Raw genomic sequence first — 91,361 nt, 5'->3', positions numbered from 1 at the left:
GCCGGCCGAGCAGGACTACGGGGTTCGCGACTGCGCCGTCCGCGATCCCGCGGGCAACATGATCCGCATCCAGGAGCTGCGCTGAGCCGACCGGCGAATCGCGGCCATGACGTGCACAGGCGGCACTGTGAAGTAGCCCGCGCACGACGCCTGTGACGGTCGCCTGGCTGCCACCGTCACCGGCCCCGAGGCGACGTCCTCGGGTTGCTTCAGGACCGATGAGTGCCGGCTGCTCTCCCGTGCTCAGCGTGGTCGTGGCACCGAGCGTCCGCTCACCCACGGCAAAGAGGTCTGGGTGGTCAGCGCCTCGGCGGACGGTGCGCCGTACCTGGTGCCGCTGTCCTTCGGCTGGATGGCGAGGCGCTGCTGCCGTCGATCGCCACCACCGACGTATACAACCGGCTGAACGTCCTCACTCGGCAGGTCGCCGGGGGCCGGGTTACCCGCCTTCAAAGGAGGTCCCGATGAACGGGAACAAGTGGGTTCGGCAAATACACCGCTGGCTGTCCATTGCGTTCACGGTGACCGTCATCATCTGTGTCGTCGCCTTGTTGCAGGAAGAGCCCGCCGTCTGGGTGTTCTACTTGCCGCTGGCCCCGCTCGCTTTGCAGCTGGTCACCGGTCTGTACTTGTTCGTGCTGCCGTATGCCACCAAGCGGCGCAGCGGGCGACGCACCGCGTCCGGGAAATGACCCGGGTTGCTCGCCATGAGGGCCATTCTGCTCATGTCCGGATAATGTCCGGTCGCCGCCCTGGATTATGCCCGCTCGATGGCCGATCATTTCCCAACAAGAGAAGTGGGTCAACTATGGATGCGATTATCACGACCGCCGGGAAGTCGCAATGACCACCGGCAAAAGTCCGGGGAAGGCTGTGGCCGTGCCATCGCGTGATCTGAGGTTACGAGCCCGATGAGAACAACCCGAACAGACGCGTCGGGCCGCGGAGCAGGAGCCCGCCATGCGCATCGTCAACGGCCTGCTCGACGAACTGCACATCTGGCTGCACCCGCTGCCGGTCGGCAATAGACCGCCCGGCGACCTGATCAGTGCCGTGGGCACGCAAGCCAGATTCCGGCCCGCCGATGTGCGCGGCTACGATTCCGGCCTGGTCATTCTCTCCTACCGCAGCCCAGACAGCCCCGAGACGAGGGAGTCCTGAGCCGTTCAGGGTGGATCGGCACCCACCTCCACCACGTCCCGGGCCCCCGTCGCTCGTTGAGGAGCTGAGCTGACATGTCCGTTCGTCCGATCATCGCCGCGATCACGGCCCTCGCCGTGGTCGTGGCCCTGTCCACGCTTCCCGCGAGCGCCGCGCCCGCCTCCGCCGCGGCCCATGGCCAGGGAACCTGGCGAAGCGTCTGGGCCATGTCGATGCAGGAGCCGATCGAGGGCTTCATCCCCAACTGGGCCGCCGCCGGCTTCGACGACCATTCCGTGCGGCAGGTCGTCCGGGTGAGCGCCGGCGGCACGACGCTGCGGATCCGGCTGTCCAACCTGTACGGCGCCGCGCCGGTGCGGCTCACCGGCGCCACGGTCGCGCAGGCCGGTGCCGGCGCGGCCGTGTTGCCGCACACGATGCGGCCGCTGACGTTCCGGCACTCCCGGGGGGGCCGTGTCCCGGCCGGCGGCGAGCTCGTCAGCGACCCGGCGGTGTTCCCCACCAAGGCGCTCGACCGGCTCGCGGTCACGCTGTACTTCGCCGAGCCGACCGGGCCGGCGACGCAGCACCTCTTCGCGTTCCACACGACGTACCGCGCGACCGGCGACCATCTCCTCGACTCCACGCCGGCCGCCTTCACCGAGACCACCGAGTCGTACTACTTCCTCACCGGCGTCGAGACCGGCCCGCTGCGGCCGGTGCCGCGCACGCGCGGCACCGTGGTCGCGTTCGGCGACTCGATCACCGACGGCTCGTACTCCACCCTCGACGCCGACAACGGCTACGCCGACGAGCTCGCCGAGCGGCTCACAGCTGCGGGCCGCGACCTCGCGGTGGTCAACGCCGGCATCGGCGGCAACCGCGTGCTCCGCGACTCGCCGTGTTTCGGCGCGAGCGCGCAGAACAGGTTCCAACGTGACGTGCTCGACCGGCCGGGCGTCCGCACGGTGATCGTCTCCGAGGCGCTGAACGACATCTTCGACATCGCCGGCATCCCGTTCGGTGAGGGCTGCAACTCGCCCAACCCCACGCTCACCGCGGCGCAGCTGATCGAGGGCCACCGGGCGCTGATCCGGCGGGCCCACGCGCACGGCATTCGGATCATCGGTGGCACCGTGACACCGTTCAAGGGCAACCCGTTCGGCGTGTTCACCGCGCAGGGCGAGGCGGCGCGGGACGGGCTCAATCACTGGATCCTGACCAGCGGGGAGTACGACGCGGTCGTCGACTTCGCCGGCGTCGTAGCCGACCTCGCCGATCCGGACCGTCTCAACCCGAGCTACGACGGGAGCCCGGCGCTGCACGACGCGGTGCACCCCAATGACGCCGGCTTCCGCGCCATGGCCGCGGCGATCGACCTGTCCGACCTCTAGGGTGCCGGCCACGCGGCAACGTGCCCCGAATGATCTCGGCTTGCTGAGATCCTCCGCCGGTACCGTCTTCACCCGGCGACTTGTCCACTCGTCCCCCGGCTCCGAAGACCAATGACATGCCTGTGCGCGCTTGCTGGTGGCCTTCCCCGGCTCGGACCGGACAATACATGAGCATGTCAGAAATGCCTGCCACATAGGTCCGCGCGGCCGGCTCATGCTCCTGAAGGGGGCGATCCGGCCAAGGCGGTGTCGCAGCACCGGTGGTGGCGGGCTATTCCAGCCAGGACCGCGTGTCGGCAGGCGGCTCCGGGGCGTTGTCCCGGGGCAGGCGCACCTCCACGCGCGTCCCCGCGCCGGCCGTCACCGTGACGTGGCCGCCGTGGAGCACCGCCTGCTGGCGTACCAGGGTGAGGCCGAGCCCTGAGCCGGGGCTGCCCGCCCGGCGGTGGAAGCGGGAGAAGACCGCGTCCCGCTCGCCGAGCGGGATGCCCGGCCCGGCGTCCTCGACGGTGAGGACCGCGTCCGGCCCGTCGGCGGCAAGCGCCACGCTGACGCGGGCCTGGCCCTGGCCGTCCACGCCGTGGATGGCGGCGTTGTCGAGCAGGTTATCGACGATCATGCGGAGTCCTTCGTCCCAGCCACGCACTCGCACGTCCACCGCCAGCGATGCGGAGGCGGTGGCCCGCGGGTGGCGGCGGCGCGCCTGCTCGACCGCCTCGCCGACGATCTCGCTCAGGTCGGTCTCGCCGAAGGAGGCCGGGTCGAGCAGTTCTCCGCGGGAGAGCTGGCGGAGCAGGGTGATCAGCCGCTGGACGCGACCGTGCTCGGCGTCCAGGTCGGCGATGATCTCGGCCCGCTCCGCCGGGTCCAGGGCGGGGTGGCCCAGCAGACTGACGTTCGTGCCCATGCTGGTGAGCGGGGTCCGCAGCTCGTGCGCCGCGGTCGCCGCGAACGCGCGCGCGGTCTCCAGCGCCTCCCCGGTACGGGCCACGGCCGCGTCGCGCCGGTCGAGCAGGTCGTTCAGCAGCCGGGCCAGCTCGTCGATCTCGGTGACGCGGGAAGTGGTCTCCAGCCGTGCCGGGGTGGGGACCCGCGTGCCGATCGCCCGTGCCTGGCCGCCAAGCCTGGCCAGCGGCCGGACGGCGAACCGGCCGAGCAGCAGCCCCGACACCGCGCCCACCGCGGCGGCGGCCACCGTGACCTGGACCAGCCGCTCAGTGAGAATGCCGATCTGCAGGCTGAGCCGCTCCTCCGGATCGAACAGCCACAACCGGGCGCCGACGTCGCCACGCCGACCGAGGTGCGTGGTCACGTACCGCCACCGGCGGCCGCCCTCATCGAAGTCCGCCGGCCCGATCGTCCCGGTCCCGCCGGCGGCCGGGGGCCTGGCCGGCACGTCGCCGACGGCGAGCGGCTCGGCGCCGTCCACCTCGACGTACACGCCGCCCGGGCTGTTCGCACCGGCCGCCGCGTCGATCAGCCGCCCCTGCAGCCAGATCGCCGGGCGCTCCGGCAGGACGCGGGTCACCCACGCGTACGAGCTCGCCGCCGGCGTCAGCGCCCGCAACCGCGCGCTGAGCTGCCTGTCACGCTCGGCGCGCAGGTCGGCCGAGACCAGGCCCAGCACGAGCAGCCCCGCCACCGACACCAGCAGCGGCACGGACACGACCAGGCAGAGCGCGAACCGCGTCGACAGCCTCACCGCCGCGGCTCCCTCAGCACGTAACCGACGCCGCGCACGGTGTGCACCAGCCGCGGCTCGCCGCCCGCCTCCAGCTTGCGCCGCAGGTAGCCGACGAACGTGTCCACCGCGTTGCCGGTCACCTCGAAGTCGTAACCCCAGACTCGTTCCAGCAGCACCTCGCGGGACAACACGATGCCGGCGTTGCACGCCAGCACCTCCAGCAGGTCGAATTCCCGCCGCGTGACCTCGACCTCCCGGCCGTTCATGGTGACGCGGCGGGCGTCCGGTTCGACCATGAGCGGCCCCACCCGCACCAGCGCGCCGGGGACGCGCCCGGTCCTGCGCAGCAGCGCGCGCAGGCGCAGCACCAGCTCGTCCAGCGCGAACGGCTTCACCACATAGTCGTCGGCGCCCGCCGCCAGCCCCGCCACCCTGTCGGCCACCTCGTCCATGGCCGACAACATCAGCACCGGCACATCCACGCCGGATAAGCGCAGCCGGGAGCACACCTCGATCCCCGACAGCCCCGGCATCGAGACGTCGAGGACGACCGCGTCGGGCTCGTCCTCGCCGATCGCCTCCAGCGCCTGCCCGCCGGAGCCGGCGGTGTCCACGTCGAACCCCTCCAGCCGCAGGCCCCGCCGGAGCGAGCGCAGAATCGCCGGGTCGTCGTCCACGGCGAGGATCCGGTACGCGGTCATCAGGGCACCCTCCTGTGCGTTCGGGGACGGCCGGCACACCTCTGGTCGCCGGCCGTCCCGTCAATGGTCCTCGCCACGACGGCCGGAGCGGGGTAATCCGCGGCAATCCGTGCGCGGATGGTCAATGACGTGCGCGGATCGGACTGCGCGACGTCTTGAATACTCCTGGTTCCCTGAAGGAATCAGGCGACTCGGACGGGCGTATCCTGCTTCGGTCCGCTCCTGTGCCGGGGTTGTGGTGCGGGTGCCGGTGGCGCGGTGGGTGCGTGTGGCGTGCCGGCCGAGCAGGCCGCGTGCGAGACACGTCACCTTGGTCCGGACGGTTTCGAGTGGAGTCGTTCAGTTCTTCCTGTCGGGGGTGCGCTCAAAGGTTTGGTCGGGGGGAGTTCTACGTGAGGCGCTTGCGCATGAGCACGTGTATGCCATCGAGGATTCGCTCGAGACCGAAGGTGAACTCTGCGTCGGCGTCGTCCTGGTCGTCGTCGATGGCTCCGGCGGCAATGGCCGCGCTGACGGCTGGGAAGCGCTGCTCGTCGAGAAGTTTCGACAGCGTGCTGCCGTAGCGGAACGTCGCTCGTTGATCACCGGCTTGGGCGGTGCTCACGGTGAGGCTGGCCCAGTTGCGGACGAAGCCCGACAGCAGCATGATCACCGACAACTTCTCGCTCTCGGTCAGGCCGGTGTCCCGTAGGGCGGCCAAGCCGCGCTCCAGCCAGGCAATCTGGTTGGGTGTGATCGGCGGGCCCGTAATGGGAACTTGCAGGATCCATGACTGGCGGCGCAGGACGGTCAGATAGTCCCAGGCCCAGCGGGAGAGCCCCTGTCGCCATCCCGTGGGGTCGTCGCCCTGGCCGGTGGGCGGTAGACCGATGCCCGCGTCCACCATGAGATCGACCAGTTCGTCTTTGGCCGCGACGTACCGATACAGCGCCATGGTGGAGACGCCGAGTTCCTTGGCGATGCGCACCATGGACACCGCCGCCATGCCCTCAGCGGCGGCGAGCTGGACGGCTGTCTCGACGATCCGCTCCAGGGTGAGGCCTGGCTTGGGTCCCGGGCTGGTGCGGCTGCGCATTCCCCACGCCGCTTCGAGGCTCGCCGGCAGCCCGGTGCCGCTGTCGTCGCTCATTCGCCCTCCACGTGGGTGCCGCAGTCTCCATGATTGTGTATACCATAAGCAATCAGGTATAACTCTTACGCAGTTAAGCGTGACCCTTACGCGATCGGCTGCGGTAACTCGAGCTCCAGCAGGGAGAGTCACATGAAGAGCACCCGCATCCTCATCTCCGGCGCCAGCATCGCCGGTCCAGCGCTGGCCTGCTGGCTACGCCGATACGGATTCACTCCGACCGTGGTCGAGCGGGCGCCGGCACTGCGGCCTGGCGGTTACAAGGTCGACCTGCGCGGTGTGGCGGTTGAGGTGGCCGACCGCATGGGCATCGGCCCGCAGGTACGCCACCGCGCCACCGACATGCGCGGCGGCACCTGGTTGACCGGGGCAGGCAAGGCCGTGGCCACCCTCGGCGGCGACCTGATCGGGTTTCGTGACCCCGGCGACCTGGAGATTCTGCGCGGCGATCTGGCCGAGATCCTCCACGAGGCGACCAGCGGTGAGGTGGAATATCTTTTCGGCGACGCGATCACCGCGATCAGCGACGACGGACACGCCGTGCACGTCACCTTCGAAAAGGCGCGACCGCGTACCTTCGATCTGGTGGTGGGCGCCGATGGACTGCACTCCGGAGTGCGCGCGCTGGCCTTCGGTCCGCAAGCACAGTTCGCCGAGCAACTCGGGCTGAGCGTCGCGGTCTTCAGTGTCCCCAACCACCTCGGCCTGGACCGCTGGGAGATGGCCTGCACCACCGCCGGTCACATCGCCAACCTCTATGGTCTGAGGCCGGCCGCCGACGCCACGGTCCAGTTCTTCTTTCCCACTCCCGATCGCCGGCCCGAACGCCACGACAGGCACGCTCAGCATCAGGCCGTGGCCGAGGCCTTCGCCGATCACGGCTGGGAGGTACCCCGGCTGCTGGCAGCCATGCCGGCGGCCGGCGACTTCTACTTCGACTCTCTGGCCCAGACCCACATACCCAGCTGGTCGAACGGGCGGATCACGTTGCTGGGCGACGCCGCGTACTGCCCGTCTCCAGCCTCCGGGCAAGGCACCAGCCTTGCACTGGTGGGTGCCTACGTGCTGGCCGGCGAACTCGCCGCGGCCCACGGCGACCATCAGACCGCCTTCGGCCGCTATGAGCAGGAGCTGCGCCCATACGTGGAGCTGAATCAGCAGCTCGGGCGCGATGTGGTCAAGCAGCTTGTCCCCTCTACGCCCCTGCGGGCCTGGGCGCAGCTGACGATGATGCGCATGATGCCGTACATGCCGGGCAAAGCCAGGCTCATGGAGAAAATCATGAAGCCAGTCCGAGAGGCGGCCAACGCCATCGCTCTCAAGGACTATGCCCGAAGCACTGCGCAAAAGAAGGCTTTGTGAGCCACCCTTACGTTCGGTCCCGCAATGGCCGATGGTATCCGCATCCCATCGGTCTGCACCGAGTTCGGGTGCTCGCGGTCGATGCCGGAGCGGCGGCGACAGCCGCTGGACCATGTGAGCGGCGGCCACGCGGGTCCCGCAGCAGGCCGCCCGCACCCCACACCGATCAGCTGATCCCACCGCCACATCGGCTGCTCCCACACCCGGTCGGTCCAGGTGAACCGGCCCCCTTCGACCATGCGCTCATAGCCGGGCCAGGCGTTGTTCACCAGGACGTCGAGCCGCCCCTTCGCGGCGATCACCGCACGTAACACGCCCTCGGTCTCGGCGTCGTTCGCATGATCGACCCGGTGCTCGACCAACCGGCCGGTCCTGGCGCCGTCGGTGGCCGTGCGGCCGGTGATGTGCACGGTGGCGCCTGCTTCGATCAGCCCCAGTGTGATCCCCTTGCCGACATCGCGGGTCGCTGAATCGCAAGATCATGTCAGGCGAACCCTCATGATCGACGAGATTTCAAGATTCCCGGCAGAGTGCCTCAGTGAACCCACAGAGTTTTGCGGTGAGTGTTGTATCGGTAACGCTTAGTCGCGATGCTGATGGCATGGGCAGTGGAGGCCGGGGCCGCTGGGTGGTGTCGCCGGTCGCGCTCGCGGTGGTGCCGGTCGGGATCGGGCTGGTGGGGAATCTGGCGACCGGCACCGTTGAGGTGAAGGCTTGGTGGTGGACCCCGGCCACTTGGGTGTTGACCGGTGTGCTGGTCATGGTCGCCATCGCGTCGCAGATCATGCAGTCGCGCGCTGTGCCGCCGAGCCGGGAGGCGGCGATGCGTAGCGCCGCGGCGGGTTTGCGGCGGGAGGTGCGGAAGCAGTGGGAGCACGAGGCGGTGCTGCGGGGCGTTCGACAACCGGTGCCGTTGCGGGTGCGGTGGTCCTCGACCGGTCGGCCGGTCGCGGAGACGCGTCAGGTGGTGCTGGACGAATCGGAAACCACGTGGCAGGACATGCCGTTGGAAGGCGACGTCACGCAGATCGTTGAGAAGTTCTGCGGGCTGCCCTCTCGGCAGTTGGTGGTGCTCGGAGAGGCGGGCGCGGGCAAGAGCGTCTTGGCGATCCTGCTCACCCTTGGACTGATCGAGCGGTCAGTGGAGGATGACCCGGTGCCGGTGCTCCTGCCGGTCACTTCCTGGAACCCGCAGGTGGAGTCGGTACGCCGGTTCGCGGCTCGGCGGATGGCTGAGGATTATCCGATGCTGGCCGGTTTGCTGGAGGGCGGCTGCGTGGCGGACCTGCTGATGAGCGAGGGCCGGGTACTGCTGGTGCTGGACGGACTGGACGAACTCCCCGCCGAGTCGCAGGAGCGGGCGCTGCGGAAGCTGGATGAGTTCGCCGCGACGGGACGGCCGCTTGTGGTGACCTGCCGCGCCCGCGAATACCAGCGAGCCGTGGACGCCAGTCGTTGGATCATCTCCCGGGCCGCGGTCGTGGAGATCATGCCGGTCGACGTGGAACAGGCGATCGCGTTCCTGTCCCACCCCGAGCCGTTCCGGCATCACTGGGAACCGGTCTTCGCCCACCTCCGCCACGACAGCGAAGGTCCGCTGGCGCGGGTGTTGTCCACGCCGTTGATGGTGTCACTGGCCCGTACCGCCTACAGGTCCTCGACCATCGACCCCACCGCCCTGACCCGCCTCGACAGCCAGGACGCCATCACCACGATGCTCCTGGACACATTCGTGACCAGTGTCCATGACCCCGACCGGCCGATGCCGCCCGAAGGCCGGCCGGTGCGCCGCTATACTCCCGCCGCTGCCCAGCGCTGGCTCGGCTGCCTGGCCTTGCACCTGGATTTGGTGGGCAGGACGGAACTGGTGTGGTGGCAGTTGTCTCCCGACCTCTTCACCTTCAATGCGGACGTGATCAGGATCTGCACAGTGCCGGCCATCGCAGCCGGCGTGGGTGCCGGTGTCGGTGCCGTGGCCGGGCCAGTGCCGGGGATCGCAGCAGCGTTCACCGTGGCAGCCGCGGCCTTGGCCGCGGCTGCGGGCATGCTGCGGCCGCTATGGCCCCACGCCTACCCGCCGTACTCCCCCACCTCCTACTCGCCGGTTCGCAAGCGCCGTCGCCGGATGCTGGCGCTACGGGCCGGATTCGGCAGCGCGCCGGGGCTGCTGACCGGGGTCATTCTCGGCAATCCGCTGATCGGAGCGGCCGGTGCCCTGGTCACCGGGCTACTCACGCTGGTCCTGCCTACCCTGCCCTCTAGGACCCGGCCGCGGGGCACCACCCCACGCGCCACGCTGAACGCCAACCACCGCGCCACCGCCATCGCCGCCGCGCAGCACGGCATCACCGCCGCATTGGTGTTCACCGCCTCCACCGCAGTGCTCGCCCCTGCGGCAACCCTCTGGATCCCCGCTGTCACCGCGGCCGCCGTCTACGGGTGGGTCTCAGCCTGCGGTGCAGGCCTGTGGACCTGGATTGATTACAAAATCACCCATCTTCGTCTTGCTGCCAAGGGCCGGCTCCCTTGGAGACTGTGGACATTCCTCGAAGACCAGCACCAGCGCCAAACACTGCGCCAATCGGGAACTGCCTGGCAATTTCGCCACGCCCTGCTTCAACACCACCTCGCCGCCACCTCGTACACCGAGCACCTGTATGCCTGCGCCCGCCAAGGCGACGCAGGCGCTCTTGGACGCATCGCCGACCGGCTGGTCGAAGAAGACCGGATTGACGAGGCCGTCGCCATGCTCGGCGCCTGGGCCGACCACGACACCTCCGGCACCGCCGCGTCGGCCAGCCTGAAACTGGCCGGTTTGTTGGCCGAGCACGGCCGCGTCGAGGAACTGCGCGCCCGCGCCGACGCAGGCGACGGGCATGCCTTCGCGATACTTGCCCACCTGCTGGAACGACAGGGCCGGATCGAGGAGGCGATCACCGTACTCCGCCCCCACGCAGACCGAGGCGCCGCCCCGCAACTGGCTCGGCTCCTCGCCCGCCACGATGGTGCTCAGGAGGCCATCGACCTACTTCACGCGCACCCCGACCAGGACTACAACTGGACCAGCACGCTGGCCGAGCTACTGGCTCAGCAGGGCCGAACCGAAGAGCTGCGCGCCCGCGCCGATCAGGGCGACCGGGCCGCCGGCGACCGGCTGGCCCGGCTGCTCGCCGAACAGGGACACGTGGAAGAACTGCAAGCGCGCGCCACAGCAGGCGACCCCGACGCCACCTTCCGGCTCGCCCGGCAGAGCCGCGTGGAGGACGCCATCACCCTGCTGCGCCCCCACGCCGACCAGGGCGACTGGGTCGCCGGCGACCGGCTGGCCCGGCTGCTGGCCGAACAGGGACACGTGGAAGAACTGCAGGCCCGCGCCACAGCAGGCGACCCGCACGCAGCCCACCGCCTCGCCCGATTGCTTGCCCAACAGGGACGATTGGAGGACGCGGTCTCCCTGCTCCTGCCCCACGCTGTCCCAGCAGTTCAATCCGTCGAAGCGTACGCCGTCCTGCCATTGCTCAGCCGTCTCCTGACGATGCAAGGGCGGGAGGAGGAGGCCATCACCGTGCTCCGCGCCCACGCCCATTTGGGCAACACCGTCGCCGTCAGGCTGCTGGCCGACCGCGATCTCATGCCTGAGGAAGGTTAAGCGAAGGGTGTAGCTCCTGGCCATCGCCGGGTGTGCCCGCGAGTCTGCTTGGCTGGAGCAATTGTGAGGGCGCTATATAGCCGCCGGCGGGGAGCATGAAGGACTGGCCACTGACACCATGCGTCACCACAGACCGAACCATCGCTCCTCTGTGCCAATCTGGCCGGCATCGACCTGACGCAGCTGTACGGCGCACGGGAGCTGGCGTATACGCGTACGTGGTGCGATGCCAAGGTGCGCATCGGCAACCGCGGCTACGACCTCACCCTGGACGTCTCCAAGAGCGTGTGGTGCTGTACGGGCTGGCCGACGGGCAGTTCGCCGAACGGGCCGGCTCGACCGGATTAGTCGGGTGGGTGATGTGGCATCGCACCGCCCGCCCCGTCGGCAAGGCGGCACCCGACCCGCACCCGCATGCGCACGTGACGATCGCCAACATGGTGCGCGGCCGCGACGACCGCTGCCCGGGCCGTACGGCGGGAACAGGGCGAGATCACCGGCCCCGACCTGGTACATCGCATCGCCGGCGGCCGCAGCATCGCCCTGGCCGTCGGCGACCACGTACGAGTCCGGAGCAACGACTACCGCGCCCGCCGCGGCGAAGCCGACCTCGACGTGCTCAACGGCTACCGCGGCCGCGTGACAGCCATCGATGAACGCGGCCGCGGCCGGGTGGAATGACGCCACACCGGCCCCGACGGGCCCACCCTGACCAGTCAGTGGATCAGCCCCTTCTACATCGCCGACGGCGGCCTTTCCTACGGTCACCCGTCAGAGAGCATCTCCAACCCCATCGACCGAATTTGATCATCGGTGCGCGTCTCGGAAAGATCCTCCTTTGGTCACATGATCCGCGTTGGCCCTACCCAAAGACCCGGCGTGATCGCCAGAATATTGACGTGACCGATCAAACCCGGCGAATCGGCCCGTACACGATCGTGCGCAAGCTGGGCGAAGGGGGCATGGGCGTCGTCTATCTCGCCCAGGATCCCGAGTTCCGGCTGGTGGCCCTGAAGGTGCTCAAACCCGAGCTGGCGGGCCGGGACGATTTCCGGCGGCGCTTCACCCGGGAGGCTGAGGCGGCGCGGAAGGTGGCTCGGTTCTGCACCGCTCCGGTGCTGGACGCCGGGATCGAGGGCGAGACCGCCTACCTCGTCACCGAATACGTCCACGGCCCTGATCTGTCCTCCCTGATCGTTTCCCAGGGGCCGATGACAGGGGCGAATCTGGAGGCACTGGCGGTCGGTGTGGCCACGGCGCTGACCGCCATCCACGAGGCCGGGGTCGTGCACCATGACCTCAAGCCGTCCAACATCCTGCTCAGCGCGGTCGGGCCGCGGGTCATCGACTTCGGCATCGCCCGCATCGCCGACCCAGACGCCACCCAGTCCGCCGTCGTGGCCGGCACGCCCGCGTACATGGCGCCCGAGCAGGCCAACGGCGGGCCCATCACGGCGGCCAGCGACGTGTTCGCCTGGGGCGGCGTGGTGACCCATGCCGGGACCGGGCAGCCGCCGTTCGGCACCGGTCAAGTGCCCGAGGTCCTCTTCCGGGTCGCCCACCACGTGCCTCGGCTGGACGGCCTGGACGAGCGGCTGCGACCGCTGGTCGAGCAGGCCCTGCACAAGGACCCCGACCGACGGCCCACCGCGCAGGAGCTGTTGGACAGGATGCTGGGCCGCGAGCGGGCGACAGTGGTCGCGGCCACCCGCGCGGTGAGCGATGCCTGGACGCCGCTGCTACAGCCGCCCGAGCCACCGCCCCCGCCCCCGCCCGCCCAGCCGGCCCGCCGCTGGGTCGCGCCCGCCATCTCCGCCGCGCTCGCGGCCGCTCTGGCGGCGGGCGGCACGCTCGCGGTGTGGCGGCCGTGGGACTCCCGCGTCGCGACGGCCGCGCCCAAGGCGTCCACTGTCGTCACGACGAAGATGGAGACGAGCACCGTCACGGCGACCGTCACGCTCGCACCCGCCTCCACCGGCCCGGTGCCGACCAAGACCGTCGGGGCGGACACAGTGATCACCCCGGGTAAGCAGCAGGCAGGACTGAACTTTCGGTACAAGGACAACGTCCCCGCGTTCGTCCAGATCGACTCGCTCGTCTGGCAGGGCGATAACGTCAAGCTCCAATTCACGGTCAGGAATGACGCCGCCAGCGAAACCGTGGGCGTTCACTACCTCTTCGAGGACTATTCCATGCACATCGGCTCGATCGAGATGATCCTCCAGGGCGAGCCGAACCCCATCCGACCCATGTGGGAGAGCGACGCATGCGCCTGCACCACCTGGGGAAGCAGTGATGAGATCGAGGCGGGGCAGTCCAAGCGCTTCTACGCCGTCTTCCGCCGGGTTCCCAAGACCGCCACCACCGTTGACGTGGACCTCCTGAAGCTCGGGCTCTTCAAGAACGTGCTGATCGCGAAGAAATGAGCCCTGCCGCATCCGCTATCGTCCAGCGCGAGACGCGACTTAGGCCACTTCCCACACGAAGCCGTCCGGGTCGGTGAAGGACCCGGCATCGCCGCCGATCACGAGTCGGTGCGACCCGGTGCCGTCGGGAGCGACGCCGGCGACCTTGGCGAGGGCACGACGCTTGTAGAGCGACAGCTTGACGGGACTCGACGAAGTGGCGAACTCGACGTACCTGCGGCCATAGCTTTTGGTCGCGGTGAGGCCGCGGTCAACGTAAAACCGCTTGCTCGCGGCGACGTCCGCGACTCCCAGCTGGAGCACGATCTCGTCGATCTGCCGGGTGGCCGGGCCGGTGTCCTTCTTCGACGAGGACGCGACCGTCCAGATCGTCCCGTCCGGGGCTTGTACGACGCCGCCGTAGCCCCACAGCGACTTCGCGGCCGGCTTCAGCGGCGTGGCGCCGGCGCCGAGGGCGGCGCCGATGAGGCCGTTGACGGTGGCCGGCTGGGCCACGATGAGCGACATCGTGAACCCCCGGAAGCCGGTCGTCGGTGCCTCCGAGGCCCGCAGCCGCACCTGCGTGCCCAAATCGAAGGCGGCGGTGTAGAAGCGGTTGGCGGCCGCGAGGTCGGCCGCCTCAAGGGTGACACTCTCGATGGTAGCCATGGCGGTCACACTAGTAGCGGCTCGGAAGTCCGCGCTTCTCGATTCCTGATCGGTTGACCGCTCGTTTCGCCAGGCACGACGGTATCGTCGCCGTGTCGCTCGCGCGCTGTTCCGCGCCTTGTGTGCGTCCAACCCGTGTTCGTCCTCGTCCCGGGCCACGATCCGTAGATCCTTGGCCTTCAAGCGCAGCTGGGGTCGAGGCGCCAGTCCTGGGTCCACTGCTTGCTCGTGGCACGACGGGGCTGTCCGCATGGCGTTCGGTTGCGATGCGTGTCAGCGCCTCACGGTACGCGTCTCTGTGCAGTTCATGGCTGTGATCGCCGGACGGCTCAGCGGTGCCCTTGGATGCGGGCCAGGTTTCCGGCGGGATCACGGCAGGCGCAGTCGCGAACCCCGTACGACTGCTCGGTCAGGTCAGCGAATATACGGAACGGTCCACACCCTGGCGTGGGAGCGGTTGGCAGGCCGCCGTGCCAGGAATTTGCCAGACAAGTGCGTCACCATCCCTGCGCTGACCCGATCACAGTCACCAGGAGGAGACGTGCCCAGCACCCCCATCACCCCGCTCCGCCGGCGGACACTCGCCGTGGCCTTCGCGCTGACCGCCGCGGTGGCCGTGGCCGCGCCCCCCGCCTCCGCGAGCGCGGCGCCCACCCCCGACCTGATACGGCCGGCCGGCAACCCGGTCGAGCTACGCGCCGCACCCAGGAAGCTCACGGTGACCTACACCCACGACGGACAGGAACGCACCCTCGCCGACTTCCTGGGCCGCACCAAGACCAACGGCTTCGTCGTCCTGGACGGGCAGAAGATCGTGTACGAGCGCTACGCGGGGGCGAGCCGCGACACCCGCTTCCAGTCCTGGTCGATGGCCAAGTCCTTCGCCTCGGCCGCCGTCGGCATCGCGCTGAGCGAGGGCCGCATCCGCTCCGTCAGCGACCCGGTCACCAAGTACCTGCCCGAGCTGCGCGGCTCCGGCTACGACGGGGTGTCCATTCGCGACCTGCTCCGGATGTCGTCCGGCATCGACTGGAACGAACGTGAGGACGTGGCCCGCGTGCAGGTCGCCGCGAACAGGGGCTACCCGGTCAAGAAGCTGGCCGCGGCCCAGGAGCGCGGCTGGAAGCCCGGCAGCCGGTTCGAGTACACCAGCATGAACTCCTTCGTCCTGGCCCGGCTGGTGAGCAAGGCCACCGGCACGCCGTACCACCGCTACGTCGAGCGGAAGATCTGGCGGCCCGCCGGCATGGCCGATACGGCGGACATCGGCAACGACGGCAACGGCGACAACCTCGGCTACTGCTGCTTCTTCGCGACCGCCCGCGACTACGCCAGGTTCGGCCTGCTCTACCTGCGCGACGGCCGGGCGAAGAACCGGCAGGTGGTGCCGGCCGCCTGGGTCAAGCGGTCGACCGCACCCTCCGGCGTCAACCCCCGCTACGGCCTGCACTGGTGGCTCGGCGGCGACGGCGCCGGCGACTTCATGGCGGCCGGGTTCGGCGGCCAGTACATCTACGTCTCACCCGAGCACGGTGTCGTCATCGTCAGGTCGACCCACTCCACCTCCCCCAACGACCAGGAGGAGGAACTGACCGTGTTCCGCGCGGTCGCGGCTGAAGTCGCCCGCACCCGCTGACCCTCCCCGGGGAAGGCGCCTCGGCCGGCGCGGTCCGTCAAGATGCCGGTGCGGTCCGTCAAGAACCGCACGCGGACGATCAAGGACACCGCGGCGCCGCCGGCCGGAGTATGTGATCGCTCTGGGCGACCGGGCGCGTTCCCCGGGTGGCATCCACTGCTGCAGACCGCCGGCGTCAGACGCCGGGACGGCATTGCTGAGCGCAGCGACCGACAAGTCAGAAAAGAATCAATGCCATATCTCATGGATTTGGGGCACCGATCGCACCGGTTCACGATGGATGACACCAGAATCGAGGACATAGTTTCGCTGTTCCTGCGAACGTCTATTCCCTTGTCGCCGTCAGCGGTAGAACGCATCATCGAGGCCCGTGATGACATCGGGTCGCGGCTCGCGGACCTTTTGTACGAGTTGATCGACGATGACGGTACCGTGACCGCCGCGGACGCGATTTGGATCTCAACGATGTTGCTGGACGGAGTCACCGACCGCATGGTCTCCGAGCTGCGTCGTAATGGGGCGCTGGCCGATGAGGGACGGCTCGTTCTGTTGCTGCGTGTTCAACGGTTCATCGACCAGCGGCTGGGCGATCGGGACCTGACGCCCATGACGATCGCATCGGCCCATAACATTTCCCTGCGTTATCTGCAGAAGCTCTTTCAGCTGAATGGTCTCAGTGTCGCGGCATGGATACGGAATCGACGACTCGAGCGCTGCCGCCGCGACCTGACCGATCCGGCTCAGGTCAACGTACCTGTCCGCACCATCGGCACCCGCTGGGGCTTTCTCCATGACGCGCATTTCAATCGCGCGTTTCGTGCCGTCTACGGGATTCCCCCGGCCGCCTACCGGCAAAAATATGCGCGAATGGACTGAGACGCCGTTCGAGCCGGGTGAGCATTTCGGCTTGCCGGAAGGGCCCCGGCCCTCCGTCCCCTTCCCGCCGACCCTTCGGCGAGCTCTTTTCAGCAGGGTCCCGAAGGCCGGAGCACTACGGACGATTCCGGTAGCACTCACCGGTCCGCTTGCGGGTGAGATGGCGAGTCATCCCGTCACCCGCGCCCCTGTCTTCCTGAGCCCTGGTTGACTCTGAACCACGCGGTGGCGCTCTTGGTGTGGGTGAGGAATATGGCGACGCCCGCAACGGCGCCAACGACAAGTGGTGTGAGTTGTGTCGGCGAGAAGGTGATCCGCCGATTCACCAACAGGTTGATCAGTGCTATGAAGAACAGCCCGACTGTGAATCCTGCCGGAATTCTCATGCGGGCGGACGTCCCACGCCAGACTTCCATCGCGCCGGCCACAGAAATATAGGCGACAAGCAGGCAAACTGCCAGGATGGCAACGGCGAGAATCCAGTAGAAAAACATCCCGTCGCCCTCCATCCGAGAGGTGACGACCACCCATGCGATTCCAGCGACAAACCAGGTGACGCAGACCGGAATCATGAGGACTGCTGCCGCCACGATCGTCCCAGGCCGGCGACCGGCTTCTCCGTTACTCGTCACGGGCTTATCCTGTTCGGGTCCAGGCTCCATGGATGGCATGTGAGTCATCTCGCCTCCTTGCGGCGGATCGATAATCCAGGCTCTTCGGAGCCGAACTGCCGACACATGCGGTCCATGGACCGCGTGCCCGCCACGCCCCTCTATGCCACTCCATCTCAGAGAGCCTCGACGAGATTTCGCGTTGCGTCAACGTCTCTCCTGCCGAGAAAGCTCACAAGCAGCAACAGCCGTAGCACGCCGCATCATGGGCTTGAGTCCAGCTTCGCTGACGATCATCCATGATGACGACTGCGATGTCATTGATCGCATGCGTACGGTACTTGACGGATTGTGTTCCCTGTCGCCGCCGGGCATGGCCCGCTGAGCGGGGGCCCGCCCGAGATCTGGGCCGCCGAAGACCGCGAGCACGCCGAGGCAGCTGCTCGTGCCTTCGCCGCCGTCCGGCTCGGGATCCTCGAACGACCGGACGACACGTCACCACCTTGACCGGTGACGGATCCTGAGGCAAGATCGGTCACCTACTGAGCCGGTGACGCCGACGTGAACAGGAGAACGCATGGCCGAGATCTGCGACATCGAGGTCGTCGTCGTCGATGTCCTCGGAACTCTGGTCGACGAACGGAGCGGGCTTGGAGCGGCGATTCGCGACGCGGTGCCGGCGTCGGACGATGCGTCTGTCGACGAGCTGCTCACCGCGTGGCAGGACCATGTCGAACGCGAGCAACAACGCGTCGTGCAAGGGCACCGCCCGTACGTCAACACCGAGATCATCGACGGGGAGGCTGCTCAACGGGTGGCCGACCATGCTGGACTCGCCGATCCAGCCGTCATCGCACGGCTGGCCACCGCGGGTCAGCGCTTGCCGCCTTGGGGCGACTCCGTCGCCGGTCTGCAGCGGCTCGCGCAGCGGTTCCCCGTGCTTGGGCTCTCCAACGCCGGCCGCACCGCTCTGCTGCGACTCAACGCACACGCCGGGCTGCGCTGGCACCAAGTCTTGTCCACCGAAGCCGTCCAGTTCTACAAGCCGGCGCCGGAGGTCTACCAGCTCGCCATCGACACCGCCGGATGTCCACCAGAATGCGTGCTCATGGTGGCCGCCCACGCCTGGGACCTCCGCGGAGCTCAGGCGAGGGGCATGCGGACCGCCTACGTCCAGCGACCGGCCGGGGATCCGCCGGCGAGCTCCGACGTCTTCGACTGGCGGTTCGACGGACTGGACGACCTGGTCACCGCGTTGACGGCGAGGTAGTCAGGCCGATCCGCACTCCGCCACGCCTCCTCCCTTCCCCCAGGCGCCACCCATGCCGAGCCGTCGAGGTGATGGTGCCGCCCGTCAGGCTGGTGGCGCTGCCGTTACTTCTGCGGTAGCCGCGAGCCGGCTGCATCCCTGGGAGTGCGACTTCCGTGGTATACGGTCTCCACTCAGCGTTGAATGCGGGCGGGGACCGCCCCGCGTTAGCCTGGCGGATGCTCAACGGCGCGCCCCCGTCAATCCGGAGGCTGTCCAAGATCAACCCTGCGATCGCCGACATCGCACTGGCCCTGTTCCTGATCATCACGAGCTCGTTGTGGGCCCTGGCCGAGCCGGGCCAGGGACGCCATCCGGCCGACCTGCCATCGCTGGCCCTGACACTGCTGGTCAACGCCCCCCTCGCGGCCCGCCGCCGCGCGCCCTACACCGTGCTGGTGGTCAGCGTGTCCGGGGCCGTGATCTACCACCTGCTCGGCTACCACTACGGGCTCAACAACATGGGCCCCCTGCTGGCGCTCTACACCGTCGCCGCGCACCGGCCCCTGCGCGCCGCGTTCTTCTGGTCCGTGCCCGTCGTCGCGGAGTGGACGCACGCGTCCTGGCATGTGCCGGGAGTGGCCTTGTGGTCGGCGCTGGGGCAGGCTCTGGTGGTGTCCGGCTGCGTGGTGAGCATCGGCACGAGCGTGCGGTTGCTGGACTCGCGTACGAGGCAACTCGCGGAGCTGGCCGACCGGCTGCACCAGGAGCAGGAGGCCGCCGCGCAGCGGGCGGTCGCGCTGGAGCGCATGCAGATCGCCCGTGAGCTGCACGACGTGGTCGCCCACCACATGTCGGTGATCTCCGTGCAGGCCGGGCTCGGCCTCTATGTGGCGTCGTCCGAACCCGAGACGGCGCGGCAGACTCTGGAGGTCATCGCCCGCACCAGCAGCGAGGCCCTGGCCGAGATGCGGCGGCTGCTGTCGATCTTGCGCGTCGAGCCGGCCGACGCGGACGAGGAGCTCTACACCACCGCTCCCGGTCTCGAACGTCTGCCGCCGCTGATCGAGCGGATGCGGCTGGCGGGCCTGTCGATCGACATGACCGTCGAGGGAACGCCGCGGCCGCTGCCTCAGGGTTTGGACCTGTGCGCGTTCCGCATCGTTCAGGAGGCGCTGACCAACGTGCTCAAGCACGCCGGCGATGATGCCCGCGTGCGGATCGTGGTGACCTACGGCCCGGACGAGGTAGCCCTTCGCGTCACAGACGACGGGCGGGGCACGCGGGCTCCCATGACCGGAGGGCACGGCTTGCTGGGCATGACGGAACGTGTCAAGCTCTACCGTGGCGCGATCACCGCGGGCGCGCTCCCCGAAGGTGGCTACGAAGTAGCCGCGTCCTTCCCCGTGTCCCCGCCCCCATAGGGAGGATGGCTCTCAGACCCCGATGGTGATGCGAGTGGACGTGAGGGTAGCCGTGGTGGACGACCAGGTCCTGATCCGTGCGGGCCTGGCGGCCCTGCTGCGCGCCGCCCCCGGCATCGACGTGGTCGGCGAGGCGGGCTCGGGCGAGGAGGCGATACGGCTCGCCTCCGCCCAGCGCCCCGACGTCATCCTCATGGACATCCGCATGCCCGGCATGAGCGGCATCACCGCCACCGAGCGCATCCTGACGGGCGGCGAGGACGCGCCCAAGGTGATCATCCTGACCACGTTCGACCTCGACGAATACGTCTACAACGCCCTCCGCGTGGGCGCCAGCGGATTCCTGCTCAAGGACACCCCTCCAGAGCGCCTGATCGCCGCCGTCCACACGGTGGCATCCGGTGACATCCTGCTGGCCCCGGTCGCCATCAGGCGCCTCATCGAGGCGTTCAACACCCCCGTGGCCCAGACACCGCCGCCGAGCCTCGCCGGGCTGACCGCGCGGGAGACCGAGGTGGTCCAGCTCGTCGGCCGGGCGCTGTCCAACGCGCAGATCGCCGAGACTCTGCAGGTGAGCGAGGCCACGGTGAAGACCCACCTCAACCGTCTCATGGCCAAGCTGGGCGTGTGCAGCCGCGCCCAGGTCGTGGTCGTCGCCTATGAATGCGGCCTGGTCAAACCGGGCTTGCGCTGACAGCCGGGCACCCTGCCACGCGGTGAACAGGGTGTCGCGCGTACGGCGGGAGTCGCAGGACGCCTACCACCGAAGTTGACCCCCGAGCTGCAAACCCCGGTTTGCTTCCACGCCGCCCGCCGATCCGTACGTTGACAACATGTCTCGCGCGGGCCCTCGTCCGTCGAGTCCTCTTCGTCAACGACCCTGGCTGGGGTAGCACTATGTCCCGCGGTTTCAAGACCCTGTCCGCCCTCATGACGGCCGGTGCGATCATGACGCTGTCCCTGGCGAGTGCCCTGCCATGGCCGAGACGGCCTCCGCTTCCCCTGCCCGCGCCTGAAGGTCAGGAACGCGGACAGCGGCCACGGCGTGCTGCGGGTGACGGCCGGCCTCAAGGCGGGACCGAACAGGGGAGGCTTTCGCCGGACGGTGGGCAAGGCCCGCCGATCCACCGGCTCACCTGGCGCACGCGGGACGAGGCCGCCTCCGCCGGTTTCCTCCAGCACTACACACTCGAAGCCGAGGCCATGGTGATGGAGCAAGGCGCTACCCTGCCGTCACACGTTCCAGTCCTCATGTTTCGGCGTTCCGTACGGGTCGTGCGGCGTGTCGGCGTAGGCCCACTGGTGGTCGCGGGCGTGACGGCAGGCCATCTCGACGTCCCCGGCGCGCATGACGTCCAGTAGCTCGCGGTGCTCATCGGCGACCCGCTCGAGTTCCGGCTTGGTGACCATCAGGGCGATGGCCGTACGCGCCTCGATCTGCAGCGTCTCCCAGGCGCGGGTCAGCAGCCCGTTGCCGCCGGCCTGCACGACGTGCCGGTGAAACCGCGCGCTGGCCAGGCCGATGCCGTGCACGTCGTTGTCCCGGGCGCAGCGGTACATCTCCTCGACCGCATCCCCCAGCCGGTCGAAGGGGAGGGTTCCGGTCAGCATGGCGAGCCGCGTCGCGGTCTCCTCAAGTGCCGCCCGCACGATGTACGCCTCGCGGATCGTCTGCTCGGCGAAGGGAAGCACCCGGCTGCCGTGACGAGGCTGGCCCTCGATGAGGCCGAGGCCCTCGAGTTGCCGAAGCGCCTCCCGGACCGGGGCCTGGCTCGTTCCGAACTCGATGGCGATCTTCGTCTCGATCAGCCGGTCGCCCTCGCCGAGTTCGCCGGCGACGATCCGTTGCAGCAGACCGTCGCGGATCTGCTGGCTCAGCGTCGGCCGCCCGGAGCGCGGGACGGCGGACGAGTTCCCCGAGGGTTCCGACAACAAGCCTCCTGTGACGTTGAGAGCCCAAAGCACCCTTGACTCTTAGATCATGCCACGTACTGTGAATTATCGATATCGATAGTTGGAGTGCGCATGCTGACATCCGTTCAGACACCTGAGAGCGCTGAGGCGGCTCATGCGGCGCTTCAGGCCGGGGCCGTGCCCCTCGGCGGCGGCACCTATCTGATGGCCCGGCTGAACGATCAAGCCGGCGGCGACCTGCGGCTGGTCAGCCTGCGCAGGGCGGGATTGTCCGGCATCGACGTCGAAGGCGACACCGTGGCCCTGGGCGCGGCCACCACGCTCGCGGAGATCGAGGCCGACGCTCGGTTGAGGTACCTGTCCGGCTGTGTGCGCTCGATCGCCTCTCCCCCGGTCCGCAGCCTCGCCACCGTGGCCGGCAACCTTTTCGTGCCGCAGCCGTACGGCGACCTGGCGGTGGCTCTTCTGGCCCTGGACGCGGAGCTGGACGTACTCGGCGCCGACGGCGCGCGCCGCCAGCCGCTCGAGCGGGTCGTCACCGACGGCCTGCGGGCGGGCGAGTTGGTGACCCGCGTCCGCTTCACCGCTCCGGCCGAGGACGCGTTCCGGTTCCACAAGGCGAGCCGGCGGCGTCTCAACTCGGGATCCATCGTCACCGTGGCGGCCCGGATCACGATCGAGGACGGCCTGGTCGGCGACGTCCGTCTCGCACTCGGCGGCCTGGCACGCCGCGTGGTGCGTGCGGTCGGCGCCGAGCGCGTTCTGCTGGGCGCACCGCTGAACGCCGAGGTCGTCGCCCAGGCGGCCGAAGCGGACGTCATCGAGCCGTTCGACGACGCCTACGCCTCCGCGTGGTACCGCGCCCGGGTCTACCCCGTCCACCTGCGTCGCGCCCTGCTCGGGGCCTGAAAGGGGATCGTATGCCCTCGAGAATCGTCACGCTCAAGCTGAACGGCGCCGAGCGGGAGTTGATCGCCCGGCCGTCGACGACGTTACTGAGCGCCCTGCGCGAGACGTTCGGACTGATGGGGGCCAAGCGCGGCTGCGCGCAAGGGGGCTGCGGCAGCTGCACGGTGCTGCTGGACGGCCGGCCCGTGGTCTCGTGCCTGATCCCCGTCGTGACGGTCGACGGCTCTGCCGTGGAGACGATCGAAGGCTTGGCCGACGGCGACCGGCTCGGCGACGTGCAGCAGGCGTTCGTCGACCTCTTCGCGACGCAGTGCGGGTTCTGCACCCCCGGGATGATCATGTCCGCCACGGCGCTGCTCAACCGGAAGCCGGATCCGACCCGTGCGGATGTCACCGAGGCGATCTGCGGCAACGTCTGCCGCTGCACGGGATACGAGCCGATCATCGCCGCCGTCCTCGCCGCCGCGGAACACCGTGGCGGCGGCGCGCACGCGGAGGCGGAGGTCTGATGGCGCGCGTCACCCCGATCGACACCGCGTACTTCAAGGGCGAGCGTGCGGGCGACTTCGCCGTCATCGGCTCCGCGGTCCAGCGCTCGGACGCCCGCGGTCACGTCACCGGCCGCACGGTCTTCTTCGAGGACATGACGCTGCCGGAGATGACGCACGTCAAGATCCACCGGTCCACGCGGCACCACGCCCTCATCAACCGGGTCGACGTCTCCGGCGCCCTCGAGGTGCCGGGCGTGCTTCGTGTCATCACCCATGAGGACGTGCCGGGCAACTGGTACGTCGTGCTGCGCCTGATCGGCGTGGGGCCCGACGACGAGCCGGTGCTGGCTGAGGATCGGGTCCTCTACCGCGGCGAGCCGATCGTCGCCGTGGTCGCCGAGACCGAGGACGCCGCCCGTGAGGGCGCGGCCCGGGTGGTGGTCGACTACACCGACCTGCCCGCCGTTCTCGACGTCGAGGAGGCGCTGGCCGACGGCGCCCCGATCATCAAGCAGGCGGGCACCAACCACTTCGTGTACGAGGGACATCACTGCCGCCGGATCCGCTTCGGCGACGTCGAGCGGGGCTTCGCGGAGGCGGACCGCATCATCGAAGGCCGCTACAGCTCCTCGCCGATCGAGCACGCGCCGGTCGAGCCGACCGGCTGCATCGTCGTCCCCCAGGGCGACGGCCGGCTGCGGATCCACACCAACACCCAGGCCGCCTTCTTCACCCTCGACAACACCGCTCTCATCCTCGGCGCCCCGCCCACCAGTCTGCGCGTCGTCGGGGGCACCGTGGGGGGCGGCTTCGGCGGCAAGGTCGACGTCATCGTCGAGCCGCTCGCCTGCATCGCCGCCATGCTCACCGGCCGGCCCGCCAAGTACGTCTACAGCCGCGCCGAGGAGATGCAGGTGTCGTCCACGCGCGCGGCCGAGCGCATCTCCATCAAGGACGGCGTCATGGACGACGGCCGGATCGTCGCCCGCAAGATCACGCTCTACGTGGACGCGGGCGCGTACTCCCGGCACAGCCCGTACGGCACCACCAAGGCGGCGGCGCACATGCCCGGCCCGTACACGATCCCGAACGTCCACGTCGACGCCTACTGCGTCTACACGAACCGGACACCGTCCAGCGCCATGCGCGGGTTCGGCGTCACGATCGGCGACTTCGCCCTGGAGTCGCACATGGACCACGTCGCGCGAGAGCTGAACATGGACCCGCTGCGGCTGCGGCTCACGAACGCCTACCGGGACGGCGACATGAAAGCGCATCGCAAGATCGCGTCCGGCACGGCGCTGGTCGAGGTGATCCAGAGCGCCGCCGACCTGGTGGGGCACGACCTTCCGCCGGAGTATCGCGCGATGTCGTCGACCGAACGATCGGAGGGCTGAACGATGGCGTTACGGCACGGGCGCGGATACGCGGCGGTCAACTACCCGACCGGGATGAACCTCGGCGGCGACCCGTCGCAGGCACTCGTCCACGCCACCACGATGGGCGGATTCGTCGTCACGCTCTCCTCGGTGGATCTCGGCCAGGGGCTGCGGACGGTCGTCGCCCAATGCGCGGCCGAGACGCTCGGCATTCCGATCGAGAACATCATCGTCGACACCGCCGACACGGACACCGGCCCGCACTGCATGGGGACGTTCGCCAGCCGAGGCACCCACCGTGTCGGCAACGCCGTGATCATGGCGGCGCGCGAGGCCAGGGACGTCATGCTCCAGGTCGCCGCCGACGAGCTGGAGGTCGACGCGGAAGATCTGGAGACCGACGGCACGGGCTTCATCCGCCTCAAAGGATCGTCGGAAAAGAAGATCCACGTCAGCGAGGTCGCGCTGGCCGCGCATTTCCGGCAGGGACGGACCATCTCCGGCCGGGGCATCTTCCTCAAGGAGCCGAGCACCGTGGTGCCGGAGACCGGCGAGATGGACCCGGACTCCTGCCAGGCGCACGCGTGCACGGTGGCCGAGGTCGAGGTCGACGATGAGACCGGCGTGATCGAGGTGCTGCGGCTCTACAACACGTACGAGATCGGCCGGGCGCTCAACCCGGCCATGGCGACGCAGCAGGTCGAGGGCGGCGCCTGGATGGGCCTGTCGCACGCGCTGTTCGAGTCGACCGAGCCGTACTATCCGGGCTCGCGCGAGCACGGCCCCGTCGATTTCACCGAGTACCTGATGCCGGGGCCGGCCGACATCCCGGAGCAGACGAGCGTGTTCCTCGAACGGCCCGCCGGCAACGGGCCGTTCGGGGCCAAGGGAATCGGCGAGATGACGGCGAACGCGCCGATCCCCGCGATCGCCAACGCCGTGTACGACGCGGTCGGCGTACGGCTGACGAGCATGCCGTTCACCCCGGAGAAGGTGCTGCGCGGACTCGACGAGCTGCGGGCCGGCCGTGCTGGTTGATCAGGGCGCGCTGGATCGGCGGCTGAGCGCGGAGGGCTACCTTGCCGACGAGGGCTTGCTCACCGCCGTCCACCTGGCCGGCGTGCTCGGGCTTCCGCTGCTTCTGGAGGGCGAGCCGGGGGTCGGCAAGACGGAGGTCGCGAACGTCCTGGCCCGGGTCCTCGACCGCGAGCTGATCCGGCTGCAGTGTTACGAAGGCCTGGACGCGTCCCAGGCGCTGTACGAGTGGGACTACCCGAAACAGCTGCTGTCCCTGCGGGCCGCCGAGGTGGAGGGACGCGGCGTCGGCGACCTGTACCGCGAGGAGTTCCTGCTGGAGCGCCCGCTGCTGCGGTCGCTGCGGGCGGCATCCGGCGCGGTGCTGCTGATCGACGAGATCGATCGTGCGGACAGCGAGTTCGAGGCGTTTCTTCTGGAGTTCCTCGGTGACTTTCAGATCACCATCCCGGAGATCGGCACCATGAGGGCGGCGACCGTTCCGTTCGTCATCCTCACCTCCAACCGGACCCGCGAACTGCATGACGCGCTCAAGCGCCGATGCCTTTACCACTGGATCCCCTTCCCCGACGCCGAACGGGAGCGAGCGATCATCCGGGCGCAGGCGCCGGGTCTGGACGAGAGAAGCGCGGCTCGCCTCGTGGCCGCCGTGCATCGGATCCGCGGATTGGCTCTGCTGAAGCGCCCGGGCATCGCGGAGTCGGTCTCCTGGGCCCGCGGCGTGCAGGCGCTGGCCCGTGAGGGTTCGAGCTGGCTGGAGGCGATGCGCCGGTCCGCGGGGCTGCTCGTCAAGCACGAGGAGGACCTGGCGCTCGTCGGCCGCCACGCCGCGGAGGTGTTCCGTGACTGAGCGGTCCCTCGTGGCGCGCATCGGCGATCATGTGCGCGGGTTCCTGCGGGACCTGCACGATCAGGGCCTGCGCGTACCGGTGCCGAAACAGCGGGTCTTCCTTCAAGCGATCGAGGCCGTCGGGCCGCGCGACGCCACGCACCTCTACTGGATCGGGGCGGCCACGCTCACCACCTCCCACGAGGACCTGGAGGTGTACTCCCCCACGTTCGAGCGCTGGTTCGGGGAGGTCGCGGCGCGCCCCGTCCCCGATCATGAATTCCCCGACGACGAGGCCCCCGCGCCGCGCGGGGAGGGGGAAGAGGCTCCCCTCACGGCGACGTCCGGCGGGGAGGCGGGGCTGAAGGCCAGTTCCTCGGAGCGCGAGAGACGCCCGGTGTTCGGCCCGGCGAATGAGGACGACCGGACACTGCTCTCGCTGCTGCGGAGGGAACTGCCCGGCGCGGTGCCGACGGTACGGTCGCGCCGCCGGCGGCCCGGCCGGCGAGGTCCGTGGATCGACCTCGCCCGGATCTGCCGTGAGGCCCGGCGCACCCACGGCGAGATCGTGACGTTGCGGCGGCGGAACCGTCCGCGGCGGCGGCGCCGAGTGCTGCTGCTCATCGACGTGTCCGGCTCGATGAAGCAGCACAGCGCCGGCTACCTCCGCTTCGCCCACGCCGCGGTCGGCCGCCTCGACCGCGTCGAGGTGTTCACCTTCGGCACCCGGCTGACCCGCGTCACCGAGCCGCTGCGCGCACGGGACGTCGACGCGGCCGTCGGCTCGCTGAGCGACGTCGTCCTGGACGCCGAGGGCGGGACCCGGATCGGCGTCTCGCTCCAGGAGTTCCTCGGCAACGCCCGATATGCCACCGCGGCACGCGGCGCCCTGGTGATCGTGCTCTCGGACGGCCTGGAACGCGGCGACTGCGGGCCGATGCAGGCGGCCGTACGGCGGTTGTCGCTCCTGGGCCACCGGTTGTTGTGGTGGTCGCCGCTCGCCTGCGACCCGGCGTACCGGCCGGTCACCCGCGGCATGTCGGCAGTGCTCGGCAGTGTGGACACGCTCGCGGGCGTACGCGACCTGCGTACGGCCTACGAGCAGGTACAGACCCTGGTCAAGGAGTGATCGTCATGTCGGAGGCGGCACGCTACGCGGGCGACATCGTCGACTCGCACCACCACATCTGGCGGGCCGGGGACCTGCCGTGGTTGTCCGGGCCGATGGTGCCGCGGATCTTCGGCCCGTACGAGCCGATCAGGCGGGACTACCTGATCGGCGAGTACGTCGCCGAAGCCACGGCCTCGGGCATCGGCGAGTCGGTCTACGTGCAGACGAACTGGCCGCTCGACCGGGTCGTGGACGAGGTGCGATGGCTTCGCGAAGTCCATCAGGAGACGGGCTGGCCGATGGCCGTCATCGGAGCGGCCGACATGTTCGACGAGGACGCTCCGGACAGCATGCGACGGCAGGCCGCGCTCACGCCACTGATCCGGGGGATCCGGCAGCAGCTGCACTGGCACGAGCGCCCGGAGTTCCGGTTCGCCACCGCGCCCGACCGCATGAAGGATCCGGTCTTCAGGAAGAACATCGGCGCGCTCGCCGACCTCGGCTGGCTGTTCGAGCTGCAGGTCTTTCCCGAGCAGATGCCGGACGCGGTCGAGCTGGCGGCGGCCTTCCCCGACGTCACCTTCGTCCTCGTGCACGCGGGCATGCTCATCGGCCACGAGTGCCTCGAGCCGTGGCGGGCCGGGATGGCCGCGCTGGCCGAGCGGCCCAACATCGTCGTCAAGCTCACCGGGCAGGGCACCTTCGTCCACCGGGTGGATCCCGATCTCATCTCCTTGGTCGCCGACGAGGTGATCGGCTGGTTCGGCGCCGGCCGGGCCATGTTCGGCACCAACTTCCCGGTCGAGAAGATCTGGACCACCATGCCGCGGCTGGTCGGCACGTGGAAGGACGCGCTGGCCCACCTCCCGCCCGCCGACCAGCGCGCCATCTTCGCCGGCAACGCACGACGGGTGTACGGGCTCTCCGGCGACCCGATTCCACCGGCGACGTCAGACCGTCCCGGTCGTCCAAGGTAAAGGCAGAAAAGGAGTATCCCGGCATGGCACTGTTCGTCCTGACCTACGGCTACAACGACACCCCGCTGAGGGCGGAGCGCCGCGAGGAGCATCTCTCACACCTGAACAAGCTCCTGGAGCAGGGCAGCCTCGTCGCGGCCGGCCCTTTCACGGACCTGACGGCCGGCATGATCGTCCTGCAGGCGGAGGACGAGACCGCGGCGCAGGCGCTCGTCGACCAGGACCCCTACACACAGCTGCAGGTCACCAAGGATCGCGAGCTGCGCGAGTGGCGTGTGACGGTCGGCTCGCTCGGCTCCGGCTAGAGCCGCTCAGGGCGAAGCCGCCCGCGGCCACAGCCGTGTCGTCCGAGGAGCGCCCGGGTCACCCGTCGCCTGACCAAGGCGACGGGTGCGAATCCGCTTCCCTATTGGGCTCTTGGAGCCATGTTGATGGTCACCGGACTGGCCGGCGCAGCGGATCCTGCCCGGTCATCGGCTGCCCGCCGGCGTGCTCGCAGGTGGCCGGCTGGTCTGGCTGCCCGTGGCCGGACGCAGAGCCGGCAGGTTGTAAAGCTCCAGCTCATAGACGGCATACATGCTCCAGCGGGTGTAGTTCGCATCGTTGATCTTGAGGCGCAGCTTCCTGACGCCTTGCAGGTCGGGAAGATCGGCGACGGAATACTCCATGATTCCGTCGTCATCGTCGTGCGTCCACCGGAAGGCGACGCCCTGCGCGGCGGTCGTCCAGTCGGTGCCGTTGGCCGAGACCTCGACGTCGACGTCGGTCAGGCCCTGCGGAATGCCACCACGGGTCGCGACCACGAGCGTGTTGAACGCCTTCGGCTCCTTCCAGTCCAGCACGATCTCGTGCGGGAACGGGTTCGCGTCGGTGTAGCCCTGCTTGGCGGCGAACATGGTGCCGTATTCGCCGTCGACCATCTTCTGCGGGCCGTATTGCACGCCGCCATCGCCATCACGCGCGGCCGAAGCCGACACCGCCGAATGGCTGCGGGCGATGTTGGCGTCCGCCGTGTTGACCGCGCCCTTCACGAGCGTGAGCTCATAGGCCTTCGCGGTCCGGCCGTCGCTTGCCAGCGTACGGATCTCCACCTTGTTCTTGCCGTTCGCCACGTTGACGTCGACGGTCGCACCATTGGCGACGGCGCTGCCATCGACGGTGATCGTGCCGCCGGCGTCGGTCAGCGTCGGGGTCAGGCCGACGGTGCTCGCCCCCTGGTTGACGAGCAGCGCATAGTCACCGCGATGCCCCTCGAACGTGAATTCCGAGACGTTGGCGAGCTTCAGATCCTTCAACGTCGCGTCGAAGTGCTGCTGCCCAGGTGCGAGATGAACGCGGAATCCGTCGAACCGCACCTCTTTGTTCTCGAGGTTGGTGATCTCGATCCGGTGCTTGCCCGGTGTCAACCCGGTCTTTCGATATGCGGTGAAGCGGTCGTATTGGACCGCCTCGTAGAGATCGATCGCCGTCGCCGGCCCACCGTCGACCGACACGGACACCTTTCCGGTCGTCGTGTTCTTCTCGAAGAACGCGTCGATACCGGTGCCGTCGAACTCGTAGGTCGCCTTGTTGCCGGCGGTCTTGCTGAGGTGAACGCTGCCGAGGTAGGCGGACTGCCGCTGCCGCGGCGCCCAGCCGGCGGAGTAGCTGATGTTGTCATCGGTGCTGTCGAGCAGGAATGTACGAGGGACGACCTGCCCCTCATATGGGCTTGTCGGCTGCGGAATCGCGCCGACGGTCTCACCCGCGGCCGCCCGCACGATGTAGCGGTGCAGAGCGTCGAGATATGCCGGGTCGAGTGTGTAGCGCCGCGGGTCCTCCGGGCTGATCGCGCTGTCGACGATCTGCTCCGCCAAGGCCGGGTTGCGCTTCCTCAGGATGTTGAGGAGCTCGTAGTCCTCAAGACCATCGCGATGTGCCTCGAGACGCAGGCTGCTCTTCACCGTCAAGTTGGCCTTGTCGGGATAGACGATGTAGGAGTCGCCCTTCCAGGGACCCACGTACCACGCATTCCACGCCCAGTGCAGATGACCCTGCACGCCCTCGCGCTCGAGGTCCCAGAACAGCATGCGGCCGGCCATCGTCGGCTGCGTCCAGAACCGGTTGAGCCACGGGGGAGTGTTGACCTCGCACGTGTAGACCCACAGGTCCTGACCCGCGGCCTGCTGTGCCTTGTAGCCGGCCTTCTTGTGCTCGAACGCCGGCGTCAGCGGAACCCAGGTGTCGACATAGGGCTTGGTCCTGTCGTCGAGCAGGATGCCGTCGGGGTCGGCGTCCATGGTGCGGAAATCTGCGCCGATGCCGGCATTGATCTGCTGAATCTTGCGCGCGACATAGGTCCAGAGGTTGCGCTGATCGGCGGTGATGGGCTCGTCACGAATGTGCTGATACCACGTCAGGCCGTTCGTCCAGCCCTTGCTCTTCAGGTGCTCGTGCAGAGCGGTGAGATAGTTCGTCAGAAAGGCGTCGGTGACCGGAAGGCTGTCCGGCAGCTTGGTGTTCCAGCTCTCGTTGGGCTTTTCGTCGTCCGGCATCTTGTTCAGCGCGTGAACGAGATGCTGGTTGGCGAAGTTCGTGATCCCCTGCCGCTTGAACGCCTCGACATAGCGGTCGAAGTTCGTCCAGTCGATGTCGCTCGGAATCCCCTGAACGAATTCCGACAGCTCCGTGCCGGTGGACTGCAGGAACAGGTCGGTGCGGAGCCAGACCATGTTGGTGCGATATTCAGCCAGCTTGCGTGCGAACTCGTCCATGAGGTCGAACCATGCGTCGCCGTAGGTCTCGACGCCGTAGTAATGCTTGCCGACGTCGTAGGCCTGGCCGGCCTCACCGTTCCAGCTGAAGCCGTCCCAGGTGAAACCGTTCGTCATCGTCCAGTGGTAGTTGGTGAACGGTGACTTGTCGATCGTGGGGATCTCGACGTTGTGCACGGTCCACTGGATCGGGACCGCGTAGTCGCCACGAGTCGTCTCGACCGTCGCCGTGCCGCGATAGGTGCCGGGCGCCGTGCCGCGCGGCACGAAGCCGGTCACGAAGACGGGCTGGGTCTGGCCGGCCTCGACCCAGGTCGCCCGGTCGTTGGACAGCGGGTCCGGCATGGCCGACTCGGGATAGAGCAGGTTGCCCTCACGATCGGGGAAGAACGGGTTCGCCGCGACCTTGCTGTCGTCCTTGTAGGCAACGAAGTGGTAGTTCAGGTTGGCTCCCGCAATCGGCCGCCTGCCGTCTGCGGTCAGGTTGCCGAATCGGACACGCTCGATGCGCAGCCGTTCTTTCGCGCGCACGGCGATCTGCGCGCTCTCGTATTCACCGCGGGCGGCAGTGAGGTTGATGGAGGCGCTTGGTCTCTGCGGGACCGTCGTCGTGCGGTAGACGGTCTTTTGCGGACTCTCGACCCATAGCTGGGCAGCGTTCGGAGCGGCCAGGGCAGCCGGCGCGAATGGCGCGAATGGCGCGAGCAGCAGGGTGACAGAAAGTAAGGGGATGGCTCGTAGTCGCATGGGCACTTATCATGAGTTCTTGGTTAATTCTGGTCAAGGGTCGTCACGGACTGTTCGCCTTGTTCAGGTGCTCCCACAGCAGCTCGCCGGAGCGGGCGGAGACACCGAGCGGGCCGCCGCCATGATCGTCAAGAGGATGGCTTCGGGAGGGGGGCGTCGAAGTCGTAGAGGCGGGCATCGACGTGATCGAGCGCGCGCCGTACCGCCCCCAGGACCACGGCCTGCTCCCCCAGATCGGAGATCGCCACCACGGGAGGTTCGAGGCAGAACGGGTCCAGATGCCGGCGCACCGGCGCGAGCAGCACGTCGCCCGAGCGCGAGACGCCGCCGCCGAGCACCACCAGCTCGGGATCCACGGTCAGCACCAACGCGGCGATGCCTTCCGCCAGGTCGCGCGCGTACTGCTCGACCGCCCACTGCGCGGCCGGGTCGCCGGACCTGGCCGCGGCGAAGACCTGGGCGGCGGCGTCCCGTGGCGGCGTGCCGGGCGGCAGGCCCTGGAAGCCGGTCAGGTGGACGGGCGCGCGGTGCCAGCCGACCAGCGGCAGCGCGCCGATCTCGCCCGCGCCGCCCCTGGCTCCTTTGAGCAGCTTGCCGTTCACCAGGATGCCCGCGCCCGTGCGCACGCCGGACAGCACGAACACCAGGTCGTCGACGCTGCGGGCCTGTCCGCGCCAACGCTCGGCGAGCGCGGCCAGGTTGCAGTCGTTCTCCACCAGCACGGGGCAGTCGAAGCTCGCGCGCAGTTCGCCCGCCAGATCGAGGCCGGTCCACTCGGGAAGGCCGACCGACAGCTTCACCACGCCCTCGGCGGTCACCACACCGGTCGTGCCGGCACAAACAGCGGCGATGCGGTCGGCGGTCAGCCCTGCGGCCTCCAGCGCGGCCGCGATCGCCGTCCTGAGGCCGGCCAGTCGCTCGGCACGGCCGGCGGTGGGGGCGATCTGCTCGTCGTGCGCGGCCACGACCGCGCCGTCCAGATCGGCGACGCCGGCCCTGAGCGTGTAGGAGCCGATGTCGATCCCGAGCACGTGGCCGCCCGCCGCGTGGAAGGCGAACAATCTGGCCGGCCGCCCCATCTGGCCGCTCTCCGGCGGCAGCTCCACGAGCCAGCCCGCCGCCAGCAGCTCCTCGACCAGGCCCTCGACGGTCGGCCTGGAGAGCGCGGCCCCCTTGGCGAGCTCGGTCAGTCCGAGCGGCCCCTGCGACCGGACCGTGCGGAGCGTCGTCACGAGATTGATCCGGCGAAGCCGCGAGGTGTCGCCGCCGCGAATGGTCACGCTTGCCCCCTTGACAGAACCTGCATGGCACAAATAAAAACAGGCTTCATTAATAATGTACAACCTGCGGGGGATGCGAATGGTCACTCTTGCCGTGATTGGGGCGGGCCTGCGCGGCACCGGTTACGCCAGGCTGGCACGCGAAGGCGGGTTGGCCGAAGTCGTGGCCGTCGCCGAGCCTGACCAGGGCAGGCGGGCGGACTTCGCGGCCGAGCACGGCATCCCGGCCGAGCGGGCCTTCGCCGGCTGGCGGGAGCTGCTGGCCGGCGAGCGGCTGGCCGACGCGGTGATCGTGGCCACGCAGGACCGCCTGCATCTCGAGCCCGCCGTACGCGCGGCCGAGCTGGGGTACCACATCCTGCTGGAGAAGCCGATGGCGCCGACCGAGGAAGACGCAGCGGCCATCGCCGAGGCCGCCGACCGCAACGGCGTGATCCTGGCGGTCTGCCATGTGCTGCGCTACGCGCCCTACACCACCCGGCTCAAGGAGCTTCTGGACGAGGGCAGGATCGGCCCGATCATGAACATCCAGCATCTGGAGCAGGTCGGCTGGTGGCACCAGGCACACTCCTTCGTGCGGGGGAACTGGCGAAACGAGGCCGAGTCGGCCCCGATGCTACTCGCCAAGGCCTGCCATGATCTTGACTGGATCGTGCACATCAAGGGCGAGGTGCCCGAGCGGGTCTCCTCCTTCGGCAAGCTCGTCCACTTCACCAAGGAGAGCAGGCCCGCAGGGGCTGCCGACCGATGCCTGGACTGCTCGATAGAACCCACCTGCCCCTACTCGGCCAGGCAGTTGTACATGGATTGCCTCGCCGATCCGGCTCGGCACGGGTGGCCGCTCGGCGCGATCACCCGCGACTTCACCGAGGAGGGCGTGCTCACGGCCCTGCGCGAGGGCCCGTACGGCAGATGCGTCTACGCCTGCGACAACGACGTGGTCGACAGCCAGGTGGTGATCATGGAGTTCGCCGACGGCACCAGCGCCACCTGCACCATGACCGCGTTCGGCGCGCTCGAGCACAGGAAGACCAGGATCTTCGGCACGCGCGGCTCGATCGAGTGCGACGGCGAGACGCTCCGCGTCCACGACTTCCTCACCGATGAGGTGTCGATGATCGACGCCCTCGCCGGAGCGGACGCCTCAGCCGCCTCCGGGCACGGAGGGGGTGACGGAGCGCTGATGGCGGCGTTCCTCGCCGCCGTCCGCGACAACAACCCGGCCTTGGTCCCGACCGACGCACAAGCCAGCCTCGCCACGCACCGGGTGGTCTGGGCCGCGGAACAGGCCAGGCACACCCGAACCGTCGTCTCGATAGGAAAGGCCCCCCACCATGCGTAAAATGACGGCTCTCCTCCTGATCGGCGCCCTCGGCCTGGCCGCCTGCGGCAAGAAGAACAGCGGTGAACCCGTCCAGCAGTCCCTGTCCTATCGCTCGTCCTGGGGTGCGGCGGAACCCCAGTCGAAGATCATTAAGACGATCTTCGACGACTTCGCCAAGGAGACGGGCACCAAGGTCGACGTGAAGTTCGTCGGCCGCACCGGCAACGAGAACCTCAACGCCGAGATGGCCTCCGGCCAAGGCCCCGACCTGTTCGACACCACCACCGGGGACATCGACACCCTGACCGCCCAGCAAATCATCGGCCCGCTGGACGACCTGGAGAACGCACAGGTCCCCGGCGAGGGAAAGACGGTCAAGGATGTGCTCCCCGAGCCGGTACGGCGGGCCTCCTCCGGCAAGAACGGCCTGGCCTACCTTCCGCACACGATCATCTCCACCGCCGTCTGGTACAACGCGGCCAAGCACCCCGGGCTGTACCCGCAGAACTGGGAGGAGTTCATCGCCTTCCTCGACGAGTCCAAGAAGGCCGGCCGTACCCCGATCGGCCAGGACGGCACGATCGCCTTCTACAACGTCTTCTGGTTCTACAGCCTGCTGGTGGGCGCCAACGGCGCCGGGAGCCTCGCCGAGCTGGCCAAGGACCCGGCCAACTGGGACAAGCCCCAGGTGCTCGACGCGGCCAAGAAGGTGGAGCAACTCGCCAAGGGCGGCTACTTCCAGCGGGACTTCATGGCGACCAAGTTCCCCGCCGCACAGAACGCCTGGGCGCAGGACAAATACGACCTGAACCTCAACGGCACCTGGCTGGCCAGCGAGGTCCAGCCCCAGCTGGCTCCCGGCTTCAAGGTCGCCTCGTTCCAGGTCCCCGCCGGCGGCAAGAGGTCCATCGAGGTGGGAACACTCGGCTGGGGCGTGAACGCCAAGGGCAAGAACGTCGCCACGGCCAAGAAGTTCCTGGCTTTCGCGCTGCAGAAGAAGTACATGGAGCAGTTCTCCACCGTGGCGCTGAACATCTCCTCGCGCGGTGACGTGCCCGCGCCCGCGCACATGGCGGACGTGCAGAAGGCGGTGCTGGAGGCCAAGGAGACGCACCTGAGCTACGACTACGCGGGTGCCGACAAGACCTGGTGGGGCGACATGTTCCTGCCCCTGAGCGACAAGCTGCTCTCCGGCAAGATCGACGCGACCACGTTCGTCAGCGAGGGCAAGAAGCGGACGGCCGCGCACCTGGCGACCGGATGAAAACCTATGAACGGGCCTTCTGGCCCTTCCTGCTGCCCGCGCTCCTGGTCTACACCCTGCTGTTCGTCGCGCCCTCGCTGTTCGGGATCTGGGTCGGTTTCACCAGATGGTCGGGACCCGGCTCGGAGATGGCCTGGCGCGGGCTGGACAACTACGTGGCGCTGCTGCACAACGAGGTCTTCGCCACGGCCTTCACCAACACCTTCGTGATGGCGGTCGCCGGCGGCGGCCTGATCTTCGCCTTCACCTTCCTCGCCATGGTCGTGCTCAGGCAGCTCAAGGGGCGGGCCTTCATCCGGGCCGTCGTCTTCCTGCCGATGGTCATCTCGATCATCGCGATCGGCGCGGCGGTGGGCTTCCTGCTCAACCCCGAGGGCGCGGTCAACACCGTGCTCGAGTGGTTCGGCCTGGACCCGCAGCCCTGGCTCGGCCCCGAGATGGTGTTCCGCTGCATCGTGGGCGGCCTGGTCTGGTCGAGCACCGGCTTCTACGTCGCGCTGATGATGTCGGCGGCCGACGCCATCCCGGCGCACGTGTACGAGGACGCCCAGCTCATCGGGGCCACCAAATGGGAGCAGTTCCGGCACATCACGCTGCCGTTGACCTGGGACGTCTTCGCCGTCTCCGCCGTACTCTGGGTGGTCGGCAGCCTGAAGATCTTCGACATCGTGCTGGCCTTCACCACCGCGGGAACCTCTGCCGCGCCGCCGATCCCCGCCCGCACGATAGCGGTGCAGCAATTCATCGTGGTGAAGGGCGCCGGCCTGCCGGACCTCGGAAGCGCGGCGGCCATGGGCGTGATGACGCTCCTCGTGACGGCCGTACTGATCGTGCTGACCCGGCGCATCACCAGGCGTGATCGAGTGGAGCTGTCATGAGACGTCTGATCGGGGACATCCTGCTGCCCAGGGCCACGGCGGTCGCCTTGTGGGCCTGGGTGGTCTTCAACCTCGCCCTGATCGCGTGGGTGGGCATCCAGTCGCTGAAGGAATCGGGCGAGGTGTGGCTGAATCCGTTCGCCCTGCCGGAGACCCCGCGCTGGGACAACTTCAGCTCGGCGTGGCAGGCGGCGGAGTTCTCCGCCGCGGCCATGAACAGCGTGGTGCTGACCTTGTTCGGATCCGTGTTGATCGTGGCGGTGTCCGCCCCAGCCGCCTATGTGCTGGCACGCTCGAGCCGGCGTGTCGCCGGCCCTGCGATCAACTACTTCGCGATAGGGCTGAGCATCCCGATTCAGACGATCCTGGTGCCGATCGTGGTGATCAAACTGTCGGTCTACACCTTCATGGAGGACTGGGTCACCGGCTGGTGGGACAACCGCATCACCTTGCTGGTCTTCCAGGTGGCTTTGTCGGTGCCCTTCGCGGTCTTCGTGCTCACCGGGTACATGCGCTCGCTGCCGCACGAGATCGAGGAGGCGGCCGAGATCGACGGCGCCGGCCCGCTCCGCGCGTTCGTACAGGTCATCATGCCCGTGGCCAGGCCGGGCCTGACCACGGTGTTCGTGCTCAACGTCATGGGCCTGTGGAACGAGACTCTGCTCGCTCTGCTGATCACCCCACTCCCCGAGGAACGCAACCTGCCCGCCGCGCTCCTCGGTTTGTACAGCAGCATGCAGTACAGCTCCGACTGGGGCGGCATGTTCGCGGGCATCGTGATCCTCGTCTACCCCATGATCGTGCTCTATCTCTGGCTGGGCCGTCGCATCGTCGACGGCATGACCGCCGGAATCAGCAGATGACCCGCCGATCATCGCCCACACCCTGCGAAGGATGGTTTCGTGCGCGTCTTCTCCGTCGATGACGGCGCATTCCGGTTGGACGGCGCGGAGTTCAGGGTGCTGTCGGGCGCACTGCACTACTTCCGCGTGCACCCCGAGCAATGGAAGCACCGGCTCGCCATGATGCGCGCCATGGGCCTCAACACGGTCGAGACCTACGTGCCGTGGAACCTGCACGAGCCGCGGCCGGGAGACTTTCGCCGCCTGGACGAGCTGGGCGCGTTCCTGGACGCGGTGTCGGCCGAAGGGCTCCTGGCGATGGTGCGGCCCGGGCCGTACATCTGCGCCGAATGGGACAACGGCGGGCTGCCCGTCTGGCTGACCGGCGCCATCCGCGTGAGCGACCCCGGTTACCTGGCCCACGTCGATCGCTACTTCGACCGGCTCATCCCCCAGGTGGCCGAGCGCCAGGTCACCCGCGGCGGCAACGTGATCATGGTCCAGGTGGAGAACGAGTACGGCTCCTACGGCAGCGACCACGCCTACCTGCGCCATCTGGCGGACGGCCTGATCAGCCGCGGTATCGAGGTGCCCCTGTGCACCTCCGACGGGCCGGCCGACCACTGCCTGACCGGTGGCACGATCGACGGCGTGCTGGCCACGGTGAACTTCGGCTCCGATCCCGAGCAGGCCTTCGCCGCGCTGCGCGCCCACCGGCCGGACGACCCGCTGTTCTGCATGGAGTTCTGGTGCGGCTGGTTCGACCACTGGGGGCACGAACACGTCACCCGCGACCCGCATGACGCCGTTGACACCCTGGAGCGGATCCTGGCCGCGGGGGCGTCGGTGAACCTGTACATGGCGCACGGTGGGACCACCTTCGGCACGTGGGCGGGCGCCAACCGCACCGGGGACGACAGCGCCGGCCCATGGCGGCCCACGGTGACCTCCTATGACTACGACGCGCCCATCGACGAGCGCGGCGCGCCCACCGAGAAGTACTGGCGATTCCGGGACGTGCTCTCCCGCTATGGCGGCGAGCTCCCCGACGTGCCCCCTGTGCCCGCCACGCTGCCTCCCGCCACGCTGCGCCCCGCGCAGTCGGTGCGGCTGCACGAAGCACTGGACGCCATCGCGTGGCCGGAGACCACCGCGCCGGTGCCGCCGACGTTCGAGGACCTGGGGCTGGACCACGGCTTGGTCCTGTACCAGGCGACCGTTCCTGGACCGCGCGGGCCGTACCCGCTCTCCCTGCGCGGCGTACACGACCGCGCGCATGTCTTCGTCGACGGCCGCCTCGCAGGCGTCGTCGAGCGGGACGCCGATCCCCCCGTACTGCTCGTGCCCGGGCATGCCGCCCTGGAGATCCTCGTGGAATCGATGGGACGGACCAACTACGGTCCACTGCTCGGCGAGCGCAAGGGCATCGTCGGCGGTGTCCTGCACCACGGCCAATACGTGCACGGATACACAACGCGGCCGATCCCGCTGGAGGACATATCTCGGCTGAGATTCCAGCCGGGAACGACGAGCGAGCCGCTTTCGTTCTTCCGCACCACACTCGAGGTGGCCGAGCCCGCGGACGCGTTCCTGGCACTGCCCGGCTGGGGCAAAGGATACGTCTGGATCAACGGTGTCCTGCTGGGCCGCTACTGGAAGCAAGGACCTCAGCAGACCCTGTACATCCCGGCACCCCTGCTTGAAACGGGCACCAACGAGATCATCCACTTGGAATTGGACCAAGTGGGCTCCTTGCTGCAGATCCGCGACCGGCCCTCACATGACGGCTCGACGTCGCACGCCCGGTAGCCGCGATCTCGCAACGCATGGACACGCCCGAAGGCCACGACCTGCCGGCCGACGGCACGCCGCTCGACCTTCCACGTGGACGCGGCGGCAGCCTTCGCCCGTACCCCTCCTGGACTCGACCGGCGCGTGAGCCACCAGGAGGGGCATTCTCGATGGCCGGGCGTCTGAGGAACAACCGGCAGCGCTCTCTGAGCCATCACCGCATCGCCTGATGCCTCCTCCAGGACGAACCGCTGGATGTCCTTGACCCGGCTTCCGTAGGCGAAGGCGGCCGGTTATGCCTTCTCGCCAAGGGCGGTCAGGGTTCGTTTCTCGGTGGCGGTGTGCAGATCGTGGTGGGGCCGCAGCGCCTCGCGGAACAGCGCCGCCGACCTGCCGACGTCGCCGTGACGGAGCTCGACCAGGCCGAGTGTCCATAGCGCCCAGGTGCAGGCCCATCCGGCGCCGTGCGTCTCCGCCTCGGCCAGGTATTCGCCGGTGGCGGTGCGGGCGCCTCCTGGGCTGAGGGCAAGCCGCCCAACACGTGCAACCCCTTGACCTCAAGAAAAACTTCCGACTGACCGCACGGGTCGCTCCTGGTATCCGCCGCCTCCCGGCCCGCGCTGGTCGAACAGGCGGGAACGCGCTGAGAGCCTTTCGCGCCGCCGGGGTGCGGCCGGGAGAGCGGCTGCTGATACTGGGCACGGGCACGATCGGCCTGCTGGCCGGAACACCGAGTATCCTCGATAGGCGAGACCTGGCGCTCCGGGACGTGACCGCAGTCGGCATCCTCGGCGGCTCGGCCGGGCCGGCGGGCACCATCGCCGCCCGCGCCGACGGTTCGGTGGACGCCCGCCCGCTGGAGGCCGCCACGGTCGGCCTGGCCGAGACCGCCGACATCCTGGCTGGGCACCGACCGTCCGATGCCAGGCCGGGCCCGAAGATCCACATCGATCCGAGACTGTGAGAAAGTACGCGTGACCAGCACAATGCGCATCCCCGATCCTGCCGTACTGGCGGCGGTGGAGGCAGCCGTCCCGGGGATCGCCCGCACGCGGGCCAGCGACCGGTTGGGCATGGCGCATGACGCCTCCCACTACCTGCTCACCCCGCAGGCCGTGCTGGTGCCCGAGAGCGCCGAGCAGGTGGCCGCGCTGCTGCGTACGGGCCTGCCGCTGACGTTCCGCTCGGGTGGCACCAGCCTGAGCGGGCAGGCGGTCAGCGAGCACCTGCTCGTCGACACCCGCCGCCACTTCCGCTCGATCGAGGTGCTGGACGACGGGGCGCGGGTACGCGTCCAGCCCGGCGCGGTGTTGCGGCAGGTCAACGCCCGCCTTGCCCCCTACCGCCGCAAACTCGGGCCGGACCCGGCGAGCGAGTCGGCGTGCACGATCGGCGGCGTCGTGGCCAACAACTCCAGCGGCATGACGTGCGGCACGCACGCCAACACGTATCGGACCCTGGAGTCGATGACGCTCGTGCTGCCCAGCGGCACCGTCATCGACACCGGCGCCCCCGACGCCGACGAACGCCTGCGCGTCCTGGAGCCCGGCCTGACCGAAGGGCTGCTCAGGCTGCGCGACCGGGTGCGCGGCAACCCCGGCTCGGTCCGCCGCATCACCACCCAGTTCTCGATCAAGAACACCATGGGGTACGGCCTCAACAGCTTCCTCGACCACTCCTCTCCGGCGCAGATCCTGGCCCACCTGATCATCGGCAGCGAGGGCACCCTGGGCTTCGTGGCCGAAGCCGTGCTGCGCACCGTCCCGGCCCATCGGCTCGCGGCCACCGGCCTGCTCGTCTTCCCGACCCTGCGGGCGGCGATGGCCGCCATGCCGCAGCTCGTCGAGGCCGCGCCCGCCGCCGTCGAACTGCTGGACGCCGAATCACTCCGTGTGGCCCGGACCGATCCCCAGGCGGACGACGTGCTGCGCACGCTCGCCGTCGCCGAGCACGCGGCCCTGCTGATCGAATGGCAGGAGTCCGACCCCGATCTGCTGGCAGGCCGGGAAAGCGTCGCCGAGCGGGTGTTCTCCGAGCTGACCCTGTCCGCGCCCGCGCGGCTCAGCAGGGACGCGGGCGGCCGGGCGGCGCTGTGGCACATCCGCAAGGGCCTGTACGCCTCCGTCGCCGGGGCTCGCCCCAGCGGCACCACCGCCCTCCTGGAGGATGTCGCCGTCCCGGTGCCCGCGCTGGCCGACCTGTGCGACGAGCTGACCGCCCTGCTCGCCCGGCACCGCTACGAGCGCAGCGTCATCTTCGGCCACGCCAAGGACGGCAACCTGCACTTCATGCTCAACGAGCGCTTCGCCACCGAGCTGGAGCGCTACGCCGCCTTCACCGAGGACATGGTGGAAGCCGTCCTGGCCCGTGGCGGCACGCTCAAGGCCGAGCACGGCACCGGCCGCGTCATGGCCCCGTTCGTCCGCCGCCAGTACGGCGACGAGCTGTACGAGGTGATGCGCGAGGTCAAGCGCCTGTGCGACCCGGCGGGCACGCTCAACCCCGGCGTCGTCCTCACCGACGATCCGAAGGCGCACCTGCGCGACCTCAAGACCGTCGTCACCGTCGAGCCCGAGGTCGACCGCTGCGTGGAGTGCGGCTATTGCGAGCCCGTCTGCCCCAGCCGCGACCTGACCACCACCCCGCGCCAGCGCATCGTGCTCCGACGGGAGCTGGCCGCCGCCCGCGAGGCCGGCGACCACGCCCTCGCCCGCGAACTCGAAGCCGAGTACGGCTACGACGCCGTGGACACCTGCGCTGTGGACGGCATGTGCGCCACCGCCTGCCCGGTCCTGATCAACACCGGTGATCTGACCAAACGCCTGCGCGCCGAACGCCACGGCCGTCTGGCTCAGAAGGGCGCGAAGACCGCCGCCGAGCACTGGACCGGGGTGACCAGGGCTCTTGACCTGGCACTGGACACGGCGAAGGCGGTCCCGCCCCGCCTCCCGGAGGCCGCCAGCCGCGCCGCCCGCGCGGTCACCGGCCCCGAGGCCGTTCCGCAGTGGACCCGCGACCTGCCGAGGGGCGGGAAGCGCCGCCGGCCGGAGCCGGTGCGGAACGCGGACGCCGTTTATGTCCCGTCCTGCCTGAACACGCTGTTCGCCCCGGCCGACGGCGGCCCCGGCGTGATGGACGCGTTCATCCGCCTGGCAGCGCGCGCGGGCGTGCGGCTGCACGTACCGGAGGGGATCGGCGGCCTGTGCTGCGGCACGCCCTGGTCGTCCAAGGGCTACACCGACGGCCACGAGACCATGGCCCGCCGCGTCCGCGACACCCTGCTCAGAGCAGCCGACGGCGGTCGCATCCCGATCGTCAGCGACGCCGCCTCCTGCACCGAGGCATTCCACCGGCTGACCGCTTCAGCGGGAGAAGGACCCGGCGCCGCCCTTCAGGTGCTCGACGCGGTCGCCTTCACCGCCGAGGAGCTCCTGCCGCGCCTGACCGTGCGCCGCCGCCGGCCTTCCCTGGCCCTGCACCCCACCTGCTCCTCCACCCGGCTCGGCCTGGACGCCGCCATGACCCGCATCGCCGAAGCGGTCGCGGAGCGGGTCGTCGTCCCGGACGGATGGCAGTGCTGCGCCTTCGCCGGCGACCGCGGCCTCCTCCACCCGGAGCTCACCGCCTCGGCCACCCGCGCCGAAGCCGCCGCCGTGACGGCCGGGAACTTCGCCGAGCACGCCTCGGTCAACCGTACCTGCGAGCTCGGTCTCACCCGCGCGACCGGCCGGCCGTACCACCACCTCCTCGAACTCCTCGACCAGGCCACCGCCTGAGGGCACAGCGCCACGATCGCCGTCGCGGGGTTTCCCCTCCAGCTGCGGTCATACTGGTCCGGAGGCAATTCGATCATCACAGGTCGTTGCAATCGACAACCTCCGCATATCAACGTCCAGGACGCGCCGGCCCTCACGAGGCACCTGTCCACGGCCTGCCTCAATCGTCGTCGGATACCTCAGCGGCATGAGGGCGGGAGAGGTCATCGGCTTGACGCTCGGCTGCTGCCCAGAACCCGAAGACGACGGCACCGGAACGATCCGCTATGAGATCTACGGGAACGTCGTCGAAGGCGCCAGAGACGAGGAGGCCCCCAGCAGGAGGCAGAACCGGCGCAGCGGCCCTCCGACTGCCCTGCCACGAAGACCGGTGACGTCATCGCGCACCTGCGCCGCTTCCGGGCCGCTCCCCTTCAAGGCGAGGGCTCGGCGAGGTCCGGCGCGTGCGTCAGCCGCGTGGACGCCTCCCACAGTCGCAGGCTCAGCGCCGCGTCGCGCGCCTGTGGGCCGCGCGGGTCCTCGATGTCGAGCCGGTTGAGGAACCGCCCGTTGACGCCGGCCGGGTCGTCGGTGGCGACCAGGTGCTCCAGCGGCTCGGCCCCCTGCTCGGGCGTGATCGCGGGACTGAACCGGGAGTGCATGAGCAGCGCTGCCAGCCGGTTGTCCCGGAAGGCGTCGGTGGCGGTCAGACCCGGGTGGAAGGCGGCGGTGGTCACGGTCGTGCCCGCGGCGCGCCGGGCCAGTTCCCGGGTGAACAGCAGTGTGGCGAGCTTGGTCATGCCGTACACCCGCATCATCCGGTAGCGGCGGCGGGCGGTGGTGAGGTCGTCCAGGTCGATTCTGGCGTACCGGTAGGCGTCGCTGCCGGTGTTGATGACACGCGCGTCCGGCGACTGCCGCAGCCGTTCCAGCAGCAGGGCGGTGAGCAGGAACGGCGCCAGGTGGTTGATCTGGAAGGTGCGCTCGTGCCCGTCGGGGGTCAGGGCGCGGGAGGAGAACAGGGCGCCGGCGTTGTTGGCCAGGGCGTCGATGCGGGGATAGCGCTCCAGTAGTTCCCCGGCGAGGCGGCGGACGTCGTCGAGGCGGCCGAAGTCGGCCAGGTGGGCGTGCGCGCCCGCGCTTTCCGCCACGGCGCGGGTGGCCTCGGGCGAGCGGCCGACCACGGCCACGGTGGCGCCGCGGGCGGCCAGCCGGCGCGCCGCCGCGGCGCCGATGCCTGAGCTCGCCCCGGTGATGACCACCGTCGTGCCGTGCAGGCTCCGCTCAGCCATGGTGACGTCCTCGCGTGCTGAATGTGAACATGGACCTGAACCTTGGCGGCGACCGGCCCGGCTTGCCAGGGTTCCGCCGATCCTGGGGGTGGCAGGACCAGGCTGAACCCTCCGCGGGCTCATAAGCTGGGGCGCATGACGAGCCGGGAGCACACCGTCCTGGGCGACTACCTGCGCGCCCGCCGCGAGCTGCTGCGTCCGCAGGACGCCGGGCTGCCCGCCGGTCAGGGCCGCCGGCGGGTGCCCGGGCTGCGGCGCGAGGAGCTCGCTCTGCTCGCCGGCATCAGCGCCGACTACTACCTGCGACTGGAGCAGGGACGCGACCGGCGCCCCTCGCCGCAGGTCCTGGACGCCCTGGCCGGCGCGCTGGGACTGGACGAGGCGGCGCGGGCCCACCTGCATCGCCTGGCCGAGCAGGAGCAGCAGCCGCGCCGCCGCCCGCGGCGGGCCCCGGAGCGGGTGGTGCCCGGCCTGCGGCGGCTGCTCGAGTCCGCCTTCGGCGCCCCGGCCTACGTCCAAGGCCGGCTGATGGACGTCCTGGCCGCCAACGGCCTGGCCCAAGCGCTGTCGCCGGCGTACGCACCGGGCACCAACGTGGTGCGGGCCATGTTCCTGGAGCCGGGACTGGCGCAGACCCACGACGTCGGGGAACACGATCTGGCGGGCCTGGTCGCCTGCCTGCGCCGCCAGGTGGGCCCCGACGTGGACGACCCCCGGCTGACGGAACTCGTCGGCGAGCTGTCGGTCCGCAGCGAGCCGTTCCGGCGGTTGTGGGCCCGCCAGGACGTCCGCGCCCCCGCCCGCGGCCCGCTGCGCCTGCACCACCCCCAGGTGGGGCCGCTGGAACTGCACTACGAGAAGCTGCTCGTGCCGGACGCCCGCGACCAGCAGGTCGTCGTGCTCAGCGCCGAGCCGGGCAGTCCGAGCGCCGAAGCGCTCACTCTTCTGGGGGCCCTCCAGGAGCCGGGCGTGTACGAGTCCCGAAGGACCACCTCAGCTGACCATCAAGCCCCTTGACCAGTGGCTCACCGCCTCGGAGCCAGCAGCGATCAAGCACCATTCACCCTCCGGCATCGCCAGCCCGCTCAGTGGAAGTCGTTGGGATTTCCTCAGCCGGCTACGCGGCGGGTGAAAGCGCCCGCGCGCTCCAGCGCGTCTGCGGCCTCCGGCAGGAACGACCAGAAGTAGTGGAAAACGTGGGCGGACACCGGGTAGAGCTCCAGCCGCGCGTCGATGCCGTACGACCGGGCCCTTTCGGTGAGCCGGTGGGCGTCGCCGGCCAGCGGGTCGGCGGTGCCTGCCTGCAGGAGCATCGGCGGCAGGCCGGACAGGTCCGCGGTGAGCGGGCTGACCCGCGGGTCGCCGGGATCGTGACCGGCCAGGTACGCGGCCGCGAACCGGCGTAGCTGCCGGGGATCGATGGCCGGCTGTGGCTCCTGCTCATCGGGTGGCCGCGCGTCGCCCGTCAGGTCCACCCAAGGGCAGAGCAGCAGGACCCGGCCGGGTTGCGGCAACTGCTGCTCCTTGAGGGTCATCAGCAGGGAGAGGACCAGCCCGGCGCCGGCGGAGTCACCTCCAACGGTGATCCCGGCCGCGGGAGTCCCCGTGTCCAGCATCCACCTGTACGCGCGCAACGCGTCGTCCACGGCCGCCGGGAACGGATGTTCCGGCGCCAGCCGGTAGTCAGGCACCAGTACGCCGGCACCGGTCGCGAGCGCGAGCGCCCCGCCCAGCGGGCGGAACCCGAAGGCGGACCCGGCCACGTACGCGCCGCCGTGCAGGTGCAGCAGGGCCGGCGGGCGGTCGGCCACCTCGGCCACCACCAGGGCCGGCACCCCGCCGGCGTTGACCGGCCGTACGCCGACCCCTTCCGGCAGCGTGAGTCCGGCGTGGAAGTCCTCCACCGCGGCGCGGAACCGCTGGATCTCGGTGCCGGCGCGAGTCAGGTCGCGGACTGGCTGCCAGGCCCTGGCGGCCCGCTCTGCCAGCTCACCGCCCACCGATCGGGTCGTCGAGATCGCGTCGTCGAGATCGCTCAGCAGGCGGCGCGCCCGGTCCAGCAAGGCGTCGCCGGCCAGCGTGAGCTCCACCCGGTGCGTCGAGCGGCGCAGCAGGTCGCTGCCGACCAGCCGCTCGAGCGTGCGGATCTGCCTGCTCAGCGCCGGCTGGGACAGGTAGAGGCGGGCGGCGGCCCGGCCGAAGTTGAGCTCGTCGGCGACCGCCACGAAGGCCCGCAGGTGCCGCAGCTCGATCGCGTCGGGCGCGGCCGGCAGCGGCAGCACCCGCCCGGGCGGCTGCTGCCGCTCGTCCTGTCTCTGCTCGTCGACGGCCATGCCGGCATTATTCACCCGCCGCGTGCCGCCGCGTGATGCTTGGTCGGCAAGACTGCCATGCACCATCGGCCTTTCCCCTGAGGACCGTGCCGATGCGAGCCTCTACACATGCCCGATCATGCAGCCGTACGGCTGGTCGCCGACACCCGGCTGCGGGGTGTCGCCGGGCCGCTGCCGGTGCGCACGTACTGGCCGGAGGCGACCCGGACCGCGCCGATGCTGGTGTTCCTGCCGGCCGACGGCATCGAACGCGCGGATGCGCTCTGCCGCGCCGTGTGCTCGGGCGCCGGGATGGTGGTCTTGTGCGTGTCGTACCGGAAACCGCTCTGGCCGGACGGGCAGTGCGACGCGATCCTGGCCACCGAGTGGGCCGCCGACCACGCCCGCGAACTGAACGCCGACCCCGATCGCCTGCTGCTGGCCGGCGAAGGCGTCGGCGCCGAGCTGGCTACGGCCGTCGCCTCGCACGCACGCGAGCGGGGATGGCCGCCGCTGGTCCACCTCACGATCGGCGAACTCCTCGACCACGCCCACGACAGATAGGAAGTGCGGTGCAGGAAAACACTCTTGCTCGCGGCCGATGCCGCCCTCGTCCTGGCGTCTGACGCGGGCGACCGGCAGCGGTCAAGAACGCCTGCGACGCCCACCGATTCTTCGGCTTCCCCCAAGCCGGCTGACCAACAGCGAAAGGAAAGACATGAGCAAGGTCATCAGCGCCCACGCCGTCTCGGTCGACGGCTACATCACCGGCCGCGACCCCGGCGCCGGACGCGGCCTCGGCGACGCGAACATGCTGTTCGACTGGTACTTCAACGGCGACACACCCAGCCAGACGTTCGACGGATTCAAACTCAGCGAACCCAGCGCCCGCCTCTTCGACACTCTCGCCGGACGCGTGGGCGCGATCGTGGCCGGCCGCAACACCTACGACGACTCCGACCACTTCGGAGGCGGCAGCCCGCACCCGGCAGCCCCGCTGATCCTCCTCAGCCACCGGCCCGCCCCAGAAGTCACCGAGCGGCAGACGCTGGTCACCACCGGAATCGAGGACGCGGTCGCGGCTGCCCGACAGGCCGCCGGCGGCAAGGACGTCGGCCTCATGGGCGGCGGTGTGCTGGCCTCCGCGCTGGAAGCGGGGCTGGTCGATGAGGTGATCCTCCACCAGGTGCCCGTCCTGCTGGGCGCCGGTCGCAGCTTCTTCCAGGAGCTCCCGAAGCACGTGCACCTGCGCCTGGTGGAGGCCGTCCCGGCCCCCGGCGTGACCCACCTGCACTACGAGGTGGCCCGATGATCCTCATCACCGGAGGGCTGGGAATGATCGGCGCCCACACCGCCCGCGCGCTCGCCGACGTCGGACACCAGGTCGTCGTCACCGCACACCGCCGGACCGAGGTCCCGTCGTTCCTCGCCGGCCGGGTCATCGTGGAACCCCTCGACGTCACCGACCGGGACGCCTTCCTGTCCCTCGCCGGTCGCCACGACATCAGCGACATCGTCCACCTCGCCGGCGGCATCCCCGGCACCGACCCGGTCGGCTTCCTCCGTACGGACATGATCGGCCTGCTCAACGCGCTGGAGGCCGCCCGCGTCCGGGGCGTGCGCAGGTTCGCCGTCGCCAGCAGCCTCGGCGTGTACGTCGGCCGCAGCGAGATGCGCTGGCACGAGGAACTCGCGCTGCCTGCCGCGCAACTGCCGCACCTGATCGTCGCCTTCAAGAAGGCCGTCGAGCCGCTGACCACGCACAGCCTCCAGGGCACCGGGGTCCAGCCGGTCGTGTTGCGGATCGGGAGCATCTGGGGACCGCTGATGGACCCGGAATCACCGTTCAACCCCATCCCGCCGTACATCAGTGCTGCACTCCGCGGTGAGCAGCCGCGGCCGCTGTACGCCGACGACGGCGGCGACAGCTGCTACGCACCCGACGCCGGGCGCGCGATCGCCCTGCTGATGACCGCGCCAACCCTGCGGCACACCACCTACAACGTCTCCAGCGGCCGGCCGTTCACCAACCGCGAGCTCGCGGACGCCCTGCGGGCGATCATCCCCGGCCCGCGGCTCGACCTGCTGCCCGGACGGCAGAGCGGCCCCGGCGACAACCCCTACCTGGACATCACCCGGCTCACCCACGACACCGGCTTCACGCCGGCCTTCGACATCGCCAAGGCGGTCGCCGACTACGTCGCCTGGCGCGCCGACAACCCCCGCTGACAATCCCCGCTGAAGGAGCACCCCCATGCTTGACCCCGACGTGCGCCACGTCCTCGACGGCACCTCGATCGCGCACCTCGCCACCGTCCTGCCGGACGGCTCGCCCCACACCACTCCCGTCTACATCGGCACCCAGGGCGAGCGAATCGTCTTCTTCACCGGCCCGAACATGCGCAAAGCACGCAACCTGCGCCGCGACCCCCGGCTGGCGCTGTCCATCGCGCCCGTCGACAACCCGTTCGAGCCCGTTGTCGTCCGTGGGCGGGTCGTCGAATGGCTCGAGGGCGACGCGGCGTGGGAGATCATCGACCGGCTGGCCACCAAATACACCGGTGTGCCCTACCCGCGAGGGCAGGAGCGCGTCGTGGTGGTGATCGAGCCCGAGCGACAAACCGTCGGTGTCGGCTGAGCAGCCCCCCAGTCCATCCCGAGGAGAGCGCGCCCGTCGCCGAGTCGGCTGAAGCACTCACCTGGAGTCAACATCCCCAACGACAGTGGGACCAGAGATCTTCACGAAACGCCGGCTCGGTGGCTGGTGTACCCGTCACCGAGACTGTCTACCGCGAGCGACTCCGCCCCGTCATCCTCAACGGCGCAGAGGCCATGGACCAGATCTTCAGGGACACGTAGTCGCTCACCTAGTCATCCAGCAACGCAGAGGGCCGTGCATCGACACCGGGCTCCACGGGAGGCAGTCTCTGTCGTGAGGCCTGGTACGGATCTGCCGCGCGAAGGAGATACGGGCGGCCGATTTCGGTCGCGGTGGCGATGACCGCCGGATGCGCCAGTCATAGCGTTCTTCGGCGGCCTTCCAGCCGCGCCCCGCGCCGCCCGCGCGGAGCACGCCGATCACGGAACAGGCAGACGACGATGCAGACGATCGCCTGGCACTCCTGCAAGAACGGCCCGGACGACCGGACGGGCTGGAGCGGCTGGACCCCGGGCCTGGCTGGCGTGGGCCGTGCCCGGGGTGAGGGTTGGGTCCGGCCGGGGGGCGCCATTCCCGTCGGCCAGGCCGTGACCCGCGGCCCTTTTCTTTCAGGGCCGTCGTCCGAGTGGCAGGATTCGAACCTGCGATGCTCCTGCTCCCAAGGCAGGCGGGGTGACCAAACTCCCCCACACTCGGTCATGAATGAAACAAGCCGCCTCGGATATTTCGAGACGGCTTTCCTGAAATCCTTGGGGATTATCCGGAAAGCCTCCGCGGCAGCTCAGGGAGGGCCGCGAGCGGTCGGGTGATGCTCAGGTCGCGCACTTCGCCGCCTTCCTTCCGCGTTCCTTCTTCGTCGTTGGACAATGTCTACGGTAAACGGATGATCGGCGCGCATGCCACATATTTATTGGGGGAAGAACGGCGGCGGATCATGGCCGGGGTGATCGTGCTCGCGGGTGTCACCGTCTGGCGGCTCTGGCGGCTCAGGGGCAGAGGCAGAGGCAGAGGCAGAGGCAGAGGCAGAGGCAGAGGCAGAGGCAGGTGATGGTTACGGCGTGCGGTCGAGGGGCACGCCGGCGCGGGTTTCCGGGGTTTCGACGCGGAAGCGGGGCAGGGCCTCGGGGTAGTTGTCCCGGACGTAGTCGACGAGGAACTCGCGTACGTCGCACTTGAGGTCCCAGGCGGACGCCGAGTCGGCGGCGCTCATGAGGGCACGCAGCTCGATGAGCCCGTTCGGCAGCACCTCGGTGACCTGGAGGGTCCAGTCCTTCTGGTCCCACAGCGGGTTGCCCTGCAGGTACTCGTACAGCGCCTCGCGCAGATTCTTCACGGGCACCGACCAGTCCACGCGCAGGAACACCACGGCGAGCACCCGGCTGCCATGCCTGGTCCAGTTCTCGAACGGGGTCTGGGTGAAATAGTTGACCGGCAGGACCAGCCGCCGCTCGTCCCACAGGCGCAGCACCACGTACGTGAGCGTGAGCTCCTCGACCCTGCCCCACTCGTCCTCCACCACGACCACGTCGTCGAGGCGCAGCGCGTCGCTGAAGGCGAGCTGAAGCCCGGCGAGCATGTTGCCGATGGTGGGCTGGGCGGCGATGCCGACGATGGCGCCGGCGATGCCGGCCGAGGCGAGCAGCCCGGCGCCGAGGGCCCGCACCTGCGGGAAGGAGAAGAGCATCGCGCCGGCCGCGACCACGATGATGACGGCGGCGGCGACCCGGCGGACCAGCGCGATCTGCGTCCTGATCCGCCGCGCCCGCCGGTTGCGCTCGCCTTCGACCTGCACAAGCCGCTCGAGCACGACGTCCGTCAGCGCGTACGCGGCCTGAATGATCAACCAGGTGACCGCGCCGATCATGACCAGGCCGAGCACCCGCTCGACCGTGCCGGCGAGGCTGCGTTCGGACGGCGAGTCGCCGAACATGCCCGGCCCGAACACCAGGTTGAACGCCACCATGGCGGCGACCGTGAACGCGGGCCACGTGCAGTGCTCCACCAGATGCCGGGCGAGCGCGAACTTGCGCCCGGCCCTGTTCAGCATCCGCCGCACCACTTCAACCAGGAGGATCGATCCGATCACGGATATCACGAGAATCGGCCAGTCCGCTGGAGACTGCACGCTTATGCCCCCAATGTCTAGAATGTTTCGTCAAAGGTCACATTGCCCTCAACCGCCACTTGGTAAGCAGATACACGACGTTCGAAGAAGTTCGCCAGCTCCTGCACGTCCTGAAGCTCCATGAACGCGAAGGGGTTGGCGGAACCGTAGCGGCGGGGCAGGCCGAGCCGGGCCAGGCGCTGGTCGGCGACGTACTCAAGATACCGGCGCATCTGGTCCGCGCCCATTCCGGGCATGCCGTCGCCGCACAGGTCCTCGGCGAAGGCCAGCTCGGCGGCCACGGCCTCCTCCAGCATGCCGGTCACCTGCTTGCCCAGCTCGTCGTCGAACAACGACGGCTCCTCGGCCCGCACCGTGTCCACGACGCTGAAGGCGAACTCCATGTGCATGGACTCGTCCCTGAACACCCAGTTCGTCCCGGTGGCCAGCCCGCCGAGCAGGCCCCGGGAGCGGAACCAGTACACGTACGCGAAGGCGCCGTAGAAGAACAGGCCCTCGATGCAGGCGGCGAAGCAGATGAGGTTGAGCAGGAACCGGCGGCGCTGGTCCGCCGTCTCCAGCCGCTCCAGCCCGTTGATCGCGTCGATCCACTTGAAGCAGAATTCCGCCTTGTTCCTGATCGAGGGGATGTGCTCGATGGCGGCGAAGGCCTTCACCCGCTCGTCGGGATCGGGGAGATAGGTGTCGAGCAGAGTCAGGTAGAACTGCACGTGCACGGCCTCCTCGAACAGCTGCCTGCTCAGGTAGAGGCGCGCTTCCGGGGCGTTGACGTGCTGGTAGAGGTTGAGCACGAGGTTGTTGGCGACGATGGAGTCGCCGGTGGCGAAGAACGCGACCAGCCGGTTGATCAGATGCCGCTCCTGCGCGGTCATCTTGGCCAGGTCGGCGAGGTCGGTGTGCAGGTCCACCTCCTCGACCGTCCACGTGTTCCGGATGGCGGCGCGGTAACGCTCGTAGAAGTCCGGATAACGCATCGGGCGGAGAGTCAGGTCCATTCCGGGGTCGAGCAGCAACGCTTCTCCTCAAAGATCAAAAACATTCTTCGTTTACGGCCGGCCGAGGTCACCGCACGCGCCGCACGGGGCGGGGGTCTGTCATGGCCGGTCGTGAAGGCTCACGGGGTGCGCGCCGTTACGAGCGCGTCGTGGGCCGCGTTCTTCGGTGAAGCGGTCACTGGCAGGCTTCGCAGGATTCCGGGTTCTCGAGGGAGCAGGCGACCGCCTCCGCCTGGACCGTGGTCTGGGCGATGCGGGTGGCGGGGCGTGAGCGCAGGTAATAGGTGGTCTTCAGGCCCTTCTTCCACGCGTAGGCGTACATCGAGGACAGCTTGCCGATCGACGGGCTGGCCATGAAGAGGTTGAGCGACTGCGACTGGTCGATGTACGGCTGCCGCGCCGCCGCCAGGTCGATCAGCACCTTCTGCGGCAGCTCCCACGCCGTCCGGTAGAGGACCTTGAGATCGTCGGGAATGCCGGGGATCGGCTGGACCGAGCCGTCGGCCCGCTTGATGTCGTCGCGCATGCGCTGCGTCCACAGCCCGCGCTCCTGCAGGTCGGCCACCAGGTAGCGGTTGACCTGCAGGAACTCGCCGGACAGGGTCTCGCGCTTGAACACGTTGGACACCTGCGGCTCGATGCACTCGTAGCAGCCGGCGATGGAGGCGATCGTGGCGGTCGGCGCGATGGCGATCATGAGCGAGTTGCGCAGGCCGGTGACGGCGATCTTCGCCCGCACCGCGTCCCAGGACGGCGTGCTGCCCGCGTAGTGGTCGGGATGCAGCACGCCGCCGGCCGCGCGGGTGTCGGCGTACGACGGGTGCCGGCCGCTCTCGGCGGCCAGGTCGGCCGAGGTGTCGTACGCGGCCAGCGCGATCTCCTCGGCGATCCGCGTGGACAGCGCGAGAGCCCGCGGCGAGTCGAACGGGAGCCGCAGCGTGAAGAACACGTCGGCCAGTCCCATCACGCCGAGCCCGATCGGCCGCCACCGCTTGTTGGCCGCCTCGGCCTCGGGCGTCGGGTAGAAGCCCAGGTCGATGGTGCGGTCGAGGAAGCGCACGGCCGTGCGCACGGTGCGGCGCAGCCGCTCCCAGTCCATGCCCTCACCTGGGTCCCCGCCGGCCAGGTGAGCAGCCAGATTGACCGAGCCGAGGTTGCACACGGCCGTCTCGGCGTCGCTGGTGACCTCGAGGATCTCGGTGCACAGGTTGGACAGGTGGATGACGTTCTCGGGGCGGGCGGTCTGGTTGGAGGTGCGGTTGGCGGCGTCCTTGAACGTCATCCAGCCGTTGCCGGTCTGGGCGAGGGTGCGCATCATGCGGCCGTACAGGGTCCGCGCGGGGATCTGCCGGACATATCGCTTATCGGCCTCATAGGCCCGGTACGCCGCCGTGAAGGCGTCCCCGTACAGGTCCGTGAGGTCGGGCACCTCCTGCGGGTCGAACAGCGACCAGACCTCGTCGGCCTCCACCCGGCGCATGAACTCGTCGGGCACCCAGTTGGCCAGGTTGAGGTTGTGGGTGCGGCGGGCGTCCTCGCCGGTGTTGTCACGCAGCTCCAGGAACTCCTCGATGTCGGCGTGCCACGTCTCCAGGTAGACGCAGGCCGCGCCCTTGCGCCGCCCGCCCTGGTTGACCGCCGCGACCGAGGAGTCGAGCGTGCGCAGCCACGGGACGATGCCGTTGGAGTGGCCGTTCGTGCCGCGGATCAGGGAGCCGCGCGAGCGCACCCGGGTCCAGGAGATGCCGATGCCGCCGGCGTACTTGGACAGCCGGGCGACCTGGCCGTACCGGTCGTAGATCGCCTCCAGCTCGTCGCGCGGCGAGTCGAGCAGGAAGCACGACGACAGCTGCGGCCGGCGCGCGCCCGCGTTGAACAGCGTGGGCGAGCTGGGCAGGTACGACAGCGTGGACATCAGCGCGTACAGCTCGGCGGCCTCGGCCACCGTCTCCGACAGGCCGCAGGCCACCCGCAGGAAGAAGTGCTGCGGCCGCTCCAGCACCGCCCGCGTCTCGGGGTGGCGCAGCAGGTAGCGATCGTAGACGGTGCGCAGGCCGAAGTACTCGAACCGGCCGTCGGCCGCTTCCGACACCAGCGCGTCCAGCTCGGCGGCGTGCGCGGCGACGAACGCGGCCAGCCCGTCCTGGATCAGCCCGGCCGCGTGGGTGGCGGCGATCGACTCGGAGAACGACCGCACCCCGTGGCCGGCCGCCTCGTCGGCGATCTCCTCGGCCAGGAGCCGGGCGGCGATCCGGGAGTTGGCGGGATCGGCGATCACCCGGGCGGCGGCCTCCTCGATGGCCAGCCGGCGGTCGGCCTGCGACCTTCCTGCGGCCCCGGCCTGCGCCTCCTCAACGACCTGCGTCACGTGCTCTCTCCTCGCGAGCTCTTGCCTGGCGAGGGCACGCGAGAGCAGGCGGCAAGCCGCGGCGCTCCCCCGGCCCTCCCTCGAGGCCATGGACAGTCACGCCGCTGGCAGGTCTTCGGGCTCGCGGGCGTGCTCAATGGCTCCTACTGGCCGTCGCTTCCCAGATCGCTCCAGTGCTCATGACGGCGGTCGTTCCCGCTCACCGCTGCGGGGCAGCCCCGGAATCGCACCGGGTTCCCTTTTGCTCCGCCTCCAGGAGGCGAACCAGCGACGATCAGGATCCTACATCTAGTGGCCGTTCCCGCAACCAGTCCCGCATGTTGTGGCCTTGGTCGCGTCGACCAGCCCGAGGTCCCGCAGCACGGCACGCGTGCGCTCGGCCTCGGAGGCGAGCCACAGCACGAAGTCGTCGCCGCCGAGCGGGATCGAGACCCACCCGGCCGCCCGGCAGGCAGCCTGCCAGCCGGGAGAGCCGGTCACGGCCTCGCACATGCGGACGGCCGACTCACGGCTTTCGTCCGGCATGTCGTCGGGGCCGAAGGCGCCCGACCAGTCGGCGAAGTCGACGCGCACGCCGGACTCCAGCAGCGTCGGCGCGTCGAGGCCGGGGACCCGGCCGGCCGCGGACACCGCCAGCGCCCGCACCCGGCCGCCGGCGATGCTCTCGCGCCAGTCGGCGAACGGCCCGGCGGCGGCCGCGGCCTTGCCGGACAGCAGTGCCACCACGGCCTCCTGGCTGCTGGGGTAGCCGGTGTAGTCGACCTGCCTGGTGTCGGCGCCGAGCCCCTTGGCGATCAGGCCGAACAGCAGGTGGGCGGGCTCCCCCTGCGGCCCGCCGGCCAGCAGTGTCTGCCCTGGCCGGGCGAGCAGGTGGGCGCCGAACGCGTCGAAGTCCTTGAAGCGGGAGTTCGCGGGCACGACGACGACCTCGACCTCGCCGGCGAGCCTGGACAGCGGGGTGGTGACGTCGAGGAGCGTCTGGCCGTTGTTCAGCTCGGCGGCGGCCAGGGCGGGCAGGCCGGTCACGGTGATCTTCGTGCCGGCGGCGGTCTCGTATCCGGCCGCGCGGGCCGCGCTGACGAACGCCTGCCCGACCTTGCTCCAGCGGCGCCCGCCCGGGTTGATCGAGAACGCCGCGCGCAGGCCGGTGACGTGCTCCACTCCACAGCCGGCCGCGCACACGGCCGCGCCGAGCCCCCATGCGAAGAACCGCCGACGGCGCATGTGCCTCTCCCCCGAGCTTCGCGAGTTCCCCCTTACCCTAAGTTATTTACGCATTACAGAGAGATACACATGCGCGTCACGCCAAGCCTCGCGCCCGAAATATCGCGCTTTATTTGATCAAATGGCCTGTTTTTTTGCCACGCCCGCCATAAGCGACGACGGCAGCGACCAGTCCCCCACCAATTTGGGCCGGTCAGGCCGCCAGTCGACAGCCTGTACGAGCCCCGGCGGGTCCAGCGCGAAGTCTCCGAAAAAGGCGCGGATCTCGGCAGGCGTGCGGTCGGCTCCCGCGGCGGACGTGGACGTGCCGCGGTTGGCGCCCCGGGCGCGCTCGTCGTCGTCCAGGCGGCCCATCGTGGTGGCGTGGCTGATCACCAAGTGGCTGCCCGGCGCCACCCGCTCGCGCAGCCGGGCCACCGCCTCCTGCGGCCGCGCCGAGTCGGGCACGAAGTGCAGGATCGACACCAGCAGCACCCCGACCGGCTTGTCCAGGTCGAGGAACATTCCGGCCTTGGCCAGCACGTCGTCGGCGTCGAGGAAATCGGCCTCGACGAAGGCCGCCCTGCTCGGATCACCGAGCAGGGCCCTGGAGTGCGCGGCCACGACGGGGTCGTGATCGACATAGACGACCCGGGCAACGGGAGCGACCTCGTGCGCGCTGCCCTGGGTCGGCAGCCCGCTGCCCAAGTCGAGGAACTGGCGAACGCCCGCGGCGGCCACGTAGCGCACGGCGCGCTGAAGGAAGGCCCGGTTGGCGCGGGCCAGCGGGACCGCCTCCGGGATCAGCTCCGCGAGCTGCTCGATGGCCTGGCGGTCGACCGCGAAGTTGTCCTTCCCGCCGAGCATGTAGTCGTACATGCGTGCGAGATTGGGCCGTTGTTGGTCGAACTGCCGCACAGTATTGAATTTATGTCGTCTTCAGCCGGATAACGAGGTTTGAGGCTGAATTGACGTCAATTACTCGACCGTAACGCTCTTGGCGAGATTACGCGGCTTGTCCACGTCGCGGCCGAGCGCGACCGCCGCGTGGTATGCGAGCAACTGGAGCGGGATCGTGAGCAGGATGGGGTCGAGCTCGATCTCGTTCTTGGGGATCACGATGACGTCGTCGGCCAGCTTGGCCTCCGGCTCGCGGTGGCCCACCATGAGCACCCGGCCCCCGCGGGCGCGGATCTCGCCGAGCGTGGTGAGGTTCTTGTCGAGCAGCTCGTCGTCGGGGACGACCGCGACCGTCGGCATGTCGGGGCCGATCAGGGCGAGCGGGCCGTGCTTGAGCTCGCTGGCCGGGTAAGCCTCGGCGTGCACGTACGAGATCTCCTTGAGCTTCTGCGCGCCCTCCCTGGCCACCGGGTAGCCGCGCACCCGGCCGACGAACATCATGCTCGCGTGCGTGGCGTACTTCTGCGCCAGCTCGGCGATCTTGTCGCTCTGGGTGAGGATGTCCTCGATCTGCCCGGGCAGCCGGCGCAGACCCTCCACGATGCGCCGCCCGTCGGCCGGCGACAGGTCACGCACCCGGCCCAGGTGCAGCGCCAGCAGCGCGAACGCCACCGCGGTCGAGCTGAACGCCTTGGTCGAGGCCACCGAGACCTCGGGCCCCGCGTGCAGATAGATGCCGCCGTCGACCTCGCGGGCGATGGCGCTGCCCACGGCGTTGACGATGCCGATGACCCGGCCGCCCTTGCGCTTGAGCTCCTGTACGGCGGCGAGCGTGTCGTACGTCTCCCCCGACTGGCTGATCGCGACGTAGAGCGTGTCGGGGTCGACGACCGGGTTGCGGTAGCGGAACTCGCTGGCCGGCTCGGCGTCGGCCGGGATGCGCGCCAGCTCCTCGATGAGCTGCGCGCCGATCTGCCCCGAGTAGTACGCGGAACCGCAGCCGATGATCTTGACGCGGCGGAAGCCCCGCGTCTCGCGGGCGTCCATGTTCAGGCCGCCGAGGTGCGCCACGTGGAAACGCTCGTCGAGGCGGCCGCTCATGGTGCGGGTGATCGTCTCGGGCTGCTCGGAGATCTCCTTGAGCAGGTAGTGCTCGTAACCGCCGGTGTCGTAGTGGCCGGCGTCCCAGTCGACGGTCAGCGGCTCCTTGGCCGTCTCGCGCGCGTCGCTGGCGAAGGTGTGGAAGCCGTCGGCCTTGAGCACGGCCAGCTCGCCGTCCTCCAGGTGCACGACCTGGCGCGTGTAACGGACCAGGGCGGCCACGTCGGACGCGGCGAACATCTCCTTCTCGCCGATGCCGAGCACGATCGGGCTGCCGTTGCGCGCCACGACCACCTCGCCGGGCCGCTCGGCGTCGATGACGGCGATGCCGTACGTGCCGACGATGCTCTTGAGCGTCTTCCTGACCGCCTCCTCGAGGGAGTCGTTCTCGTCGACCGCGTTGGCGATCAGGTGGGCGAGCACCTCGGTGTCGGTCTCGGAGGCGAACTCGACGCCGTCGGCGACCAGCTTGGCGCGCAGCTCGCCGGCGTTCTCGATGATGCCGTTGTGCACGACCGCGATGCGCTGGTCGGACGACAGGTGCGGGTGGGCGTTCTCGTCGCTCGGCACGCCGTGCGTGGCCCACCGGGTGTGCCCGATGCCGAGGCCGCCCTTGAACCTGGCCGGCACGACCTTGGCCAGGTCGGCCACCCGGCCCTTGCACTTGCGGACCTTCAGTCCTTTGTTGGACACCACGATCCCGGCCGAGTCGTAGCCTCGGTACTCAAGCCGCGCCATGCCCTCCAGCAGGATGGGCGCGGCGTCCTTGGGGCCTACGTAGGCCACGATTCCGCACATCGAGGTCTCCTCCGCTTTATCCGTAGACAATCCTGCGGAGCTGTCGGAGTGACAGCTCCGGCGCGGCCACCCGCCGGCCGCGTAACTCGGCGGCGATCCTGGGGAAGATCTCGTCGTTGGTGCGCCCGCGCGTCTTCAGCTCGCCGTGGCGGCGCCGCACGAACTCCTCGGTGGACTCGGAGAAGTACGACAGCACGTCGGCGACCACGCGGGCGGCCTCTCCGGGACCGAGGGGGCTCGTCCTGGTGAGGTGGGCGATGAGATCTTCGTAAGGATGCCGTGCCGTGGACACAGAGGAGGACACTACGCATCTGGAACGAGACACGCCAACATCCTGCCCGATATCGGGCAGGGTTTAACTCCAGAGGATGCCCGCGCGGCCCATGCCCCGCCTGAAACGTCCCGCCGCGAACCTCACGAGTCTCATCTGACCCGTCTGACACATCCCTTTCTGGGAATCGTTACGTTGAGTAGTCGCATCGTGACGTTCTACGGGGAGATGTCATGCGCCTCTGGCTCGCCGCCATTTTGACCGCCGGCGCGCTCACCGCGCCTGGGGAGGATCTCGCGTCGAGGGCCTCCACGCCGCTCGCCTCGGGACGGCAGGACGATTTCGCCGCCGCCGCGCGTGAGTTCGGGGTGCCGGTGAGCGTGCTGCTCGGGGTCGCCTATCTGGGTTCCCGATGGGACGCGCACGGGGGGTGGCCGAGCACCGCCGGCGGGTACGGGCCGATGCACCTGGTGGACACGATCCCCGTGGCCGCCTCGGCGATCGGGGACGCACTGGGAGACGCCCGGGGGGACGACGCCCGTCCCATGCCGCGCCGGCCCGCCGCTCCCCCGGCCGGGGCCCTGCGTGCGGCTTCGCCGCCTGCGACGCTGCCCGAGGCCGGGCGGCTGGCCGGGGTCGAGCCCGCCCGGCTGCGCGACGATCCGGCCGCGAACATCCGCGCCGGCGCCGCACTGCTCTCCTCCTACCAGGGCCGTCCCAGCACCGACCCCGCCGACTGGTACGACGCGGTCGCCCGCTACTCGGGGGCGGACGATCCGGTCGCGGCGCGGCAGTTCGCGGACGAGGTGTTCGCGGTGATGAGGGAGGGGATGGAGCGGACGACCGACGACGGGCATCTGGTACGGCTCGACCCCGTTCCGGACCTGCGGCCTCCGCACACCGACGCGGAGAACAAGTCCTCAGGGCCCGCGGGGTTCCCAGGAGACGGCGCCGAGCAGGCGGACGACGGCACGCGACCTCCCGCCGACGCGCCGGCCGACGGCGGCACGCGACCTCCCGCCTACACGCCGGCGGACGGTGGCGCCCTGCCCGGCCTTGATGCGCCGGCGAATGCCGGCATGTGGTCCCCCACCGGTGGAGAGCCCGGCACCGGCGGCGACCCCGGCGCCACCGAGGGCTCCGACGACGGCGGGAGCCACCTCGACGGCGCGGAGCCGCGCACCGGGAACCAGATCGGGATGGGAGAAGGGCCCGGCACTGGGGACCAGATCGGGTTGGGAGAAGAGCCGGGCATCGGGGACCAGTCGGGGATGGGAGAGGAGCCGGGCGCCGGGGACGGGCCGGACGTCGGCGAGGAGAGCGCGGACGGTGACCCGGCCTCGGCGAAGGAGCCGCTCTCGCAGGGCGGATATGCCGAGCCCGCCGGGCCGCCGGTGCAGGGCGCCGGGCAGGCGGAGTGTCCCTCCTCCCTGGCCTGCGAATGGATGCCCGCCGCCTACCAGCGCTTCGGCAAGAAGAAGAACAAGGACTACGGCAATCACGACCGCATGATCCGGCCCCGGGACGTCGACTACATCGTCATCCACGACACCGAGGGCACGTACCAGGGCATCCCCTCCATGATCCGCAACCCGAAGTACGTGAGCTGGCACTACACGATCCGCTCCCGGGACGGACATGTCGCCCAGCACGTGGCGACGAAGGACATCGCCTGGCACGCGGGCAACTGGGACGTCAACACCCGGTCGATCGGCATCGAGCACGAGGGCTACCTGGCCAAGGGCGGGACGTGGTACACGGAGGCGATGTACCGGGCCTCGGCCAAGCTCGTCAGGTATCTGGCCGACGAACACGGCATCCCGCTCAACCGCGCCCACATCCTCGGCCACGACAACGTGCCGGGCACCACCCCGAAAACCGTCCCCGGCATGCACGAGGACCCCGGCCCGTACTGGGACTGGGCCCACTACTTCGACCTGATGAAGAGGCCGCTGAGGGGGGTGAAGGACGGGGACTCCGTCATGATCCGCCCGTCGTACCACGCCAACCGGCCCCGCTTCACCGGCTGTGAGACCACCAGGGCCGGCAAGCGGTGCTCGCCGCACGGCGCCGCCACGGTCTGGCTGCACACGGCGCCGAGCGAGAGCGCCCCGCTGGTCACGGACGTGGGCAAGCACGGGAACAAGCCCAGCTCGTACAGCGTGTACGACCACGCCGCGCGCGCCTCGACGGGCCAGCGCTTCGCCGTCGCGGCGCGGCAGGGGGACTGGACGGCGATCTGGTACCTGGGGCAGAAGGCGTGGTTCCACAATCCGGCCTCCGAGCCCACCGCCGTCCCCGCCGAGGGGCCCCTGGTCACACCCTTGAGACCCGGCACCAAGGTGTACGGCCGGGCGTATCCCGAGAAGTCCGCCTACACGCGGGCGACGTACCAGCCGCTGACGCCGCTCCAGTACAAGATCGGCCCGGGGCAGACGTACACGGTGGGCGACACGATCACCGGCTCCTACTACGCGGCGGACGCGTTCAGCCCGTCCAAGCACGTCACCACCACGGGGAAGACCCGCTACCACCAGATCCAGCTGGGCCACCGGGTGATGTTCGTCATGGCGAAGGACGTGCGCGTGATCGGTTGAATTCGCCCTGCGAGCCGCTGAGTGCGCACGGACACTCCGCGGAGACGATATGGTTTTCCCGTGGCCCGGCGCACGTCGCCGGGGGTTCACGCGGAAGTGGCTCAGTGGTAGAGCATCACCTTGCCAAGGTGAGGGTCGCGGGTTCGAATCCCGTCTTCCGCTCGGAGCGAGACTCCTGGTGGAGTGGCCGAGAGGCGAGGCAGCGGCCTGCAAAGCCGTCTACACGGGTTCAAATCCCGTCTCCACCTCTGCGACCGGCGGACCCTCCGGGATCCGCTAAAGTAAGTGCAGTGCCATGCGGAAGTGGCTCAGTGGTAGAGCATCACCTTGCCAAGGTGAGGGTCGCGGGTTCGAATCCCGTCTTCCGCTCTGAGTTTCAACTCAATACGGACGATTAGCTCAGCGGGAGAGCGCTTCCCTGACACGGAAGAGGTCACTGGTTCAATCCCAGTATCGTCCACCACACCCAAGAGCCCCAGCCCACGGCCCATGCCGGGAGTCTGGGGTTTCTTGTTGTGCCGACCCTCACCCTGCGACGGCGCCATGGTGGCGCGACCGTAGGCGGCGGGTTCGACGACCGCGGACGCGTACTTCCTACCGCGCGCGCTGATTTCGCGCGGCCGCGGCCTGCCGGTGAAGGATCTCGTGCAACTCGGCCGAGCAGCGGGCCACCTCCGCCGTGTGCGCGCCGAAGGTTGCCCTGGCGCCGCTGCTGGCGGTGTGGATGGGCTTCGGACCGCAGCCGAAGGTCGTCATGGCGCTGCTGGTGTGCTTCTTCCCCGTCGTGCTGTCGGTGGCCAGCGGGCTGACTTCGACGCCGCCGGAGCTCGTGGAGCTGGCCAGGTCGCTGGACACGCCCCGGTGGCAGACGTTCGTCAAGATCCGCTTTCCCGGCGCGCTGCCGCAGATCTTCGTCGGGCTGAAGGTCGCCATGCCGCCGGCGTCGGTCGGGGCGGTGATCGGCGAGTTCAGCGCCGGGGACGCCGGGCTCGGGTTCGTGATCGTGCAGGCCGGGGGCAGTGCGGACACGGCGCTGGCGTTCGCGGCCATCGGGTTGCCCGGAGTCATGACCATCGGGCTGTTCTACGCCTTGGTGCTGGCCGAGCGCCTGCTGCTGCCCTGGGTCAGGGAGACGACGGCGATCCGCTGAGCGCCGTCCGGTCGCCACGCCACCGAAAACCCTCGTGCACGAGCCTATGGAACACCCTGGCACGCGGATGTCACGCCCCCTTGAGTAGGGGGCCGTGACACCGGGGGAGAGATGACCGAGGCGAGAGGTGTGCTGATCCGGGTGACCGGGTCCTTCGCGGTGGAGCGGGACGGGGTGCCGTGCCGGCGCGGGGTGGCCGGCGGGAAGACGCGGACGCTGCTGGGGCTGCTGGTGGCCGAGCGCGGCCGGGTGGTGACCGCGGAGCGGATCGTGCAGGCGCTGTGGCCGGCGCGCGGGCGGCCGCGGCGGCCGGTCGAGAACGTGGCGACGCTGGTCAGCCGGTTGCGCGGGACGCTGGGGACGGGGGTGGTGACGGGTGGGCGGCACGGGTACCGGCTTGGCGGCGCGCCTGACGTGCGCGTCGATCTGGACCTGGCCGCCGTGCTGGCCGGCGAGGCGGAGGCCCTGCTGAAGAGCGGGGAGCCGCGGGCGGCGGAGGTGGCGGCTGGGCGGGCGCTGGAGCTGCTGCACGGCGGCGCCGCGATGGACGGCGGAGAGGCGCTGGCCGGGGAGCCGGACGCCGAGTGGACGGCGGCCGTCCGGGCCGAGGCCGCCGGGCTGATGCGGCGGGTCAGGCACGTGGCCGCCGCGGCCGGGCTGCGCAGCGGTCATCCGGCGGCGGCGCGCCGGGCCGCCGAGGCCGCCGAGGCCGCCGTCGCGGCCGACTCGTTCGACGAGGTGGCGTACCGGCTGGTGATGCGGGCGCACATGGCGGCGGGCGAGCCGGCGAAGGCGCTGCTGGCGTACGAGCGATTGCGGAGCCGGCTCGCGGTGGAGCTGGGCGCGGACCCGGCGACCGAGACCCGGGCCCTGCACGTGGCGATCCTGCGCGAGGAGCCGCTCCCCGGCGCGGCGGAGGGCAGCACCGCGCAACCGCGGGGGCGGCCGTTCCTCGTCGCCACGGGAAGGGGCGCTCCACCAGCGGCCCCATCACCGGCGGCCCCAGCAGCGAGCGCCGCCGAGCCCGGGCCGGCCGGGCGAGGCAACGAAGTGGCGCGGATCTCAGAGGCGTGGGCGCGAGCCACCGCGGGCCGGACCGGGATCGTGCTGATCGCCGGAGAGCCGGGCATCGGCAAGTCGCGGCTGGCCGCCGAGGCGGAGCGGACGGCCGGGACCGCGGGCGCGATCGTGCTGCGGGCGCGCTGCCACGAGATCGAGCGCGCCCTGTTCCTGCAGCCGATCGTGGACGCCCTGCGCCCGTGCCTCGCCCACCTCGCCACGAGCGCCCTGCACGACCTGACCGGCGAGTGGGCGGCGACGGCGCTGGAGTCGCTGGCGAAGGGCCACTTCATGGAGAGCAGGTACGCCTTCGAGGCCGTGGCCGCGTTCCTCCGCGCGCTGGCCGGCAAGGAGCCGGTGCTGCTGGTGCTGGAGGACCTGCATGCGGCCGAGACGACGACCGTGCAGTTCGTGCACTACCTGGCCCGGCGGATGTCCGGCGTGCGCCTGCTGGTGGTCGCGACGGCGCGGGCGGACGCGGCCGTGGTGCTCGACGCGTTGCGTGGCGTGTCCGAGGTGATACGGCTCGGCCCGTTGCCACCCGAGGCGGTCCGGGAGCTGGCGACGGCCGCCGGGCAGGGATGGCGGGCAGATGAGGTGTTCCGGCGCACGCGCGGGCACCCCGAGCTGGTGGCCGCGCTCCTGGCCGGGCCTGGGGCGGGCGGGCTTTCCCCGGCCGAAGGGGTTCCGGAGACGGTGCGGGTGGCCGTGGTGGCGCGCGTGCGGGCGCTGGGCGACGACGTCGAGCGGCTCCTGCGGACCGCGAGTGTGCTGGACGGGGCGTTCGACCCCGTCGCGCTCGGCGCGTTGCTCGACCTCCCGCCTCAGGTGGCGGCCCATCTGTGCGAGCGGGCGCTCGGCGGCGGGCTGCTGGTGGTGGCGGGCAGCTCGTACGAGTTCGCCAACGACCTGACCAAGCAGGCGATCTACGCCGGCATGCCCGCCCCGACCCGCCTGGCGTACCGGCACCGTGCCCTGCTCGCGTCGCTCGTCTGAAGGATCACGGCCGCGCGGCCGGTCGTGCGGGTGGGCGGCAGGAGCCGGCGCGCGTGGCCGTGACCGATGGGTGGGGGCCGTCAGCGCGCCGGTCCGGCGGGTGCGGCCGGCGCGCACAGCGGCGGGTCCCCACTGAAGTGGGCTCAGCCGGGAGGCATGTCCGAGCGGGGCGGCGGCGTCTGCGGACGGGGCGGCATGTCCGAGGGAGGCGGCGCGCCCGGAGTCGTGCGGACGGGCGTCGTCTGGGCGCTCATCGCGCGGGCGTCCTCACGCCCCCGCTGGTACGCCTCGGCATGGGCCCTGGCCTGCGGCGCCTCCTCCTCGATGCGGCCCAGCCAGCGCTCCCAGCGCTGCTGCATCGGCCGGACGAGCCCTCCGCCGACGCCGATGGCCACGATCGCGCCCGCAGTGGCGAGGACGGTGATCAGGACCGGGGTCGTGACGGTGGTGGCCACGCCGATCTGGTTGAGCGCCGCGATGATGCCCAGCGCCCAGATGAACACCGCCGCCGCGGCCGCCAGCCAGCGGCCGTAGGACAGCCCGCCGAGCATCCCTTCGAGGATGTCCCTGACGCCCTTGGCGATGGCCCCGGCCACCACGACGATCACGATGGCCACGAGGGCCCTGGGCAGCCACGCCACGACGCCGTTGAGCAGCGCCGAGATCGGGTTCGGCCCGAAGACGCTGAACGCTATCTGCAGGGTGACCAGGATGATCGCGTAGAAGACGATCCTGGCGATCAGGCCGCTGGCGTCGTACTTGCTGCGCTCCAGCCAGCGGTGCACGCCGCTGCGTTCCACCGCCCGGTCGAATCCGACGCGTTCCAAGATCTTGTCGACGACCTTCTCCAGCGCCTTGGCCACGATCCACCCGATGATGAGAATCAGCAGGAACGCGACCAGCCTCGGAACGAATGTCGCTATTTGCCGCCAGGCGTCTTGGATGCCCTGGCCTATGTCGATATCCACGGTTTCCTCCTCCGAGGAGTCAATGCCTCGGCGCTACCCGGACTGCAACGATGTATGCACGCAGCGACACCGAAACTTCGCGCTAGGCGACATATCGCCGATGTCAGACATACAGACCGCGACGAATCCGCAACGGCGCCTGACAGCGCTCGCAACGGATTCGCAATCTCGACTGCCAGCCTGAGTGTCGGATCCCGAACCGAAAGGACGGATGAATGCCCACACTCACCCTGAACCAGGCGGAGACGATCGTCGCCGGCTGGCGTACCGGCGCCGAGCCGGTGGCCGGCTGGAAGAGCCCGGCGGGCCCGTTGTTCCCGAGCGGCGAATACGCCGAGGCGGACATCTCGGCCACGATAACCGCTGGGGTCTCCATCTGCGGCACGGCTTGTACGTGGTCGTGCCTGCAAAGCTCGAGAGTCAGATTGGCCTGCTGCTGATCCTTCACCGATCCGCGGCGCGGCCACAGTGTGCCGCGCCGCACCACACCCAACCGTGCCTCCCCCGCGGGAGGCACGGTTTCCACCCACGAACACACAGACAAGGGATGCGCCATGCAGGCACTGACCCTCGAACAGGCCGAGACGATCGTGGCCGACTGGCGCCGTGGCCGCCAGCCCGCCGACGGGTGGGAGAGCCCGGCAGGCCCTTTGTTCGCGACCGGCGAATACGCCGAGGCGGACCTCACGTGGAGCGGGGCGTGGCTGGGGACCTGCGGCACCAATTGCTCCGTGTCGTGCGCCATGGATTCCAAAATCGTGCGGACGTGCTGCTGAGATGACGATGAAACCCATGGATGAAGCCCCTCTGAGGGATCTCGACTCCATACGCGACTGCCTTCTGGATCCCGCGCTCGCCCGGCTTGCCGCGGAGCTCGAGTCCGTCGCCGGCCTGACGGACACGGAGCGGAAGGTCCTGTACGAGGCCGCCGCCAAGGCGATACGTGACACGCTGGCCCCCAAGACCAACATCGTGCTGATCCTTGAGCTGAACGCGGCCAGGCTCACCCGCCGGCTCACCGCGCCGGACTCACAGGCCCGCTGGAAGGAATGGGTGGAGGGCGCGGCCCGCCCGGAGTTCTGGGATTCGCTGGCAGGGCACTACCCGACGCTGTCGCGCCGCGTCCTGCGCCTGGTCGAGAACAGGTGTGCGGCGGCGTTGACGCTGGCTCGCAGGTTCGCCGCCGACCGTTCGTCGCTGGGCGAGCTGGTGGGGGGCGAGCCGGGGGCCCTGGCCGAGGTCGAGTTCGGGGTCGGGGACAGCCATCGCGGCGGGCAGACGGTGGCGATCCTCCGCTGTGAGGGCGGCCGCGTCGTCTACAAGCCGCGGTCGGTCGCCGTTGACGCCGCCCTGTCCCGGCTGCTGTCCCGGATCCTCGCCGACCAGCCCGCCGACACCCGTATCAGGGTGCCGGACGTGCTGGAACGCGATGGCTACGGCTGGACCGAGCACGTCGAGCACCGCTACTGCGCCGACGACGGGGAACTGCGGTGCTACTACCGCAATCTCGGACACTGGCTGGCCGTGATGCGGCTGGTCGGGGCCAGCGACCTGCACGCCGAGAATCTCGTCGCGGTCGGCCCGGTGCCGACCGTGGTCGACTGCGAGACGCTGTTCACGCCTCAGCCGCCTGCTCGGCCCTCCGGGTTCGGCCTGGCCATGGACCGCGCCGCGTCGCTGGTCGGCGGCTCGGTGCTGGGCACCGGCCTGCTGCCGAACCGTGGGCTGGTGCTCGGCTGGCGCGGGGTCGACTCCTCGGGCATGGGCCTGCTGCCGGATGAGCAGCCGGTCACGCAGATCAGGGTCCTCGTGGACGTGGGCACCGACGAGGCACGGGTCGGCTACGCGCTCGCGCCGCTCCCGGAGACGGCGAACCGTCCGAGCTCCGATCCTGTGCTGGGACGGTTCTGGGACGTGGCCGTCGCCGAGTTCGCCTGGATGACCGAGCGGCTGAAGCGGCTCGACCGGGACGGCGAGCTGGAGCCGCTGCTCGCCGGGTTCTCCGACCTGCCGATCCGGGTGGTGACACGTTCGTCCGAGTCGTACACCGAGCTGGCCCGGATGTTATGGCATCCGGTGGCGCTGCAGGACGAGGCGTCCGCCCGGCGCAAGGCGGCCGACCTCCTGGCCCGTCAGGCGGAGAATGTCCCCGGCACGCCGGCCGACCCTGCGGTGATCGAGGCGGAGGTCGACGACCTCCTCGAGGGCGACCTCCCCTTCTACAGCACCACCCCGCGCACCGGTGTGCTCACCGGGCCCCGCGGCACGAGCTGGGGCACGCCGGAGGATCTGCTGGCCGCCGCGTTGCGCCGCTGGCGGGAGGCGGACTTCGAGCTGGAACGGAAAGTGATCAAGTCCGCGCTGGTGGGGGCGTACCTGTACGAAGGCTGGCTGCCCGACATGGAGCGGCTCGCCCCCTCGAAGGTCACCACGAACAACGCCGACCGCCGCCGCCGGACGCTGGCCGCCGGCGTCATGCGCGAGCTGGTGGACTCCGCCATCCGCGCCGATGACGGCACGGCCACGTGGATCGCGCCGGTGCTCAACCCGACCGGCTGGGCCGTGCAGCCGCTCGGCCTCGACATGTATGCGGGTGCCTTCGGCGTCGCCGTGCTGCTGGCGGCCTACCACCGGGAGACGGAGGCGGGCAGGGCCGACCCGGTGGCGGAGACTGAGCCGCTGCTGGCGGAGGTGCTGCGGACCATCCGTACGGCCGAGGACAAACTGCGCCAGGACAGGGCGGCGGCCGAGGTCAAGGTCCGGCCGGACCACCCGGGAGGCTACCTCGGGCTCGCCTCCCGGATCTGGGGCTGGCTGCTGTTGCGGCGGTTCGGCGTGGTGGCCTCGGACGAGGCGCTGTCCCGGGCCGTACGGATCGCCGGGGAGATCGCGGAGACCGTGGCGGACGACACGTCGCTGGACCTGATGCGCGGGATGGCCGGAGCCGCGGTGCCGCTGCTGCGGCTCGCCGAGGTCACGGGAAACGCCGACGCCGAGGTCCTGGCCCGGGACATCGGCCGGCGGCTGGTGTCGGCCGCGGAGGTTCGCGACGGCATCGCGTTCTGGTCGACACTGGATCAGACCCAGCCCATCGGGGGTCTGTCGCACGGGGCCACCGGCATCGGCTGGGCGCTGGCGCGGCTGGCCGCGGCCACGGGGGACGAGAAGGCCGGCGCCGTCGCCGAGGCCGCCTTCGCCTTCGAGGAGACGCTGTACGACCCGGACCAGCGCAGCTGGCGCGACCTGCGCGACACCGGCGTCACCGCCGCGCTGTGGTGCCACGGAGCGGGCGGGATCGGGATCGTCGCCGCCGACCTGCTGCGGCGCGGCGGGGACACGCGGCGGTGGCTGGACGTGCTGGGCCGGGCCGCGGAGGCGTGCTGGTCGGGCAGCATGCACTGGAACCACACGCTGTGCCACGGCGACCTCGGCAATTGGGAGGTGCTCGATCTGGCGATGTCCGCCGGCGTCGGGCCGCGGGGCCTGGACCGTCCCACACTGGACGCCGGCGTGCTCGGCAGCATCGAGGAGCACGGTCCGGTCAGCGGCCTGGCCAGGGACGCCGTCGTACCTTCGCTCCTGCCCGGCCTGGGCGGCGTCGCTTACCAGTTGCTCCGCATGCACCCGGAATGCGACCTGCCCTCGGTGCTGCTGCCCGACCCCGCGGAAGAGGACCGGGTTTGAGCGGCGACGGCGCAGACGACGGGGACGTCGAGCTGGTGTTGCCCTACTACCAGCTCGACAACGCCGACCGGGACGCCGGCCTCTTGCAGATCGTCCGGCGGCTGCCCGCGGCGGTCCGGCCGGTTCTGGCCATGATCGCGCGGGCGGCGCCCCGGCAGGCGGCGGGGATCGCGGCACTGCAGATCGTGTCGGGCCTCGCCACGATGTTCGGCCTGCTGGGCACCACGGGCGTATTGCAGAGGTTGTTCACCACCGGCCTCACGGAGCATCGGGTGGCCGACGCGCTGCCCGCGCTCGCGGTGGTCGCCGGCGCGTACGCGCTGCGCGGCGCCGCCGACGCCGGGACCGCGCTCCTGCACGCCCAGGTGACTCCGGCCGTGCGGCGGCTGGCGGAGGGCGAGCTGTTCGCGGCGGGCCTGCAGGTCAAGCTCGCCGCCTTCGACGACGCGGCCTTCTACGACCGCATGCACCGCGCGCGCGACCACGGGTTGTTCCACATCCAGCGGGTGGTGGACAACCTGGTCGAGATGCTCGGCGCGGCGCTGGCCGTGGCCGCGGCGTCCGGCAGCATGGCCGTCCTGCACCCCGTGCTGCTGCCCGTGATCGCGGTCGGCGTCCTGCCGCAAGGGTGGGCCGTGCTGCGCTCGGCCCGGCTGGCGTACCTGCACATGACGCGTACGGTCACCATGAACCGCCGGGTGCAGATGATCACCGATCTGGCCACGGAACGATCGCCGGCCGCCGAGATCCGCGCCTGCCAGGCCGAGGCGTTCCTCACGGACGAGTACGCGCGGGTGGCCGACGCGCTGTGCGAGCAGGACGTCCGGGTCGGCGTGGAGCAGGCTCGCACGCAGGCGGCCGGGCGCACGATCACCGGGCTGGCCAACGGCTGCACGCTCGCCGCGCTCGGCACGCTGCTGTGGGCCGGATGGGTGCCGCTGGCGGTGGCGGGCGCCGCGCTGATCGCCGTCAGGACCGTGAGCACCGCGCTCGGCCGGCTGGTCACCGCGTCGAACCAACTGTTCGAACAGGGCCTCTATGTGACCGACTACCAGCGGTTCCTGGCCGACGCCGCGTCCCGCACGCCCGCCAGGACCGGACGCGCCGCCCCGGTCGCGCCCGGCCGGGTCACGCTGAGCGACGTCGAGTTCCGCTACCCGGGCAACCCGGACGCGCGCCCCGCACTGCGCGGCGTCAACCTCACCCTCCACGCCGGCCAGATCATCGCCCTGGTCGGCGAGAACGGCTCGGGCAAGACCACCCTCGCCAAGATCATCGCCGGCCTGTACGCCCCGACGGCGGGCCGGGTCGACTGGGACGGCGTGGACCTTCGCGAACTGGACCCGAAGACCGTCCACGACCGGATCGTCATGGTGATGCAGGAACCCGTCCGGTGGCCGCACACGGCCCGCGTCAACGTCAGGGCCGGCCGGCACGACCGGGACGACCCCGGCGATCGGGCACTGCGCGAGGCCGCCACGTCGGCGGGGGCGGACGCCGTGGTGGCGGGACTGCCGCACGGCTGGGACACGCTGCTGTCCAAGTACTTCCACGGCGGCACGGAGTTGTCCGGCGGTCAGTGGCAGCGCCTGGCGGTCGCGCGCGGGCTGTTCCGCGACGCTCCCCTGCTGATCTGGGACGAGCCGACCGCCCCGCTGGACGCCAGGGCCGAGTTCGCCGTGTACGAATCGCTGCGCAGGCTGGCGCACGGCCGTACCGTCATCCTGATCACGCACAGGCTGTCCAGCGTGCGCAACGCCGACCAGATCTACCTGCTGCACGAGGGCGCGGTCGTCGAGCACGGCACGCATGACGGACTCCTCGGCGAGTCCGGCCGGTACGCGGAGCTCTACGCGCTGCAGGAGCGGATGCACGCGGCCACCCCGTAGGGTGATCTTCAGGCATCGCAGCGGCGTCTACGCCCGGCGGGCACCTGCCGTGCGTGCTGCCGGTGGACAGCGAACGGAGGTGTTCGAGGCCGGGGCCACCACCTGGGCCTGGCGGCCGGGGTGTCAGGCGGGCAGCTCGTCGCCGAGGAAGCCCAGCTCCTGCGCCAGCCAGCACACCGCCGTCAGCCGCAGCGCCGGGCCGTCGGGCTCGCCGGTGAAGGACCAGCCGCCGTGGCGGAGCTCGTCGAGGAAGCCGAGCAGGTAGTCACACAGGGTCTCGCGATCCAGCGGGATCGCGTCACGCAGCACGGCCGCGTGCTGGTCCACCGCGGCCACCAGCCCCGGATCGCTGCCCATCCGGGCGAGCTGGGCGTCGCCCAGCGTGTTCATCAACCACCGAAAGGGCGAAGCCGCCCAGCCTTCCTCAAACACCACCAACCAACCTTAAAGCATTTTCCAAGCTCAGCTGCCATATGGCAGCCCGACGTAATTCTCCGCGAGCGTCGTGGCCGCCGCCTCCGACGAGGTGACGTAGTCCAGATAGGACAGTTGAAGCCGCCGCCCGTAGGCGTCCTCGTCCTCGAACGTGTGCAGCAGCGTCGTCATCCACCACGAGAAGTGCTGCGCCCGCCACACCCGCTTCAGGCACGCCTCCGAATACCCGTCCAGCAGCGCCGTCGACCCGTCCGAGAAGTACGCGGCCAGCGCCTCGGTCAGCACGCGGACGTCGGCCACCGCCAGGTTGAGCCCCTTGGCCCCGGTGGGCGGCACGATGTGGGCGGCGTCCCCGGCCAGGTAGAGCCGCCCGTACTGCATGGGCTCGACCACGAAGGACCGCATCGGCGTGACGCCCTTCTCGGTGATCTCGCCGGTGGTCAGTGAGAAGCCGGGCACGTTCTCCAGCCGCGCCCGCAGCTCGTCCCAGATCCGCTCGTCGGGCCAGTCCTCGATCCTGGTGTCGGCCGGGACCTGCAGGTAGAAGCGGCTGACGCTGGGCGAGCGCATGCTGTGCAGCGCGAAGCCCCGATCGGTCCTGGCGTAGATGAGCTCTTCGGAGGACGGCGTGACGTTCGCGAGGATGCCGAGCCAGGCGAAGGGATACTCACGCTCGAAAACGGTCAGGACGTCCTCCGGGATGGACGGCCGGGACACGCCGTGGAAGCCGTCGCAGCCGGCGATGACGTCGCAGTCGAGCCGCTCGCCGCCGAACGTCACGTACGGCCCAGTGTCCGACCCTGGCTCCAGCGAGTGCACCTCCACATCCTCGACCTCGAACCGCACGTCGCCGCCCGCCGCGAGCCTGGCCGCGATCAGGTCCTTGACCACCTCCTGCTGCCCGTACACGGTGATCGCCCTGCCGGGCACGAGCTTCTCGAAGGGGATGCGGTGCCCGGCGCCGCCGTACCGGAGCTCGATGCCGTGGTGCGGCAGCCCTTCGCGCAGCATCCGCTCCCCGACGCCGGCCTCGACGAGCGTGTCGACCGTGCCCTGCTCCAGCACGCCGGCCCGCACGCGGCGCTCGATGTAGTCGCGGCTGCGCTTCTCCAGCACCACGGAGGAGATGCCGCGCAGGTGGAGCAGATGAGAAAGCAGCAGGCCCGCGGGGCCCGCGCCGATGATTCCGACCTGAGTTCGCATGAGGGAAGCATGCTGGGTGAAGGCCACCCGTGCCGAGAGAGCTCTTCCGCTCAATGGAAGAATTGGGAGCATGGCAGGCAGGTCCCGTGAACCAGGCCGCACCGTGACGTCCAAGGTGCTGGCCATCCTCGGCGCGTTCGACGCCGCCCACCCGCAGCTCACGCTGACGGATCTGGCCAGGCGGAGCGGGGTGCCGCTGAGCACGGCGCACCGGCTGGTGGCCGAGCTGGAGGACTGGCAGGCGCTCAGCCGCGACCCCGACGGCCGGCTGCGCGTCGGGCTGCGGCTGTGGGAGCTGGGCCAGCTCGCCCCCGGCCGCCTGCTGGCGCTGGCGCATCCGTGGCTGCAGGAGCTGTTCGTCACCACGGGCGAGAACGTGCACCTGGCCGTCCGGGACGGACTCGAGGTGCTGTACGTGGACAAGGTGTACGGCCGCCGCGCCGTCCCCATCGTCTCAAGGACCGGCGGCCGCCTGCCGATGCACCCGACGGGCGTGGGCAAGGCGCTGCTGGCGTACGAGCCGGACTGGTTCGTCAAGTCCTACCTGGCCCGCAAGCTCGAACGCCCCACCCCCCACACGATCACCGAGCCGGGCCGGCTGGCCAGGGAGCTGGCGGCCGTCCGCACCCAGGGGTACGCGCTCACGTACGAGGAGATGACCCTGGGCTCGTGCTCGGCGGCGGCGCCGATCCTGGTGGACGGACGGGCCGTGGCGGCCGTGGGGATCGTGCTCTCCTCACGGCGCGCCCGCGAGCTGCCCCGCCTCATCGACCCGCTGCTGACCACCGCGGCGGGAATCGCGAAAGCTAGTCCCCCATCTTCTGGATCCGGTCCTTGAACAGCGTGGTGGCGATGGCCGCCCGGTGCGGCTGCCCCTTGAGGAATGCCTGGGCGAAGCTCTTGGCCTGCTCGTAGGAGACCTTGCCGGGCATGGGCGGCTCGTTCGGGTTGACGTCCACGTCCACCAGCGCCGGGCCGTCGTGTGAGAGTGCCTGCCCGATCGCCAGGGCCACGTCGTCCGACTTGGTGACCTTGGCCCCGAATCCGCCGCACGAGCGGGCCCAGGCCGAGAAGTCGGCCTCGGGCTCGGCGTAGCGCACGCCGTGCTCGGGGTAACCGAGCACCATCTGCTCCCACAGGATCTGGCCGAGCGAGTTGTTGTTGTTGATGACCACCTTGATCGGCAGCCGGTGCTGGACCGCCGTCAGGAACTCGGCCATCAGCATCGAGAAGCCGCCGTCGCCGACGTACGCGATGACCTGCCGGTCCGGGAACGCGTGCTGCATCGCGATCGCGTACGGCAGCCCGTTCGCCATCGTGGCCAGCGTCCCGGACAGGTAGAACTCGCGCCCGCCGCGGATCGTCCAGTGCCGGGCCGCCCAGGTGGCGACGGTGCCGCTGTCGCAGGTCAGGATGGCGTCGTCGGTCGCGAGCTCGTCGAGGATGGAGGCGACGTACTGCGGGGCGATGGGGGCGCGGTCGGGGTTCTCGAGTGCGTCCATGTCGGCCCGCCACTTGGCCGTCATCTGCTGATATTTCGTCAGATGATCGTTGTCGTCCCGGCGGTGGAGCAGCGGCAGCAGCGCCGCCAGCCCCTCCTTGGCGTCGCACACCACCGGCACGTCGGTCGGGACCCGCGCCCCCGCCCTGGTCGGCTCCGCCTCGAACTGCACCACCCGCGCCTTGCCCGGCTCGGGCAGGAACTTCGAGTACGGGAAGTTCGTGCCGACCATGAACAGTACGTCGGCGTCGTCCATGAGCTCCTCGCTCGGCCGGGTGCCGAGCAGCCCGATCCCGCCGGTCGTGTACGGCGAGTCGTCCGGGATGACCGCCTTGCCGGGCAGCGTCTTGACCACGGGCGCCCCGAGCGCCTCGGCCACCGCCAGAACCTCCTGCCTGGCGTGCAGCGCCCCCTGCCCGACCAGCACGGCGGGGCGTTCGGCGTGGTTGAGCACCTCGGCGGCCCACTCGATGTCCTCCTGCCGCGGGATGCCGGAGGGTTGCAGGTAGAGCGGCGTGGTCTGCGGGGGCCTGGCCGGGGCCACGTGCTTGTACGGGTCCGCGCCGGCCTCGGCCACCTGGATGTCGTTGGGCACGGTGAGATGGGAGACCCCGCGCCGCGCGTACGCCGTCCTGATGGCCAGGTCGACCAGCGACGGCAGCTGCGCCGGGTTGGTGATCATCATGTTGTACTCGGCGACGTCGGCGTACAGCCGGTCCAGATGGACCTCCTGCTGGTAGCCGGTGCCGAGCACGGACGTCTCCTGCATCCCGGTGATCGCGAGCACGGGGACGTGGTCGAGCTTGGCGTCGTAGAGCCCGTTGAGCAGGTGGATCCCGCCCGGCCCCGACGTGGCCAGGCAGACCCCGAGGCGCCCGGTGGCCTTGGCGTAACCGGTGGCCATGAAGGCCGCGGCCTCCTCGTGGTGCACGAGGACGAAGCGCACCCGGTCGCGATGGCGCCGCAGCCCCTCCATGATGCCGTTGATGCCGTCGCCCGGCAGTCCGAAGACGGTGTCGACCCCCCACGCCGCGAGCCGTTCGATCAGGGATTCCGATGCGATTCGAGCCATGTGAGCGGCCCTACCCCGGGCCGCCATTCCCATGTCAAGTGTCCCGATTCGGGGGTAGTGGAGCCGCATGCGCATTCTCGTCACGGGAGCCACGGGCACGCTGGGCAGGGCCTTGGTCCCCGCACTGGTCAAGGCGGGTCACCAGGTGCGGGCGTTGAGCCGTACCAAGAGGGAGAGCCGCGGGAACGTCGAGTGGGTGTGGGGTGACCTGTTCTCCGGCAACGGTGTACCGGAGGCCGTGCGCGGCGTGGAGGCGGTCGCGCATCTGGCGACGAGCGGCCGCAAGGGGCGCGGCGCGGTGGACATCCCGGGCACCCGCCTGCTCATCGTGGCCGCCCGTGAGGCCGGCGTCGGACACCTGCTGCTCACCTCGATGGTCGGCGCCGACCGCGCGCCGGTCGGCTATCTCAGGTACAAGCTGGAGGCCGAGCGCCTGGTCGGTGAGAGCGGCCTGGGCTGGACGGTGCTTCGCTCCACCCACTTCCAGCAGTGGCTCAACCGGCGGCTGCGCGACTTCGTCTCACTCCCGGTGCTGCCGGTGGACCCGTCCGTGCTCTGGCAGCCGGTCCACACGGGCGAGGTGGCCGCGCGCGTGGCCGAGTTGCTCGCCGGCGGGCCGCTCGGCACGGAGGTCGAGTACGGTGGCCCGCAGGTGCTCGACACCGCCGAGCTGGCGCGGACGTGGCTGGACGCCCAGCATCTGCGCCGCCCCTGCCTGCCCATCCGCTACCCCGGCCGCCTGTACGCGGCCCAGCGGGCCGGCGACCTGACCACAGACGCGACGCCCAAGGGCGGGATCACCTGGCAGGACTATCTGGTCCCGCCCCCGCCCGTCCCCTCGGACGACTTCGCCTCCGAGCACACCGCCTCCCCCACCAGCCCGGCCAACCAGCCCGAGCAGGACCCGGACCTGCACGTTTACGGCGGTGACGAGGGTTACGAGCGCCCGACGCGCGGCTAGCCCCGGTTCCGGCACGTCGAGCGGCGCGGCAGCCGGCATGTGGCCGAAGACACCATGACGCCACGCCGCCCGGTGTCCCGCGTTCTACGCGACCTTCTCCAGGAGGTACGTGCCGGTGCCGTCGGCCATGCCCATGCTGTACTGCCGCAGCTCCTGGTTGTTCGCGAGCACGGACTGGCCGGCCATGAAGCCGGTGCTCTTGATCTGGAGCCCGACCTTGTCCGAGCCCGGCACGTCCCGGTAAATGTAGAAGCGCTGGCGGTCGTCCACAGTCCGGCAGCTCTCCTCCATGAGCCTGCCGCCCTCGGCGGCCGTCTCCCCGGAATGCAACGTCAGGCACTTGCCGCTGTAGCGGGTGATGAGGACGTGCTCGGGCATGCCGTTGCTCACAGGCCCCTGGCACAGGCTCCATTGGGCGCGGGAGGAACTCGACCAGGCCTGCAGCCGGATCTCCTCGGTGCCGTCCTGGTTCCACCAGTTCAGCAGCCGGTCCGGGGTGCCGATCCGGTAGTAGCCCGCCTCACACGCGAAGCCCGGTGGCACGGCGAACGGCGCCACCACGGTTCCCGAGGCGCCTTCCACCGTGAGCGGTTCGTCCGCCTGCTGCCGCGCCTGCTTTTCCGCCTTCTCCTTGGCCGCCGCGCCGTCACAGCCGAGTTGTATCTGCGCCAGCCTCATGAGGCTGTTGGGGGGTACGGCGTCCTCGCACCGGATGGCGCCTTCCTCCATCACCGAGTAGGTCGTGTAGGCGCCGCCGGGGCGCTCGATCCACTCGGTGGCGTACTGGCCGCCGCCCTTGTCGACGCGGCTGCAGTTGATACCGGCGTACTGGCCGGTGACCTTGCGGGTGCCCTTGAACAGGCCGTAGTAGCCGGGAGCGAGGAAGTTCCAGGTGATCTGCTGGACTTCCTTGTCCGTGGAGGCGGTGCTCGTCTTGACGGTCCGGTTCACGAACCCCGAAACGAAGCCGAGCGTAGCGATGTTGAACTGGGCTGTGATCTGCGTGGTCGTGCCGACTTCTACGGTGATGGTGGTCGAGTTCTCGAGTGTGATGACCTGGCTGCCCGTGGTGCCGGCCGTGACGAAGAAGGTCTTGAAGTGGGTGATCGTCGGGGTCATCGTCGCGCTCTTGATCAACGGATAACGCTTGCCGAGATCGGCTGCGGTGCAGGGTTCGCCTGCCTTGGGGTCTGCGGCGAGGGCGGGTCCGGCCGCCGCGGTCCCGCCGATGGCCGCCGAGGCGGCGAACATCGCCAGCGTGAGCGCACTCCTGAGCCAAGGACGTAAGCGTGTCACTGAGGTCTCCCTTCGGCCGGGCCCCGGGGAAGGGCCGCCGGCGGACTGGCTTGCTGCAAGCGCTTACAGCGCGATTTTCACAGTGAGCAGCCAAGCCTGACCTGTCAAGACCCGTGTCAGGAAACGGTCACCCCACTCCCCTGTCGCGTCGCCGCGAATGCGGGAGGGCGGTCAGGCCGCGCCGCAGCCGCAGCTGCCGCGGATCACCAGATGGGTCTCCAGCACGCGGTCGACCGCGGCGGGCACGGTGCCCTCGACGTCGCGCAGGAGCAACCGTGCGGTCTCCATCCCCAGCTCGCGCATCGGCTGGTGCACTGTAGTGAGCCCGGAAACCGGCAGGCCGGCCATCGGGATGTCGTCGAAGCCGGTGACCGCCACGTCCTGCGGCACCCGATGCCCCCGGTCGAGGAGCCCGAGCACGGCGCCGATCGCGGTCTCGTCGTTGGCGCAGACCAGGGCACGCGGCGGCGACGCGGCCGCCAGCAGCCGGTTGACGGCGATGAACCCCTCAGACTGGGTCAGCCCCACCCGAACCGGCTCCGCGGGCGCCCCGGCCCCGGCGTGCCGGTGCGCCTGCGTGAACCCCTGCCAGCGATACCCGGCGTCCGGCGAACTACCGGGATCACCGACGAACGCCAGCCGGTCATAGCCGTGGTCGACCAGCAGGTGCCTGGTCAAGCGGTCGAACACCGAGACGTTCTCGACCCGCACCGTGGGAACGCCCGCCCGGGGCCTGCTGGCCAGCAGCACCACCGGGTCGCCGCGGTCGCGCAGCCGGTCCACCACCTCGTCGGGCAGGACCCCGCCCATGACGGCGAGCCCGTCGACCCGCGCGGCGGTGTCCCTGACCAGTTCGTCGGACTCGCGAAGCAGGTGAGTGCCGAGGATGACGACGGCGAGCTGAGCGCGTACGGCCTCTTCTTCGAATCCGCCGATCACCTCGGAGTAGTACGGCCCCGACAGGCCGGGGAACACGATGCCGAGCGCGCCGTGCGAGCGCTTGGCCAGCCCGCTGCCCAGCCGGCTCGGCCGGAAATCGTGCCGCTCGATGGCGGCCAGCACACGGCGGCGGGTGTCGTCGGAGACCTGGCCCACGCCGCGGGCCACCCTGGAGACGGTCGCCACCGACACGCCGATCTCCTGCGCGATCTCCTGGAGGGTCGCGCCACGCTTGCCCCGCCTCGTCATCACCGCACCCGAGGTCCTGAAAACGTTTGCGGAAAGATCTCTGGACTCTATCCACCCGTGAACGCGGAGCGCAATGCCCTGCTCATCTTCTCGGAGACAGGGCTAGCCTCTCGGGTCCATGCCGCGCCAGGGATCGTAGTCGACCTCCAGCGCCTCCTGCGGCGGCCGCTCCCCTTCGGGAACATTCTGCAGATTGACCCTGATCCGATACCACACGCTGCTGCGGCCCCGCATCCCGTCCACCAGCACATCCGCGGGCTCCAGTTTGGCGGCCACCTCGGGATGCCGCGCCTTCCACCGCTCGAACCCCGCCATGGCCTCGTCCTTGTGCTCGGCCCTGGCGATCTCGATGACGGGCATCGTCTGCTGCCTGCGCCCGGCCCCCTTGGGCGGCTTGGGCGCGGGCCCGAGCTCCTCGGCCAGCTCCAGCAGCCCGTCCAGCGACCCGGCGTGCAGATCCATGTCCTCCCACGGGTCGCCGACCTCGGCCAGCCGTCGCGGCACGGTCTCGATGGTGAAGACCTCCGGCCGGCACCCGGGCACCTCGTCCCACGTCAGCGGGGTCGAAACCCGGGCATCCGGCACGGCCCGCACCGAATAGGCAGAAGCGACGGTCCGGTCGTAGGCGTTCTGGTTGAAGTCGACGAACACCCCGTGCCGTTCCTCCTTCCACCACCGGCTGGTCGCCAGGTCGGGGGCGCGCCGCTCGACCTCCCGCGCCACGGTCTCGGCCGCCTTGCGCACCTTCGCGAACGGCCAGCGCCGCTCGATCCGCGCGTACACATGAAAACCCCGCGACCCGGACGTCTTCGGCCAGGCGACCAGCCCGTGGTCGGCGAGCACCTCCCGCGCCACCTGCGCCGTCTTCAGCACGTCGGCCCACTCGACGCCGGGGACCGGGTCGAGGTCGATGCGCAGCTCGTCGGGCTGGGAGAGGTCGTCGGAACGCACGGGATGCGGGTTCAGATCGACGCACCCGAGGTTGACCACCCACAACAACTGCGCCAAGTCGGTGCATACGACCTCTTCGGCACTGAGCCCCGACCGGTATTTGAGCTCGGCCACCTCGATCCAGTCGGGCCGCTTGGCCGGGGCGCGTTTCTGGAAGAACGCCTCCTGCTCGATGCCGTGCACGAACCGCTTGAGCACCATCGGCCGGCCGTGCACGCCCCGCAGCGCCCCCTCGCCCACGGCCTCGTAGAACCGGATCAGGTCGAGCTTGGTGTGCCCGGACTGCGGGAAGACGACCTTGTCGGGGCTGGTGATGCGGACTTCGCGCCCGGCGACCTCGATGTCAGGCATGAGGTCACGATACGCGGCGCCCCTGACATTCCCCGGCAGTCACCCTCGCCCGACGGCACGTGGCAGGCGCAGCAAGGTGGAGACCCGCGCCGCTGCCGCGTCCACCAGCGTGCCTGGCAGTGGCCGCCCCAAGGAGCGGACCTCCGGAGCGGCCGCCGCGTCGGACAGCGCATCGGGCAACGCGCGAGCCAGCTCGTCGATCCTGCTCCACAGCTCGTCGCCGTCCAGGCCGAGCCGTTCCGCGAGGCGCCGCCACGAGCTCCATCCGACGGATTTCAGCCGGTATTCACCACCTATCTTCATCGCCAGTTTGATCTTGTGCGGGTTCATCACGTCGGGGTACGGCAGGGCCGAAGAAATGTCATAGAGAGGGGCCAGCCGTACTTGATCGCCTGACAGCAGCACCGAATAGTTCTTGGCATGTCCGTCGGTCCCGGCCAGCAACCAGTTGAAGACGAGCGCGTCAACGAACGCTCGCACCGAAACCTGCGCCTGATGGGGAGGCTGAACCCGGCGGAACAACGCGGCGACGTCCTCGGGGCCGGGCCCACCCTCGCTCTGGTATTTGTGCACCGGATGGATGCCGAGAGACTGACATAGATCCTCCTGGTGCACCCGGACCCACACATCGTTCGCGCGGAGCCTGTCATAGCGCTCAACGACCACGGCACTCTGGTCGCCGAAGGTCCGGATGTCAGTGCGAGCAGCGGTCAGCCCAACGGCCCGGGCGGCCCTGAGGCAGAGGTGCTCGTTGACATCCTGGTCGACGAGGTCGGGGATGGCCGGCTTGACGATGTGCGTCGTGGGAATCCGCCCCCACGTTCGGCCCCATTTGCCGTCTTCGCACAGGAGCGCCACTTTGGCCTGCACTCCGGCGAGGCTGAACTGCCCCTCTTCTGGACCGGAGTGCCATGCGGCGGAGTCGCGGTTCAGGCCGCGCACTATCTGGGCGATCCCGTCCTCGTCCAGCCATTCAACGCCACCGGCATCCAGAACCCGCTCGTAGTGGCTCAATGGGGCGAACTGCACGGCACCCGCGCAGTCCATCCCGACGTGCTGCAGCAGAGCGACGGGATTGGCTGCGGACACCCCGAACTCCCGTGCCCACCTGGTCAGAACGGCGGGATTCTCCGGCAACAGCCCCCAGAGGAACGCCTCCACCTCGGGCCCATCATGCGTCTCCACATGGGATGGCAGGGACAGCGACAACGGGGTCGCGTTCGGCAGCCACTCCCGCACCTCCAGGTCATAGGAAAACCGGATCCGGCCCATGGCGTCCTGCGTCAGCTCGCCGATGCAGATGCCGTTCAGCAGGACCATCAGCGTGCTGCCGGGCATCAGGGATTCCTCCGTACGGCGGCGAGGACCTCGTCCAGGTCGATGGAACGGCCATAGGACATCGCCGGCCTTGGCACGGCAGGATCCTTGATCTCCATAGTGAGTCCCAGCACGCCCAGCGCCCGCATGACCAGGCCGAGCTCCAGCGTGGCCCGGCCGGCCTCAAGCCGGACGATCCACTGACGGCTCACTCCGAGCTCGTCGGCCACCGCCTGCTGTGTCCGGCCGAGCGCACGACGCCGCCGGCGAACGAGCGCGCCAAGCTCGATCGGAGTTTTCGCGTACATGGAAACCTCAAATTGTCATCGTACGGCGACATCAGAATACTTGTCGCCGTACGACGACACCACCGTCTTCCTGGCGCGGCGGGGCTCCTCCCAGTACGTCGAACCACGACGATGGCGAACGGCGATGGCCGCTCGCCGTACCGCCACACCTCATCGATCGATCAGCCGCCGTCAGATCGCGTTGTAGCCGCCATGGCGGCCCGCCCCCTCGGCGAAGCTGGCGGCACCGCCGACGGCGTCGGGCAGCGACACCAGCCCGTGCCGCAGCTCGTTCCGCATCGCCTCCTCCTCGCCGAGCCCCTCCTGCTCCAGCGCCGACAGCCGATCCCCGCGCAGACAGGTCTGCGGGAAGCGGGCGATCTCGCGCGCCAGCTCCTCGGCGTGCCGCCGCGCCATCCCCGTGGGAACCAGCCGGTTGGCCAGCCCCATCTCGTACGCCTCCCGCCCGCCCACCGTCCGCCCGGTGAGGATCATGTCCATGGCCCTGGACGCCCCGATGAGCCTGGGCAACCGCACGGTGCCCCCGTCGATCAGCGGTACCCCCCACCGCCGGCAGAACACCCCGAACACCGCCTCTTCTTCGGCCACCCGCAGGTCGCACCAGAGAGCGAGCTCCAGCCCGCCCGCGACAGCGTGCCCGGCGACGGCGGCGATGACCGGCTTGGCCAGGCGCATCCTGGTCGGCCCCATCGGCCCGTCGCCCTCCTCGCCGACGTGGTTGTCGAGCGCCTTGAGATCGGCGCCGGCGCAGAACGTGCCACCCTCGCCCCACAACACCGCCACGTCGGCGTCGGAATCCTCGAAGTCCCGGAACGCGTCCGTCAGCGCGTCGGCGGTCTTGCGATCGACGGCGTTGCGCGCCTCCGGCCTGCTGATCACCACGGTGGTGACGGGACCCTGGCGCTCCACGCGTACGGTCATGCGGCCCTCCTCGGGGGAACGTGCGGATTCTCCTCGGGGAACGTGCCGAGCGTACGCTCATGCCAAAGTCCCGGCCAGCGCCATGCCGTTCACGTGGACCTCATCCGGGTGACGGTCTGCTGGAAGAGGTCGGGGTAGTTCGGGAACAGCGGCACGATCCCCCTGTAGTGGTCTCTACCCTCGGCGCCCGTCCTCAGCGTCTCGGCCCACAGCCGCGACCGACTGCAGCCGGCCAGCCCGCCGATTGAGCTCCCTCAGGGGCCGCAACGTTACGCACTTCCAGAGATCCTGGTGGGTGATTCCGATGTTCACGGTTCACACACCGACATCACGGCAATTCCACGTCAAGGTGGGCGCCAGGCTGGGTGTCCACTTCGAGCGGCCCGTCACGAGCGAAGCGGCACCGTCGTGCATACCGCAGTATGCTTGGTCCATGGCGGATACGACACGCATCACGGTGACGCTGCCGAGTGACCAGGTCGCCGAGCTCAGGAAGCTCACCGACAACGTCTCCGGCTATGTGGCCGAGGCGGTCGCACGTCAGCTGCGACACCAGCTCCTGGGCGCCGACCTGCTGCGTTATCAGGAGGAGCACGGAGAGTTCACCGAGGAGGAGCTGGCTCAGGCCCGCTCCAGGATCTTCGGGGCGGCGGACCTCGACGGTTCAGCGGGCACGGCGTGATCGAGCACGTCGAAACCGTCGTTCTGGACTCCCAGGGGCTCTCCTCCTGGATCGCGCAAGATCGCAAGATTCTCGCGATGTTCCAGGTGTTCCAGACCATGGGCGCCGATTTCGTCATCGGCGCCAACACCATCGTGGAAGTCAGCCACACGCGGGTGAACATGCCTCGACTGCAGTGGGCGCTCTCCCGCGTCAAGGTCGAGCCAGTAACTGAGAGTGCGGCGAAGGCGGCCGCGAAGCTGCTCAAGGGAGCACGTCTGCACGGCCACAAGTACGCGATCGACGCGACGGTCGCCGAGGTGGCACTGCGCCAGCCGGGACCGGTGGCCATACTGACCTCCGACGTCGACGACATGGCCCGGCTGTGCGGCGACCGCGTCCGGCTCATCGGCATCTGAGCGGGCAACCGCGGGCGATAACAGAATGTGACAATATAGCCACGCTCCGTGAAATACTTCAAGCATCTTCGGCATCGACGTGGCGATCAGCGAGCTGCCTGTGGGCTTCGACGGCCTGGCTTGCAGTAAGGAGCACTACCGGCTGATCATCACCGACACCTCGACGGTCCCCAGCCGCCAGCGGTTCACCCTCGCCCACGAGCTGGGGCATGTGCTGGCCGCGGATGATCAAGGCCTGCTGCTTGACACTGACATCTACGACAAGCACCACAGCAAGCAGTCCTCCGAAATCCGTGCCAACGCTTTCGCCACCGCCTTCCTTTTGCCGGAGGAGTTGCTGAGGTCGGAGACGAGCGACATGGCGTGGACAGACGACGCCTTCGCCAAGCCGGCCTTCCGGTGGTGGGTGTCACCGAGCGCGCTCGCCTGGCGACTGCACAACCTTGACCTGATCTCCAAGGAACTCTGCGACTCGTTCCGGGGCATGACGACTGAGATGGCGGCACTGCTCGCCGGGGAGCTGGGCTCGTTCACCGAGTGGATCGACGCCGCCTCCCGTCGCCGCCCCCCGCAACTGCTGTTGCGTGACACCTTCCAGGCCTCGAAAGCGAACGCAACAACAGCATCCGGATCCGAAACGTCCGGCTGACCGCGATTCCGTTCGCTGTTCTCCTACGCGGCCCTGCACCATCCCGAGCACGCCCTGCTCATCCAGCGTGTCCCGGCCATCCCACCCAAACGGTTCGACAAGCGGATCGTGACGTTCCTGACTGCACCGGAGATCGACGCGCTCCTGGCCGCGCCGGACCCATCCCGCTGGGAAGGACGACGCGACCGCGCCCTCATACTCCTGGCCGTCCAGACCGGCCTGCGGGTTTCCGAGATCATCGGCCTCAGCTGCCGCGACGTCACACTCGGCACCGGCGCGAACGTCCGCTGCGAAGGCAAAGGACGCAAGCACCGCGCTGTCCCGCTTACCAGTCCCGTCCAGGACCTCCTACGGGATTGGCTCACCGAACGGGCAGGGCACCCCCACGAGCCGCTCTTTCCCTCCCGCGCAGGACGACGGCTCAGCCGAGACGCCATCGCGGTTTGATGGCCCCATGGATACATGGTCTGCCTTACTCAAGAGACCCCTTCCTCTCGCATCATCGCTGGTGCTGCTTCTCGCGAGCACTGCCTGTTCCGGTGGCGAGACGTCTCAGGCATCCAACTCCTCCAACACCGCAACGTCAGCCTCATCGGTTAGCGCGACACCGACAGGCGGTCACTGGACTGAAGGTGATGACCCACTGATCATCATTCGGGACACGAGCGCTAGCTACCTCATGGGAGAGCAGAGAACACTCGGGTACGACGCGGAGAGCAAGTGCCTTGTTCTTATGCAGAAACATGGACACTCGGCCATTGTATGGCCCAAAGGTACACACCCCATTAATCACAATGGTCGACGTGGAGTGGACGTGCCGAAGTTAGGTCGGATTTATGTAGGAGATAGGCTATCCATGGTCGGCGGATACGAATTCTGGGGAAAACAACCACCTGCGGAGTTTCATATAGACAGTGCCGCTAGGTGCATAAGGAAGATTCCGGATGGAGAGGTCTTCATCGCGGGACACCTCGAAGGTGTAGAGCGAACAAAATAGTTTTTAATTGGGGGATTTAAAAACCCGATTCTCCTCTCGGTCTCGATCGAGACGCGTGCGCTCCCCATATACTCTGAGGCCCGCGCGGGCGTGCTGGGCCGAGAAAATCACTGCAAGAACCGCAATTGGATCAGCCGGCGATGAGCGTCTGAAGCAGGCGTTCAAAGGCGCTGATATCCGAACATCCGACCGGGTGACCGAAGGTGATCTCCGCTACGCCGTTGTTACGTCTTTTGGGAAATCGACGCAAGTTCGAATGATGCCGCAAGCCGGACTTAACGGCCAGGCCGTGGATGGCCTCAAGCGCCTCAAGCAACACCGCACGCGTTTCCGGGATGGATCACGACCTCGATCACGTTGCGGAGCGCGCGCGAGCGATCGAGATAGATCGTCACCTGGCCTCCCGGATGGTGTAGCTCGCAGCATTTCTTCAGCAGGTGGGTGAGCGCCGCGGCGGATGCCGATGGGGTACGTCTGGCGACCATGCACGCCATGAAAGGGCTGGAATTCCGGTGCGTCGCGGTGGTGGGGGTGACCGCGAGCGCCGTGCCGTTCGCGAAGGGGATCACTCCGCTGGAGGTGGACCGTATCCAGCACGACAGTGACCTGCCCAGGGAGCGCTGTGTGCTCTTCGTGGCGTGCACCCGGGCCAGGGAGGCGCTGTACATGTCGTGGAGCGGGACTCCGAGCCCGTTCCTGCAGGTCAGCCCTCCGGCGAGGGGCGCAGAGCGCCGCTGGTGAGACCGTCGCGTGCCGGCGAGGCCGCTCGATCGCCCAGCTCGGCGAGTTCCTTGACGCGGCGTTCGAACTCCTCGAGCGCCCGGAAGGCTTTCCCCTACAGTCGCTGGTCCTCGATGGCCATCTGGGGATGCGCGAGCCTCCGGCATCGGCCCGGGAGCCTCCGCTGGCGCTGGTGGATCGCCTGATGTTCGCACCGCTGCGGACGAACCCCTCCAGATAGGAGGTGTCGAGCTGATCGCTGGTGGAGAGGACTTGTCCCTCGGTGATGTCGACGAGCCCGGCCCTGGCCAGATCACCCACCTTGACCGTGGCGCCGTCGAGAGGACCGGGGCCTGATGTGAGGGGCGGCAACAGCTCCAGCAGTTCCTGGATCCGGCCTGTCAGCGCTTGCCTGGCGGACGCGTACTCCGCCAGGTGGTCGGTGTGCGAGGCCGCGACGTACTTCGCGGGTGTGAGGTCAACCATCTCGTCGAGGAGATCGATCAGCGGCACGTTCACGACCTGGCCCGGAGATGGTTCGAACGGGCCGTCCGGATCGTTGCCTGTCAGGTACGCCATGCGGATCGAGGACGCCGCGCCATCGGGAGAGGCGGGCCGGGTCAGGAGCCACAGGTATACGGGCTGGGCGTGGGAGGCCACCATCCCGGAGGGCAGGGCGATGACGTCGGTGAGGATGCCGCGCCGTACGAGCCCGGAATGTCACCGTGTAAGTCCGGCCCGCCGACCCGCATGCCGCCTGCCGAGGACCCGTCCGAGAGAGGGCCCTGCTCAGGGAGCCGGTGGCGTGCGTAGGAAGAAGACCACGACAGCACACGCTCATGGACCAGTAGTTCGCAGCGGGGATGTGGATGGCCGCGAATCGACGGCACCAGGTGTCGTTCATGACAGGTGCGATGAGATCAGCGCGTTCACCTTGGCGAGACGTTGGTCGAGGTCGCCGGCAGGGATGTCGATGAGCTCGTAGCCGAACGCGCGGTAGCTCTGTTCGTGGATTCGCTCGAACACCAGTGACTCCTGGAAACCGATCCGCCGGGCCGCGGTCGGCTCGCAGAACCCCAGATTGCGGATGAAGAGCACCTGTCGCTCGTAGATCCCCTCGGAGGTGATCCGTTCGAGCTCTGCGGCCAGTGTCCGGGACACCGGCCGCCCCAAGTGCACGGCCAGCGCATGGGTGCAGACCGGCGACCGGTCGAACACTTGGACGGAACCCGCGGCAGAGGCCTCCAGTTGCCGCTGCCGCTGCAGAGTGACGATCTCGTCGATGAAGGACGCCCGCCTCCATGGCTCGTCCTCGCCGCGAGCGTGCGCTCGCGCGATGACATCAGTCGCCGCCTCCTCGACGACCCCATGGCCGAGCTCGGCCAGGCGCCGCAGGATCGAGGTCTTCCCCGCGCCGGGCGGGCCGGTGAGAACGTAACGCCGCATGGTCGGAAGCCTTTCGTGCATGTCGAACACAGGCATCGGGGTCAGTGGAACCCGGGGAATGGAGTGATGGGACAGTGGCGGTTCTCGCACGGCTCACACGCCGGAGATGTCCACGATGTCCAGAGCGTCGAACGAGGCGATCACGGCCAGATCGTTCAACGTCGTGCTGTTTTCATTACAGCCTGCCGCCCAGGTCCTGGCAAGCACCACGCCAGGCTCGAAGGCACGCACCCGCCCGGCGGACGGCATCGTTGATCATGTGGGCAGCGTGCCCGGCGCGGCCGAGGTTTTGTCGTTCGACGCTGCTATAGATGGCGCCATCATCTGACATTTCATAGAACAGGGGCCTTCGATGGCGTTAGTGGTGTTTCGCGATGAGACGGCGACCGGCCGGGCGTTGGAGGAGTTCTCCCTCCCGGACCTGCCCGACCGGATCTCGGCCCGCGAGCTCGTACGACTCCGCGTCCGCGAGGAAGTGGCCCGCCACAACGCCGCCCCCTCCCACCACTTCCGCGGCCTGGTCAAGCCCACAGACGCCGAGACCGAGCTGAACGGCTACCGGATGCGCACCGCACGCAGGCTCGACTGGGAGAAGCAGGCCGACGCCGCCGAGGCCGCTTTCGCCCGCAACGGCTTCCTGCTGCTCGTCGGTGACCGGCAGATCGAGGACCTCGGCGAGGTGATCGACCTGACCGCCGACCCGGTGGTCTCCTTCGTCAAGCTCGTCTCGCTGGTCGGAGGGTGACATGGGGGTCCTCGACGACCTGCCCGCCGCGCACCGCGGCTGGCTGGACGAGCTCGGCGAGGCCACGCTGGAGGCGTTTCGGCACCTCGACGCGGCCTACACCGCCATCCACTACGGCCGCTTTCCCGACGACAGCCCGCTGGGGCGACTGGCCAGAACCTGGGGCGACGCCGGATGGCGGAACATGGCGTTGTGGATGCAGTTGTGCATGCGGACGCCTTACGGCATCTCGAACCCGGTGTCGACGGACATGGCCCGCCGCAAGCTGCGCTGGACCGCTCAGGAGCTGGACCTGTTGTGGCGTACGACGCTCGCCCCGTCGGAGCGGGAACGGATGACCGATCACCTCTACCGCATCCCGATCGCCGCGATCAAACACCTGTCCGCGGCCGAACGCGAGCCGTTGCTGCCCTACCTGCGCCAGGCCCAGCGCGAGATTGACGACGTGCCCCACGCGTCGAACTGGCAGGCCAAGCGTGTGCTGGACGACCTCCTGGCCGAGCACCCGACCGACGACCCCGCCGACGCCACGCGCTCTCTGCTCCCCGAAGGCGACGGCTTCGCCGCGCTGGTGCGCGAGGAGTACGGCAGGCGTCTCGGCCACCCGGCTCTGGTCCCGCTCGTTCGGCACTGGACCGCCGCCACGGCCGGCAACCCCGCCGCCAAGTGGTCGGCACGAGCCTCCAGCCTGCTCACCCCCGAGGCCGTCGCCCTGGTCAGGGAGGTGCTCGGCCGCGTCCCCGCCTACCGCGAGAAGGTCGAAAAGCGCCAGTACGGCGACTACGAGCACACCGTGGTCACCTACTTCCACGAGCGCACCGCCGTCCTGCTGCGCGGCATGATCTGGACGCTCGACCTCGTCGACGAGCCCTGGGTGACCGGGCTGCTGGGCGACGTCGCCGTGGCCACCGGCACCGGCATCGGCGGGTCGGGCGCCAACTCCCGCAGCGAGCTCGTGGCCAACGCCGCGATCGGCGCCCTGGCCCGGCGCGGCGGCCTCGACGTGGTCACGCAACTGGCCCGGGTCCAGGCCAAGGTCCGCAAGAAGAGCATCCTGTCCAAGGTCGACCGGACCCTGGAGGCGGTGTCGGCCCGGACCGGGCTGTCCCCGGAACAGCTGCTGGAGCGCACCGTCCCCACGTTCGGCCTGGGCCGCGACGGCACCCGTACAGAACACGGCCTCCGGATCTCCCTCGACGGCACGATCACCTACGGTTCGCGCAAGACCATCCCCAAGGCCGTCCGCGAGAAGCACAAGGACCTGCTGACCGAGCTCAAGGCGACCGCCAAGGAGCTGAAGAAGGCGCTGCCGGCCGAGCGCTTCCGGGTCGAACGCGCCCTGTCCACCGAGCGGATCTGGCGCTGGCACGAGGTGTGCGAGTTCTACCTCGGCCACCCGGTCACCGGCTCATTCGGCCGCACCCTGATCTGGGAGATCCTGCAGGGCCCCGCCGGGCTTCCCGTCCAGGTGGACGGCGCGTGGGAGCTCATGGACCCCGACGGCCGCCGCATCCGGCCCCGGCCCGACACCCCCGTTCAGCTGTGGCATCCGATCTCGCACTCCGCCGACGAGGTCCGCGTCTGGCGGGACCACCTGATCTCGTACGGCCTGCGCCAGCCGTTCAAGCAGGCCTTCCGCGAGGTCTACCTGCTCACCCCCGCCGAGGAGCGAACCCGCGACCATTCCCTCCGGTTCGCGAACCACCTGCTCCGCTACGGCCAGGCCAAGGCCTTGCTGACCGGCCGCGGCTGGACCGGGATGTCGCTGGGCCACTGGGACTGGGCCGGAGGTTCGGGACAGAGCGCCGCGGTCAAAACCCTTCCCGGCGGGCTGACCGCGTCGTGGTCGTTCGAGCTGGACATGGATTCCTTCGACCGCGACGGCTACGGCGGGACCGCCTCCATCTGCGTGAGCGGTGACCTCCGTGTCATCTCCGAGGACGGGCGGCGGCCGGTCCCGCTGGCCGAGGTGCCGCCGCTCATCCTGTCGGAGATGTTGCGTGACGCCGATCTGGCCGTCGGCGTTACCTCCACCGGCCTGGACCCTCAGGGCCACGGCGACTATTGGCACTCGTACGGCTTCGGCGACCTGAGCGAGACCGCCCGGGTCCGCCGCGACGCCCTCACCAGACTGCTCCCCCGCCTGGTCATCGCCGACCGGGCGGAGCTCACCGACCGTTTTCTGCGCGTCCGAGGCGATCTGCGCACATACAAGATCCATCTCGGGTCAGGCAACATCCTCATGGAGCCGAACGACGCTTACCTGTGCATCGTCCCGCAGGGCTCTGGCGACCAGGTCTTCCTGCCCTTCGAGGAGGACGGCGGCATGTTGTCGATCATCCTGTCGAAGGCGTTCCTGCTGGCCGAGGACAAGGCGATCACCGACCCGAGCATCGCCTCCCAGCTCCACTAGGCAGGCCCCTCGCTGAGCGACGATGTTACGGAGCGTGGCCCTGGCCGCACGCTATCGATCTCGGCGGTCTCGACGCGGAATCTCGCAATCGGCACAGCGGGTGATGGCAGAATGTGACCATGCGGCCACCCCGAGCGAAGTACTTCAACACCACCGGACCGTGCGACAAGGCCACGTAGTTAAGTGGCGGGGTCGGCTGTCAATTCGGGCGTTCGGTCAGTTGGTGGCGTAT

Annotated in this window: 78 protein-coding genes, 5 tRNA genes, 2 pseudogenes and 1 riboswitch; of the genes and pseudogenes, 53 read left to right on the top strand and 32 right to left on the bottom strand. The window is 69.6% G+C overall.

Annotated features, from left to right (window positions below; all coding sequences use genetic code 11):
• The 4 genes and pseudogenes from ACIBX3_RS55295 to ACIBX3_RS55280 form a co-directional block, all read left to right on the top strand.
• Positions 1-85: pseudogene (locus ACIBX3_RS55295) on the top strand (VOC family protein); the annotation flags it as partial.
• A 379-nt stretch (positions 86-464) separates the two neighbouring features.
• Positions 465-692, top strand: a complete 228-nt coding sequence (locus ACIBX3_RS55290; RefSeq protein ID WP_397128870.1) for a hypothetical protein — start codon at positions 465-467, stop codon at positions 690-692.
• Positions 693-960: 268 nt separating this feature from the next.
• A complete protein-coding gene (locus tag ACIBX3_RS55285) occupies positions 961-1,161 on the top strand; it encodes a hypothetical protein (protein ID WP_397128869.1) in 201 nt (66 codons plus the stop codon).
• Between the two features lie 74 nt (positions 1,162-1,235).
• Entirely contained in the window at positions 1,236-2,534 is a 1,299-nt protein-coding gene (locus ACIBX3_RS55280; protein ID WP_397128867.1) for an SGNH/GDSL hydrolase family protein, read from the top strand.
• Between the two features lie 271 nt (positions 2,535-2,805).
• Here the strand turns inward: ACIBX3_RS55280 and ACIBX3_RS55275 are convergent, their stop codons facing one another.
• The 3 genes from ACIBX3_RS55275 to ACIBX3_RS55265 all read right to left on the bottom strand — a co-directional run bounded on the left by ACIBX3_RS55275 (position 2,806) and on the right by ACIBX3_RS55265 (position 6,048).
• The gene (locus ACIBX3_RS55275) at positions 2,806-4,236 is read right to left on the bottom strand and encodes a sensor histidine kinase (protein WP_397128866.1); all 1,431 of its coding nucleotides are present in this window, start codon (positions 4,234-4,236) and stop codon (positions 2,806-2,808) included.
• Positions 4,233-4,919, bottom strand: coding sequence for a response regulator transcription factor (locus ACIBX3_RS55270; RefSeq protein ID WP_397128865.1), 687 nt, complete (start codon positions 4,917-4,919; stop codon positions 4,233-4,235). Before ACIBX3_RS55270 ends, ACIBX3_RS55275 begins: the two co-directional genes overlap by 4 nt.
• 388 nt (positions 4,920-5,307) lie before the next feature.
• Positions 5,308-6,048 carry a TetR/AcrR family transcriptional regulator gene (locus ACIBX3_RS55265; RefSeq protein WP_397128864.1) on the bottom strand — a complete coding sequence of 247 codons (741 nt, stop codon included), beginning with the start codon at positions 6,046-6,048 and terminating at the stop codon, positions 5,308-5,310.
• A 132-nt stretch (positions 6,049-6,180) separates the two neighbouring features.
• Between ACIBX3_RS55265 and ACIBX3_RS55260 the strand changes: the two genes are divergently transcribed.
• Positions 6,181-7,410 carry an FAD-dependent monooxygenase gene (locus ACIBX3_RS55260; protein WP_397128863.1) on the top strand — a complete coding sequence of 410 codons (1,230 nt, stop codon included), beginning with the start codon at positions 6,181-6,183 and terminating at the stop codon, positions 7,408-7,410.
• Here ACIBX3_RS55260 and ACIBX3_RS55255 read toward each other — a convergent pair.
• A complete protein-coding gene (locus ACIBX3_RS55255; protein ID WP_397128862.1) occupies positions 7,374-7,820 on the bottom strand; it encodes a hypothetical protein in 447 nt (148 codons plus the stop codon). The two genes, ACIBX3_RS55260 and ACIBX3_RS55255, sit on opposite strands and share 37 nt — an antisense overlap.
• Before the next feature lie 218 nt (positions 7,821-8,038).
• On the opposite strand from ACIBX3_RS55255, the gene ACIBX3_RS55250 reads away from it, so the two are divergent.
• Together ACIBX3_RS55250 and ACIBX3_RS55245 are read left to right on the top strand one after the other, a co-directional pair.
• On the top strand, positions 8,039-11,059 hold the full coding sequence (locus ACIBX3_RS55250; protein ID WP_397128861.1) for an NACHT domain-containing protein: 3,021 nt from the start codon (positions 8,039-8,041) through the stop codon (positions 11,057-11,059).
• Positions 11,060-11,958: 899 nt separating this feature from the next.
• Complete coding sequence (locus tag ACIBX3_RS55245; RefSeq protein ID WP_397128860.1) at positions 11,959-13,485, top strand: serine/threonine protein kinase; 1,527 nt, start codon at positions 11,959-11,961, stop codon at positions 13,483-13,485.
• Between the two features lie 39 nt (positions 13,486-13,524).
• Here ACIBX3_RS55245 and ACIBX3_RS55240 read toward each other — a convergent pair whose 3' ends face one another.
• Positions 13,525-14,133, bottom strand: coding sequence for a glyoxalase (locus ACIBX3_RS55240; protein ID WP_397128859.1), 609 nt, complete (start codon positions 14,131-14,133; stop codon positions 13,525-13,527).
• A gap of 541 nt (positions 14,134-14,674) precedes the next feature.
• On the opposite strand from ACIBX3_RS55240, the gene ACIBX3_RS55235 reads away from it, so the two are divergent.
• Positions 14,675-15,769, top strand: a complete 1,095-nt coding sequence (locus ACIBX3_RS55235) for a serine hydrolase domain-containing protein (protein ID WP_397128858.1) — start codon at positions 14,675-14,677, stop codon at positions 15,767-15,769.
• Between the two features lie 276 nt (positions 15,770-16,045).
• Entirely contained in the window at positions 16,046-16,645 is a 600-nt protein-coding gene (locus ACIBX3_RS55230) for a helix-turn-helix domain-containing protein (protein ID WP_397128857.1), read from the top strand.
• A gap of 176 nt (positions 16,646-16,821) precedes the next feature.
• Here the strand turns inward: ACIBX3_RS55230 and ACIBX3_RS55225 are convergent, their stop codons facing one another.
• Entirely contained in the window at positions 16,822-17,325 is a 504-nt protein-coding gene (locus ACIBX3_RS55225; RefSeq protein ID WP_397128856.1) for a hypothetical protein, read from the bottom strand.
• A gap of 508 nt (positions 17,326-17,833) precedes the next feature.
• On the opposite strand from ACIBX3_RS55225, the gene ACIBX3_RS55220 reads away from it, so the two are divergent.
• The 3 genes from ACIBX3_RS55220 (at position 17,834) to ACIBX3_RS55210 (ending at position 20,623) form a co-directional block, all read left to right on the top strand.
• Positions 17,834-18,526 carry a haloacid dehalogenase type II gene (locus tag ACIBX3_RS55220; RefSeq protein ID WP_397128855.1) on the top strand — a complete coding sequence of 231 codons (693 nt, stop codon included), beginning with the start codon at positions 17,834-17,836 and terminating at the stop codon, positions 18,524-18,526.
• Positions 18,527-18,744: 218 nt separating this feature from the next.
• The gene (locus ACIBX3_RS55215) at positions 18,745-19,929 is read left to right on the top strand and encodes a sensor histidine kinase (RefSeq protein ID WP_397128854.1); all 1,185 of its coding nucleotides are present in this window, start codon (positions 18,745-18,747) and stop codon (positions 19,927-19,929) included.
• A 34-nt stretch (positions 19,930-19,963) separates the two neighbouring features.
• Entirely contained in the window at positions 19,964-20,623 is a 660-nt protein-coding gene (locus tag ACIBX3_RS55210) for a response regulator (RefSeq protein WP_397128853.1), read from the top strand.
• 539 nt (positions 20,624-21,162) lie between these two features.
• Here the strand turns inward: ACIBX3_RS55210 and ACIBX3_RS55205 are convergent.
• Positions 21,163-21,861 (bottom strand): GntR family transcriptional regulator, encoded by a 699-nt coding sequence (locus ACIBX3_RS55205; protein ID WP_397128851.1) that lies wholly within the window; start codon positions 21,859-21,861, stop codon positions 21,163-21,165.
• 93 nt (positions 21,862-21,954) lie between these two features.
• Between ACIBX3_RS55205 and ACIBX3_RS55200 the strand changes: the two genes are divergently transcribed.
• Genes ACIBX3_RS55200 through ACIBX3_RS55165 form a run of 8 tightly spaced genes read left to right on the top strand, consistent with a single transcriptional unit; the run spans position 21,955 to position 28,879 of the window.
• On the top strand, positions 21,955-22,752 hold the full coding sequence (locus ACIBX3_RS55200; RefSeq protein WP_397128850.1) for an FAD binding domain-containing protein: 798 nt from the start codon (positions 21,955-21,957) through the stop codon (positions 22,750-22,752).
• Between the two features lie 11 nt (positions 22,753-22,763).
• Complete coding sequence (locus tag ACIBX3_RS55195) at positions 22,764-23,261, top strand: (2Fe-2S)-binding protein (RefSeq protein WP_397128849.1); 498 nt, start codon at positions 22,764-22,766, stop codon at positions 23,259-23,261.
• Positions 23,261-24,640 carry a xanthine dehydrogenase family protein molybdopterin-binding subunit gene (locus ACIBX3_RS55190; RefSeq protein WP_397128848.1) on the top strand — a complete coding sequence of 460 codons (1,380 nt, stop codon included), beginning with the start codon at positions 23,261-23,263 and terminating at the stop codon, positions 24,638-24,640. The genes ACIBX3_RS55195 and ACIBX3_RS55190 overlap by 1 nt, the downstream gene beginning before the upstream one ends.
• A gap of 3 nt (positions 24,641-24,643) precedes the next feature.
• A complete protein-coding gene (locus tag ACIBX3_RS55185) occupies positions 24,644-25,660 on the top strand; it encodes a xanthine dehydrogenase family protein molybdopterin-binding subunit (protein ID WP_397128847.1) in 1,017 nt (338 codons plus the stop codon).
• Positions 25,650-26,507 (top strand): AAA family ATPase, encoded by an 858-nt coding sequence (locus tag ACIBX3_RS55180; RefSeq protein WP_397128846.1) that lies wholly within the window; start codon positions 25,650-25,652, stop codon positions 26,505-26,507. The genes ACIBX3_RS55185 and ACIBX3_RS55180 overlap by 11 nt, the downstream gene beginning before the upstream one ends.
• The gene (locus ACIBX3_RS55175) at positions 26,500-27,615 is read left to right on the top strand and encodes a VWA domain-containing protein (protein WP_397128845.1); all 1,116 of its coding nucleotides are present in this window, start codon (positions 26,500-26,502) and stop codon (positions 27,613-27,615) included. The genes ACIBX3_RS55180 and ACIBX3_RS55175 overlap by 8 nt, the downstream gene beginning before the upstream one ends.
• 5 nt (positions 27,616-27,620) lie before the next feature.
• Complete coding sequence (locus ACIBX3_RS55170) at positions 27,621-28,574, top strand: amidohydrolase family protein (RefSeq protein ID WP_397128844.1); 954 nt, start codon at positions 27,621-27,623, stop codon at positions 28,572-28,574.
• Between the two features lie 23 nt (positions 28,575-28,597).
• Positions 28,598-28,879 carry a YciI family protein gene (locus ACIBX3_RS55165; RefSeq protein ID WP_397128843.1) on the top strand — a complete coding sequence of 94 codons (282 nt, stop codon included), beginning with the start codon at positions 28,598-28,600 and terminating at the stop codon, positions 28,877-28,879.
• A gap of 165 nt (positions 28,880-29,044) precedes the next feature.
• Here the strand turns inward: ACIBX3_RS55165 and ACIBX3_RS55160 are convergent, their stop codons facing one another.
• Entirely contained in the window at positions 29,045-32,074 is a 3,030-nt protein-coding gene (locus ACIBX3_RS55160; RefSeq protein ID WP_397128841.1) for a glycoside hydrolase domain-containing protein, read from the bottom strand.
• A gap of 128 nt (positions 32,075-32,202) precedes the next feature.
• Positions 32,203-33,354 (bottom strand): ROK family protein, encoded by a 1,152-nt coding sequence (locus ACIBX3_RS55155; RefSeq protein WP_397128840.1) that lies wholly within the window; start codon positions 33,352-33,354, stop codon positions 32,203-32,205.
• Positions 33,355-33,427: 73 nt separating this feature from the next.
• On the opposite strand from ACIBX3_RS55155, the gene ACIBX3_RS55150 reads away from it, so the two are divergent.
• From ACIBX3_RS55150 to ACIBX3_RS55120, 7 genes are all read left to right on the top strand, one after another.
• Entirely contained in the window at positions 33,428-34,696 is a 1,269-nt protein-coding gene (locus tag ACIBX3_RS55150; RefSeq protein ID WP_397128839.1) for a Gfo/Idh/MocA family protein, read from the top strand.
• 1 nt (position 34,697) lies between these two features.
• The gene (locus ACIBX3_RS55145; RefSeq protein ID WP_397128838.1) at positions 34,698-35,942 is read left to right on the top strand and encodes an ABC transporter substrate-binding protein; all 1,245 of its coding nucleotides are present in this window, start codon (positions 34,698-34,700) and stop codon (positions 35,940-35,942) included.
• The gene (locus tag ACIBX3_RS55140) at positions 35,939-36,820 is read left to right on the top strand and encodes a carbohydrate ABC transporter permease (protein WP_397128837.1); all 882 of its coding nucleotides are present in this window, start codon (positions 35,939-35,941) and stop codon (positions 36,818-36,820) included. Before ACIBX3_RS55145 ends, ACIBX3_RS55140 begins: the two co-directional genes overlap by 4 nt.
• Positions 36,817-37,683 (top strand): carbohydrate ABC transporter permease, encoded by an 867-nt coding sequence (locus tag ACIBX3_RS55135; RefSeq protein ID WP_397128836.1) that lies wholly within the window; start codon positions 36,817-36,819, stop codon positions 37,681-37,683. Before ACIBX3_RS55140 ends, ACIBX3_RS55135 begins: the two co-directional genes overlap by 4 nt.
• A 39-nt stretch (positions 37,684-37,722) precedes the next feature.
• Positions 37,723-39,471, top strand: a complete 1,749-nt coding sequence (locus ACIBX3_RS55130; RefSeq protein WP_397128835.1) for a beta-galactosidase family protein — start codon at positions 37,723-37,725, stop codon at positions 39,469-39,471.
• 649 nt (positions 39,472-40,120) lie between these two features.
• Positions 40,121-40,417 (top strand): hypothetical protein, encoded by a 297-nt coding sequence (locus tag ACIBX3_RS55125; RefSeq protein ID WP_397128834.1) that lies wholly within the window; start codon positions 40,121-40,123, stop codon positions 40,415-40,417.
• 10 nt (positions 40,418-40,427) lie between these two features.
• Positions 40,428-43,229: an FAD-binding and (Fe-S)-binding domain-containing protein gene (locus ACIBX3_RS55120; protein ID WP_397128833.1), complete on the top strand. Its 2,802-nt coding sequence runs from the start codon at positions 40,428-40,430 to the stop codon at positions 43,227-43,229.
• A gap of 413 nt (positions 43,230-43,642) precedes the next feature.
• Here the strand turns inward: ACIBX3_RS55120 and ACIBX3_RS55115 are convergent, their stop codons facing one another.
• The gene (locus ACIBX3_RS55115) at positions 43,643-44,500 is read right to left on the bottom strand and encodes an SDR family NAD(P)-dependent oxidoreductase (protein ID WP_397128832.1); all 858 of its coding nucleotides are present in this window, start codon (positions 44,498-44,500) and stop codon (positions 43,643-43,645) included.
• 135 nt (positions 44,501-44,635) lie between these two features.
• Between ACIBX3_RS55115 and ACIBX3_RS55110 the strand changes: the two genes are divergently transcribed.
• Complete coding sequence (locus ACIBX3_RS55110; protein WP_397128831.1) at positions 44,636-45,517, top strand: helix-turn-helix domain-containing protein; 882 nt, start codon at positions 44,636-44,638, stop codon at positions 45,515-45,517.
• Positions 45,518-45,609: 92 nt separating this feature from the next.
• On the opposite strand, the gene ACIBX3_RS55105 is transcribed toward ACIBX3_RS55110, so the two are convergent.
• Complete coding sequence (locus ACIBX3_RS55105; protein ID WP_397128830.1) at positions 45,610-46,833, bottom strand: alpha/beta hydrolase fold domain-containing protein; 1,224 nt, start codon at positions 46,831-46,833, stop codon at positions 45,610-45,612.
• 108 nt (positions 46,834-46,941) lie between these two features.
• On the opposite strand from ACIBX3_RS55105, the gene ACIBX3_RS55100 reads away from it, so the two are divergent.
• The 4 genes from ACIBX3_RS55100 to ACIBX3_RS55085 all read left to right on the top strand — a co-directional run bounded on the left by ACIBX3_RS55100 (position 46,942) and on the right by ACIBX3_RS55085 (position 49,450).
• A complete protein-coding gene (locus ACIBX3_RS55100; RefSeq protein WP_397128829.1) occupies positions 46,942-47,376 on the top strand; it encodes an alpha/beta hydrolase in 435 nt (144 codons plus the stop codon).
• 154 nt (positions 47,377-47,530) lie between these two features.
• Positions 47,531-48,124 (top strand): dihydrofolate reductase family protein, encoded by a 594-nt coding sequence (locus ACIBX3_RS55095; protein ID WP_397128828.1) that lies wholly within the window; start codon positions 47,531-47,533, stop codon positions 48,122-48,124.
• Positions 48,121-49,041 (top strand): NAD-dependent epimerase/dehydratase family protein, encoded by a 921-nt coding sequence (locus ACIBX3_RS55090; RefSeq protein WP_397128827.1) that lies wholly within the window; start codon positions 48,121-48,123, stop codon positions 49,039-49,041. Before ACIBX3_RS55095 ends, ACIBX3_RS55090 begins: the two co-directional genes overlap by 4 nt.
• Before the next feature lie 25 nt (positions 49,042-49,066).
• Positions 49,067-49,450, top strand: a complete 384-nt coding sequence (locus ACIBX3_RS55085) for a PPOX class F420-dependent oxidoreductase (RefSeq protein ID WP_397128825.1) — start codon at positions 49,067-49,069, stop codon at positions 49,448-49,450.
• A 641-nt stretch (positions 49,451-50,091) separates the two neighbouring features.
• On the opposite strand, the gene ACIBX3_RS55080 is transcribed toward ACIBX3_RS55085, so the two are convergent.
• The 8 genes from ACIBX3_RS55080 to ACIBX3_RS55045 form a co-directional block, all read right to left on the bottom strand.
• Positions 50,092-50,167, bottom strand: a tRNA-Pro gene (locus tag ACIBX3_RS55080).
• 355 nt (positions 50,168-50,522) lie between these two features.
• Positions 50,523-51,557, bottom strand: a complete 1,035-nt coding sequence (locus ACIBX3_RS55075) for a mechanosensitive ion channel family protein (protein ID WP_397128823.1) — start codon at positions 51,555-51,557, stop codon at positions 50,523-50,525.
• Positions 51,558-51,613: 56 nt separating this feature from the next.
• A complete protein-coding gene (locus tag ACIBX3_RS55070) occupies positions 51,614-52,609 on the bottom strand; it encodes a ribonucleotide-diphosphate reductase subunit beta (RefSeq protein ID WP_397128822.1) in 996 nt (331 codons plus the stop codon).
• Between the two features lie 157 nt (positions 52,610-52,766).
• Complete coding sequence (locus ACIBX3_RS55065; RefSeq protein WP_397128821.1) at positions 52,767-54,959, bottom strand: ribonucleoside-diphosphate reductase subunit alpha; 2,193 nt, start codon at positions 54,957-54,959, stop codon at positions 52,767-52,769.
• 88 nt (positions 54,960-55,047) lie between these two features.
• Positions 55,048-55,243, bottom strand: a riboswitch (cobalamin riboswitch).
• A gap of 4 nt (positions 55,244-55,247) precedes the next feature.
• On the bottom strand, positions 55,248-56,183 hold the full coding sequence (locus ACIBX3_RS55060; protein ID WP_397128820.1) for a tripartite tricarboxylate transporter substrate-binding protein: 936 nt from the start codon (positions 56,181-56,183) through the stop codon (positions 55,248-55,250).
• A 117-nt stretch (positions 56,184-56,300) separates the two neighbouring features.
• Positions 56,301-57,080, bottom strand: a complete 780-nt coding sequence (locus ACIBX3_RS55055; RefSeq protein ID WP_397128818.1) for an SAM-dependent methyltransferase — start codon at positions 57,078-57,080, stop codon at positions 56,301-56,303.
• A gap of 60 nt (positions 57,081-57,140) precedes the next feature.
• A complete protein-coding gene (gene glmS / locus ACIBX3_RS55050) occupies positions 57,141-58,961 on the bottom strand; it encodes a glutamine--fructose-6-phosphate transaminase (isomerizing) (RefSeq protein ID WP_397128817.1) in 1,821 nt (606 codons plus the stop codon).
• A gap of 16 nt (positions 58,962-58,977) precedes the next feature.
• Entirely contained in the window at positions 58,978-59,253 is a 276-nt protein-coding gene (locus ACIBX3_RS55045; protein ID WP_397128816.1) for a hypothetical protein, read from the bottom strand.
• 212 nt (positions 59,254-59,465) lie between these two features.
• Between ACIBX3_RS55045 and ACIBX3_RS55040 the strand changes: the two genes are divergently transcribed.
• The 7 genes from ACIBX3_RS55040 (at position 59,466) to ACIBX3_RS55010 (ending at position 65,034) form a co-directional block, all read left to right on the top strand.
• Positions 59,466-61,829, top strand: coding sequence for an N-acetylmuramoyl-L-alanine amidase (locus ACIBX3_RS55040; RefSeq protein WP_397128815.1), 2,364 nt, complete (start codon positions 59,466-59,468; stop codon positions 61,827-61,829).
• A gap of 90 nt (positions 61,830-61,919) precedes the next feature.
• Positions 61,920-61,991, top strand: a tRNA-Gly gene (locus ACIBX3_RS55035).
• A gap of 15 nt (positions 61,992-62,006) precedes the next feature.
• Positions 62,007-62,077, top strand: a tRNA-Cys gene (locus tag ACIBX3_RS55030).
• Between the two features lie 49 nt (positions 62,078-62,126).
• A tRNA-Gly gene (locus tag ACIBX3_RS55025) sits at positions 62,127-62,198 on the top strand.
• A 19-nt stretch (positions 62,199-62,217) separates the two neighbouring features.
• Positions 62,218-62,292 (top strand) — tRNA-Val (locus ACIBX3_RS55020).
• Positions 62,293-62,508: 216 nt separating this feature from the next.
• The gene (locus ACIBX3_RS55015; RefSeq protein WP_397128814.1) at positions 62,509-62,979 is read left to right on the top strand and encodes an ABC transporter permease; all 471 of its coding nucleotides are present in this window, start codon (positions 62,509-62,511) and stop codon (positions 62,977-62,979) included.
• Positions 62,980-63,090: 111 nt separating this feature from the next.
• Complete coding sequence (locus ACIBX3_RS55010; protein WP_397128813.1) at positions 63,091-65,034, top strand: AAA family ATPase; 1,944 nt, start codon at positions 63,091-63,093, stop codon at positions 65,032-65,034.
• A 143-nt stretch (positions 65,035-65,177) separates the two neighbouring features.
• On the opposite strand, the gene ACIBX3_RS55005 is transcribed toward ACIBX3_RS55010, so the two are convergent.
• Positions 65,178-65,996: a hypothetical protein gene (locus ACIBX3_RS55005; RefSeq protein WP_397128871.1), complete on the bottom strand. Its 819-nt coding sequence runs from the start codon at positions 65,994-65,996 to the stop codon at positions 65,178-65,180.
• A gap of 221 nt (positions 65,997-66,217) precedes the next feature.
• On the opposite strand from ACIBX3_RS55005, the gene ACIBX3_RS55000 reads away from it, so the two are divergent.
• The 4 genes from ACIBX3_RS55000 (at position 66,218) to ACIBX3_RS54985 (ending at position 71,575) form a co-directional block, all read left to right on the top strand.
• A complete protein-coding gene (locus ACIBX3_RS55000) occupies positions 66,218-66,442 on the top strand; it encodes a DUF6229 family protein (protein ID WP_397128812.1) in 225 nt (74 codons plus the stop codon).
• Between the two features lie 114 nt (positions 66,443-66,556).
• Positions 66,557-66,778: a DUF6229 family protein gene (locus ACIBX3_RS54995; RefSeq protein WP_397128811.1), complete on the top strand. Its 222-nt coding sequence runs from the start codon at positions 66,557-66,559 to the stop codon at positions 66,776-66,778.
• Positions 66,779-66,794: 16 nt separating this feature from the next.
• Positions 66,795-69,686, top strand: coding sequence for a type 2 lanthipeptide synthetase LanM family protein (locus tag ACIBX3_RS54990; protein WP_397128810.1), 2,892 nt, complete (start codon positions 66,795-66,797; stop codon positions 69,684-69,686).
• Complete coding sequence (locus tag ACIBX3_RS54985; RefSeq protein ID WP_397128809.1) at positions 69,683-71,575, top strand: ABC transporter ATP-binding protein; 1,893 nt, start codon at positions 69,683-69,685, stop codon at positions 71,573-71,575. The genes ACIBX3_RS54990 and ACIBX3_RS54985 overlap by 4 nt, the downstream gene beginning before the upstream one ends.
• Positions 71,576-71,698: 123 nt before the next feature.
• On the opposite strand, the gene ACIBX3_RS54980 is transcribed toward ACIBX3_RS54985, so the two are convergent.
• On the bottom strand, positions 71,699-71,965 hold the full coding sequence (locus tag ACIBX3_RS54980; RefSeq protein ID WP_397128808.1) for a DUF6401 family natural product biosynthesis protein: 267 nt from the start codon (positions 71,963-71,965) through the stop codon (positions 71,699-71,701).
• Between the two features lie 72 nt (positions 71,966-72,037).
• On the bottom strand, positions 72,038-73,213 hold the full coding sequence (gene pobA, locus ACIBX3_RS54975; protein WP_397128806.1) for a 4-hydroxybenzoate 3-monooxygenase: 1,176 nt from the start codon (positions 73,211-73,213) through the stop codon (positions 72,038-72,040).
• A gap of 70 nt (positions 73,214-73,283) precedes the next feature.
• Here pobA and ACIBX3_RS54970 point away from each other — a divergent pair, with 70 nt between their 5' ends.
• Positions 73,284-74,051, top strand: coding sequence for an IclR family transcriptional regulator (locus ACIBX3_RS54970; protein ID WP_397128805.1), 768 nt, complete (start codon positions 73,284-73,286; stop codon positions 74,049-74,051).
• Here the strand turns inward: ACIBX3_RS54970 and ACIBX3_RS54965 are convergent.
• The gene (locus tag ACIBX3_RS54965) at positions 74,020-75,786 is read right to left on the bottom strand and encodes a thiamine pyrophosphate-dependent enzyme (RefSeq protein WP_397128804.1); all 1,767 of its coding nucleotides are present in this window, start codon (positions 75,784-75,786) and stop codon (positions 74,020-74,022) included. The genes ACIBX3_RS54970 and ACIBX3_RS54965 overlap by 32 nt on opposite strands.
• Positions 75,787-75,853: 67 nt before the next feature.
• Between ACIBX3_RS54965 and ACIBX3_RS54960 the strand changes: the two genes are divergently transcribed.
• Positions 75,854-76,747, top strand: a complete 894-nt coding sequence (locus ACIBX3_RS54960; RefSeq protein WP_397128803.1) for an SDR family oxidoreductase — start codon at positions 75,854-75,856, stop codon at positions 76,745-76,747.
• 84 nt (positions 76,748-76,831) lie between these two features.
• On the opposite strand, the gene ACIBX3_RS54955 is transcribed toward ACIBX3_RS54960, so the two are convergent.
• The 6 genes from ACIBX3_RS54955 to ACIBX3_RS54930 all read right to left on the bottom strand — a co-directional run bounded on the left by ACIBX3_RS54955 (position 76,832) and on the right by ACIBX3_RS54930 (position 83,079).
• On the bottom strand, positions 76,832-78,043 hold the full coding sequence (locus tag ACIBX3_RS54955) for a hypothetical protein (protein WP_397128802.1): 1,212 nt from the start codon (positions 78,041-78,043) through the stop codon (positions 76,832-76,834).
• Between the two features lie 171 nt (positions 78,044-78,214).
• Positions 78,215-79,231, bottom strand: a complete 1,017-nt coding sequence (locus ACIBX3_RS54950) for a LacI family DNA-binding transcriptional regulator (protein ID WP_397128801.1) — start codon at positions 79,229-79,231, stop codon at positions 78,215-78,217.
• A gap of 102 nt (positions 79,232-79,333) precedes the next feature.
• Positions 79,334-80,533 carry a non-homologous end-joining DNA ligase gene (gene ligD / locus ACIBX3_RS54945; RefSeq protein ID WP_397128800.1) on the bottom strand — a complete coding sequence of 400 codons (1,200 nt, stop codon included), beginning with the start codon at positions 80,531-80,533 and terminating at the stop codon, positions 79,334-79,336.
• A gap of 39 nt (positions 80,534-80,572) precedes the next feature.
• Positions 80,573-81,871 carry a type II toxin-antitoxin system HipA family toxin gene (locus tag ACIBX3_RS54940; RefSeq protein WP_397128799.1) on the bottom strand — a complete coding sequence of 433 codons (1,299 nt, stop codon included), beginning with the start codon at positions 81,869-81,871 and terminating at the stop codon, positions 80,573-80,575.
• Positions 81,871-82,158, bottom strand: a complete 288-nt coding sequence (locus tag ACIBX3_RS54935; RefSeq protein ID WP_397128798.1) for a helix-turn-helix domain-containing protein — start codon at positions 82,156-82,158, stop codon at positions 81,871-81,873. The genes ACIBX3_RS54940 and ACIBX3_RS54935 overlap by 1 nt, the downstream gene beginning before the upstream one ends.
• Before the next feature lie 171 nt (positions 82,159-82,329).
• Positions 82,330-83,079, bottom strand: coding sequence for a crotonase/enoyl-CoA hydratase family protein (locus tag ACIBX3_RS54930; RefSeq protein ID WP_397128797.1), 750 nt, complete (start codon positions 83,077-83,079; stop codon positions 82,330-82,332).
• Positions 83,080-83,512: 433 nt separating this feature from the next.
• On the opposite strand from ACIBX3_RS54930, the gene ACIBX3_RS54925 reads away from it, so the two are divergent.
• The 4 genes from ACIBX3_RS54925 to ACIBX3_RS54910 all read left to right on the top strand — a co-directional run bounded on the left by ACIBX3_RS54925 (position 83,513) and on the right by ACIBX3_RS54910 (position 85,255).
• Complete coding sequence (locus ACIBX3_RS54925; protein ID WP_397128796.1) at positions 83,513-83,761, top strand: hypothetical protein; 249 nt, start codon at positions 83,513-83,515, stop codon at positions 83,759-83,761.
• The gene (locus ACIBX3_RS54920) at positions 83,758-84,159 is read left to right on the top strand and encodes a DNA-binding protein (RefSeq protein ID WP_397128795.1); all 402 of its coding nucleotides are present in this window, start codon (positions 83,758-83,760) and stop codon (positions 84,157-84,159) included. The genes ACIBX3_RS54925 and ACIBX3_RS54920 overlap by 4 nt, the downstream gene beginning before the upstream one ends.
• A 79-nt stretch (positions 84,160-84,238) precedes the next feature.
• The gene (locus ACIBX3_RS54915; protein ID WP_397128794.1) at positions 84,239-84,808 is read left to right on the top strand and encodes an ImmA/IrrE family metallo-endopeptidase; all 570 of its coding nucleotides are present in this window, start codon (positions 84,239-84,241) and stop codon (positions 84,806-84,808) included.
• A 108-nt stretch (positions 84,809-84,916) separates the two neighbouring features.
• Positions 84,917-85,255, top strand: coding sequence for a tyrosine-type recombinase/integrase (locus ACIBX3_RS54910; protein WP_397128793.1), 339 nt, complete (start codon positions 84,917-84,919; stop codon positions 85,253-85,255).
• A gap of 680 nt (positions 85,256-85,935) precedes the next feature.
• On the opposite strand, the gene ACIBX3_RS54905 is transcribed toward ACIBX3_RS54910, so the two are convergent.
• Entirely contained in the window at positions 85,936-86,124 is a 189-nt protein-coding gene (locus ACIBX3_RS54905; RefSeq protein ID WP_397128792.1) for a hypothetical protein, read from the bottom strand.
• On the bottom strand, positions 86,114-86,290 hold the full coding sequence (locus ACIBX3_RS54900; protein ID WP_397128872.1) for a hypothetical protein: 177 nt from the start codon (positions 86,288-86,290) through the stop codon (positions 86,114-86,116). The genes ACIBX3_RS54905 and ACIBX3_RS54900 overlap by 11 nt, the downstream gene beginning before the upstream one ends.
• On the opposite strand from ACIBX3_RS54900, the pseudogene ACIBX3_RS54895 reads away from it, so the two are divergent.
• Positions 86,262-86,546, top strand: a pseudogene (locus ACIBX3_RS54895) (3'-5' exonuclease); the annotation flags it as partial. The gene ACIBX3_RS54900 and the pseudogene ACIBX3_RS54895 sit on opposite strands and share 29 nt — an antisense overlap.
• Positions 86,547-87,425: 879 nt before the next feature.
• On the opposite strand, the gene ACIBX3_RS54890 reads toward ACIBX3_RS54895, so the two are convergent.
• A complete protein-coding gene (locus tag ACIBX3_RS54890; protein WP_397128791.1) occupies positions 87,426-87,971 on the bottom strand; it encodes an ATP-binding protein in 546 nt (181 codons plus the stop codon).
• 115 nt (positions 87,972-88,086) lie between these two features.
• On the opposite strand from ACIBX3_RS54890, the gene ACIBX3_RS54885 reads away from it, so the two are divergent.
• From ACIBX3_RS54885 to ACIBX3_RS54875, 3 genes are read left to right on the top strand one after another with little or no spacing between them, the layout of a single operon-like run.
• Positions 88,087-88,299, top strand: coding sequence for a hypothetical protein (locus ACIBX3_RS54885; RefSeq protein WP_397128790.1), 213 nt, complete (start codon positions 88,087-88,089; stop codon positions 88,297-88,299).
• Between the two features lie 24 nt (positions 88,300-88,323).
• Positions 88,324-88,716 (top strand): hypothetical protein, encoded by a 393-nt coding sequence (locus ACIBX3_RS54880; protein ID WP_397128789.1) that lies wholly within the window; start codon positions 88,324-88,326, stop codon positions 88,714-88,716.
• Position 88,717: 1 nt separating this feature from the next.
• Positions 88,718-91,129 carry a DUF4132 domain-containing protein gene (locus ACIBX3_RS54875; RefSeq protein WP_397128788.1) on the top strand — a complete coding sequence of 804 codons (2,412 nt, stop codon included), beginning with the start codon at positions 88,718-88,720 and terminating at the stop codon, positions 91,127-91,129.
• Positions 91,130-91,361 lie beyond the last annotated feature (232 nt).

The organism is Nonomuraea sp. NPDC049480, from assembly GCF_044465905.1.
Taxonomy (GTDB): domain Bacteria; phylum Actinomycetota; class Actinomycetes; order Streptosporangiales; family Streptosporangiaceae; genus Nonomuraea.
This window is presented reverse-complemented; position numbering and strand designations above follow the sequence as displayed.

Coding starts and splice junctions, on each gene's coding strand:
- ACIBX3_RS55185 (WP_397128847.1), top strand. CDS start 24,644: ATGGCGTTACGGCACGGGCGCGGATACGCGGCGGTCAACTACCCGACC.
- ACIBX3_RS55225 (WP_397128856.1), bottom strand. CDS start 17,325: ATGACTCACATGCCATCCATGGAGCCTGGACCCGAACAGGATAAGCCC.
- ACIBX3_RS55280 (WP_397128867.1), top strand. CDS start 1,236: ATGTCCGTTCGTCCGATCATCGCCGCGATCACGGCCCTCGCCGTGGTC.
- ACIBX3_RS54990 (WP_397128810.1), top strand. CDS start 66,795: ATGGATGAAGCCCCTCTGAGGGATCTCGACTCCATACGCGACTGCCTT.
- ACIBX3_RS54940 (WP_397128799.1), bottom strand. CDS start 81,871: ATGCCCGGCAGCACGCTGATGGTCCTGCTGAACGGCATCTGCATCGGC.
- ligD (WP_397128800.1), bottom strand. CDS start 80,533: ATGCCTGACATCGAGGTCGCCGGGCGCGAAGTCCGCATCACCAGCCCC.
- ACIBX3_RS55000 (WP_397128812.1), top strand. CDS start 66,218: ATGCCCACACTCACCCTGAACCAGGCGGAGACGATCGTCGCCGGCTGG.
- ACIBX3_RS55290 (WP_397128870.1), top strand. CDS start 465: ATGAACGGGAACAAGTGGGTTCGGCAAATACACCGCTGGCTGTCCATT.
- ACIBX3_RS55260 (WP_397128863.1), top strand. CDS start 6,181: ATGAAGAGCACCCGCATCCTCATCTCCGGCGCCAGCATCGCCGGTCCA.
- ACIBX3_RS54900 (WP_397128872.1), bottom strand. CDS start 86,290: ATGGTCGCCAGACGTACCCCATCGGCATCCGCCGCGGCGCTCACCCAC.
- ACIBX3_RS55115 (WP_397128832.1), bottom strand. CDS start 44,500: ATGGCTGAGCGGAGCCTGCACGGCACGACGGTGGTCATCACCGGGGCG.
- ACIBX3_RS55165 (WP_397128843.1), top strand. CDS start 28,598: ATGGCACTGTTCGTCCTGACCTACGGCTACAACGACACCCCGCTGAGG.
- pobA (WP_397128806.1), bottom strand. CDS start 73,213: ATGCGAACTCAGGTCGGAATCATCGGCGCGGGCCCCGCGGGCCTGCTG.
- ACIBX3_RS55230 (WP_397128857.1), top strand. CDS start 16,046: ATGGATGACACCAGAATCGAGGACATAGTTTCGCTGTTCCTGCGAACG.
- ACIBX3_RS54890 (WP_397128791.1), bottom strand. CDS start 87,971: ATGCGGCGTTACGTTCTCACCGGCCCGCCCGGCGCGGGGAAGACCTCG.
- ACIBX3_RS55160 (WP_397128841.1), bottom strand. CDS start 32,074: ATGCGACTACGAGCCATCCCCTTACTTTCTGTCACCCTGCTGCTCGCG.
- ACIBX3_RS55150 (WP_397128839.1), top strand. CDS start 33,428: ATGCGAATGGTCACTCTTGCCGTGATTGGGGCGGGCCTGCGCGGCACC.
- ACIBX3_RS55220 (WP_397128855.1), top strand. CDS start 17,834: ATGGCCGAGATCTGCGACATCGAGGTCGTCGTCGTCGATGTCCTCGGA.
- ACIBX3_RS55195 (WP_397128849.1), top strand. CDS start 22,764: ATGCCCTCGAGAATCGTCACGCTCAAGCTGAACGGCGCCGAGCGGGAG.
- ACIBX3_RS55095 (WP_397128828.1), top strand. CDS start 47,531: ATGAGCAAGGTCATCAGCGCCCACGCCGTCTCGGTCGACGGCTACATC.
- ACIBX3_RS54965 (WP_397128804.1), bottom strand. CDS start 75,786: ATGGCTCGAATCGCATCGGAATCCCTGATCGAACGGCTCGCGGCGTGG.
- ACIBX3_RS54980 (WP_397128808.1), bottom strand. CDS start 71,965: ATGAACACGCTGGGCGACGCCCAGCTCGCCCGGATGGGCAGCGATCCG.
- ACIBX3_RS54875 (WP_397128788.1), top strand. CDS start 88,718: ATGGGGGTCCTCGACGACCTGCCCGCCGCGCACCGCGGCTGGCTGGAC.
- glmS (WP_397128817.1), bottom strand. CDS start 58,961: ATGTGCGGAATCGTGGCCTACGTAGGCCCCAAGGACGCCGCGCCCATC.
- ACIBX3_RS55170 (WP_397128844.1), top strand. CDS start 27,621: ATGTCGGAGGCGGCACGCTACGCGGGCGACATCGTCGACTCGCACCAC.
- ACIBX3_RS55270 (WP_397128865.1), bottom strand. CDS start 4,919: ATGACCGCGTACCGGATCCTCGCCGTGGACGACGACCCGGCGATTCTG.
- ACIBX3_RS54930 (WP_397128797.1), bottom strand. CDS start 83,079: ATGACCGTACGCGTGGAGCGCCAGGGTCCCGTCACCACCGTGGTGATC.
- ACIBX3_RS54925 (WP_397128796.1), top strand. CDS start 83,513: ATGGCGGATACGACACGCATCACGGTGACGCTGCCGAGTGACCAGGTC.
- ACIBX3_RS55215 (WP_397128854.1), top strand. CDS start 18,745: ATGCTCAACGGCGCGCCCCCGTCAATCCGGAGGCTGTCCAAGATCAAC.
- ACIBX3_RS54970 (WP_397128805.1), top strand. CDS start 73,284: ATGGCAGGCAGGTCCCGTGAACCAGGCCGCACCGTGACGTCCAAGGTG.
- ACIBX3_RS55145 (WP_397128838.1), top strand. CDS start 34,698: ATGACGGCTCTCCTCCTGATCGGCGCCCTCGGCCTGGCCGCCTGCGGC.
- ACIBX3_RS54885 (WP_397128790.1), top strand. CDS start 88,087: ATGTCCAGAGCGTCGAACGAGGCGATCACGGCCAGATCGTTCAACGTC.
- ACIBX3_RS55140 (WP_397128837.1), top strand. CDS start 35,939: ATGAAAACCTATGAACGGGCCTTCTGGCCCTTCCTGCTGCCCGCGCTC.
- ACIBX3_RS55105 (WP_397128830.1), bottom strand. CDS start 46,833: ATGGCCGTCGACGAGCAGAGACAGGACGAGCGGCAGCAGCCGCCCGGG.
- ACIBX3_RS55265 (WP_397128864.1), bottom strand. CDS start 6,048: ATGAGCGACGACAGCGGCACCGGGCTGCCGGCGAGCCTCGAAGCGGCG.
- ACIBX3_RS55110 (WP_397128831.1), top strand. CDS start 44,636: ATGACGAGCCGGGAGCACACCGTCCTGGGCGACTACCTGCGCGCCCGC.
- ACIBX3_RS55010 (WP_397128813.1), top strand. CDS start 63,091: ATGACCGAGGCGAGAGGTGTGCTGATCCGGGTGACCGGGTCCTTCGCG.
- ACIBX3_RS54935 (WP_397128798.1), bottom strand. CDS start 82,158: ATGTACGCGAAAACTCCGATCGAGCTTGGCGCGCTCGTTCGCCGGCGG.
- ACIBX3_RS55060 (WP_397128820.1), bottom strand. CDS start 56,183: ATGCGCCGTCGGCGGTTCTTCGCATGGGGGCTCGGCGCGGCCGTGTGC.
- ACIBX3_RS54960 (WP_397128803.1), top strand. CDS start 75,854: ATGCGCATTCTCGTCACGGGAGCCACGGGCACGCTGGGCAGGGCCTTG.
- ACIBX3_RS55135 (WP_397128836.1), top strand. CDS start 36,817: ATGAGACGTCTGATCGGGGACATCCTGCTGCCCAGGGCCACGGCGGTC.
- ACIBX3_RS54950 (WP_397128801.1), bottom strand. CDS start 79,231: ATGACGAGGCGGGGCAAGCGTGGCGCGACCCTCCAGGAGATCGCGCAG.
- ACIBX3_RS55240 (WP_397128859.1), bottom strand. CDS start 14,133: ATGGCTACCATCGAGAGTGTCACCCTTGAGGCGGCCGACCTCGCGGCC.
- ACIBX3_RS55200 (WP_397128850.1), top strand. CDS start 21,955: ATGCTGACATCCGTTCAGACACCTGAGAGCGCTGAGGCGGCTCATGCG.
- ACIBX3_RS55085 (WP_397128825.1), top strand. CDS start 49,067: ATGCTTGACCCCGACGTGCGCCACGTCCTCGACGGCACCTCGATCGCG.
- ACIBX3_RS55190 (WP_397128848.1), top strand. CDS start 23,261: ATGGCGCGCGTCACCCCGATCGACACCGCGTACTTCAAGGGCGAGCGT.
- ACIBX3_RS55100 (WP_397128829.1), top strand. CDS start 46,942: ATGCCCGATCATGCAGCCGTACGGCTGGTCGCCGACACCCGGCTGCGG.
- ACIBX3_RS55040 (WP_397128815.1), top strand. CDS start 59,466: ATGCGCCTCTGGCTCGCCGCCATTTTGACCGCCGGCGCGCTCACCGCG.
- ACIBX3_RS55090 (WP_397128827.1), top strand. CDS start 48,121: ATGATCCTCATCACCGGAGGGCTGGGAATGATCGGCGCCCACACCGCC.
- ACIBX3_RS55285 (WP_397128869.1), top strand. CDS start 961: ATGCGCATCGTCAACGGCCTGCTCGACGAACTGCACATCTGGCTGCAC.
- ACIBX3_RS54995 (WP_397128811.1), top strand. CDS start 66,557: ATGCAGGCACTGACCCTCGAACAGGCCGAGACGATCGTGGCCGACTGG.
- ACIBX3_RS54880 (WP_397128789.1), top strand. CDS start 88,324: ATGGCGTTAGTGGTGTTTCGCGATGAGACGGCGACCGGCCGGGCGTTG.